115 protein-coding genes and 2 riboswitches (2 of these 117 running past the window's edge) are annotated in these 110,836 nt (G+C 65.9%); of the genes, 86 read left to right on the forward strand and 29 right to left on the reverse strand.

Annotated features, from left to right (window positions below; translation table 11 throughout):
* From ACLSSQ_RS00255 to ACLSSQ_RS00370, 24 genes are all read left to right on the forward strand, one after another.
* Positions 1–104, forward strand: partial view of a hypothetical protein gene (locus tag ACLSSQ_RS00255; RefSeq protein WP_416243440.1) — the 3' end only. Its footprint begins 250 nt before the window's first position; the window shows 104 of its 354 coding nt (coding positions 251–354); its start codon lies beyond the left edge, outside the window; the stop codon is at positions 102–104.
* Positions 105–107: 3 nt separating this feature from the next.
* Complete coding sequence (locus tag ACLSSQ_RS00260; RefSeq protein WP_416243441.1) at positions 108–998, forward strand: hypothetical protein; 891 nt, start codon at positions 108–110, stop codon at positions 996–998.
* Complete coding sequence (locus tag ACLSSQ_RS00265; protein WP_416243442.1) at positions 995–1,231, forward strand: hypothetical protein; 237 nt, start codon at positions 995–997, stop codon at positions 1,229–1,231. The genes ACLSSQ_RS00260 and ACLSSQ_RS00265 overlap by 4 nt, the downstream gene beginning before the upstream one ends.
* Before the next feature lie 7 nt (positions 1,232–1,238).
* Positions 1,239–1,772, forward strand: coding sequence for a host-nuclease inhibitor Gam family protein (locus ACLSSQ_RS00270; protein ID WP_416243443.1), 534 nt, complete (start codon positions 1,239–1,241; stop codon positions 1,770–1,772).
* Between the two features lies 1 nt (position 1,773).
* Complete coding sequence (locus ACLSSQ_RS00275) at positions 1,774–1,914, forward strand: hypothetical protein (protein ID WP_416243444.1); 141 nt, start codon at positions 1,774–1,776, stop codon at positions 1,912–1,914.
* Positions 1,915–1,916: 2 nt separating this feature from the next.
* Positions 1,917–2,816, forward strand: coding sequence for a recombination-associated protein RdgC (locus tag ACLSSQ_RS00280; protein ID WP_416243445.1), 900 nt, complete (start codon positions 1,917–1,919; stop codon positions 2,814–2,816).
* 139 nt (positions 2,817–2,955) lie between these two features.
* Positions 2,956–3,288 (forward strand): hypothetical protein, encoded by a 333-nt coding sequence (locus ACLSSQ_RS00285; protein ID WP_416243446.1) that lies wholly within the window; start codon positions 2,956–2,958, stop codon positions 3,286–3,288.
* Positions 3,281–3,472 carry a hypothetical protein gene (locus ACLSSQ_RS00290; protein WP_416243447.1) on the forward strand — a complete coding sequence of 64 codons (192 nt, stop codon included), beginning with the start codon at positions 3,281–3,283 and terminating at the stop codon, positions 3,470–3,472. The genes ACLSSQ_RS00285 and ACLSSQ_RS00290 overlap by 8 nt, the downstream gene beginning before the upstream one ends.
* A 35-nt stretch (positions 3,473–3,507) precedes the next feature.
* On the forward strand, positions 3,508–3,783 hold the full coding sequence (locus tag ACLSSQ_RS00295; RefSeq protein ID WP_416243448.1) for an HU family DNA-binding protein: 276 nt from the start codon (positions 3,508–3,510) through the stop codon (positions 3,781–3,783).
* 68 nt (positions 3,784–3,851) lie between these two features.
* Positions 3,852–4,568, forward strand: a complete 717-nt coding sequence (locus tag ACLSSQ_RS00300; protein WP_416243449.1) for a hypothetical protein — start codon at positions 3,852–3,854, stop codon at positions 4,566–4,568.
* 2 nt (positions 4,569–4,570) lie between these two features.
* Positions 4,571–5,101 (forward strand): phage protein GemA/Gp16 family protein, encoded by a 531-nt coding sequence (locus tag ACLSSQ_RS00305; RefSeq protein WP_416243450.1) that lies wholly within the window; start codon positions 4,571–4,573, stop codon positions 5,099–5,101.
* Entirely contained in the window at positions 5,094–5,330 is a 237-nt protein-coding gene (locus ACLSSQ_RS00310) for a hypothetical protein (RefSeq protein WP_416243451.1), read from the forward strand. The genes ACLSSQ_RS00305 and ACLSSQ_RS00310 overlap by 8 nt, the downstream gene beginning before the upstream one ends.
* Positions 5,327–5,812, forward strand: coding sequence for a Mor transcription activator family protein (locus ACLSSQ_RS00315; protein ID WP_287874283.1), 486 nt, complete (start codon positions 5,327–5,329; stop codon positions 5,810–5,812). Before ACLSSQ_RS00310 ends, ACLSSQ_RS00315 begins: the two co-directional genes overlap by 4 nt.
* Positions 5,813–5,848: 36 nt before the next feature.
* Positions 5,849–6,340 carry a hypothetical protein gene (locus ACLSSQ_RS00320; RefSeq protein ID WP_416243452.1) on the forward strand — a complete coding sequence of 164 codons (492 nt, stop codon included), beginning with the start codon at positions 5,849–5,851 and terminating at the stop codon, positions 6,338–6,340.
* A 273-nt stretch (positions 6,341–6,613) separates the two neighbouring features.
* The gene (locus ACLSSQ_RS00325; RefSeq protein ID WP_416243453.1) at positions 6,614–7,150 is read left to right on the forward strand and encodes a glycoside hydrolase family protein; all 537 of its coding nucleotides are present in this window, start codon (positions 6,614–6,616) and stop codon (positions 7,148–7,150) included.
* A gap of 312 nt (positions 7,151–7,462) precedes the next feature.
* Entirely contained in the window at positions 7,463–7,663 is a 201-nt protein-coding gene (locus ACLSSQ_RS00330) for a hypothetical protein (protein WP_416243454.1), read from the forward strand.
* Positions 7,656–7,889: a TraR/DksA C4-type zinc finger protein gene (locus tag ACLSSQ_RS00335; RefSeq protein ID WP_287874279.1), complete on the forward strand. Its 234-nt coding sequence runs from the start codon at positions 7,656–7,658 to the stop codon at positions 7,887–7,889. The genes ACLSSQ_RS00330 and ACLSSQ_RS00335 overlap by 8 nt, the downstream gene beginning before the upstream one ends.
* Before the next feature lie 8 nt (positions 7,890–7,897).
* A complete protein-coding gene (locus ACLSSQ_RS00340; RefSeq protein WP_416243455.1) occupies positions 7,898–8,260 on the forward strand; it encodes a hypothetical protein in 363 nt (120 codons plus the stop codon).
* On the forward strand, positions 8,257–8,568 hold the full coding sequence (locus ACLSSQ_RS00345) for a hypothetical protein (protein WP_416243456.1): 312 nt from the start codon (positions 8,257–8,259) through the stop codon (positions 8,566–8,568). The genes ACLSSQ_RS00340 and ACLSSQ_RS00345 overlap by 4 nt, the downstream gene beginning before the upstream one ends.
* A gap of 1 nt (position 8,569) precedes the next feature.
* On the forward strand, positions 8,570–9,127 hold the full coding sequence (locus ACLSSQ_RS00350) for a DUF3486 family protein (RefSeq protein ID WP_416243457.1): 558 nt from the start codon (positions 8,570–8,572) through the stop codon (positions 9,125–9,127).
* Positions 9,127–10,734, forward strand: coding sequence for a hypothetical protein (locus ACLSSQ_RS00355; RefSeq protein ID WP_416243458.1), 1,608 nt, complete (start codon positions 9,127–9,129; stop codon positions 10,732–10,734). The genes ACLSSQ_RS00350 and ACLSSQ_RS00355 overlap by 1 nt, the downstream gene beginning before the upstream one ends.
* Before the next feature lie 2 nt (positions 10,735–10,736).
* Entirely contained in the window at positions 10,737–12,245 is a 1,509-nt protein-coding gene (locus ACLSSQ_RS00360; RefSeq protein WP_416243459.1) for a DUF935 domain-containing protein, read from the forward strand.
* Positions 12,245–13,042 carry a phage minor head protein gene (locus ACLSSQ_RS00365; RefSeq protein ID WP_416243460.1) on the forward strand — a complete coding sequence of 266 codons (798 nt, stop codon included), beginning with the start codon at positions 12,245–12,247 and terminating at the stop codon, positions 13,040–13,042. The genes ACLSSQ_RS00360 and ACLSSQ_RS00365 overlap by 1 nt, the downstream gene beginning before the upstream one ends.
* Positions 13,039–13,554, forward strand: coding sequence for a phage virion morphogenesis protein (locus ACLSSQ_RS00370; protein WP_416243461.1), 516 nt, complete (start codon positions 13,039–13,041; stop codon positions 13,552–13,554). The genes ACLSSQ_RS00365 and ACLSSQ_RS00370 overlap by 4 nt, the downstream gene beginning before the upstream one ends.
* Before the next feature lie 15 nt (positions 13,555–13,569).
* On the opposite strand, the gene ACLSSQ_RS00375 is transcribed toward ACLSSQ_RS00370, so the two are convergent.
* Positions 13,570–13,887: a hypothetical protein gene (locus tag ACLSSQ_RS00375; protein WP_287874271.1), complete on the reverse strand. Its 318-nt coding sequence runs from the start codon at positions 13,885–13,887 to the stop codon at positions 13,570–13,572.
* 267 nt (positions 13,888–14,154) lie between these two features.
* On the opposite strand from ACLSSQ_RS00375, the gene ACLSSQ_RS00380 reads away from it, so the two are divergent.
* The 13 genes from ACLSSQ_RS00380 (at position 14,155) to ACLSSQ_RS00440 (ending at position 20,940) form a co-directional block, all read left to right on the forward strand.
* The gene (locus ACLSSQ_RS00380) at positions 14,155–15,315 is read left to right on the forward strand and encodes a hypothetical protein (protein ID WP_416243462.1); all 1,161 of its coding nucleotides are present in this window, start codon (positions 14,155–14,157) and stop codon (positions 15,313–15,315) included.
* A 45-nt stretch (positions 15,316–15,360) separates the two neighbouring features.
* Positions 15,361–16,302, forward strand: coding sequence for a hypothetical protein (locus ACLSSQ_RS00385; RefSeq protein ID WP_416243463.1), 942 nt, complete (start codon positions 15,361–15,363; stop codon positions 16,300–16,302).
* 3 nt (positions 16,303–16,305) lie between these two features.
* Entirely contained in the window at positions 16,306–16,536 is a 231-nt protein-coding gene (locus ACLSSQ_RS00390; RefSeq protein ID WP_287874268.1) for a hypothetical protein, read from the forward strand.
* Positions 16,533–16,868 carry a DUF2190 family protein gene (locus tag ACLSSQ_RS00395; RefSeq protein ID WP_416243464.1) on the forward strand — a complete coding sequence of 112 codons (336 nt, stop codon included), beginning with the start codon at positions 16,533–16,535 and terminating at the stop codon, positions 16,866–16,868. Before ACLSSQ_RS00390 ends, ACLSSQ_RS00395 begins: the two co-directional genes overlap by 4 nt.
* A 3-nt stretch (positions 16,869–16,871) precedes the next feature.
* Positions 16,872–17,282 (forward strand): gp436 family protein, encoded by a 411-nt coding sequence (locus ACLSSQ_RS00400; RefSeq protein ID WP_416243465.1) that lies wholly within the window; start codon positions 16,872–16,874, stop codon positions 17,280–17,282.
* A 1-nt stretch (position 17,283) separates the two neighbouring features.
* Positions 17,284–17,724, forward strand: coding sequence for a hypothetical protein (locus tag ACLSSQ_RS00405; RefSeq protein WP_416243466.1), 441 nt, complete (start codon positions 17,284–17,286; stop codon positions 17,722–17,724).
* On the forward strand, positions 17,724–18,083 hold the full coding sequence (locus tag ACLSSQ_RS00410; protein ID WP_416243467.1) for a hypothetical protein: 360 nt from the start codon (positions 17,724–17,726) through the stop codon (positions 18,081–18,083). The genes ACLSSQ_RS00405 and ACLSSQ_RS00410 overlap by 1 nt, the downstream gene beginning before the upstream one ends.
* Positions 18,080–18,271, forward strand: a complete 192-nt coding sequence (locus ACLSSQ_RS00415; RefSeq protein WP_416243468.1) for a hypothetical protein — start codon at positions 18,080–18,082, stop codon at positions 18,269–18,271. The genes ACLSSQ_RS00410 and ACLSSQ_RS00415 overlap by 4 nt, the downstream gene beginning before the upstream one ends.
* Before the next feature lie 9 nt (positions 18,272–18,280).
* Positions 18,281–18,769: a hypothetical protein gene (locus ACLSSQ_RS00420; protein WP_416243469.1), complete on the forward strand. Its 489-nt coding sequence runs from the start codon at positions 18,281–18,283 to the stop codon at positions 18,767–18,769.
* Positions 18,770–18,772: 3 nt separating this feature from the next.
* Complete coding sequence (locus ACLSSQ_RS00425; protein WP_416243470.1) at positions 18,773–19,351, forward strand: phage tail protein; 579 nt, start codon at positions 18,773–18,775, stop codon at positions 19,349–19,351.
* 9 nt (positions 19,352–19,360) lie between these two features.
* A complete protein-coding gene (locus tag ACLSSQ_RS00430; RefSeq protein WP_416243471.1) occupies positions 19,361–19,768 on the forward strand; it encodes a hypothetical protein in 408 nt (135 codons plus the stop codon).
* 93 nt (positions 19,769–19,861) lie between these two features.
* A complete protein-coding gene (locus tag ACLSSQ_RS00435; RefSeq protein ID WP_416243472.1) occupies positions 19,862–20,602 on the forward strand; it encodes a hypothetical protein in 741 nt (246 codons plus the stop codon).
* Positions 20,603–20,604: 2 nt separating this feature from the next.
* On the forward strand, positions 20,605–20,940 hold the full coding sequence (locus ACLSSQ_RS00440) for a hypothetical protein (protein WP_416243473.1): 336 nt from the start codon (positions 20,605–20,607) through the stop codon (positions 20,938–20,940).
* Positions 20,941–21,051: 111 nt separating this feature from the next.
* On the opposite strand, the gene ACLSSQ_RS00445 is transcribed toward ACLSSQ_RS00440, so the two are convergent.
* Positions 21,052–21,228: a hypothetical protein gene (locus ACLSSQ_RS00445; RefSeq protein ID WP_287874259.1), complete on the reverse strand. Its 177-nt coding sequence runs from the start codon at positions 21,226–21,228 to the stop codon at positions 21,052–21,054.
* Here ACLSSQ_RS00445 and ACLSSQ_RS00450 point away from each other — a divergent pair.
* From ACLSSQ_RS00450 to ACLSSQ_RS00515, 14 genes are all read left to right on the forward strand, one after another.
* Entirely contained in the window at positions 21,227–24,523 is a 3,297-nt protein-coding gene (locus ACLSSQ_RS00450) for a phage tail tape measure protein (protein WP_416243474.1), read from the forward strand. The two genes, ACLSSQ_RS00445 and ACLSSQ_RS00450, sit on opposite strands and share 2 nt — an antisense overlap.
* A complete protein-coding gene (locus tag ACLSSQ_RS00455; RefSeq protein WP_287874257.1) occupies positions 24,523–25,968 on the forward strand; it encodes a hypothetical protein in 1,446 nt (481 codons plus the stop codon). The genes ACLSSQ_RS00450 and ACLSSQ_RS00455 overlap by 1 nt, the downstream gene beginning before the upstream one ends.
* Positions 25,965–26,339, forward strand: a complete 375-nt coding sequence (locus ACLSSQ_RS00460) for a hypothetical protein (protein WP_287874256.1) — start codon at positions 25,965–25,967, stop codon at positions 26,337–26,339. The genes ACLSSQ_RS00455 and ACLSSQ_RS00460 overlap by 4 nt, the downstream gene beginning before the upstream one ends.
* Before the next feature lie 9 nt (positions 26,340–26,348).
* A complete protein-coding gene (locus ACLSSQ_RS00465; protein ID WP_287874255.1) occupies positions 26,349–27,350 on the forward strand; it encodes a hypothetical protein in 1,002 nt (333 codons plus the stop codon).
* Positions 27,347–28,126, forward strand: a complete 780-nt coding sequence (locus ACLSSQ_RS00470) for a hypothetical protein (RefSeq protein WP_287874254.1) — start codon at positions 27,347–27,349, stop codon at positions 28,124–28,126. The genes ACLSSQ_RS00465 and ACLSSQ_RS00470 overlap by 4 nt, the downstream gene beginning before the upstream one ends.
* 422 nt (positions 28,127–28,548) lie before the next feature.
* Positions 28,549–29,607 (forward strand): hypothetical protein, encoded by a 1,059-nt coding sequence (locus ACLSSQ_RS00475; RefSeq protein ID WP_416243475.1) that lies wholly within the window; start codon positions 28,549–28,551, stop codon positions 29,605–29,607.
* Positions 29,600–30,118, forward strand: coding sequence for a hypothetical protein (locus ACLSSQ_RS00480; RefSeq protein ID WP_416243476.1), 519 nt, complete (start codon positions 29,600–29,602; stop codon positions 30,116–30,118). Before ACLSSQ_RS00475 ends, ACLSSQ_RS00480 begins: the two co-directional genes overlap by 8 nt.
* Positions 30,118–30,420: a hypothetical protein gene (locus tag ACLSSQ_RS00485; protein WP_416243477.1), complete on the forward strand. Its 303-nt coding sequence runs from the start codon at positions 30,118–30,120 to the stop codon at positions 30,418–30,420. Before ACLSSQ_RS00480 ends, ACLSSQ_RS00485 begins: the two co-directional genes overlap by 1 nt.
* A complete protein-coding gene (locus ACLSSQ_RS00490) occupies positions 30,417–30,635 on the forward strand; it encodes a hypothetical protein (RefSeq protein WP_287874250.1) in 219 nt (72 codons plus the stop codon). Before ACLSSQ_RS00485 ends, ACLSSQ_RS00490 begins: the two co-directional genes overlap by 4 nt.
* 131 nt (positions 30,636–30,766) lie before the next feature.
* Complete coding sequence (locus ACLSSQ_RS00495) at positions 30,767–30,940, forward strand: Com family DNA-binding transcriptional regulator (protein WP_416243478.1); 174 nt, start codon at positions 30,767–30,769, stop codon at positions 30,938–30,940.
* On the forward strand, positions 30,921–31,721 hold the full coding sequence (locus ACLSSQ_RS00500) for a DNA adenine methylase (protein WP_416243479.1): 801 nt from the start codon (positions 30,921–30,923) through the stop codon (positions 31,719–31,721). The genes ACLSSQ_RS00495 and ACLSSQ_RS00500 overlap by 20 nt, the downstream gene beginning before the upstream one ends.
* Before the next feature lie 221 nt (positions 31,722–31,942).
* A complete protein-coding gene (locus ACLSSQ_RS00505) occupies positions 31,943–32,860 on the forward strand; it encodes a hypothetical protein (protein ID WP_416243480.1) in 918 nt (305 codons plus the stop codon).
* A gap of 358 nt (positions 32,861–33,218) precedes the next feature.
* The gene (locus ACLSSQ_RS00510) at positions 33,219–33,530 is read left to right on the forward strand and encodes a hypothetical protein (protein WP_416243481.1); all 312 of its coding nucleotides are present in this window, start codon (positions 33,219–33,221) and stop codon (positions 33,528–33,530) included.
* Between the two features lie 210 nt (positions 33,531–33,740).
* Positions 33,741–34,025, forward strand: coding sequence for a hypothetical protein (locus ACLSSQ_RS00515; protein WP_130459650.1), 285 nt, complete (start codon positions 33,741–33,743; stop codon positions 34,023–34,025).
* Between the two features lie 37 nt (positions 34,026–34,062).
* Here the strand turns inward: ACLSSQ_RS00515 and murB are convergent, their stop codons facing one another.
* Positions 34,063–35,097: a UDP-N-acetylmuramate dehydrogenase gene (murB, locus tag ACLSSQ_RS00520; protein ID WP_416243482.1), complete on the reverse strand. Its 1,035-nt coding sequence runs from the start codon at positions 35,095–35,097 to the stop codon at positions 34,063–34,065.
* 116 nt (positions 35,098–35,213) lie between these two features.
* On the opposite strand from murB, the gene ACLSSQ_RS00525 reads away from it, so the two are divergent.
* Together ACLSSQ_RS00525 and ACLSSQ_RS00530 are read left to right on the forward strand one after the other, a co-directional pair.
* Positions 35,214–36,233, forward strand: coding sequence for a diguanylate cyclase domain-containing protein (locus ACLSSQ_RS00525; RefSeq protein WP_416243483.1), 1,020 nt, complete (start codon positions 35,214–35,216; stop codon positions 36,231–36,233).
* Positions 36,234–36,489: 256 nt separating this feature from the next.
* Positions 36,490–37,227, forward strand: a complete 738-nt coding sequence (locus ACLSSQ_RS00530; protein ID WP_416243484.1) for a 2-phosphosulfolactate phosphatase — start codon at positions 36,490–36,492, stop codon at positions 37,225–37,227.
* On the opposite strand, the gene ACLSSQ_RS00535 is transcribed toward ACLSSQ_RS00530, so the two are convergent.
* Complete coding sequence (locus tag ACLSSQ_RS00535; protein WP_014235895.1) at positions 37,188–37,634, reverse strand: PACE efflux transporter; 447 nt, start codon at positions 37,632–37,634, stop codon at positions 37,188–37,190. The two genes, ACLSSQ_RS00530 and ACLSSQ_RS00535, sit on opposite strands and share 40 nt — an antisense overlap.
* A 10-nt stretch (positions 37,635–37,644) precedes the next feature.
* Positions 37,645–38,535: a radical SAM protein gene (locus ACLSSQ_RS00540; protein ID WP_416243485.1), complete on the reverse strand. Its 891-nt coding sequence runs from the start codon at positions 38,533–38,535 to the stop codon at positions 37,645–37,647.
* Positions 38,536–38,652: 117 nt separating this feature from the next.
* Here ACLSSQ_RS00540 and ACLSSQ_RS00545 point away from each other — a divergent pair, with 117 nt between their 5' ends.
* Positions 38,653–39,213, forward strand: coding sequence for a DOMON-like domain-containing protein (locus ACLSSQ_RS00545; RefSeq protein WP_416243486.1), 561 nt, complete (start codon positions 38,653–38,655; stop codon positions 39,211–39,213).
* Between the two features lie 8 nt (positions 39,214–39,221).
* Positions 39,222–40,430, forward strand: a complete 1,209-nt coding sequence (locus ACLSSQ_RS00550; RefSeq protein WP_416243487.1) for an exo-beta-N-acetylmuramidase NamZ domain-containing protein — start codon at positions 39,222–39,224, stop codon at positions 40,428–40,430.
* A 6-nt stretch (positions 40,431–40,436) separates the two neighbouring features.
* Here the strand turns inward: ACLSSQ_RS00550 and ACLSSQ_RS00555 are convergent, their stop codons facing one another.
* The 12 genes from ACLSSQ_RS00555 to ACLSSQ_RS00610 all read right to left on the reverse strand — a co-directional run bounded on the left by ACLSSQ_RS00555 (position 40,437) and on the right by ACLSSQ_RS00610 (position 58,574).
* Positions 40,437–41,486: a methyltransferase gene (locus ACLSSQ_RS00555; RefSeq protein WP_416243488.1), complete on the reverse strand. Its 1,050-nt coding sequence runs from the start codon at positions 41,484–41,486 to the stop codon at positions 40,437–40,439.
* 58 nt (positions 41,487–41,544) lie between these two features.
* Complete coding sequence (locus ACLSSQ_RS00560; RefSeq protein WP_130459659.1) at positions 41,545–42,150, reverse strand: TetR/AcrR family transcriptional regulator; 606 nt, start codon at positions 42,148–42,150, stop codon at positions 41,545–41,547.
* A 163-nt stretch (positions 42,151–42,313) separates the two neighbouring features.
* Positions 42,314–43,273, reverse strand: coding sequence for an N-acetyl-gamma-glutamyl-phosphate reductase (gene argC / locus ACLSSQ_RS00565; RefSeq protein WP_014235890.1), 960 nt, complete (start codon positions 43,271–43,273; stop codon positions 42,314–42,316).
* Positions 43,274–43,379: 106 nt separating this feature from the next.
* Positions 43,380–44,744, reverse strand: coding sequence for a ferric reductase-like transmembrane domain-containing protein (locus ACLSSQ_RS00570; protein ID WP_416243489.1), 1,365 nt, complete (start codon positions 44,742–44,744; stop codon positions 43,380–43,382).
* Positions 44,745–44,904: 160 nt separating this feature from the next.
* Entirely contained in the window at positions 44,905–45,642 is a 738-nt protein-coding gene (gene phbB / locus ACLSSQ_RS00575; protein ID WP_014235888.1) for an acetoacetyl-CoA reductase, read from the reverse strand.
* Positions 45,643–45,927: 285 nt separating this feature from the next.
* Positions 45,928–49,608 (reverse strand): methionine synthase, encoded by a 3,681-nt coding sequence (gene metH / locus ACLSSQ_RS00580; RefSeq protein WP_416243490.1) that lies wholly within the window; start codon positions 49,606–49,608, stop codon positions 45,928–45,930.
* 87 nt (positions 49,609–49,695) lie between these two features.
* A riboswitch (S-adenosyl-L-homocysteine riboswitch) is annotated at positions 49,696–49,777 on the reverse strand.
* 80 nt (positions 49,778–49,857) lie between these two features.
* Complete coding sequence (bamE, locus tag ACLSSQ_RS00585; RefSeq protein ID WP_416243491.1) at positions 49,858–50,343, reverse strand: outer membrane protein assembly factor BamE domain-containing protein; 486 nt, start codon at positions 50,341–50,343, stop codon at positions 49,858–49,860.
* Entirely contained in the window at positions 50,340–51,503 is a 1,164-nt protein-coding gene (locus tag ACLSSQ_RS00590) for a response regulator (protein ID WP_416243492.1), read from the reverse strand. The genes bamE and ACLSSQ_RS00590 overlap by 4 nt, the downstream gene beginning before the upstream one ends.
* Positions 51,504–51,514: 11 nt before the next feature.
* Complete coding sequence (locus tag ACLSSQ_RS00595) at positions 51,515–55,429, reverse strand: response regulator (protein ID WP_416243493.1); 3,915 nt, start codon at positions 55,427–55,429, stop codon at positions 51,515–51,517.
* Positions 55,430–55,483: 54 nt separating this feature from the next.
* Positions 55,484–56,677, reverse strand: coding sequence for a multidrug effflux MFS transporter (locus tag ACLSSQ_RS00600; protein ID WP_416243494.1), 1,194 nt, complete (start codon positions 56,675–56,677; stop codon positions 55,484–55,486).
* 67 nt (positions 56,678–56,744) lie between these two features.
* Positions 56,745–58,253, reverse strand: coding sequence for a YifB family Mg chelatase-like AAA ATPase (locus ACLSSQ_RS00605; protein WP_205229579.1), 1,509 nt, complete (start codon positions 58,251–58,253; stop codon positions 56,745–56,747).
* 84 nt (positions 58,254–58,337) lie between these two features.
* Positions 58,338–58,574 carry an accessory factor UbiK family protein gene (locus ACLSSQ_RS00610; protein ID WP_130459667.1) on the reverse strand — a complete coding sequence of 79 codons (237 nt, stop codon included), beginning with the start codon at positions 58,572–58,574 and terminating at the stop codon, positions 58,338–58,340.
* Between the two features lie 317 nt (positions 58,575–58,891).
* Here ACLSSQ_RS00610 and ACLSSQ_RS00615 point away from each other — a divergent pair, with 317 nt between their 5' ends.
* From ACLSSQ_RS00615 to amt, 3 genes are read left to right on the forward strand one after another with little or no spacing between them, the layout of a single operon-like run.
* Positions 58,892–59,677 (forward strand): TorF family putative porin, encoded by a 786-nt coding sequence (locus ACLSSQ_RS00615; protein ID WP_416243495.1) that lies wholly within the window; start codon positions 58,892–58,894, stop codon positions 59,675–59,677.
* A gap of 60 nt (positions 59,678–59,737) precedes the next feature.
* Positions 59,738–60,076 carry a P-II family nitrogen regulator gene (gene glnK / locus ACLSSQ_RS00620; protein WP_014235874.1) on the forward strand — a complete coding sequence of 113 codons (339 nt, stop codon included), beginning with the start codon at positions 59,738–59,740 and terminating at the stop codon, positions 60,074–60,076.
* A 13-nt stretch (positions 60,077–60,089) separates the two neighbouring features.
* Positions 60,090–61,490 (forward strand): ammonium transporter, encoded by a 1,401-nt coding sequence (gene amt, locus ACLSSQ_RS00625; RefSeq protein ID WP_014235873.1) that lies wholly within the window; start codon positions 60,090–60,092, stop codon positions 61,488–61,490.
* Positions 61,491–61,719: 229 nt separating this feature from the next.
* Here amt and purU read toward each other — a convergent pair whose 3' ends face one another.
* From purU to ACLSSQ_RS00650, 5 genes are all read right to left on the reverse strand, one after another.
* Entirely contained in the window at positions 61,720–62,580 is an 861-nt protein-coding gene (purU, locus tag ACLSSQ_RS00630) for a formyltetrahydrofolate deformylase (RefSeq protein WP_014235872.1), read from the reverse strand.
* Between the two features lie 7 nt (positions 62,581–62,587).
* On the reverse strand, positions 62,588–63,196 hold the full coding sequence (gene thrH / locus ACLSSQ_RS00635) for a bifunctional phosphoserine phosphatase/homoserine phosphotransferase ThrH (RefSeq protein ID WP_014235871.1): 609 nt from the start codon (positions 63,194–63,196) through the stop codon (positions 62,588–62,590).
* Positions 63,197–63,295: 99 nt separating this feature from the next.
* The gene (locus ACLSSQ_RS00640) at positions 63,296–65,722 is read right to left on the reverse strand and encodes an EAL domain-containing protein (protein ID WP_287874643.1); all 2,427 of its coding nucleotides are present in this window, start codon (positions 65,720–65,722) and stop codon (positions 63,296–63,298) included.
* Positions 65,723–65,729: 7 nt separating this feature from the next.
* A complete protein-coding gene (locus ACLSSQ_RS00645) occupies positions 65,730–66,566 on the reverse strand; it encodes a phosphate/phosphite/phosphonate ABC transporter substrate-binding protein (RefSeq protein WP_416243496.1) in 837 nt (278 codons plus the stop codon).
* A 63-nt stretch (positions 66,567–66,629) separates the two neighbouring features.
* A complete protein-coding gene (locus tag ACLSSQ_RS00650; RefSeq protein WP_416243497.1) occupies positions 66,630–68,534 on the reverse strand; it encodes an ATP-binding cassette domain-containing protein in 1,905 nt (634 codons plus the stop codon).
* Between the two features lie 142 nt (positions 68,535–68,676).
* Between ACLSSQ_RS00650 and ACLSSQ_RS00655 the strand changes: the two genes are divergently transcribed.
* Positions 68,677–69,882 (forward strand): HD-GYP domain-containing protein, encoded by a 1,206-nt coding sequence (locus tag ACLSSQ_RS00655; RefSeq protein ID WP_130459671.1) that lies wholly within the window; start codon positions 68,677–68,679, stop codon positions 69,880–69,882.
* Positions 69,883–69,925: 43 nt separating this feature from the next.
* Positions 69,926–70,621 (forward strand): hypothetical protein, encoded by a 696-nt coding sequence (locus ACLSSQ_RS00660; RefSeq protein WP_416243498.1) that lies wholly within the window; start codon positions 69,926–69,928, stop codon positions 70,619–70,621.
* A gap of 210 nt (positions 70,622–70,831) precedes the next feature.
* On the opposite strand, the gene ACLSSQ_RS00665 is transcribed toward ACLSSQ_RS00660, so the two are convergent.
* Together ACLSSQ_RS00665 and ACLSSQ_RS00670 are read right to left on the reverse strand one after the other, a co-directional pair.
* Positions 70,832–72,448 (reverse strand): ABC-F family ATPase, encoded by a 1,617-nt coding sequence (locus tag ACLSSQ_RS00665; RefSeq protein WP_416243499.1) that lies wholly within the window; start codon positions 72,446–72,448, stop codon positions 70,832–70,834.
* 130 nt (positions 72,449–72,578) lie between these two features.
* Entirely contained in the window at positions 72,579–72,740 is a 162-nt protein-coding gene (locus tag ACLSSQ_RS00670; RefSeq protein WP_014235862.1) for a hypothetical protein, read from the reverse strand.
* 212 nt (positions 72,741–72,952) lie between these two features.
* On the opposite strand from ACLSSQ_RS00670, the gene ACLSSQ_RS00675 reads away from it, so the two are divergent.
* Complete coding sequence (locus tag ACLSSQ_RS00675) at positions 72,953–74,164, forward strand: Eco57I restriction-modification methylase domain-containing protein (protein WP_416243500.1); 1,212 nt, start codon at positions 72,953–72,955, stop codon at positions 74,162–74,164.
* A gap of 1 nt (position 74,165) precedes the next feature.
* Positions 74,166–74,498 carry a hypothetical protein gene (locus tag ACLSSQ_RS00680; protein WP_416243501.1) on the forward strand — a complete coding sequence of 111 codons (333 nt, stop codon included), beginning with the start codon at positions 74,166–74,168 and terminating at the stop codon, positions 74,496–74,498.
* A 23-nt stretch (positions 74,499–74,521) separates the two neighbouring features.
* Here ACLSSQ_RS00680 and ACLSSQ_RS00685 read toward each other — a convergent pair whose 3' ends face one another.
* Together ACLSSQ_RS00685 and ACLSSQ_RS00690 are read right to left on the reverse strand one after the other, a co-directional pair.
* A complete protein-coding gene (locus ACLSSQ_RS00685; protein ID WP_416243502.1) occupies positions 74,522–77,383 on the reverse strand; it encodes an EAL domain-containing protein in 2,862 nt (953 codons plus the stop codon).
* Positions 77,380–78,378 (reverse strand): ABC transporter substrate-binding protein, encoded by a 999-nt coding sequence (locus tag ACLSSQ_RS00690; RefSeq protein ID WP_416243503.1) that lies wholly within the window; start codon positions 78,376–78,378, stop codon positions 77,380–77,382. The genes ACLSSQ_RS00685 and ACLSSQ_RS00690 overlap by 4 nt, the downstream gene beginning before the upstream one ends.
* Positions 78,379–78,551: 173 nt before the next feature.
* On the opposite strand from ACLSSQ_RS00690, the gene gshA reads away from it, so the two are divergent.
* The 9 genes from gshA (at position 78,552) to ACLSSQ_RS00735 (ending at position 88,112) form a co-directional block, all read left to right on the forward strand.
* Complete coding sequence (gene gshA / locus ACLSSQ_RS00695; RefSeq protein WP_014235857.1) at positions 78,552–79,832, forward strand: glutamate--cysteine ligase; 1,281 nt, start codon at positions 78,552–78,554, stop codon at positions 79,830–79,832.
* Between the two features lie 108 nt (positions 79,833–79,940).
* Positions 79,941–80,888 (forward strand): glutathione synthase, encoded by a 948-nt coding sequence (gshB, locus tag ACLSSQ_RS00700; RefSeq protein ID WP_416243504.1) that lies wholly within the window; start codon positions 79,941–79,943, stop codon positions 80,886–80,888.
* Complete coding sequence (locus ACLSSQ_RS00705) at positions 80,876–81,916, forward strand: FAD:protein FMN transferase (RefSeq protein ID WP_130459678.1); 1,041 nt, start codon at positions 80,876–80,878, stop codon at positions 81,914–81,916. Before gshB ends, ACLSSQ_RS00705 begins: the two co-directional genes overlap by 13 nt.
* A 199-nt stretch (positions 81,917–82,115) precedes the next feature.
* Positions 82,116–82,508 carry a PTS sugar transporter subunit IIA gene (locus tag ACLSSQ_RS00710; protein WP_416243505.1) on the forward strand — a complete coding sequence of 131 codons (393 nt, stop codon included), beginning with the start codon at positions 82,116–82,118 and terminating at the stop codon, positions 82,506–82,508.
* Between the two features lie 29 nt (positions 82,509–82,537).
* Positions 82,538–82,816 (forward strand): HPr family phosphocarrier protein, encoded by a 279-nt coding sequence (locus ACLSSQ_RS00715; protein ID WP_014235853.1) that lies wholly within the window; start codon positions 82,538–82,540, stop codon positions 82,814–82,816.
* Between the two features lie 88 nt (positions 82,817–82,904).
* Positions 82,905–84,644 carry a phosphoenolpyruvate--protein phosphotransferase gene (ptsP, locus tag ACLSSQ_RS00720; RefSeq protein WP_014235852.1) on the forward strand — a complete coding sequence of 580 codons (1,740 nt, stop codon included), beginning with the start codon at positions 82,905–82,907 and terminating at the stop codon, positions 84,642–84,644.
* A gap of 189 nt (positions 84,645–84,833) precedes the next feature.
* Positions 84,834–85,961 carry a homoserine O-succinyltransferase MetX gene (gene metX / locus ACLSSQ_RS00725; RefSeq protein WP_014235851.1) on the forward strand — a complete coding sequence of 376 codons (1,128 nt, stop codon included), beginning with the start codon at positions 84,834–84,836 and terminating at the stop codon, positions 85,959–85,961.
* Between the two features lie 10 nt (positions 85,962–85,971).
* Positions 85,972–86,568 (forward strand): methionine biosynthesis protein MetW, encoded by a 597-nt coding sequence (gene metW, locus ACLSSQ_RS00730; RefSeq protein ID WP_014235850.1) that lies wholly within the window; start codon positions 85,972–85,974, stop codon positions 86,566–86,568.
* 2 nt (positions 86,569–86,570) lie between these two features.
* Positions 86,571–88,112 carry an AmpG family muropeptide MFS transporter gene (locus tag ACLSSQ_RS00735; protein ID WP_416243506.1) on the forward strand — a complete coding sequence of 514 codons (1,542 nt, stop codon included), beginning with the start codon at positions 86,571–86,573 and terminating at the stop codon, positions 88,110–88,112.
* Between the two features lie 15 nt (positions 88,113–88,127).
* On the opposite strand, the gene ACLSSQ_RS00740 is transcribed toward ACLSSQ_RS00735, so the two are convergent.
* The 3 genes from ACLSSQ_RS00740 to ACLSSQ_RS00750 all read right to left on the reverse strand — a co-directional run bounded on the left by ACLSSQ_RS00740 (position 88,128) and on the right by ACLSSQ_RS00750 (position 93,140).
* Positions 88,128–88,547, reverse strand: a complete 420-nt coding sequence (locus ACLSSQ_RS00740; protein ID WP_416243507.1) for a secondary thiamine-phosphate synthase enzyme YjbQ — start codon at positions 88,545–88,547, stop codon at positions 88,128–88,130.
* Between the two features lie 192 nt (positions 88,548–88,739).
* Complete coding sequence (locus ACLSSQ_RS00745) at positions 88,740–92,618, reverse strand: DUF3683 domain-containing protein (RefSeq protein WP_416243508.1); 3,879 nt, start codon at positions 92,616–92,618, stop codon at positions 88,740–88,742.
* A 93-nt stretch (positions 92,619–92,711) separates the two neighbouring features.
* Positions 92,712–93,140 carry a YqaA family protein gene (locus tag ACLSSQ_RS00750; protein ID WP_152090128.1) on the reverse strand — a complete coding sequence of 143 codons (429 nt, stop codon included), beginning with the start codon at positions 93,138–93,140 and terminating at the stop codon, positions 92,712–92,714.
* 318 nt (positions 93,141–93,458) lie between these two features.
* Between ACLSSQ_RS00750 and ACLSSQ_RS00755 the strand changes: the two genes are divergently transcribed.
* From ACLSSQ_RS00755 to ACLSSQ_RS00825, 15 genes are all read left to right on the forward strand, one after another.
* A complete protein-coding gene (locus ACLSSQ_RS00755; RefSeq protein ID WP_416243509.1) occupies positions 93,459–93,998 on the forward strand; it encodes a GNAT family N-acetyltransferase in 540 nt (179 codons plus the stop codon).
* Positions 93,995–94,306, forward strand: coding sequence for a DUF6916 family protein (locus ACLSSQ_RS00760; protein WP_014235843.1), 312 nt, complete (start codon positions 93,995–93,997; stop codon positions 94,304–94,306). The genes ACLSSQ_RS00755 and ACLSSQ_RS00760 overlap by 4 nt, the downstream gene beginning before the upstream one ends.
* A gap of 39 nt (positions 94,307–94,345) precedes the next feature.
* Positions 94,346–94,852 (forward strand): phage tail protein, encoded by a 507-nt coding sequence (locus tag ACLSSQ_RS00765; RefSeq protein WP_416243510.1) that lies wholly within the window; start codon positions 94,346–94,348, stop codon positions 94,850–94,852.
* A gap of 12 nt (positions 94,853–94,864) precedes the next feature.
* The gene (locus tag ACLSSQ_RS00770) at positions 94,865–95,386 is read left to right on the forward strand and encodes a phage tail protein (protein WP_416243511.1); all 522 of its coding nucleotides are present in this window, start codon (positions 94,865–94,867) and stop codon (positions 95,384–95,386) included.
* An 18-nt stretch (positions 95,387–95,404) separates the two neighbouring features.
* Complete coding sequence (locus ACLSSQ_RS00775; protein ID WP_416243512.1) at positions 95,405–95,944, forward strand: phage tail protein; 540 nt, start codon at positions 95,405–95,407, stop codon at positions 95,942–95,944.
* A 534-nt stretch (positions 95,945–96,478) separates the two neighbouring features.
* Complete coding sequence (locus ACLSSQ_RS00780; RefSeq protein WP_416243513.1) at positions 96,479–100,810, forward strand: Ig-like domain-containing protein; 4,332 nt, start codon at positions 96,479–96,481, stop codon at positions 100,808–100,810.
* Between the two features lie 141 nt (positions 100,811–100,951).
* Positions 100,952–102,463 carry a threonine ammonia-lyase, biosynthetic gene (gene ilvA, locus ACLSSQ_RS00785; RefSeq protein ID WP_416243514.1) on the forward strand — a complete coding sequence of 504 codons (1,512 nt, stop codon included), beginning with the start codon at positions 100,952–100,954 and terminating at the stop codon, positions 102,461–102,463.
* A 101-nt stretch (positions 102,464–102,564) separates the two neighbouring features.
* The gene (locus ACLSSQ_RS00790; RefSeq protein WP_416243515.1) at positions 102,565–103,620 is read left to right on the forward strand and encodes a VanZ family protein; all 1,056 of its coding nucleotides are present in this window, start codon (positions 102,565–102,567) and stop codon (positions 103,618–103,620) included.
* Between the two features lie 34 nt (positions 103,621–103,654).
* A complete protein-coding gene (locus tag ACLSSQ_RS00795; RefSeq protein WP_416243516.1) occupies positions 103,655–103,963 on the forward strand; it encodes a (2Fe-2S) ferredoxin domain-containing protein in 309 nt (102 codons plus the stop codon).
* Positions 103,964–103,965: 2 nt separating this feature from the next.
* On the forward strand, positions 103,966–104,604 hold the full coding sequence (locus ACLSSQ_RS00800; protein ID WP_416243517.1) for an alpha/beta hydrolase: 639 nt from the start codon (positions 103,966–103,968) through the stop codon (positions 104,602–104,604).
* A 99-nt stretch (positions 104,605–104,703) separates the two neighbouring features.
* On the forward strand, positions 104,704–105,627 hold the full coding sequence (locus ACLSSQ_RS00805) for an ATP-binding cassette domain-containing protein (RefSeq protein WP_416243518.1): 924 nt from the start codon (positions 104,704–104,706) through the stop codon (positions 105,625–105,627).
* Between the two features lie 226 nt (positions 105,628–105,853).
* Complete coding sequence (locus ACLSSQ_RS00810; RefSeq protein ID WP_416243519.1) at positions 105,854–108,511, forward strand: chemotaxis protein CheW; 2,658 nt, start codon at positions 105,854–105,856, stop codon at positions 108,509–108,511.
* Between the two features lie 307 nt (positions 108,512–108,818).
* A riboswitch (cobalamin riboswitch) is annotated at positions 108,819–108,974 on the forward strand.
* Positions 108,975–109,081: 107 nt separating this feature from the next.
* Positions 109,082–109,252 (forward strand): modified peptide precursor CbpA, encoded by a 171-nt coding sequence (gene cbpA / locus ACLSSQ_RS00815; protein WP_130459689.1) that lies wholly within the window; start codon positions 109,082–109,084, stop codon positions 109,250–109,252.
* Positions 109,249–110,619, forward strand: coding sequence for a peptide-modifying radical SAM enzyme CbpB (cbpB, locus tag ACLSSQ_RS00820; protein WP_416243520.1), 1,371 nt, complete (start codon positions 109,249–109,251; stop codon positions 110,617–110,619). The genes cbpA and cbpB overlap by 4 nt, the downstream gene beginning before the upstream one ends.
* A gap of 90 nt (positions 110,620–110,709) precedes the next feature.
* Positions 110,710–110,836 carry the start of an ABC transporter permease gene (locus tag ACLSSQ_RS00825; RefSeq protein ID WP_416243521.1) on the forward strand. Its footprint extends 674 nt past the window's final position, so 127 of the gene's 801 nt are visible here — the first part of the coding sequence; it begins with the start codon at positions 110,710–110,712; the stop codon falls past the right edge of the window.

Raw genomic sequence — 110,836 nt, forward strand, 5'->3', positions numbered from 1 at the left:
CCCTGCTGGATCGCCTGACGAACAAGCGCTTCCAGGAGAAGGAAGGCAAGACCGTCGTGTCCGGCCGCTTCATGGACTGCTGCGTCTTCTGGACCGAGGACTAAGCCATGCACCAGCGAATCCTCCAGGCCATCGCCAAGGCCACGTCACAGCAGCCGGATCGGCTTGACCACCTGGCCAAGCGTCTGGGGATTCCTGAGTCGCAGGCTGCCTCCCTCATTGAGGAGCTGTACGCGCAGCGGGCAGTGAATCAGGCCCGCATCACCCGCAAGGGCGAGTCCTTCCTGGCCATCTGGCCGACCAGCCTGCCGGCGCCCAGCACCGGCTACGCCTTCACCATCAATCCGAAGAAGCGCCCGCCATCGGGCTCTTTCACCCGGCCGCCGCGGCCGGAGAGAGGAAACACCGTGAGCAATGAAGCCCCTAGAAAACAGAAGGAACCCACCGAGATGATGGCCCAGCTGCTATCCGTCATGGATTTGGCGACCCTTGAAATTCCCATGACTCCTGGAGACATCAGCGAACTGCTTGGCAAATCCCAAGCTGCCTGGACCAAGGCCATGGATTTGCTGCTGGAGCGCAACGTGGTGGCCATCACCGACAACCCTAATCGCAAGGGCTCCAGGGCTTTCTACCTGGTGTCTCCCACTTCTCCTTCCGGGGCTGTTGCCACCCCGGCCGACCAGGCGCAGGTGTCGGGCAACAACAGCGTCAGCGACGGCACTGGTGCCAACCTTTCATTGGTGGCCGCCGCCGTATCCACTCCCACCCCGGGGTCTGCAGTTGCCGCTGCAGCCCCCGGGGCGGATACGTCCTCCGAGCAGGAGGTCAGCTTCGCCATCCATGACGACGGCCGCCTCTCCATCACCGACGACGCCCAGGTCATGGTGCTGCCGCCTTCCGCCACCCGGCGCCTTGGCTACTTCCTGGGCTGCCTGGAGATTACGGCCTGGCCGCCCCGCTTCGACCCCCAAGTCATCGAGGAGACCAAGGCATGAAACCCGGAATCGCCGTGCGCGTAACGGGGCACCGCCCCGGCCGTGAGCAGATTGCCCACCTTCAGGATCGGACAGGCGTCATCTGCGACGCCAGCGCCTTCAAGCTCCTGCCCGGTTTCGTGGCCGTCGCTCTCAACTACCGGGACGGCACCCCCCAGGGCAAGCGCCCCAACCTGACTCTTTTTCACCAGGACGAGCTGGAAGTCCTGGCCCCCCAAACCGTTACCGAGTGAGGAATCTATGACTGCCAAAAAGACCCGCATCAAGACCGCCGCCGCCACGGCCTTTGTCCCCCAGACCCGGGAGCAGACCGCCGAGGCCATCCGCGAGATCGGCGAACGCCAGCGCGAACTGACCCGCCTGACTGCCGACATGAACGACGAGCTGGCCCGTGTGAAAGAACGCTGGGAAATCCAGGCCGAGCCCCACAAGTCCCGCATCGAGATGCTGACCAAGGGTGTCCAGACCTGGTGCGAAGCAAACCGGGACCAGATCACCAACGGCGGCAAGGTGAAAACCGCCGCCCTCACCACCGGGGAAGTCGCCTGGCGCATGCGTCCCCCGAGCGTCCGTGTGGTCGGCGCCGAGGCGGTGCTTGACCTCCTGCGCCGCCTCGGCCTGACCCGCTTTATCCGCACCAAGGACGAAGTGAACAAGGAAGCCATCCTCAACGAACCGGAAGCCGTGGCCACCGTGCCCGGCATCAGCATCCAGCAGGGCGAGGACTTCGTGGTGGTTCCCTTCGAGGCGGAGCTGGCCGGGGAGGCTGCCTGACATGAAAAAGGTCCGTGATTTCCTCGCCATGGCCGGCCTGTCTTTCGCCATGGGCGCCTTCATGTGCGTCGGCTTCAAGGCGATGGACTGGATCATCCCCAGCCCGCCGAAGACCGTCACCTTCAAAGTCACCAGGAGCTGACCATGTTCCACAACGCCATGATCTACCGCCTGCCGCCGGCCTGGAGCATCACGGCCCAGGCCCTGAACGAGCAGCTGCAGCGCCAGCGCTTCCAGCCCTGCGGGAAGATGGACCCGCAGACCAAGGGCTTTGTACCCCCGGCCGGGGATGCCCTGGCCTACACCATCGGCAACCAGGCCTTCCTGCTGGCCCTCCAGGTGGAGGCCAAGCTGCTGCCCTCGGCCGTGATCAATCGCACCGCCCAGGAGCGGGCCGAGGAACTGGCCGTGCAGCAGGGCTACCCGGTAGGCCGCAAGCAGATGAAGGAGCTGCGGGAGCGGGTACGTGACGAACTTCTGCCCCGTGCCTTCACCCAGTGCCGCCGCACCATGCTCCTGATCGATGCCCAGGACGGCTGGCTGGTGGTGGATGCCGGTAACGCCTCCAAGGCCGAGGAAGCCCTGGAGCTGCTCGGCAAGGCCCTGGACAACTTCCCCCTGGAGCGCCTCAACACCGCCATGTCCCCCACGGCCGCCATGACCGAGTGGCTGGCCAGCGGCGAGGCGCCGGAGGGCTTCACCATCGACCGGGACTGCGAAGTGAAGTCTCCAGTGGAGGGCAAGGCCACCGTCCGCTATGTCCGCCACACCCTGGAAGGTGACGACGTGCGCCAGCACATCGCCGCCGGCAAGCTGCCCACCCGCCTGGCCATGACCTGGAACGATCGCATGTCCCTGGTCCTCACCGAAAAGCAGGAAGTGAAGCGCTTGGCGTTCCTGGATGTGGTCAAGGAACAGGCGGAAACGCAGGCAGAGAACGCCGCCGAAAAGTTCGATGCGGATCTCGCCATCCTCACCGGGGAGCTGCGCCACTTCATCCCGGCCCTGGTGGAAGCGCTTGGGGGGGAGGTGCTGAATGCCTGACCGTCAAGACGCCCCCGTCCAGTGCTGCCGCTGCCGTAACAAGCACCTGGAATCGGAACGCCCCTACGTCCCAAAGAAAGGCTGCCAGGGTGTTACCCAGTCGGTATGCCCGCGCTGCTACTGCAGCAACTACTTCAACATGACTCCCATGCTGGCCTGGTGCTGGAAATCCGGCTTGATCGAATTCGGCGAGGTTGCACCGAATGATGAGGCGGATGGCAGCGGCTGCATCGTCTTTGCCTCGGGGCCTGATGCCTTCCTGAAGGGGCGCGTCAGCGTCCTGGCCCGACATGGCCAGGGGGCCAGCGCCGGCAAGCTGCTTATTCCCGGAGTTCCCGAAGCGGAAGGAAAAATGGCGGCTGTTGATGCCCTTCGTGCCTGGGTCGCCTGGGCTGCGAAGGGAAACGGCAGCCGCCGGAGTAACGGTGTCACCTTTTTCACCAGCGGCACCCGGGAGATGTTCCATGGCTGATGCCCTGCCCAATTTAACCGCCCAGGCCGAGCTGGCCCAGGCGGTGGCCATGGTCGGCCGCCTACTGCCCGAGGGCGTCTCCGTGAGCTTCTACCGCCCGGAAGGTGAGGCCCGGGTGGCGGTGGAGGTCACCGGCCCCGATGGCGCCACCGACACCCACTGGGCGGACCAGGTCGGCCACTGATTTTTCCCGTAGCAACCAACCACAAGGAGCAACACATGAACCAAGCCGAACTGATCGCCAAGGTCGCCGAAGTCTCTGGCGCTTCCAAGAAGGACGTGGAGGCCATCCTCAAGACCACGGCCGACGTGGTAACCAACCAGCTGCAGGAGGGTGATGCCGTCGCCTTCCCCTCCCTGGGCCGCTTCACCGTGAAGGACCGCCCCGCCCGCACCGGCCGCAACCCGAAGACCGGCGAGGACGTGCAGATCGCCGCGAAGAAGGCCCCCGGCTTCTCCGTCTCCATCACCCTGAAGAAGGCCCTCAACCCCTAACCCGAGTCCCCTGACTCGGCGGCCTCGGAAACGGGGCCGCCCGGCCAGAAGACTTCCAGGAGAACAGCATGAAAGAGCGTCCCATCATTTTTTCGGCCCCAATGGTTCGGGCCATCCTAAGCGGCCGAAAGACGCAAACGCGGCGGTTGGTGAAGCCTGCAGCTGGCCGCCAAAGCGAATGGCTGACGTCTGGCCTTATCGCAAGAAGCCCTCGGCTGACCATTGGTAGAACGAACCCGGACGGAATTTTTGGTGCGCAGATGGATCATCCACGCGGTGGGCCGCTTGGCTTCGTAGCCTGCCCCTACTATGGACAGCCTGGCGACCGGCTGTGGGTGCGGGAGGCGTTCGCGCTGTCCGTCTTTGATCCTGATGGGCTTTCTCCCGAAGACGATCCCGAAAACTACGACGTGATCTACCGTGCAGACCCCGAACAACCGGGTGGCGGCTGGGCCGACAGCAACGGCAATGAAATTTCTGCGCCGTGGAAGCCCTCCATCCACATGCCCCGCTGGGCCAGCCGCATCCTGCTGGAGATCACCGCCGTCCGGGTGGAGCGCCTGCAGGAGATCAGCGAGGCGGATGCGCTGGCGGAGGGCATCGAATCTCTGACCGGCGACAAGACGATCTACCACTGGGATTTCCCGAAGCCGAGGCCACCGCATGCCGTCGGTGGGTACAAATCAGCCCGAGACGCATACACGCAGCAGTGGGTGGTACTTAACGGCCGCGAGTCGTTGGATGCCAACCCCTGGGTGTGGGTGATCGAGTTCAAGCGAGTCTAGTCATGGCCATGCTCCCCGCCGACCAGCTCAAGCGCCGCATCGTCGCTATCCGCACCCGCCGCCACCAGGTGGCCGAGCTGCTGGACGATGCCGCCTACCGTGCCCTCCTGCAGCGCACCGCAGGCGTTAACAGCACCACCCAGATCAAGCGTCTCGCCCAGGCTGACACCGTGCTGCGCGAGTTCGACCGCCTGGGCCTGGGCCAGCCCGCCAAGCGCCGGCCGGTGCAGGCCGACAAAAAGCCCGCGAACGAGTGGGCCTTCGTCTTCAGCCTGCCGGTGGAGACCCAGGCCCTGGCCAAGAAAATCTACCGCTGCGCCCAGAAGATCGGCGCCCTGCAGGAGCCCAAGGTTCGCATCATGCCCAAGGCCTGGGTGGAGGGGATCATCGCCCAGTCCAAGGGCTACGTGCGCAACGGTGAGGTGTGCAAGGTGGTGGCTCCCCTGGAAACCTGCGGCCCGGTGCACATGCACGTGCTGATCCAGATTCTGGAGAGCTGGGCGAAGAAGCTGGAGGAAGCCAAGCATGCATGACTTCATTGTTTTCTTCGCCGGCGCCATGTGCGGTGCTGCCGTGGCGCTCTGGGCAGCCTTCCACTACGCCTTGAATCTCCCAGCCAGAAAGGTTGACTTCCAGGTAACGCCGGAGGCCATAAGCACCCTCAACGAACGCCTGGTGTATGCCTGGCTGGAACATCGCGGCCTGATGTGGCAACCCAAGGGACTGGAGCAAAGCCAGATATTCAAAGGAGCGAAGAAGTGACGCCTGAAGACCTCCAGGAAATCCGCCACCTTCCATCCTTCCCCAGGATCGCCGAGGAGCTGATCCAGGTCGCAGGCCTGGAAGCCACCGCCCGCCTCATCTCGGCCTGGCCCGGGCAGGAGTATCCCTGCCCCAAGGTGTTTGGCCGCTACAGCGCAAAGGGGCAGCGCCGCTACGACATGCTGCAGGAGATCGTGGGCGACCATGCCGCCCGCCGGATCGTGATGCACTGGGGGGGCGGGATTCTGGATGTTCCTTCCTGCAAGGACGCACTGTGGGCCAAGACCCACGACAAAATCCGCAGCCACTACGACCGCCTGGTCAGCAGCGCCGGAGGCTACAGCCACCGGGAGGCCGTCTTCGAGCTGGGCCTGACGTACAACCTGGCCAGCCGCACCATCGAGCGCGTCATTTCCCAACCGTCCAACCCGGATGGCTCCCCGATGCCGCCGCCGGATGACAGCCAGATGCCCTTGTTCTAATTCATTTGCATGAGCCAAAATAAGGTAGGAGGTCACATGAACGAACAAACCGTATGTCCCCACTGCCAGCACGTGCGGGAGGAAAATGAACAGCAGGTTCCGTCTTGGCAGTGTCCGGGATGTGGCCGCAAATACTATGAGAAGGATGCCCCGTCTGGATTGCTTTACCCTGCAAGCTGGAAAGCCGAATGGCGAAATACCGATGAAAAAAATAAGGTTGCATTGGTTTTTACATTGGCCATTGCCCTAGTGGTACTGGCTACAAATTGGGGGAGGCTGCCAACCCCATCGGTACATAACAGCCAATGGGATGGATCTGTTTATCAGGTTGAGGCTTACCTGAAGAGCAATCTGCGGGACCCCGATTCCTATCAGGGAATCGCTTGGGGAAAGGTCACTCCAAAAGACGGTGGCTATAGCGTCTACCACCGCTATCGGGCCAAGAATGGCTTTGGTGGTTACGTTGTCCACGAAGATATGTTCTTTATCGACCAGCAAGGAAACGTTAGGAAAGCTGTCCAGCGCTGACCAGCCCCTCCTACCCTCTGAGCCCCGCCTTGTGCGGGGCTTTTCATTTGGCTGCCGACAGCCATCCCCCTGCTGTTCCATACCCGCGCCCGTAGCATTGGCCCATGGCCTGCCGGGACTGCATCCACTACGAGAAATCCGGCGACGAACGTCGCCGGGGGCTTGATGGATACGGTTACTGCAAGGCTTCTCCATCCCTGGAGGGCCGCGCCCGGTTCTTTTCCGACGACGGTCCATGTTGGCTTGTGCCGAATCGTTACGAGGAAAAGCGCCTTGGAGCTTAACCGCATCACCATCGCCGCCCTGGGCTTCTCTGCACTCGGCCTCGGCGGGCTTGCCGGCTACGAAGGCTGGGTAAGTACTGCAACCCAGCCCCTCCCGGGCGACAAGCCTACCTATGCCTTCGGCAGCACCACCCGGCCGGATGGCTCCCCCGTCCAGCTGGGAGACAAGATCACCCCCCCGGCCGGCCTGGCCCTGATGGTTCGCACCGTGACCATGAAGGAGCAGACCCTCAAGGGCTGCATCAACGCCAAGCTGTTCCAGCACGAATACGACGCCTACGTCAGCCTGGCCTACAACGTGGGCGCCGGAGCGGTCTGCGATTCGTCCATCCCCGGAAAGCTGGAGCGGGAGGAATATGAAGCGGCCTGCCTGACCATCCTGGACTTCGACAAGTTCCGCGATTGCACCAAGCCCAGGGTGCAGAACCCAAAAACGGGCAAGTGGGAGTGCCCCCTGGTTCGGATTCCCGGCCTGACCAAGCGCCGCCAGTCCGAGTACCGCCGCTGCATGGGAGGTCCGTGGTGATCCGCATTCTTGCCTACCTTTCCGTGGCCTTCTTCCTCGGAGTCTGTGCCGGATACCTGTGGGGCGATTCGGCCGGGGATACCCAGTGCCAGGCCGGCAAGGTCGGCGCCCAGGAGGCCGCCATCGAGCGCCACGACAAGGCTGCTGAAGTCGGCCACCAGGTCGAGGTCAAAACCATCCAGTCCGAAACCAAGCAGGCCGAACACACCCAGCGCCTGGTCACCGAGGGCCGCGCCCATGTCAAAGAGAATCCTTCACCTCCTGATTGTCGCCTTGACGCTGACGGCATGCGCCGCTGGCGGTCAGCAAACCATGGTGCCCAGGCTGACCCCGCCGGCCAGCCTGACGACGTTACCGCCGGAGCATCTGCCGGAGCCGGCCAGCAACCATCTGGACGATCTAACGGAGAACCACGTGATCTCGGCGGGCCTGTATCACCTGGCCAGGGAGCGGCTGAAGGGACTGGTGGAGTGGATCGAGAAGACCAACAAGGAACTCCGGGGTGATGAGTAAGCGCGCCTTCGATCAGGCCAGCGAACTGGAGCAGGCCGAGCGGCAGGCTGCCTGGCAGGCCCACCACCAGATGATGGAAGCCCAGGCCGCCACTCCCTCTGCCAAGCGCTGCGCCGTCTGCCATGACCCGATTCCCCAGGAACGCCGGGAGGCATCCCCCGGCTGCCAGACCTGTGTGCATTGCCAGGCCGAGCTGGACGATGCACTGAACCGACACCACTACTGAGAAAGACCATGCCCATCCAGTTTGAACTGTGGCACCTCATTTACGTGACCATCGCTTTCCTGGGCATGGTCTTCGGCTTCGGCAAGCTGCTCCTCTGGCAATTCGACAAGCGCCTCGATGAGCGCTTTGTAGCGCAGGAGAAGGCCCGTATCGAAGGCATGGGGCACTGGGACCAACGCTTCAACAACTTTGAAAACACACTTAACGAAGCTGGAAAGGAATGGCGTCGTGTTGAGCGTGAGCTGATGGAACTGAAGGTCGAACTGCCGCACAAGTATGTCCGGCGTGATGACTACGTCCGCAATCAAACCATCATCGAATCCAAGCTGGATGCCATCTACAAGGCCCAGTGCAAGGGAGCCCTGCAATGAACATCGACCAAGCCAAAGTGCGGCGCGAATCTCTGCGCTGGTACCTGATCCTCGCCCTCTACAACGCCCGGCCGGAGCCGGTGTGTGAAGACGTGGTCCAGATGACCATGCGGGCCATCTATCCGGACGTGACGCCCCTGGAAGTCCGCCAGCAGCTCGACTACCTGGAGGACCGGGAGCTGGTGAAACTGCGCAAGGAACCCTCCGGCCGCTGGTGGGCCGATCTGACCCGCGTCGGCACCGACGTGGCCGAGTACACCGTGGAAGTCGAGCCCGGGATTGCCCGGCCCGAGAAGTACTGGGGCTGACATGGCCAAGCGCAGCAGCGTCGAAGCCCTGCCGCCGGAGGTGAAGGCCTGGCTGGTGTCGGCCCTGATGGAAAAGAACTTCTCCCAGTACCTGGCCTTGGAAGAGGAATTGCGGGAGCGGGGATTCCAGATCAGCAAAAGCGCCATCCAGCGTTACGGCAAGCCGTTGGAACGCCGTCTGGCGGCCATCAAGGCCAGTACCGAAGCCGCCCGCATGCTGACCGAAGGCGCGGCCGATGACCAGGACGCCCGCTCCGAGGCCGTGATCGCCCTGGTCCAGACCGAGCTGTTCGAGACCCTGGTGAACCTGCAGGAGGCCACCGATGCGTCCATCAAGCCGGAGCAGCGGGTCAAGCTGCTCTCCACGGCGGCCAAGAACATCGCCACGCTCTCCCGGGCCAGCGTGAATCTGAAGAAGTACCAGGCGGACGTGCGCCAGGCCATCCGTCAGGAACTGCTGAATGAGCAGGCTCAGGAGCTGGAGGCCAGCTTTAAGGCTGGCGGCATGAATGAAGAGCAGGTCATGTTCTGGCGTAAGAAATTCCTCGGGGTTCCATGATGGCTCTCAAGCCATCCTCCAGCACCTTGCGCGTCGTCGAGTGGGACGAGCTGCCGGAGTCTGTACGCCAGATTCCCTCAAGCCTGAACCCCCTGACCGCCGGCATCCTGATGGCTCACCAGGCCGAATGGCTGGGGATTCAGGCCCAGATCAAGTTGTGCGAGAAAGGCCGCCGAACCGGCATCACCTTCGCCGAAGCCCTGGACTCCGTCATCACGGCAGCCTCTCGCAAGAGCGCCGGGGGGATGGACGTCTTCTACATCGGCGACACCAAAGAGAAGGGCCTGGAGTTCATCGGTTACTGCGCCAAGTTCTCCCGGGTCATCGCCGAGGCCCAGGCTTCCGGCGTCAGCGAAATCGAAGAGTTCCTGTTCGATGACCAGGACGAACACGGCAACACGCGCCAGATCAACGCCTACCGCATCCGCTTCGCCAGTGGCTTCAAGATCGTGGCGCTGTCCAGTAACCCGGCCAACATCCGGGGCCTGCAGGGCAAGGTCATCATCGATGAGGCGGCCTTCCACCGTGACGTCGCCACCGTCCTTGACGCGGCCACCGCCCTCCTGATCTGGGGCGGCCGCATCGTTATCATCAGCAGCCACAACGGCAAGAGCAATCCCTTCAACGGGATGGCGACCGATATCCGGGAGGGGCGCTACGGCGACGACGCCGTGGTCTATAAGGCCACCTTTGACGATGCCGTGGCCAATGGCCTCTACGAGCGCGTGTGCTTTATGAGCGGCGAGACGCCCACGCCCGAAGGCAAAGAGCGCTGGTACAAGAAAATCCGAAACGCCTACGGTCCCCGCAAGGCCCAGATGCGCGAGGAGCTGGACGCCATCCCCCGGGACGGTAACGGTGTGTGCATCCCCGGCGTCTGGATCGAGGACGCCATGGTGCCGGGCCGGCCCGTCCTGCGCCTCGCCCTGGATGACGACTTCACCAAGCAGCCGGTCTATCGCCGCGACGCCTATGTCGAGGAATGGATCAACATCCACCTTGCGCCGGTCGTCGCCAAGCTAGACCCGGCCATGCGCCACTTCCTGGGCATGGACTACGCTCGCCACCGGGACTTTTCCATCATATGCCCCATGGGAGTGGATCAGGCAAGGCGCCGGGACGTCCCCTTCGTGGTGGAAATGCACAAGGTGCCGGCCCGGCAGCAGAAGCTGGTTCTCTTCTTCATCATCCGCAGCCTTCCCCGCTTTGCCGGTGCCGCCCTGGATGCGTCCGGTAACGGCGAAACCCTGGCAGAAGACACCGCCGATGAGTTCGGCCGGAACCGCATCGAGCAGGTCAAGATCAGCCGCAACTGGTACGGCGCCTGGATGCCCAAGTTTGTCCAGCTATTCGAGGACGGCACCATCAGCCTGCCAAAAGACGATTCCCTGCAGCAGGACATCCGCGCCATCGAGACCGTCGATGGCATCCCCATGATCGTCAAGGCCCGCTCCCAAGACCTCAAAGACCCGGAGCTGTACCGGCACGGCGACTTTGCCGGAGCCGGCGCCCTGGCCAACTTCGCCACCCTGGAGGTCGCATCCGGCCCCGTATCGGTGGTTTCTCGCCCCCGTAATACCCGGGGCGGCATTGCAGACAGGTACTGACCATGGCCCAAGGCATCTACATCAACGAGCATCAATTCGTCAGGTTCTCCGAGGCCGGCAGGGCGGCGAGTCTGTCCGAGCAGATCGCAACCCGGGGCCGCAGCACGGACTTCTTCAGCCTGGGAACGCTGCTCCCCAACCCGGACCCGATACTCAAGGCCAGGGGCCAGGACTTGCGCGTCTACCGTGAGCTGCGCTCCGATGCCCACGTCGGCGGCTGCGTCCGTCGCCGCAAGGCGGCCGTAAAGGCACTGGAGTGGGGCCTGGACCGGGAGAAGGCCAAGAACCGGGTGGCCAAGAACATCGAAGCCATCTTCGCCGACCTGCAGCTGGAGCGCATCATCGGCGAGATTCTCGATGCCGTCCTCTATGGCTACCAGCCCCTGGAGGTTTCCTGGGGAAAGGTCGGGGGGCTGGTGGTCCCCGTCAATGTGGAGTCCAAGCCGGCCGAGTGGTTCGGCTACGACGACAACAACCAGCTGCGGTTCAAGAGCCGCTCCAATCCGGTCAATGGTGAAGAGCTGCCGCCCATGAAGTTCCTGGTGGCCCGCCAGGAGCCCACCTATGCCAACCCCTACGGCTTCCCCGACCTGTCCATGTGCTTCTGGCCCATCGTCTTCAAGAAGGGCGGGGTGAAGTTCTGGCTCAACTTCGCCGAGAAGTACGGTACGCCCTGGGCGGTCGGCAAAACCCCGCGTGGAACGCAACAGAGCGAAAAGGACCAGCTGGCCGACAACCTGGAAGCCATGATCCAGGATGCGGTAGCCGTGATCCCGGACGATTCCTCGGTGGAAATCCTTGAAGCGGCCGGCAAGGCCGCCAGCGCCGATCTGTACGAGCGCCTGGTCATGTACTGCCGCTCCGAGGTGAGCATTGCCCTGACAGGCACCAACCAGACGGTGGAGGCCAACTCCAACCGGGCCAGTGCCACGGCCGGCCTGGAAGTGGCCGACGATATCCGGGACGGAGACGCCGGCATCGTGGCCGAGACCCTCAACGAGCTGATCCGCTGGACGGTGGAGCTGAACTGGGGCGGCGCCGAGCGGCCGGTGTGGTCGATGTGGGACCAGGAGTCCCAGGACAAGCTGCAGGCCGACCGCGACAAGTCGGTATCCGAGTCCGGCGCCAGGTTCACCAACCGCTACTTTGAACGCGCCTACGGTTATAAGCCTGGTGACCTGGCTCCCCAGGTCGGTGGCCAGGCCGGCACCGAGGTAACGCCGCCGGCCCAGTTCTCCGAGGGAGGTCTGTCAGCACCGACCTACGCCGAGATCGCGGCCGATACCCAGGCCAGGGAAGGGGCGCAGGCCTGGGCGTACATCCTCAAGCACGTGCGCCTGATCATTGACCAGGCCGAAACCCTGGAAGATGTGCGGGACAAGCTGCTGCAGGCCTTCGGTGACCTGCCGGTGGAGCGTCTGGCCAAGGTCATGGAGCTGGGCTTTTCCGCCGCCGAGCTGGCCGGTGTGGCGGACGTGGTCCAGGAGACCGGCGTCGGCGGGAAAAGCTGATGGCGGCCATCAACTTCCCGCCCCAGGGAGATGCAAAGGCGGTGGCCCGGCTACCGTTCCAGGAACAGATCGACTTCTTCATGGGCAAGCTGGCGTTACCGACCGAGCGGTGGGACGACATCCAGACGGCCGCCCATGACCGGGCCTGGGTGGTTGCCGGCGCCCAGGCCGCCGATCTGCTGCAAGACCTGGCCGACGCCGTGGCCAAGGCCATCGCCCAGGGCACCACCCTGGAGCAGTTCCGCAAGGACTTTGACAGCATCGTCGGCCGCCACGGCTGGTCCGGCTGGACCGGCGACGGCACCAAGGAAGGCCGGGACTGGCGGACCCGGGTCATCTACCAGACCAACCTCAACACCAGCTATTCCGCCGGCCGGCTGAAGCAGCTACTGGACCCCGACCTCCTGAAGGCAAAGCCGTTCTGGACCTATCGGCACCGGGACTCGGTGCTGCACCCCCGCCCCCTGCATGTGTCATGGAACGGCATCACCCTGCCGGCAAACCATCCATGGTTCCAGACCCACTACACCCCCAACGGCTGGGGCTGTCAGTGTTACATCGTGGCCGTCAGCATCCAGGATGCGAAGGCCTGGGGCTTTCGCATCCTCGACAACCCGCCAGACGACGGCATCGATCCCCGGACGGGCGCCCCCATGGGTATCGACAAGGGCTGGGACTACATGCCAGGCGCCAGGGCCAAGGACGAGCTGCAGGCCTTCGTGGATGACAAGCTGATCCGGCTCTCTCCTCAGATCGGGGCCGCCCTGGCGGCCCATGCCGCCTCGGTGCTGCAATGAGCCTGGTCAAGCTCGAGGCCAACGAGCTGGCCGTCCAATCGGCCCTGGCGGCCAAGGTGAAGAGCCTGCAGCGCCCGCGTCCGTTGCTCCTGGCCATCGGCGAACACCTGGCCGAGACTACCCGCATGCGCTTTGTGGAGTCCCGGGCGCCAGACGGCAGCCGCTGGGCGTCCAACAGCCAGACCACCATGGAGCGCTACATTGGGGAGCGGGGGGGCTACAGCAAGAAGACCGGACGGATCATTTCCCGGGGGGCCGCCCTGGCCCAGAACAAGAAGCCCCTGGTAGGGGCGACGCGGCAGCTGGGCAGCCAGATTCTCTACCAGGCAACCGATGCGGTTCTGCAGGTCGGCTCCAACCGCATCCAGGCGGCGGTTCTGCAGTACGGCGCCGACAAGGGCTCCCTGGGAGGCGGGGCTCCCTGGGGCGACATTCCGGCGCGGCCCTATCTGGGGCTGTCCGCCGGCGACCGCTCCGCCATAGTGGAGCTGATCGCCGGCTACCTGGAGTGATCCAGGTGGGGCTCTCTACTTCTTTTGACGCTTGTTGATCAGGTATCCCTGGGGCGCCTGGAAAGGCGCGCAGTTCCCATTGGCGTGCCACTGCTTGTCGTTTGCGTGAAGATAGATGTAGTCGCAAAAGACCATCTCGCCAGTGGCCGTATCCAGTCTGAGCACCCCCATGAATTGCTTTTCTGGGTTGTCGGGGGCGGAAGTGAAGGTGGCCTCAATCACTTGAAAGCGACCGACTTGCGGAAGTTGCTGGGGGTGTGACTGCTCCTGGGCGATGGCGGCGGTGGCGCCCAGAGCGGCGAGGGTGATACCGAGCAGGATCTGTTTTTTCATAGGGCCTCTTGAGTGGGAAGGGTGAGCGCGAACAGTAGAGCCCCACAATCGCGCCAGGATCGATTTTTTCGCCTTGGCGTGAATCACGGGCGCAGGAGGTCCGCTCTCATCGCCAGTAACGCGCCAGTAACGGCCCCTGATGACAGACGAAGGTCATAACGAACCCCGCAAAATCGCCAACCCCCCCTTTTTTCCCCTCCGGTAGTCGTTCCACTGCCGACATCCGCCCCCCTGCCAACCGTCCTGCCCGGCATCCAAACTGCCGGCATGGATACCAAAACCGCCCCCCAGCCTCCCAAGGCACCCAAGCTCCTGCACATCTTCAAAGCTGGCAAGCGCACCACGGCAGCCGGGGAAGAGATCGAGTTCACCGAGGCCGACCTCCGGGCAACCGCCGCAGCCTACGACCCGAAGCTGCACAAGGCGCCCCTGGTGATCGGCCATCCGAAGACCGACGATCCCGCCCAGGGCTGGGCCAAGGCCCTGACGGCCGGTAGCAAAGGCCTGTATGCCGAGCCCATGAAGGTCGCTCCCGAGTTCGCCGAGAGCGTCAATACCGGCCGCTACGGCACCATTTCCTCCAAGTTCTACCGGCCCACGGACCCCAACAACCCGGTCCCGGGCGTCTGGTACTTGCGCCATATCGGCTTCCTTGGTGCCGAGCCCCCCTCCGTCAAGGGCATGGATGAGCCGGAGTTTTCCGAGGAGGACGACGGCTGCGTCTGCTTTACCGAGGGGGTTGAGTTCTCCGGCTGGGCAGACACCCAGGTCGCCGTCCTGTTCCGCCGCATGCGTGACTGGTGGATCGGCAAGTACGGCCTGGAAGAGGCCGACAAGGTTATACCCGATTACGCCGTGGCCAACCTGGAAGACGAAGCCCGCCAGGAGCGGGCGGAAGAATCCGGCCAGCTCGGCCCCGCCTTTTCTGACCCGCCCACCACCACCCAGGAGAACGACACCGTGAAACCGGAAGAAGCGGCCGAGCTGCAGGCCAAGAACGCCCAGTTGCAGCAGCAAATCTCTCAGCTGCAGGCGCAGTCCCGCCAGGCAGAACTGGCCAAGCGCCACGACGACAACGTGGCCTTTGCCGAGGCTCTCACCGGCAAGCTCAAACCGGAACAGCGCCAGGTGGTTGTGGCCACCCTGGACCACCTGGCCAGCCAGGAAACCCCGGTGGAGTTCGGCGAAGGCGAAAGCAAGAAGCCCCTGACCGAAGCCTTCAAGGGCCTGTTCTCCGGTCTGCCCGACCTGGTCGAGTTTTCCGAGCTGGCCACCAAGGACAAGGTTGCTGGTCAGCCGGAGGCTGATGCTGAGTTCTCGGAGAAGCGTACCGATGCGGATCGCCTGGCAATCCATGACAAGGCAACGGCCCTCGCCGCCAAGGAAGGTATCCCCTACGAGGACGCCGTCCGCCGTCTCATCAAGTAATAACCGGCCGGCGCTGCCTGCCTCAACCTAGAAGGAGTCGCCACCATGGCTGACCGTCTCAAGTCGCTCCGGGTCGTCGATCCGGTTCTCACCAGCATCGCCCGGGGCTACAGCAATGCCCAGTACATCGGCGAATCTCTTTTCCCCATCGCCATCACCGAAAAGGAAGGGGTCGTCGTCCCCCTGTTCGGCAAGGAGTCCTTCCTGCTGTGGGATACGGAGCGGGCCATCCGGGCTGCTTCCAATGTCATGGTCCCCGACGGCATCGGTGAGCTGGACGTGGTCCTTCGGGAACACGACCTGGCCTACCCGGTGGATTACCGGGAAAAGTCCGAGTCCATGTTCGACGCCGAGTCCCGCGCCGCCAAGCGGGTGAAGGATGCCATCGATCTGCGCCGGGAATACGCCTGCGCCGCTCTGGCTCAGAATCCGAATAGCTTCCAGGCCGGGGCAAAGAAGGCTCTCTCTGGCACTGCCCGCTGGAGCGGCAATGGCGGCGACCCCATCGCTGACGTGGAAGCCGGCAAGGAAGTGATCCGCGGCCGGATCGGCAAGCGGCCCAACACCATGGTGATGGGGGCCTCCGTTTATCAGTCCCTCAAGTTCCACACCAAGCTGCAGGCGGCCCTGGGTTCCCAGGAACGTAAGCTGGTTACCCTGGAGCATCTCAAAATGCTGTTCGGCGTCGACGACATCCAGATCGGCGAAGCCCTGGGCGGTTCCGGTGCCGGTAACAAAATCACCACCGACGACATCTGGGGCGACAACGTGATCCTGGCCTATGTGGCCAAGCCCAACGCCAGCCGCAATGCCGACTATGAAGAGCCCAGCTTCGGCTACACCCTGCGCCTCAAGGGTATGCCGGAAACCGACAAGTACGACGGCGGCTCCGGCGGCAAGGTCCAGAACGTCCGCCATACCGACATCTACAAGCCCGTGATCGTCGGTGCCGATGCCGGCTATCTGATCTCCGACACCAACGCCTAAGCCATGACCACCAAGCGCTATCGCGTTGTCGGTATCGACCTGGACCTCGGGGGTGGAAACACCATCCCCGAGGGGGGTGAGGTCGATCTGGACGATGCCGCCGCCAAGGATGCAGAGCGCTGGCTGGAGCCGGTAACGGCAAAGACCAGTGATCCTGCTGTTGTCACCCCCCCCGCTGGTAACGGTAAGAAAGCCACCGCCGCCGGCAAAAAACAGGAGCAAGTGAAGAAATGAACCAAACCCAAAAAGTAGTGCTGGTGCACTCGCTGCTGGCCCTTTCCCATCTGCCGGAGCGCCGCTTTGTCGGTTTCGACGGCGGTTTGTGCGCGGCCGGTGCCAAGGCCATCGGCGTTGTTGAGGCCGACACCGAGTCCGGTAACGTTGCTCCGGCCAATGTGCTGGGCATCATGTTGGTGGAAGCCGGTGCTGCCGTTTCCGCAGGCGCCGATGTCCAGTCCGATGCTGCGGGCAAGGCCATTCCCAAGGATGCAGGCCTGTCCAACGGCATCGCCTTGGATGCGGCCCTGGCGGATGGTGACCTGATCCGTATCGTCCGGGGCATCTAAACCATGTCCTACGCCACCGTCGCTGACCTGGTCGCCGAGTTCGGGGAGCGTGAAATCCGTGATCTGACGGATCGTTCCGACCCTCCGGCCGGCGAGATCGACGCGACGGTGGCCAACCGGGCTATCGTCCGCGCCGAGACGACCGTCAATGGTTACCTGGCCGGCCGCTATACCCTGCCGGTCCCGGCCGAGGCTGTCCGGGGCTATGTTCTCGACCTGGCCCGTGGCTACCTCTACGTCAGCGTGATGAACGACACCGTCAAGGCCCGCTACGATGCCGCCATGAAAGACCTGGTGTCCATCGGCAAGGGGCTGATGGCCCTGCCGGTTGCCCCGGCCACCGTACCGATGCCGACCCCGGCCGCCAGCGGCATGGTCGTCCGGACCCGCCCCCGCACCTTCGGGGAAAGCTGACATGTTCACCCCTGTTGAGGAAGCCCTGCAGCGGCGCGTCGGTGAGCTGCTGCCGAAATTCAAGGATAGAAGCCCGTCCCTCGGTGACCTTCTGGACGAAGCCGCCAAGCTGCCCGCCCTGCCGGCAATCCCCATCGCCTACGATGGTTACAAGCCGCTGACCCAAACCGGAGCCGATGCCAAGGTGGAAAGCACCTGGCTCCTGGCCATTGCCGTTGCGTCCTCCGCCCAGGCCGGCGCCGCCCAAAGAGCCAAAGGCGAGGCGCTGCCCCTGGCTGATACCTTGCTCAAGGGGCTGCTGGGATGGCGGCCCGCCAAAGGCTATTCCCGCTTCACCCTGGCCCCGGCCGGCGGGCCGCTCTGGCTCCCCAAGCGCGGGCTCTACCTGTTGCCGGTGGCGGTGGCCACCACCCACACCCTGACCGGAGTGGAAGAGGACTGATGGCAGCCACCTCGTTTGACCTGGTCGGCCCCCATGCCATCGAAAAGGGCTTCCCCTGGGAGTTCCTTTTCACCCGCCTCAACCCTGACCGCACCCCCATTGATCTGACCGGCTGCCGCGCCGAGCTGGTACTGCTCGATGTGACCGATCCTACGGCGGCACCGCTCCGTTTCAATACGGAAAGCGGGCATGTCGCCCTGGGCGGCGCCGAGGGAACGACGGCCATCCGCCTGAGTGGCGAAGACACCCGGGGCATTGCTGAGACCCATAGCCGTTACCGGCTGACCTTCTTCGACGCCGCCGGTAACGCATCCCTCTTCTTCAGGGGGCGGGTGGGTTACCTGGAGGCGGCCGGGTGAATCGTGAAATTGTCGAGGTCATTACCCGGGAGCTGGCCGTCATTCATAGCGGCAAACCCGAGGTCGTGGCGATTCAAAACCACCACCTGGAGGTGGTCGAGGTGGCCAGGCAAGGCCCTCCCGGCCCATCCAGCACCGATACGTTCAACGACGACCTGGTACTGGCCTACCAGATCGCAAAGCTCTAGGAGTTCCCCATGTCCCTTGCCGTCCGCATTTCCGCCCTCGTTCAAGCCATCGGCGCCGACATCAAGTCGCTGATGATCGCCCAGGGCAGCCTGGCCGCCCTGGGCACCGAAGCCAAGACCAGCCTGGTCGCCGCCATCAACGAGCTGCAGGCGGAGATCGGGGCTGCGAATGGCGGCGCCGTCATCGATGACGCGGCCGGTGCCGGTGAAACCGGGAAGACCTGGTCGGCCAGTAAGCTGGTAACGGCACTGGCTGCAGTGAAGTCCGACATCCTGGGCGGCGTCGATCCGGCATGGGACACCCTGCAGGAGATCGTCACCAGGCTGGGCGACTCCGACGACGCTGTGGGCGGCCTGCTGACGGCCGTGGGCAATCGCCTGAGCTTTGCCGATGTCCAGACGCTGACCACCGAGCAGAAGGCCCAGGCCTGCCAGAACCTGGGCCTGGGCGACACGGAGGCAGACCTGGTGGCGGTGTACACGGCGGCAAAGGCCTAGCGCATGAGTCTGGTGGCCCGGGTCGTCGCCGTCATTCAAACTATCGGCGCAGATATCAAGGCTCTGCAGGCGGAAAGCAACGGGGCGGGCATTCCGACCGGGGCTATCGCCTACTTCCCGAGCACGACTGCCCCTGCGGGATGGCTGAAAATCAATGGGGCTCTTCTCAATCGTGCAGCCTACCCCGAGCTGTATGCCTATGCCGTGGCCAGCGGCAACATGGCGGCATCAGATGCAGCATGGCAGGCTGGCCAGTTCTCCCCTGGCGACGGTTCCACCACCTTCCGCATTCCTGACCTGCGCGGAGAATTCCTGCGTGGCCTGGACGATGGTCGGGGTGTAGATGCCGGCCGTGGTATCGGGAGTGTGCAAAATGATGCATTTCAGGGGCATACCTTCGGGGATGGTTCGATTACCTACAAAAACGCTTTGAACTCTGCAGCAGGGTCTGGAAGCGGTGTTCGATTGACGGGCACTGGGGTAGCTATTTCACCCATGAGCGATGGCGTCAATGGATCGCCGCGGACGGCTACAGAAACCCGTCCTCGCAACGTGGCCATGCTGGCCTGCATCAAGTACTGACGCATGAACATGGAAAAGATCGTTTCTCAGCTCGATGACGCGGGCTACTTCGTGGGGCCGGCGGTGGCCGATGCATGCCAGCGGGAGCCGGGCGTGTTCATCATTCCCGGTGGACGCATTGAACTGGCACCGCCCCAGGTAGAGCCCGGAAAGCGTTACCGTCCCGAGGCTGGTTCCTGGGTGGCAGAAGACATCCCGCAGCTGGAAGCGCCGCTGCCGGAGACGGTGCCGGATCGCCGCGCCGAGATCATGGATGCCCTGGCCGCCATCGACACCGCCAGTATTCGCCCGGCCCGGGAGGTTGCTGCCGCCCTGGTCGCGGGAAAGCCGACGCCGGAATTCCCTGCCGCCAAGCTACTGCAGCTGGAAGCCGACGCCGCGGCATTGCGCCAGGAACTGGCCGACCTGTCCCCTTAACTGCCGACACCCGCCCCCCTGCCGACCTCCGGTGCAGGGCCTTAGCATGGCCCTGTCGCTATTCAATCCGCCCTGGATTTACCGGAGATCAATATGTCCTACAGTGTTGCCGCCATTCTCAAGGGGACTCCCTACCTGTCCCTCTATGGGGCAAAAGCCCTGGAGTCCCTGGGTAACTCGTCCAAGGTTACCTATACCGTCGAGCTGGAAGAGAAGGAGCTGCCCGATTACGAAAACCCGGGCGGCGGTGTCGATACCAAAATCATCCGCGTCAAGTCAGCCAAGGTGGCTCTCAGCCTGCGGAAGGTTTCGATCAAGACCCTGGCTCTGGCCCTGGGTGGTGACGCTACCGCCTTTACCGGCGGCGCGGTGGTTGCCGAGGCTCATACGGCTGGCGCGGCAGGAACCCTGGTGTACCTGGACTTTCCCCAGGATATGACCCAGTCCCTGGCCGTTACCCCGGCCGGCGCCGGCGACGCTTACGTCGAAGGGGAAGACTACCGGCGGGTTCGTGCTGGCTTCGTGATCTTGGAAGGCGGCAGCATCGCGGCCGACGCCGAAATCAAGGTGGCCTACACCAAGCTGGCTGGTCACAACATCGAAGCCCTGGTCAATATCGCCGCGGACTACAGGCTGCTTTTCGATGGCGTGAATGAAGTGGACGAGAAGCCCACCTCTGGCGACTTCTTCAAAGTGAAGTTTGGTCCGGCAAAGTCCATCGAATTTATCGGCGACGACTTCGTCTCCCTCGACCTGGAAGGCACCCTTCAGAAGGATGAGACCAAGACCGGCGTCGGCCTCTCCAAGTACATGCGCGTGCGGACGGGCTTCTGACCATGGCCATGCGCGTTGAGAAGACCTTTCCCCTTGAAGGCGTCCGGGATATCAAGGTCCGGGAACTGACCGTCAAGGAAATCCGCGCCTGGCTGGCCGACGGCATGATGAAAGACCTGGAAAAGCTCTCTGCCGTCGATCTGGTCCTGCTCGATGACGTGACCCTTCCCGATCTGAAGTTTATGGCCGATATCACGGACGAAGAGATCGAGGAGTCAGCCCCGTCTCAGCTGGAAAGCCTGCGGGACTTCTGCAAGAAGGTGAACAAGAGTTTTTTCGAGCTGCGGAAGAAGCTGGAGGAGGCGGGGGGCAAGGTGTTAGCCCAGAGCGCAGCCTGATCTGGCTGGAAAACCAGGCCTTGGCTCTGGCCGAACTAGGGCACAGCGAGATCTGGGACTACCCGTGGCGCGTCTTCATGCAGGCACTGGGCCGGCATCAAAAGAAGTAGGTCAGCCCCGGGCCAGCGCGTAGAGAAAGGTGGCCGCAAAGGCAATACCGCCAAGCGCCAGGGCACCAAGCAGCAACAAGGCCATGCCCTGGCCAGCGGCGGGATACAAGAGCGCAACCGCACCCAGCAAGCCCCCGGCCCAGGGGGCAACTTCCAAGGACTTGTGAGAAACCTTCATGTCGTCTGGCTCCGATTTAGTCGTTGCGCTAAAACTCACCGGCGATGCGAAAAGCGCGGTAGCGGCTCTCGAAGAGACCCGCAAAGCCCAGCTTAGCGCGTTTGCATCCGGGAGGGAAGCAGCCGACAAGGCCTATATCCAGTGGCGGCTGGGGGAGGCCGAGCTGAAGCGCCTGGCGGCAACGGCCAAGGATTCGGGCGGCAGCCAGGAGGTGCTGGCCAAGGCCACGGCGTCGGCCGCCAGTGCCACCCGGGCAGCAAAGGAGCAGTGGGTAGCGGAGACGGCCGCGCTGATGAACCGCCGGACCGAGCTGGTCGCCAATGCCGCCGCTCTGGATCGGGCACGCCAGGCCGAAGCGCTGGCGGCCGCCGAGGCCGAACGCTACGCGGCAGCCACCAAGGCCCAGGCCGAGCGCGCCCAGCAGGCGTCCCGGCTCAGTACCGCCCGGGGCAACCTGGGCGTCACCCAGTTCCGTGACATCGACCGCCAGATCGCCCAGGTTCAGGCCTCCTACAACCGCCTGGCTGCCAGCGGCAAACTGTCGGCCGCCGAGCTGGCCCAGGCCCAGCTGAAGGTGATCGAACGCACCAAGGAACTGCAGGCCGCCAAGAATGGGTTGCTGGGCACCTTTGAGAAGGTCCGGGCGGGCGCGGTGGCTCTGGCTGCCCAGTTCTATATCCTGAGCCTGGCCGCCCGCCAGGCCATGGCCATGGAAACCGCCATGGCCGAAGTCTCCAAGGTCGCCGACTTCAAGTCGCCCAAGGAGCTGGAGCGCTTCAAGACCCTGCTGGAAGACCTCACCCAGACCCTGCCCTATACCGCCCAGGAGTTGGCAGGCATGGCGGCGGCCGGTGCCCAGATGGGCATCCCCACCGACAAGCTGAGTGAGTTCGTACAACTCGCCGGAACCATGGGCATTGCCTTCCGCATGTCGGCCGAGGACGTCGGTAACGCCATCGCCAAGCTGATGAACGTTTTCCACCTCTCCATGGAGCAGGTGCAAGACCTCGGTGACACTATCAACTACCTGGGCAACAACACCAACGCCACCGAGAAGGACATCCTCAACGTCATGACCCGGGTGTCGGGCATGGCCAATATCTTTGGTCTCTCTGCCCGCCAGACTGCCGCCCTGGCCACGGCCTTCCTCTCCCTAGGCCGCCCCCCGGAAATTGCAGCAACGTCCATCGCCGCGCTGCTACAGAAGCTGGCGACCGTCGAAAGTGCAGAGGCCAAGGCCCAGGAGGCCTTCAAGCGTACAGGCCTCTCCATCACCGAGTTCTCGACCATCCTGAAGACCGAGCCCCAGCAGGCGGTAGAGACGTTCCTGGGAGCCCTGGAGCGGCTGCCGAAGTCGGTCAAGATCGACGTGCTGTCCGGCTTCATCGGCAGGGAGTACGCCGACGATATAGCCTTGCTGGCGGAGGGGGTGGATAAATACCGGGATGCCCTGAAGCTGGCTGCCTCCGAAGAAGCCAAGGGCGGCGTCGGCCGGGAGGCGGCCAAGCAGGCAGGCACTACCGAGGCCGCCATCAAGCGGATGACGGAGCAGGTCAAGGCCCTGGGGGATGCTCTGGGAACGCCGTTCCTTCCTGCTATCACAGCAATAGCCAATGCTCTCATGGCAATGACTGCTGGCGTCCGAGATTTCGTAAAGGATATTGGTGCAGTTGGGGGATTCATTGTCATTGGCTTGGCCGTAGCAAATAGCATTGGGACGCTACGTGTGGCGCTGGGGTCATTGGCTTGGATGGCGGGAACGGTTTCTGCCCGTTTTGGCGTTGGTGCGGGCCTGGCTGGAACACTGACCACTGCCACGGCAAATATGAACCTGATGGCCCCCTATTTGGCCCGCCTCAATGTCGGAGCGGCAAGTTTGGCTACCGGCTTCTATGCTGGTGGAAAAGCCGTGGAGTGGTTCTATCAGCGCTTCATGGGGGGGCAGGAACTGGACGACGAAAGCGCCCGAATCTCCCGCGCTGTTCAAGTCCATAAAGAGTTCAACGCCCAGATCGAGCGCCTGAAATCCGCCGGCCTTACCGAATCCGCCGAGAAGCTGCGGGCATTGAAGCAGGCCGTCCTGGCCGATCCCAATGCCGATATCGGCCGCACCCTGGCCACGGCTACCGACTGGGCCAACAAGATGATCGGCCTGCACCAGGAGCTGGAAGGCCAGAAGAAGAAGCTCGCCGAGGCGTCTGCGCAACGCCAGGCTGTGCTGGCTGGCAAGGAAGTCCTGGAAGAGGAAAAGGCCATTGAGGCCCGTATCAAGGCGGTGCAAAAGCTCGCCGAGAAGAAGAAGCACGACATGGAGGAAGCCCTCCGTGACGTGGAGCGTTACCGCCAGGCCGCTAGCGCCGCCTACGAGCGGGCTGCTGACATCCAGATGTCCACCGCTGACCGGGTCCGGGAGCTTCGCCGCCGGGACATGTCCGAGTCGGCCCAGCAGGCTGATATCGCTGCCCAGGCCCAGCAAAAGCTGGCGGCCGCAGCAGCCCGCGCCGCCGAGGCCGTGCGCCTGTCCGGCAAGGGAGATACCACCGGGGCTGAAAAGGCAGCAGCAGCGGCCGAGTCCCTGGCCAAGCAGGCCGAATCCCTGGGCAGCAGCCTGAAAAACACCGGCCAGGCCATCGGCATCGTGGAGAAGGCCGGGAAGATCGCAGCCGACGCCGCCAAGACGGCTGGCGATGCAAACCAGAAGGCCGCCGAAGGCGCCGCTACCAAGGCGGCCTCTTTGAAGGAGCAGCTGGCCGACCTGGCCACCCAGCTCGATGAGCTGGAGAAGAAAAAGCGCCTGATCGAGATCGATGCAAACATCGAGGCAGCCCAGGCCAACATCACGGCAATCCAGGCCTCTCTTGATGCGCTGCAGGACAAGACGGTCACCGTTACCGTTGTCCAGAACACGGTAGAGGCCCACAGCGTCGGTGGTTTGGTCGGCATTGCTCCCCAGCGCTTCAACTCCGGGGGGCATCTTCCCGGATATGGTGGCGGTGACCGCATCCATGCGCTGCTGGAGGCTGGTGAGGTGGTGATCCGTAAAGAAGCAGTCCGCTACTACGGTCTCGGGACCATGTTGAACTACAACGCCATGCGCGCCCCTCTGCCGGCGTTCGCCGTGGGCGGCCTGGTAGGCATCCCCGGTGCGGCCGCTGCAAACGGGAGCAGCTCCCGCGACGTTGTGGACGTCAATCTTTCCCTGCCGGGGTTGCAAGAGCCGGTGCGGGTGCAGTCCGACCGCAGCGAAGCCGAGCGCCTGGTGGCTGCACTCAATCAACTGAGCCGGGTGGCCTGATGGCTTCTTCCGCCCTTTCTTTGCACTTCGGCCGGGGTGAGCCGCCGAGCCGTGATCTGCGGGACTACCTGGCAGAGGACGATAAGTGGATTCTCGGCGAGTGGGTGGCTGATGATGAAAACATGTCGTACTGGGACGCGCCGCCCAAGCCTGAGTGGGTCGAGCACTTCCAGAACAACTACATGGCCGACAGAGCCCGCTATCGCTTCGTCGCCGATGCCGGAGACAGAATGGCCGAGGCCTGGAGACGCTATGAAAACCCGGACCAGCCGGCTGAGACACCCGCATCTACCGGCATTAATTTGAGGCTATCCACGGCCATGCCGTCCCTGGAATCTGGCGGCATTGGACAGGAGACACGCCTGCAGACGGCCCTGCGGCTGACCTTCGGCGTGCCCAGCACCTTGGGCAAGGTGAGTCGCTCCCTCTTTGCGACGGCAGCGCAGGCGGAGATCAACCTGATATTTGATTTTTCCAAGTTGCAAGGGGCGTCTTTCTCCCTGCGGACGCCCTCGCATTCGCCTTTGTTCCTGGGTTCGTTTAGGTACCACGGCGACGTCCTTATCGCCAACAACCAGTTCGGCCTGGTCCTGAACTGCGGCAACTTCGATGTCGGTACGGTCACCTATCGGGAACCCCCGGCCACGCTCCCCAGTTGGCGGCTCGAGGAGGATGGAGATTTCACTGTGCGGCCCGAAGGCGTTGATGCCTCGAAATTTACGCTGACCCTTGAGCGTCCTGACGGAAGGTGCATCCAGGATCATGTGCGGTGGAATGTCTTCACGGCAGGGGAGTTGAAGCCGGAGCTGATGATCGGCGCCGGCCCTGATTCGCTCGGGGTCATCGATACCGCCCCCATGGCTGGCACCTATCGCGTCTACCTCGACTTCCAGGCGGGGTACTCAGGCTTCTACGCCATGTATCAGGGGCATGACTATACGACCTATGCCCATCGAATCTTGAACAAGGCAGGGGCTCTGGAAATTCAGTCCGCCAGCATTGGCAATGGCCGCCCGGTGAATGGACGGCACCTAGTGCAGTTTGAGGTCTATGACGACCAGGACATGGCGGTGCAGGCCCTGGCCAAGCACCAGACCTATAGCAGCCAGGACGACAACGGCGAGTGGTCGCTGGTGGCGGTCTGGCCAGAGGGCGGCAAGATCCGTTTTCGCAACCCCTGGCCCTTTGCTGTGACCCTGGCTGGTTTCTCCCTTCGGGCTTACTACCAGCTGCCCTTGGCCGGTGAACGGATCGTCAGCAGCTCTTCCGAGAAGACGACCCTGCAGCCTGGTGAGGACGTTGATATCCCCCTACCAGAGGGCCGCCTGAATCTTCGGGGCGCTGGTGCCCTGCCGTCCGAGTCCCAAGTGATATCTCGATGGACCGTTACCTACGTCATCAGCGACGGTTCTGGTGGCGGTGGTGAAAAGGAGGTGGCAGCGTGATCCGTCTCGATACTTTGTTTTTGCCGGACGGCCTGTTGTGGACGGATGAGTTCTCCTGGATTCCGGTGAGCGGTGCCTCGGATCGCGCCCTGGATGGGTCGGAGCTGAACTACTCAAGCGCCCTGGTTGGCGGCCGGCCCATCACGCTCGAATCCGGGAAATGGATCAAGCGTTCCGACGTCGAGGCGTTGCAGGAACTGGCGTCCCGGCCGAAGGCCATCTACACCCTGGTGCTGCGGGGGAAAAGCTACCAGGTGCGCTTCCGCCATGAAGAAAACCAACAGGCGTTCACTGCACAGCCCGTGTGGCCCATGGCCAACTATTCACCTTCCGATAACTACACCGCTTCCCTGAAGCTCAAGACCGTATAGGAGCCATCCATGCCCATTGCAGGTAACGAACTAATCTTCCGCCGGGCCGCCTTGGCCTCCGATACGGTGCCGGCCCAGAACGGGGGGCGCATGACCAGCGCGGCCGTCGTCTCCAGCGTGAAGAACAATCTCTTCCCCGACGTTACCCAGGCCCAGCGCCTGGCCGGCGCCGAGCACTACCGCAAGGTCTTCCTCCACGTGGCCAGCGCCGCTGAAGCGGAAATGATCGACGCCAAGGTGTTCCTCGAGGACGTCACGCCAGGTGATGGATACGTGCTGCTCTACGCCGGCACCCAGAGCGACACGCAAAACGAAGTCATCGGGCGCCCCTATGGCGTCGGTCGCCTGGCGGCCGCTATCGCTGCAGATGCGCTGCAGCTGGTGGTCGATTTTGAGCATGCCGAGTTCGCTAACCTGCGACCGATCCGGGTAGGCGATGCCATCCGCGTGGCGAACATGCCGGCCACCGGCGGTGGCGGCGCCGAGGCCTTCGCCATGGTCGATAACGTTATCTGGTCCGGCCTGACGGCCACAGTAACGCTTACCGCCGCCCTCGGTGCCGCATTTGATCCGGCGGCCGGGGCGGTGACCGTGGCCAGCGTCCTTACCTATGCCTCGGTCAAGGCCGGTGCCTCGGTGCCGGTTGCCGCTACGGCAGGAGGAACCCATAGCGGTGCCAAGCCGGCCGGCAGCAATCGGGGCACGGTGCTGCAGAACTGGACCCTGACCTTTACCTCTTCCACGGCCTTCCGCCTGGATGGTGACGTCCTGGGCGTCGGGGTGGCCAGCGGCACCACGGCGGCCGCATTTGCGCCGGCCAACCCTGCGGGCGGTGTCTATTTCTCCATTCCGTCCGATGTCTGGGGCGGTTCCTGGGTCGCCGGCGACACGCTGACGTTTTCCACCGAGCCGGCCGCCATTCCGTTGTGGCTGCAGCGGGTCACTCCGGCCGGTGCCGCTTCGGTCTCCGGCGACAACGTGGCAATCGGCATCCAGGGAGAAAGCGCATGACAACTCCCTACATGACCGACTTCAACCACACCGGCATCACCGGCCTAGCCGATGCCATTTTGAGCAATGCGATTGCTTGTGGCTTTGAAGAGATAACGGCCGCTGCAGCCTACGGGCTAAAGCAGTTCGGTGTGGCCACAGCGGAAGGTCCGACTGAGGACTTTCCCACCTGGAACGTGGATGACAGCACGGGAAATCTTAGAATCGGAGCGGCCATTCGGGGTGTCGCCTTTACGAGCTGGGTCAGCGCTGCCATCCCGAGTGGTGCAGATGTCCATTGCGTTTTGAACGGTATCACCGGCTCCTGGCGGATTGAAGTTAATGGCATCTTGACCATTGCGGGGAGCCGGGTACGCCGCTATCCGAGTGACATGCACGAAGGCATCTTCCCGCGTTACCTGGCTGTGAGTCTCGGCCCGGTTTCAGGGTATTGGTCCCCATCCTGGTCTGGGATTGCTCATGCCGGTGCCGGCTTCGACGCTGCCGATACAACCCAGGCCCAGGGAATTCTATTCTCCCCGTTGTTCCAGCCAACCTGGTATCCGGGTAATCCCATGCCCGGAGAACGCGTGGCAGGAGGTATGGCGCCCACCATCGCCCCGATCTTCCCGGTGGTCATGGCGCCGAGCAAGATGCCATGCTTCTACATGGGGGAGTTGATGGACCTGATGGCCGCAACGGACGGGTTCACCGTCGGTGAAAATGTCGTTCCCGGCTGGGCGGTGGCCAGGGTCGGTGACACCGGCCCCTTCTTCGCTGTCCCTGACGGGTTCTAAGAGTGCTTATTTTCTCCAGCCCGCTCGGCCTCGATGCCCTGGGGGTGTCCCTGGGCGCGACGTCACCCGAGCCTCAACCAGGAGCTATAAGTGGCCGCCTGGTCATGCCCTGGGCGACTACGGTTGCAGTTTCGGGCCGGGCTGAATTGATGTGGGCAAATACCCAGGTCGTTTGCCGCACGATAGCTTTCCCCTGGTCAGAAAAACTGGCGGGCTGGATGCGGCTGGAATGGGCGTCCCGGGTTTCTCGCCGGATGGCTTTTCCCTGGGGGAAGACTACGCCTGTGGCAAAGCGCCTGGTGGCGCCCTGGGCCGTAACATCCCCGTTGCAGGGGGGCGTGGTGTTCCCATGGGATATCAGCTCCAGGCACCGGGCGGCCGCCAGCTGCCGGCTGCCATGGACGGCTCCTGCGGATGGCCAGGTGATCGATTCCAGCGTGGTGCTTGTGGCTGGTGACGGTCGCTGGTTGAGCCCGCGCCGGGTAACGGTTTCCGCCTCTGAAAATTCCCCATATTGGCAGGCTGATATAACCCTGGGCGGTGAGGAAGAGTTCCTCCAGCTCGAAACCGGGGAGCAGCTGACGCTGACGATGTGCGGCTATACCTTCTCCCTGCGCCTCGATGAGCGGGGCGAGAATGCACAGGGGCCTGCAGGGCGGACCTGGAGCGCCAAGGCCCTTTCCCCTGTGGCTTGGCTGGATACCCCTTACGCGCTCTCGGGCGATATCTCATTCCTCGCCGGCACCACCGCCAAGGAAGCGGTGGAGTCTCTGCTTGGCAGTGTAGTAACGCTGGCCTGGAGCCTGCCGGACTGGACTCTTCCGACAGCTGGCCTGGCCTTTACGTCCGCCACCCCACTGGCTGCAGCCAGAAGCATCGTCGAGGCCATCGGCGGGCTTCTGGAGTCCCGGCCCGATGGCAGCGTGGTGGCCAGGCGTCGGTATCGCGTCGCCCCTGCAGACTTCACCAGCGCGGTCCCGGACGTGAATCTCTACGACTCGGAAGCCACTGTCCGCAGTACGTCCACCATCAACGTCGAGATCGTGAATCGTCTGACCATCGGAAACGGGGGCGCCTCAGATAGCTCGAGCGACCGTATCGAGTTTGAGGCAGACACCAACCCCTTGAGTGGAACGGTGCGCGCCTGGCCGAGCCCGTGGCGGCCGGTCAGCCTGGTGCATACCGGCCGCCCGTCAGTTTCCATAACGCCGAAGGGCATCCGGGTCTGGGAGATCGAAGAGACCGTCGAGTTCAAGGATGGCGCTGCCCGGCTATCAACGCCCGCCCAGGCGCTTTTGGAGGTGACCTGGCTCCATACCGATCTTGGCGGAGTACTGCTCGATGGTGACACCCTGACGGCGTCCTACGGCCTGGGGTATAGCCTGGCCAAGGTTCGCTATTCAACGAGAGCCTACGTCTGGGCCGTCGCTGACGACCAGGTGGAGGAAGTGCAATTTCTACTGGAGGACGCTGATGAGTAATGTAACGGTGCGGGTTCAATTCGGCGCCAGCACCAGCGCCAGCGATCATCTGTCTGCCGTCGTTGATGATCGGGCAGCCGGCCCGAACGCTGGGAAGACCTCGTTTCTTCCCGGCGACACGGCATGGTTCCTGGTGCATCGCTCCGAAGGCATCGAGCTGAAGCTGGATTCTTCTGCCGGCAGCATTGTGGGCGGTGATGAGGTGACCCTGATCAAGACGGAAGATATCTCTTTCGAGAATTCGGCTGCAGGATCGTTGCCGGTACCGGCCAAGGCCATCACCTCGGTGCTATGGATCGGCCGTAGCCTGGGAGGCATCAAGCTTGGAGGCGATGGCCTGAGCCTGACCGCCGATGAATCCGGGGTGGCCATTGCCCGCATCACCTATACCTGTCGGGCGGTGAGTTATGGGCTGGTGGCACCGGAACGCGTTGCCGGCCTGGTGGACTTCGATGTGCTGGTACTGATCACCGGCAGCCGGCCCACGACCGAAGTCGAGGAGGATGCTTGATGGCCGGCCTGGTTGAAGTGTATCGGGGTGCTGGGGATCGACGCGGTGCCGACGTGGAAGTGCCCCTGCTTGAGGGTGAGGCAGCTCTTCTGGAGCGGGGCTGGGCGGAAATGAACGACCGGGCAACGCCCAGGGAGTCGGTCACCACCACCTGCGCCCCCAAGGCCGGGATGCTGCCGGGAAACATCGCCAAGGGCTTCCCGTCTGGCCAGGCCCCCTGGGTAGGCCGAATCGTCAGCGTCTCATTCACGGCCGACAACGTGCGCTGCAGCGCCAATATCGGCCTGGAGCGCCCGCTGTGAGACACGCCCTGGGGGAACTGCGCCGGCTGCTGCAGGGGCCGGATGCCTCGACCGGAGTCGTGGCCTCTGTCCAGGGCGACGTGGTCAAGGTGGCCACCCGCGTCGGCCTGCTGACGCTAAAAGCCTCCGGCACCGTTACCGCCGGAGATCGAGTAACCATTTCTGACGGGGTGGCAAAGCCGGCGCCGAAGGCTGGCAAGAGCTACCCGGTGTAGGGAAGAACGGTGCGACCGCTGGAGGTGCAGGAACACCCCCAACGGCCACCTCCCGCAGAAGCAGCCTGCGTTTAGCCAAGGCACCGTTACCGTCGCGACGGCGGGCCGAAGCCTAACACATAGGCGTTACCGTGAAGGAAATCCGCTGTAGTAGTTGCAACAAGAAGCTGGCCGAAGCCGATTACCGGCGCCTGGCCATCAAGTGCCCCCGCTGTGGGGTGATGAATGACCTGAAGGCCACCGAGCCTCCCGATCCAGCGCCAAGTGCGCCAAAGGAGAGCCTCTGTGACCACCCCGTTCCTTAACAATCCGGCAAGTCCCATCATCCCCTGGCTGGGTGGAAAGCGCCGCCTGGCCGACCGTCTGATCCCCTTGTTCCCCAAGCATGAGTGCTACGTGGAACTGTTCTGCGGTGGAGCCGCCCTCTACTTCCTCCGGCCGGTACCGGCGAACTGCGAAGTCATCAACGACATCAACGGCGAGCTGGTGAATCTCTACCGAGTGGTCCAGCACCACCTGGAAGAGTTCGTACGGCAGTTCAAGTGGGCGCTGTCCTCCCGCCAGGTCTTCAAGTGGCTGCAGGAAACCCGGCCAGAAACCATGACCGACATCCAGCGGGCGGCCCGCTTCTTCTACCTGCAACATCACGCCTTCGGCGGGAAGGTTGAAGGGCAGAGCTTTGGCACGGCCACCACCGCGCCATCGATCAACCTTCTCCGCATCGAGGAGAACCTCTCTTCCGCCCATCTGCGCCTGGCTGCCGGCACCCTGGTGGAGAACCTTCCCTGGCTGGAGTGCCTGGCCAAGTATGACCGTCCCCATACCTTCTTCTATGCGGACCCTCCCTACTGGCAGACTGAAGGCTATGGCGTCCCCTTCGGCTTTGAGCAATACGAGGCGATGGCCAAGGCCATGAGCAGCTGCAAGGGCAAGATGATGGTCAGCATCAACGACCACCCGGACATCCGCCAGGCGTTCGCCGGCCAGGTGTTTCACGAGCTGGGGATCAAGTACAGCGTGGGGAACAACCAGGGGGCTCCAGGGGAGAGCCGGGAGCTGGTGATACGAACTACGAACCAGGGGTGATGGGCGGGCTGTTCTAGCGTTACCGGCCTACGACAAATCGCGTGCAAAACACCGACAAATCGCGCGCCGGCTTACACGCTGATGAATATTGCTCCGAACGAGAGTTCGGATATTTTTAAGGGCGGGACATATGCTATTGGCGGAATACGGGTTCTGCCCTCAGACTACTTATCGCGATTTAGAGTTTATGTTGCTCCCATCATTAGCCAGGCGTCCTAACTATGCAAAAAGGCAACATCGAAAAATCAGAATCCGATTGTGTTGTACATGACCATCCGGTGCCTGCGAGTGAGCTAAGTAGATATAGCGTGGATCGTGACCCTCATTCAGAACTAGACATCGCTACCTACGTTGAAGGGCAAGCTCGCGATGAGACTGTTCAGCATGTTGAAAGAGTCAAGCGTGAGATCGTGCTTGGTGATGTGTACGATATTTGGGATGTCACGACTGATAAGGATCGGTGGTGGGTTATTACGAATTTGACAAACCTGTACTCTCAAAAGCACTTCCCAAGTCTTGACTACACTATTTCATTTCACATTGGCTTGATGGCACGACTGCGCAGTCGGTCAGATGGGATTGATCCCGAGGAGCCGACCCCATTTGATGAGGTCATTCGTCGTGCTGATCAAGCTGAAGCGAGGCATGATTCAGCAGTAGAGGTTGAGGACTTCCAATCGGTTGGCATGCTACTTCGAGAGAGTTTGATATCACTTGTTCAGGCTCTGCGTCGAAGAGTTAAGTTTCCGGAAGGTACTGAGATGCCAAAGGATGCTGACTTTGTAGGTTGGTCTGTATTACTCATGAACACACTGTGTTCTGGTGGAAGCAACCAAGAACTCAGGCAGCACTTGAAAAATACGTCTAAAGAAACATGGCAGCTAGCAAATTGGCTAACTCACACGCGTAGTGCCACGCGAACAGCATCATCCATTGCAGTGCATTCATGCCAGATGACTATCGGTCACTATATCCAAATCCTAGAAGGAGGGCGTGCAGATCAGATTGGGAAGTGCCCTGTTTGTAAATCTTCTGATATTCGCACGCACTTTGATATGGCGATCCCGCCTAATGGTGACTACTACTCAAGCTGCGGGGTTTGCGATTGGGTTGATCGTCCAGAGGCCGTGGATAATTAGATTCAGTCCAACTATTTATTGAGTGGGTTTGTAAGGAGGGCTGCTTAGGCCCTTCGGAGAAAGTTACATCTGCCCTGTGCGGCGCCGAGCAACGCAGCTTTTGGCGGGAAAAGGGCGAGCACTGTTTGAGGGCCTTTAGGCCAGAGTTGCGCAGCCCCCGCCGGAAGCGAGTAGCGCAGGAGACCCCGCGTAGCGGGGCGCCAAACCGGGCTCGCGTTTTCTTTGGTTACTCTTCTTTTGGCGAGACAAAAGAAAGTAACCCGCGCGTCAGGCGCGGAACCTGGCGGTCAATCAACCCATCACCGCTTGAGGCGGGCGATGATCACTCGATGGAATATTTTTACGCGAGTCTTGAATCGTGACAGAACAGACCGTATCCAGACTAATCGTAGCGTCTATCGTAACGGTCATTGCCTGTGCCATTGCCATACAAACCAGATTCCTGGGTGAAGCGATACCAAAGACCTATCTGCAGACCCTGTTGATGTTCGCATTCTGCATGGCGCCTCTCCTCATCATGATCAAGATTATTTCCCGGATTTTTCTGAGCGGCTTCAAAGGGAAATCTGTGTCATTCATAGAGACAGCGTTTTTCTTCTACTACATATTCCTAACAGTGGAAGCCCGAGCGGAATGGCGTTGCTACATAGAAGAGCAGAAAAAAAGTTGAGCGTGGTACGAGGAAAGAACATGGGTAACAGCGAACCTTGACAGGATAGCAACGCCCTTGATCGGCAAGTCGTTGTTCGTGTCGTTGGTGGTGTCCGCTTCGTGGAAGCGGATGATCTGAATCAAGCCGAGATAGGCGCCCGACTGTCCATCTCGGGTTCCCTTTTTGCCAATCAGTCCCTGGCGTTAGCCAAACTTTAGGAAAGAGAACATGGAAACGTTGCTTCTTGTTATAGCTACGATCGTGTCCGCGGCTATTACAGTCCAGTTTGCCCTTTGGTTATGGGGGAAAAAAGGCTATTCCGAATATGACTGGAAAGAGTTATTGGGGCTTCCGGTTTATCGGGATATGCCCAAAGGGGCTCCGGGGGAAGATAACTACGTTGTCCAGTTTGTGATTCAAAGGGTGCTCTTCTTTTTTCTTCTTCTTTTTGCTGGGGCGTTAGTCATAACTATCCAATTACTGGTGGCTGCCTTCCATCACTTTGTTGCATGAGCTAGCGCCGTTCTTGCGGTTATCCCTCTGCTGGGGATCAGAGAAAAATCGGCTCCGGCGTCAGCCCGACGCCAAACTTCTCCCGCACACTGGCCTGCACGGCCGCCATAACGGCCCCCACATCCGCCCCCGTGGCGCCGTCACGATTCACCAGCACCAAGGCCTGCTTCTCATACATCCCCGCCGGCCCCAGATTCCTCCCCTTCCACCCCGCCTGCTCGATCAGCCAGCCGGCGGCCAGCTTCACCCGCCCGTCGTGCTGGGGGTACTGGGGCAGGGTCGGGTACTCGGCCGCCAGTCGGGCGGCGGTGGCGGCGTCCACCACCGGGTTGTGGAAGAAGCTGCCGGCGTTGGGCACCTGGGCCGGGTCCGGCAGCTTGCGCTGGCGGATGGCGATGATGGCGTCCGACACCTGCAGCGCCGTGGGGGCGGCGATGCCGGCTGCGGCCAGTTCCTTGGCCACGTCCGCATAGCGGGTCACCGCCTGCCAGCGCTTCTCCAGGCGGAAGGTGACGTGGGTGATGGCGTAGCGGCCGTCGAGGTGCCAGCCCTCCTGCTTGAAGAGGCTGTCCCGGTAGCCGAAGCGCAGCTGGTGGCGGTCGAAGCGCACCGCTGCGCCGGTGGTGAGGTCCACCGCTTCCAGGTGGTGGAAGCGTTCACCCACTTCCAGGCCGTAGGCGCCGATGTTCTGGATCGGTGCGGCGCCGACGGTGCCGGGGATGAGGGAGAGATTCTCCAGGCCTGGGTAGCCGGCTGTCAGGGTCCAGCGCACGAAGTCGTGCCAGTTTTCGCCGGCACCGGCGCGGATGTACCAGGCTTCGTCGTCTTCCGCCACCAGCTCCCGGCCGGGGATGGCCAGGCGCAGCACCAGGCCGGGGAAGTCGCCGTTGAGCACCAGATTGCTGCCACCGCCAAGAATAAAGCGGGGCTTGCCTTGCAGGGCAGGCACGGCGGAGAGGGCCGCCAGTTGTGCCGTTGCGGTGATGGTGCCGAGGAAGGCGGCGCGTCCCGGCAGGGCCAGGGTGTTGAGGGCTTGCAGGTCGGCGTCGGCTTGCAGGAAGGTGGGCAGCATGGCGTGGCGTCAGGTCGGGCGGAGGGTTGGGGGCCGGGAGAAGGGCGCAAGGCGCCATTCTACGCCTTCGTTTTCAGGCATCATTGGCTCTGACGATCTCCTCAATGACACTGCCCATGGACCCAGAACGACAGCGCCTGATTCGCTCCCTGTTTGATGAATACATCGAGATGTACGCCACCCGGGATGACCGGCTGACCTCCCGCTTCAGCGAAAACTTCAGCGGCTATACCGGTGGCGGTGATTTCCTGGTGAAGGACAAGGCCGAATGGGTCCGGATCACCCGCCAGGACTTTGCCCAGGTTGCCGAACCCCTGCGCATCGAAATGCTGGATCTGTCGCTGCAGGACATCAGTGCCGACGTGGTCCTGGTCACGGCCTTCTTCCATATCCACCTGCCGCTGCCCGACCATATCCTGTCCCGGGAGACGGCCCGGCTGGTGCTGCTGTTCAAGCAGGAAAACGGCGCCTGGATGATCGCCCACAGCGGCATTTCCATTCCCTATCACCTGGTCCGGGACGGGGAGGTGTATCCCCTCAAGGGCTTGCATGAGCGTAACCGGGAGCTCGAAGCCCTGGTTGAGGAACGCACCCGGGCTCTGGAAGAGGCCAATGCCAAGCTGGAGGCCTTGAGCTATACGGATGGGCTCACGGGCATTGCCAACCGCCGGGCTTTCGACCGGACCCTGGTGCAGGAGTGGAGCCGGGCCCAGCGCAGCGCCGCTCCCCTGGCGCTGATCATGCTCGATGTGGACCTCTTCAAGCATTTCAACGACCACTACGGTCACCTGGAGGGGGACGCCTGCCTGCAGGCCCTGGCCGGGGTGCTCACCCGGGCGGGGCGGCGGGCCAGCGATCTGGTGGCGCGTTATGGCGGGGAGGAGTTTGTCGTGCTGCTGCCGAATACCTCCGCCCCCGAGGCCCAGGAGATCGCCCGCAACATCCAGCAGGCGATCTGGGCCCTGGCCCTGCCCCATGAGGCAACCGCTCTCCGCATCGTCACCGTCAGCCTCGGCATTGCCAGCGTGGTGCCGAGCCGGGAGGCGCATGCCGAAACCCTGGTGCACCAGGCCGACGAGGCCCTCTACGGCGCAAAAAGAGCCGGCCGCAACCGCCTGCAACTGGCGTCCGCCTGAGTGGGGCGCTAGCCGGCAGTCCCCCATGAGCAACGGCAGGGTCGGCATCGGCTGACTTCCCTCGCCGCAGCGCTGCTGCCGGCCCAGGCCAGCTCCGCCCCGCAGTTTGGCTACGGGCGGGCCAGCGGATAGTCCTCCTCCGTGTCGTGGCCGCCGTTCCCCGGGGCAGCAATGCGGCGCCGCATCTGAAGCCCGGCGACGTCCGGAAAGGCCCCGGATTCCGCGCCCTGCCCGGCTTTGCTAGCATGGGGGCACCATGCCCCCGCCCCTTGTCGAACGCCGCTACCTGAACCGACTCAGTGCCGCCCCCGAACCCACCGGGGCGGTGGTGGTGATCGACGTGCTGCGCTCCTTCTCCACCGCCGCCTGGGCCATCCATCGGGGCGCCCGGGAGCTGTACCCGGTGGCCGCCCCCGGCGACGGCCTGCTGCTGTTGCAGCATCTGCCCCAGGCCCTGCTGGTGGGGGCGGTGGGCGGCGGCGCTCCCATCCCCGGCTACCACTACGGCAATTCCCCCAGCGCGGTGCAGGGGGCGGAGCTGCAGGGGCGCACCCTGATCCACTGCACGGCCGCCGGGGTGCGGGGCCTCAGCCGCTACCGGACGGCCCCCCTGCTCTTCGGCGCGGCCCTGCTCAATGCCCGGGCCACGGCGGCGGTGATCCTGGCCGCCGGCGTGCCCCGGGTGACCATGGTCATCACCGGCGAATGGACGGACCGGGACGGCGACGAGGACGTGGCCTGCGCCGATTATCTGGAAGCCCTGCTGCAGGGCGGTAGTCCTTCCCCGGAGTCCTTCTCCGAGCGGGTGCGGCAGTCGGACTTCGGCCGCCGCTTCGCCGCCGGCGACCAGCCCCACCTGCCCCCCGCCGACCTGGACCTGTGCGCCGAGGCCAACCGCTTCGACTTCGCCCTGCAGGCCCTGCCCTCGCCCCTGGGACTGCGGCTGGTGGCGGTCTACGCTGGCGGCGGGACGATGGGAAAGAGCCGGTCGTAGGCCAGGTTGAAGACGAAGGCGTAGGCGGTATACACCAGGGCCAGGCCCAGGTCCGCCACCAGGGCGGCCCACCAGGAAAGGCCGGTCCACAGCACGATCACCGGCAGGGTCAGGAGCAGCAGGCCGCCCTCGAAGCACAGGGCGTGCAGGATGCGGCCGCGCCAGCCGCGCTGGTCGGCCCGGGTGCCGAAGTGGTGGGCCTGCAGCCAGTCCACCGCGGTGTTGTAGCCGCCGTTCCACAGGGCGGCCATGAGGGACAGCACGGCCAGCAGGCCCAGGGCGCTTTCCATGGACTGGCCCGAGACCCAGGCAAAGCCCGGGGTGATCAGCAGCAGGCCGAGCAGTTCGAAGAGGGCCACCTGGCGGAGCCGGTCCTTGAAGCTGCGCAGGGGCACGCCGTGGCTCATGGCGTCTGCCTCACAGGCCCCGGGCCCAGGCGGGCCGCAGGGGGGCGTGGGCCGGGTCGGCCAGGGCGGCGCGCACCTGGGCCAGCAGCTTGTCCTGGTCCGTGGGCAGGTTGCCCTTCAGCACCAGCCAGTTGGAGGCGTGGTCGCTGCGGAAGACGGTGCGCTTCAGTTGCAGCAGGGAGAGGAAGCGCTCCATCTCGCGGAACAGGCCCAACTGGTCGAGAGGTTCCCACTCCGGGTAGTCGGCGCGGAAGCGTTCTTCCCCCATGGGAAAGCTGACCACCAGGGTGGAAAGGAATTCGGGCTGGGTGGCGTTGGCCAGGCGGGCGGAGTTTTCCGCGTGCTGCTGCCAGTGGGCGTGCCCCCCCAGGCCGTTGAGGATCATCACCGAGCGGGTGATGCCGGCCTCCCCCAGCTTTTCCAGGGCCTCCCGGGTGCTGTCGAAGGTCTCGCCCTTGTTCACCTTCTCCAGCACCAGGTCGTCACCGGATTCGGCGCCGACATAGGCCATGGAGAGGCCGGCCTCCTTGAGGGCCTTGATCTCGTCCACGGATTTCTTGCGCAGGTTGCGCGGCAGGCAGTAGCTGGACACTCGCTGCACCGCCGGCAGGTGGCTGCGGATGGCTTCCAGGTAGGCCAGGAGGCGCCGGGTGGGCAGCACCAGGGCGTCGCCGTCGGCCAGGAAGACCCGCCGCACCTGGCTGCCGTACTGCGCACCGACGCGGCGGATGCTTTCCAGCACCTCTTCCTCCTCCCGGGCGCGGAAGCGCTTCTGGGGGGCGGTGTACATCTCGCAGAAGGTGCACTGGTTCCAGGAGCAGCCGTCGGTGACGGGCAGGATCAGGGATTCGGCCTCGCTGGGCGGGCGGAACACGGGTTCGACGTAGCGGATCGGGAGCATGGGCCAAATTGTAAGGCCCTTCGCCGGCCCCGCGGCATCCGGGGCGGCCCGGGCTGGGCTAAACTTCGCCCCTGCTTGCCCATTTTCCCCATGCCCGGCGCCTTCCCCCTTTTGCCCATGACCTCCTTGCCCGCCAACCGCGCCCTGACGCCCCATCCCGAGCATCCGGCTCCTGCCGTGGCCGGTATTGCGGTAGCCGTGGCCGCCCATGGCAGCGGCGGCCTGCAACTGGATTACCACCTCGCCGGCGATCTGGCCGCCCTGCGCCTGCCCTCCCCCGCCGCACCGGTGGCGCCCGACCGGCTGTGGGCCCACACCTGTTTCGAGGTCTTCCTCCGCCGGGGCGGCGAGGCGTATCGGGAGTACAACTTCTCCCCCTCCGGCCAGTGGGCCGGTTACGCCTTCGCTGCCTACCGCCAGCGCCTGGAAAATGTCACCCTGCCGGCGCCCCATCTGGAGTGGCAAGTGGCTGAGGGCAGCCTGAGCCTCCGCGTTGCCTTGCCCGCCGAAGCCCTGCCTGCCGGCGACGGCGAGCTGCTTTTGGCCCTGACCACTGTGGTGGAGCAGGCCGACGGCCTGCTCTCCTATTGGGCCCTGGCCCACCCCGCCGGCAAAGCCGACTTTCACCACCGGGACGGATTCGCGCTTGCCGTTCCCCTCGCCCTGCCCGACCTGTAGGACATCCCATGATCCAGTTTGGCCTCGACCGCCTGCTCGCCGACCCCGCCCTGCGCCGCCCCCTGGCGGGAAAGCGGGTCGCCCTCCTCGCCCATCCCGCCTCCGTCACCCGGGACCTGACCCATTCCCTCGACGCCCTGGCCGCCCTGCCCGACCTCAAGCTCAGTGCCGCCTTCGGCCCCCAGCACGGCCTGCGCGGCGACAAGCAGGACAACATGGTGGAATCCCCGGACTACGTGGACCCCCTGCACGGCATTCCCGTTTTCAGCCTCTACGGCGAAGTGCGCCGGCCCACGGACGCCATGATGGACAGCTTCGACGTGCTGCTGGTGGACCTGCAGGATCTGGGCTGCCGCATCTACACCTTCATCACCACCCTGCGCTACGTGCTGGAAGCGGCGGCCAAACACGGCAAGAGTGTCTGGGTGCTGGACCGCCCCAACCCCGCCGGCCGTCCGGTGGAAGGCCTCTTGCTGCGCCAGGGCTGGGAGAGCTTCGTCGGTGCCGGTCCCCTGCCCATGCGCCACGGCCTCACCATGGGTGAGCTGGCCCGCTGGTTCGTCGCCAGCCTCAAGCTGGACGTGGATTGCCAGGTCATCACCATGGCCGGCTGGCAGCCCGAAGCCGGCCCCGGCTACGGCTGGCCCCTGGGCGAGCGCAGCTGGGTGAACCCCAGCCCCAACGCCCCCAATCTCTCCATGGCCCGGGCCTACGCCGGCACGGTGATGCTCGAAGGCACCACCCTTTCCGAAGGCCGGGGCACCACCCGCCCCCTGGAACTCTTCGGCGCCCCGGACATCGATGCCCGGGCGATCATCGCCGAGATGCGCGCCCTGGCCCCTGAATGGCTCAAGGGCTGCGTGCTGCGGGAATGCTGGTTCGAGCCCACCTTCCACAAGCACGCCGGCAAGCTGTGCCACGGCGTGCAGATTCACATGGAAGACCCGGCCCACTACGACCACGCCGCCTTCCAGCCCTGGCGCCTGCAGACCCTGGCCTTCAAGGCCCTGCGCCGCCTGCAGCCCGACTACCCGATCTGGCGCGACTTCCCCTACGAATACGAACGGGACCGCCTGGCCATCGACCTCATCAACGGCAGCCCGTTGCTGCGGGAATGGGTGGATGATGCCGCCGCCACCCCGGCCGATTTCGACGCCCTGGTGCGGCCGGACGAGGCGGCGTGGGAGATGGAGCGGGCGCCCTTCCTGCTCTACTGAGCGGCCTCAGTGGCCCCGGCGGAACACCAGAATCCGGGCAAAGCTGCGCAGGGCCACGATTTCTTCCAGCACCACCCCGGCTTTCACGGCCAGGGCTTGCCATTCCGCCCGGGTGCGCTCCCGCCCCCGGGTGCCCATGAACATTTGCATGTCGAAGGAGGCGGCGGCCAGGTCGGCCCCCTGTTCCGGCAACACCTGTTCCAGAACGACCACGGGGGCGCCGGCGGCGGCCACGCGCCCGAGCACGGCAGCGGCCTCGGCATCGTCCAGGCAATGCAGCACGGCGGCGAGGAGGAAGACATCGCCGGGGCTGGCCGGCGGTGGCTGGTAACTTTGCAGGTCGGCGGCCAGGAAGGTCAGGCGCTCCGCTTCTGCATCGCCTTCCCGATGCTGCCGGGCCTCGGCCACCACGCTGGGCCGCTCCACCACCGTGGCCCGCAGCCGGGGGTGGTGGCGCAGGATGGTGCGGGCCTTGCTGCCGCGGGCCCCCCCCAGGTCGATCAGGTGATGGAAGCGGCTCCAGTCAAAGTCAGTGGCGAAGCTGTCGCCGCTCAGGGCTTCCACGCTATCCATGGCGTCGGCGAACAAGCGCTCCAGTTCGGGATGGTCCGTCAGATAGGGAAAGAGCTCCTGACCGTGGCTGAGGGCGAAGGGCGCCCTACCCTCGCGTAGACCTTCTTCCAGGGATTCATACCAGGGGCGGCACATGGCCGGATCGTTGTGCAGGAGGATCATGGCCCTGAGGTTCCGTGGGTGATCCCGGCGCAACCAGCCGGACAGTTCATTGTTGACGAAGCGGCGGGGCGCCGTTTCGCGGAACACTCCCAGGGCTGCCAGCAGCCGCAGCAAGCGGGCGATGGCATCCCCATCGGCTGCGATGCGCGAGGCGATCTCCTCCGCCGTCAGGGTTTCCTCCCCGAGTCGGGTGGCAATATCCAGGCGGGCGGCGGCGTAGAGGGCGCGGGACTGCCAGAAGGCCGAGCCGATCTGCAGCAGGCGGAACGGGGCCGGGGTGAGGCGTGTCGGCCATTGCTGCACCCGGCTGGCGAAGCGCATGAGGCGGCCGAAACGGCGTACGGCTCCGGCGTGGCGCTGGTAGGTTATGGCGGGCTCCTCAGTCGGCGGCGGGCTTGAGTCCGGCGGTAAAAAGATGGCCGTTGAAATCGGCCAGGCGGGCGAGAAATTCGCCATCCATGGGCCGTTCCATCTGCTCCTCGAAAATGTCCTTGAGCAGCATGGGCGTCATGGCCAGGCTGACGAAGGCCAGGCGCAGGATGTCCGGGTCCGTGCCGGCATCCACCTGGCCACTGGCCTTGAGCCCCTCCACCCGCCGGGAGCCCCGGTTGCGGCCCCGTTCCAGCAGCTGCTGGATGAAGCGACGGCCGGGGCCCTGGTTGAGCGCCAGGACCTTGAGGATCAGCTTGGGAAACTGGGGCTGGCCGGCCATGGTGTCGTAGTACAGCCGGAGCAGACTGCCGAAGCCGTCCACTGCGTCGAACAGGGGGCCATCCAGCACCTCCAGCAAGGGGGCCAGGCTTTCCCGGATCATCTCTTCGTAAAGCCCTTCCTTGCTGCCGAAGTAGTAGCGGATCATGGAAACGTTGGCGCCTGCCTGTTCGGCGATCTGACGGGTAGTGACGCGGTGGTAGTCATCGGCGAGGAAGCGCTCCAGGGCGGCGCTGATAAGGCGTTGGCGTACTGGGAGGCGGTCTTGGTCCATGCTGGCGCTCGGTCGAAGTGATGAGCCAAGACTAGCACCGAGGCTGCCCGATTCCGGAGCGCTTTCGTCAATCAAATTGGATCACTTGATTGAGCTGGGCATAAAAGAAAAGGCCGGCCCGGATTGCCCGGGCCGGCCTTTTCGTTGGTGCGATGGGCGGTGCTTAAACGGCCAGGCCGGTTGCCTCGTCCACGCCCAGCATCAGGTTCATGCACTGGATGGCAGCACCGGAGGCGCCCTTGCCCAGGTTGTCGAAGCGGGAGGCCACCAGGATCTGCTCGCCGTGGCCGAAGACGAAAATCTCGGCCCGGTTGGTGTCGTTGCAGGCGGTGGCTGGCAGGAAGCCGTTGTCCAGCACCGGGGCGGCATCCAGGGGCATCACCTTCACGAACACTTCGCCGGCGTAGTACTCGCTGTAGAAGGCCTGCAGGTCGGCCGGGGTGACCTTCTTGCCGAGCATCCGGGGCAGCAGGGGCACCGCCACCACCATGCCCTGGGCGAAGTTGCCGACGATGGGGGTGAACAGGGGCTGATGCGCCAGGCCGGTCTGCATCTGCATTTCCGGCAGGTGCTTGTGGGTGAGGCCGAGGGCGTAGAAGCGCGGGCTCTTCATGGCGTCCGGCAGGCTGGCGGGCTCTTCGTAGCTGGCGATCATTTCCTTGCCGCCGCCGCTGTAGCCGGTGATGGAGTAGGTGCTGACCGGGTAGTCCTTGGGCACGATGCCGCCGGCCACCAGGGGGGCCATCAGCATGATGAAGCCGCTGGCGTGGCAGCCGGGCACGGCCACCTTCTGGGCTTTGGCGACGCGCTCGCGCTGGCCGCCGTTGAGTTCGGGCAGACCGTACACCCAGTCCGGGTTGGTGCGGTGGGCGGTGGAGGCGTCGAGGAAGCGGGTCCTGGTGTTGCCCGGGGCCAGCAGGGCCACGGATTCCCGGGAGGCGGCATCGGGCAGGCAGAGGAAGACCACGTCGGCGCTGTTGATGTACTCGGCCTTGACCGCCGGGTCCTTGCGCTTGTCCTCGGGGATGGTGAGGATTTCGATTTCCGGGCGGATGGAGAGCCGCTCGTCGATCTTGAGACCGGTGGTGCCGTGGCGGCCGTCGATGAATACCTTGAAAGTCATGGCGAATTCCGTGTGCGTGCGCAGTGTGCTGAGGATCAAACCGCTATTGTAGGCGGGCTGGAAGGCTTTTTGATGACCAATTCCCTTCCGCCCGCCCCTCGGGGCCTCAGCGCATTTGGAACAGTTCCTGGTGGAAGCGTTCCGCCGCCATGCCCTGGGCCTGGAAATCCTGCCGCAGGGCCTGGCCGAAGGCGGGCGGGCCGCAGAACCACAGGCTGGCCTGGCGCCAGTCGGGCACGGCCTGGCGGATGCGTTCCCCATCCAGCAGGCCGTCCCGGGGGCTCACCAGCAGGTGCAGATGCACCCCCGCGGCGGCGGCATCGGCCCGCAGTTTGGCGATGGCGGCCTCCGAGTATTCCGCCGTGGGGTGGAACAGGTGGATGCTCTGCTGCCCGGGCCGGGCGGCCAGCTGCTTCATGCGGGCGATGAAGGGGGTGATGCCGATACCGGCACCGATCCATATCTGCAGGGGTTGCCGGTCGTTGAAGTCGAAGCAGCCGTAGGGGCCTTCGACGACCACGCCGGCGCCCACCTTGAGCTTTTCCCGGAGGCGGCTGGTGTGGTCGCCCAGGGCCTTGGTGATGAAGACGATGCGCCGGTTCTCCGGCTCCCAGGCCGAGGTGATGGTGTAGGGATGGGCGCCCTCCCCCTGGTCCGAGGTGGCGAAGGCGAACTGGCCGGCGGTGTGGCCGGCCCAGCCGGGCTCCAGCTGGATCGCCGTTTCCAGCACCTGCAGTTCCGGGTAGTAGGTGAGGTTTTCGATGCGTCCCGCAACCTTGCGCCCGGCGCCGACCCGGCGGGACAGCACCAGCCAGGCCGCCACCGTGCCGCCGAGCAGCAGCAGGGCCAGGGCCCAGCCCACCGGCTGGCTCCAGTATTCGGCCTTGAACAGGATCAGGGCGTGGTACACCAGCAGCAGGTAGAGGGCTGCCAGCCATTTGTGGGTCTGCACGAAGCGGTGGTAGGGGAAGCGCTTGACCAGGGCCAGCACCAGCAGCACCACGGCGGCGTAGAAGGCCCATTCGCCGATGTTCTCCGCCAGGCCCCGCTGGCTGCGCAGCCATTCGGCCAGGGTGTCCGCGCCCATGCCGGGGCCGCCAGGGCCGCCGGGACCACCCGGGCCGGCGCCCTTGCGCGCCGGCTTGACCAGCCAGCCCCAGCCCACCATCCACTTGGTGCCCTGGGCCCACCACCAGTGGATGAGGCCCAGCACCAGGGTGCTGATGCCCAGCCATTTGTGCAGGCGGTACATCTTGTCCAGGCCGTTGAGGCGGGGCTCCAGCCATTTGGGCCGGGCCGCCAGGATCATGGCCAGGCTCATGGCGCCCATGAGCAGGAGGCCGGTGTACTGGACGAAGACGCCGCGGAAGGAAAAATAGGTGAAGGGGGCAGGCAGCAGGCTGTCGGCCAGCAGCCAGAGGGCGGACAGGCCCAGGAACAGGCCCCACAGGGTGAGCTTGATGTTTTTCATGACGATCTCGAGCGGCTTTGTTTCTTTATATGAAACCACCATGAGCCGGGGGCGTCCATGCCGTATCCGGTAAATTCAGGTAACAACTTATTGCCGGGCGAAAAAAAGCCGGCCCGCCCCCGGAGGGACGGGCCGGCCTTAGGCTGCAACGATGCCGGCCTTAGCCCATGTGCAGGCCGCCGTTCACCGAGAAGTCGGCGCCGGTGGCGTAGCCGCCCTCGTCGGAAGCCAGCCAGGCCACCATGGAGGCGATCTCGGAGGGCTCGCCCAGGCGCTTCACCGGCACCGTGGCGACGATCTTTTCCAGCACCTCGGGGCGGATGGCGCGGACCATGTCGGTGCCGATGTAGCCGGGGCTGACGGTGTTAACCGTGACGCCCTTGCCCGCCACCTCCTGGGCCAGGGCCATGGTGAAGCCGTGAATGCCGGCCTTGGCGGTGGAGTAGTTCACCTGGCCGAACTGGCCCTTCTGGCCGTTCACCGAGGAGATGTTGATGATGCGGCCGAAATTGGCCTCGATCATGTCCTCGATGACCTGCTTGGTGACGTTGAAAAGGCTGTCCAGGTTGGTGGACAGCACCGCGTCCCAGTCGGCCTTGCTCATCTTGCGGAACTGGCCGTCCTTGGTGATGCCGGCGTTGTTCACCAGCACCGCCACCGGGCCGTGCTCGGCCTTGACCTTGGCGAAGGCCTCCACCGTGGAATCCCAGTCGCCCACGTTGCCGGCGCTGGCGTAGAAGGTGTAGCCCAGGGCTTTCTGTTCCTCCAGCCACTGCTTGTAGTCCCGGGTGGGGCCGCAGCCGGCGACGACCTTGAAACCGTCCTTGTGCAGGCGCTGGCAGATGGCGGTGCCGATGCCGCCCATTCCCCCCGTGACGTATGCCAGTTTTTGATTCATTGGAACCTCCTCGTTATTTTTGGTTGGAGTCCGGGAGGCTTGTTAAAGGAATGTGCGCTGCCCCCGGCAATCTGGCCCGGCGGCACCCCATGGGGAGACGCCATGGCGATTTCATTATGGCACCAAGAAAATGCCCGTGGTCTGGCGGTGCAGCAAAAGCAGAACGGCCCGCCGGGAAGGGCGGGCCGTTCTGAGAAGAGGTGGCCTGGAAGGCAGGAAAGACGGGCTTTCCGGCCATGCCATGCCGGAGATGGCCGTCTCTCCTGCCCCCGGGGGCAGGTGCCGTTACAGGTTGGGCGCCAGCCAGCGCTTGGCCTGCTCCACGGTGAAGCCGGCCCGGCCGGCCCAGTCTTCCAGCTGGTCCTGGCCGATCTTCTGGATGGCGAAGTACTGGGCCTGGGGGTGGGCCAGGAAGAAGCCGGAAACGGCCGCCGCCGGCGTCATGGCGTAGCTCTCGGTGAGGCCCATGCCGATGTTGGCTTCCGGCTGCAGCAGCTGGAACAGGCCGCCCTTGGCGGTGTGGTCGGGACAGGCCGGGTAGCCGGGGGCCGGGCGGATGCCGCGGTACTCTTCCTTGATCAGCTGCTCGTTGGAGAGCTGCTCGTCGGCGGCATAACCCCAGTCCTCCTTGCGCACCTTCTGGTGCAGCCACTCGGCGCAGGCTTCGGCCAGGCGGTCGGCCAGGGACTTGAGCATGATGGACTTGTAGTCGTCGTGGGCCGCCTCGAATTCCGCCAGCTTCTGCTCGATGCCCAGGCCGGCGGTGACGGCGAAGGCGCCGGCATAGTCGGCGACGCCGCTTTCCTTGGGCGCCACGTAGTCGGAGAGGCACAGGTTGGCCTTGTCCTCGGGCCGCTTGTGCTGCTGGCGGATGCCGTGCCAGGTCAGCACCGGCGCGCTGCGCTGCTCGTCGGCGTAGAAGACGATGTCGTCGCCGACGGCATTGGCCGGCCACAGGCCGAAGACGGCACCGGCCCGGAGCCACTTCTCCTCGATGATCTGCTTGAGCATGGCCTGGGCGTCGGCATAGACGCCGCGGGCGGTCTCGCCCACCACCGCATCGTCGAGGATGGCGGGGAAGCGGCCGGCCAGGTCCCAGGTCTGGAAGAAGGGGCCCCAGTCGATATACTCGGCCAGGGTGGCCAGGTCGATGTCCTGCAGCACCTGCAGGCCCAGCTTCTGCGGCACCGTCGGCACCAGGGTGGCATCCCAGGGCAGGCGGTTGGCCCGGGCATCGGCCAGGGTGACCATGGCGCTGCCCTTCTTGCCGGCGTGCTGCTGGCGGATGTTGGCGTAGTCGGCGGCCACCTCGGCGGCGTAGCTTTCCCGTTGGCCTTCCGAGAGCAGGCTGGTGACCACGCCCACGGCCCGGGAGGCATCCGGCACATAGACCACCGGCGCCTGGTAGTTGGGGGCGATCTTGATGGCGGTGTGGGCCCGGCTGGTGGTGGCGCCGCCGATGAGCAGGGGCACGTTGAAGCCCTGGCGCTGCATTTCGGAAGCGACGTGGCTCATCTCTTCAAGAGACGGGGTGATGAGACCGGAGAGGCCAATGGCCTGGGCGCCGTGTTCCTTGGCGGCGTGCAGGATTTTCTCGGTGGGCACCATCACCCCCAGGTCCACCACGTCGTAGCCGTTGCAGCCCAGCACCACGCCGACGATGTTCTTGCCGATGTCGTGCACGTCGCCCTTGACCGTAGCGATGACGATCTTGCCCTTGGAGGAGGCGCCGGTGCGGGCCTTCTCTTCCTCGATGTAGGGAATGAGGTGGGCCACGGCCTGCTTCATCACCCGGGCGGACTTCACCACCTGGGGCAGGAACATCTTGCCGGCGCCGAAGAGGTCGCCCACGGTGTTCATGCCGTTCATCAGGGGGCCTTCGATGACGGCCAGGGGCGGCTTGCCGGCGGCAGCCAGGGCGGCCCGCACTTCCTCGGTGTCGGCCACCACGAATTCGGTGATGCCCTTGACCAGGGCGTGTTCCAGGCGCTTTTCCACCGGCAGGGTGCGCCAGGTGAGGTCCGGCCCCGTGTCCTTGGCCTTGCCTTCCTTCACGGTCTGGGCGAATTCCACCAATGCTTCGCCCGCACCCGGATGACGGTTGAGCACCACGTCTTCCACCTTCTGCCGCAGTTCCGGTTCCAGGTCGTCGTACACGCCGAGCATGCCGGCATTGACGATGCCCATGGTCATGCCGGCCTGGATGGCGTGGTAGAGGAAGACGGTGTGGATGGCTTCCCGCACCGGGTCGTTGCCGCGGAAGGAGAAGGAGACGTTGGAGACGCCGCCGGAAATCTGGGCGTGGGGCAGGTTTTCACGAATCCAGCGGGTGGCGTTGATGAAGTCCACAGCGTAGTTGTCGTGCTCCTCGATACCCGTGGCGATGGCGAAGATGTTGGGGTCGAAGATGATGTCCTGGGCCGGGAAGCCGATGCTCACCAGCAGGTCGTAGGCCCGCTTGCAGATCTCGGTCTTGCGCGCGTAGGTGTCGGCCTGGCCCTTCTCGTCGAAGGCCATGACGATGACGGCGGCGCCGTAGCGGCGGGCCAGCTTGGCCTGCTCCAGGAACTTGGCCTCCCCTTCCTTCATGGAAATGGAGTTCACGATGCCCTTGCCCTGGATGCACTTGAGGCCGGTCTCGATCACCTCCCACTTGGAGGAGTCGAGCATGATGGGCACCCGGGAAATATCCGGTTCCGAGGCGATCAGCTTGAGGAACTTCTCCATGGCGGCCACGGAATCCAGCATGGCCTCGTCCATGTTGATGTCGATGACCTGGGCGCCGTTTTCCACCTGCTGCCGGGCCACGGCCAGGGCGTCGTCGTAGCGCCCTTCCAGGATCATGCGGGCGAAGGCCTTGGAGCCGGTGACGTTGGTGCGCTCGCCCACGTTCACATAGAGGCTGTCGGGGCCGACGTTGAAGGGTTCCAGGCCGGAAAGGCGCAGCTGGGGCTCGATCGCCGGAATGGCCCGGGGGGCGATGCCGGCCACCATCTTGGCGATGGCGGCGATGTGGTCCGGCGAGGTGCCGCAGCAGCCGCCGACGATGTTCACGAAGCCGTGCCTGGCCCAGTCGGCGATTTCCTCGGCCAGCTGCTCCGGGGTCTCGTCGTAGCCGCCGAAGGCGTTGGGCAGGCCGGCGTTGGGGTGGGCGGAGACGAAGCAGTCGCACACCCGTGACAGCTCCTCCACGTACTGGCGCAGTTCCTTGGCGCCGAGGGCACAGTTGAGGCCGAAGGAGAGGGGCTTGATGTGGTTCAGCGAGTTCCAGAAGGCTTCGGCGGTCTGGCCCGAGAGGGTGCGGCCGGAGGCGTCGGTGATGGTGCCGGAGATCATCACCGGCCAGCGGCGGCCCACCTTGTCGAAGAAGGTCTCGATGGCGAACAGGGCGGCCTTGGCATTCAGCGTGTCGAACACCGTCTCCACCAGCAGGATGTCGGCACCGCCGTCGGTGAGGCCGCGGATGGCTTCCAGGTAGTTTTCCACCAGCTCGTCGAAGGTGACGTTGCGGTAGCCGGGATCGTTCACGTCCGGGGAGATGGAGGCGGTGCGGCTGGTGGGGCCGAGCACCCCGGCGACGAAGCGGGGCTTGGCCGGGTTCTTTGCCGTGAATTCGTCGCACACTTCCCGGGCCAGCTTGGCGCCGGCCACGTTCAGTTCGTAGACGATGGCTTCCAGCTTGTAGTCGGCCTGGGACACCTTGGTGGCGTTGAAGGTGTTGGTTTCCAGGATGTCGGCGCCGGCCGCCAGGTATTCGGCGTGGATGCCGCGGATGACCTCGGGGCGGGTCAGCAGCAGCAGGTCGTTGTTGCCCTTCAGGTCGTGGGCGTGGTCGGCGAAGCGGGTCCCGCGGTAGTCCTTCTCGGTCAGCCCGTGGCGCTGGATCATGGTGCCCATGGCGCCGTCCAGGATCAGGAGGCGCTGCTGGAGAAGGGCGGAGAGTTCGGAGCTGCGGTCGGGCTGCATGGATTACCTCGGCGTTTCAGTATTCACCGGCCGGGCGCCGCCACTTTGCATGCTGGAAAAGCAAACGGCGCCACAAACCATTTCGGGGGTTTGCGAGCGCCGTTGATCGTTGCCGAGCCTGGCCCGGCATCCGGAAAAAACCGGTCGGGTCGCAGCGCTCCTCGGCAGGGTCGCAAGTTTACTTTTTGCGGCCCCCGCTGCCAAGCAAAACTTGATAAAAAACAGGGGGCTCCGTGCCGATCGGCGACTTCAGGCCTTCGCTTCCACCCGCCGGGAGGTGCCGCTGACCCGGCCGTCCGCACCGAAGTGCACGTGGAAGTGGGTTTCGTCGCTGGCGGGGATGCCGGCGATGCGCCAGTCCCACACGGTTTCCGGCTTCAGGGGAAAGTGGTTGATGCTGCCCGGCCGGCCCAGGATGCGCCGCACCTGCTCCTGGCTCATGCCCTTTTCGATGCGGGCGAAGTTGGCCTCGGTCAGCACCTGTTCCACCGAGCGCAGGATGCGGTCGGGGCCCAGGGTGATCATGTAGGTGTCCACCCCGGCCGGGCCCCGGGGATATTCCCAGGTCAGGCTGCCGTCCTCGTTGTGCCATTCCATGGCGGGGGTGCCGAAGCGGTCCCGCACTTCCAGGTCGGTGGAGGTGCCGGGTTTCAGGTCCTGCAGGGCCAGGTAGTCGCAGCCCGCCAGGGAGAGGCCCAAAAGCAGGGCCAGGACGGCCAGGGGACGGACCTTCACGGGGCGGCCTCGGTGAATTGCAGGCGCACCCGCTCCGCCTCCAGCTGGGCGTCGCCTTCGGTGTCGGCGAAGGTGGCGGCGATGCTGCGGAAATCCTCGGCCACCTGGAGGAAGGCGTCCACCATGTCCGGATCGAAGTGCTTGCCGCGCCCTTCGCTGATGATCTGCACCGCCTGCTCATGGGGGAAGGGAGGCTTGTACACCCGGCGGCTGATGAGGGCGTCGTAGACGTCGGCCACCGCCATGAGCCTGGCCGCCACCGGAATCTCGTCGCCCCGCAGGCCCAGGGGGTAGCCGCTGCCGTCCCATTTCTCCTGGTGCGCATAGGCGATGTCCCGGGCGAAGCGGAGGAAGGTGTTGGGCGAGTTGAGCCGCACTTCGGCGTGGAGGATGGCGTCCCGGCCCAGGGTGGTGTGGGTCTTCATGATCTCGAACTCTTCCGGGGTCAGCTTGCCCGGCTTGAGCAGGATGCGGTCGGGAATGCCCACCTTGCCGATGTCGTGCAGGGGCGCGGACTTGTACAGCAGCTCGATGTTGGCGTCGCTGAGGAAGGCGGCGAAGCGGGGGTGGCCCTGCAGCTGCCGGGCCAGGATGCGCACGTAGTTCTGGGTGCGGCGGATGTGGTTGCCGGTTTCGTTGTCCCGGGTTTCCGCCAGGGAGGCCATGGCCATGATGGTCACGTCCTGGATCATGGAGACCTCCTGGGTGCGGCGCTGCACCTCGCTCTCCAGGTAGGCGTTCTGGTCCTTGAGGAAATCCTTGGCGGCCTTCAGGGTGAGGTGGGTGTGCACCCGGGCGAGGAGGATGGGCGGGCTCACCGGCTTGGTGATGTAGTCCACCGCGCCCAGTTCGAAGCCCTGGCGCTCGTCCTCGATCTGGCTGCGGGCGGTGAGGAAGATGAAGGGAATGTCCCGGGTGGCCGGGTCCGCCCGCAGGCGCCGGGCCACTTCCAGGCCGTCCATGTCCGGCATCATGATGTCGAGCAGGATCAGGTTCGGCGGCGGCGTGCCGGCGGCCACCCGCAGGGCCCGCTCGCCGTTGTTGGCCACCTTGATGGCGTAGCGGTCCTGCAGCAGCTCGGCCATCAGGGTCAGGTTGTCCGGGGTGTCGTCCACCACCAGGATCACGGGCCGGGTCGTGAAGTCCAGATTGAGGCTCATGGCATCCCTCCCTAGAGATGGGCCCGGGCGATGTTGAGGGCCCGGTCGTAATCATAATCGGCAATGGCCTTTTCCAGACCCGTCAGGTCCGCCGGCGGCAGCAGCCCGGCCAGGAGGGCGCGGCTTTCCCGGAACAGCTGGCCGGCGTGGATTTCGCTGGCTTCCAGCTGTTCCGCCAGCTCGGCCAGCAGCTGGCGGGCCCGGTGGCGCTGATCTGCATCCAGGGGGGCAGCCTGGGTCGGCGCCGGGCCGCCCTCTTCCGCCAGGGCGGCGGCGATGGCCCCGGTGACGGCCGCCAGCTCTTCCGCCAGGCGTTGCCGCAGGGACTCCAGTTTCTGCCCCTGGCCGTCGTTGCGGCGCAGGGCCTGGTCCAGGGCCGTGGCCTTCTGCTGCAGCACTTCGGCGCCGATGTTGCCGGCGACGCCCTTGAGGGTGTGGGCCAGGTGTTCGGCTGCCGTGATGTCGCCGTCGGCCAGGGCCTGGCGGATGTGCTCCCCCGTGCCGGTCTGGGTGTCCACGAAGCGCAGCAGCAGGCGCCGGTAGAGGGCCTGGTTGCCGGCCATGCGGGCCAGGCCCTGGGTCGTGTTCACGCCGGGGATGGGGGGCAGCGCATCCGTCCCATCCTTGGCGGGGGCTGGCGCCGGTGCCGAGGCGCCCGGCCGTTCCTCGTACCAGCGGGCCAGGGTGGCGGCCAGGGCGGTGGGGTCGATGGGCTTGGCCAGATGGTCGTTCATGCCGATGGCCAGGCAGCGCTCCCGCTCCTCCGGCATGGCGTGGGCGGTCATGGCCAGGATCGGCAGGTGGGCGAAGCGCTGCTGGCAGCGCAGCCGCTCGGTGGCATCGTAGCCGTCCAGGTGGGGCATCTGCAGGTCCATCAGGACCAGGTCGAAGCTGTCGTCCGGGGAGCGTTCCAGCAGTTCCACCGCCTGCAGGCCGTCGCCGGCCACCGTCACCTGGGCCCCCATGGATTGCAGCAGTTCCACGGCGATCTGCTGGTTGATCTCGTTGTCTTCGGCCAGCAGGATGCGCATGCCGTCGATGCGGGTCTGGGGGGCGGCGATGTGCAGGGGCGTGGCCGGGGCGTTGTCCGTGTCCACCAGGCTGACCAGGACGTCGAACAGGGTGGAGGCGCTCACCGGCTTCACCAGGATGCCGCAGATGCCCAGGTTTTCCGTCTGGCGCCGCAGTTCCTCCTGGTCGTAGGCCGTCACCATCACCACCCGGGGCCATTGGGCCTGGGGCAGGGCCTGCTGCAGCTTGTGCAGGGTGCTGACGCCGTCCAGGTCGGGCATCTGCCAGTCGAGGAACAGCACCCGGTAGGGGTCGGCGCCGCCCTGCATCTCGGTCAGCTGGGCCAGGGCCTCGGCGCCGGAGGCCACTAGGTCGGGGCGCAGGTCCAGGTGGCGCAGGGCTTCGCCGAGGATTTCCCGGGCGGCGCCGTTGTCGTCCGCCACCAGCACCCGCAGGCCGGCCAGGGAGGCAGGCAGGGTGCGGGGCCGGGCCAGTTCCTCGGCGCGGCCGAACCAGGCGGTGAAGCAGAAGGTGCTGCCCTTCCCCAGGGTCGAGTCGGCCCAGATGGTGCCGCCCATCATTTCCACCAGGCGGCGGGAGATGGAAAGGCCGAGGCCGGTGCCGCCGTACTTGCGGGTGGTGGAGCCGTCGGCCTGGGTGAAGGCCTGGAACAGGTGCAGCAGCTGCTCCCGGCTCATGCCGATGCCCGTATCCTCGATCCAGAACTGCAGCTTGACCCGGTCTCCGGCCTGGTCCACCGGCCGGGCGGTGAGGGTGATCTGGCCCCGCTCGGTGAATTTGATGGCGTTGGAGACCAGGTTGGTGAGGATCTGGTTCAGGCGCAGGGGGTCCCCCACCAGGCCGGCCGGGGTGCCCGCATTGACGTTGAAAAGCAGCTCCAGGCCCTTTTCGTTGGCCTTCAGCCCGAGCAGGCCGGAGACGTTGTCGAGCACGTCCTCCAGGCTGAAAGGCACGTTTTCCAGGGACAGCTTGCCGGCCTCGATCTTGGAGAAGTCCAGGATGTCGTTGATGATGCCCAGCAGGGAGATGGCGGCGTTGTGGATCTTGCCCACGTAGTCCCGCTGTTTCGGCGTCAGCTCGGTCTTCATGGCCAGGTGGGCCATGCCGATGATGGCGTTCATGGGGGTGCGGATTTCGTGGCTCATGTTGGCCAGGAACAGGGACTTGGCCTCCGTCGCCTCCTCGGCCGTGGCCCGGGCCCGGCGCAGCGCCTCCTCCATCAGCTTGCGCTCGGAGATGTCCACCACCACGCCCACCATGCCGCCGGGTGTGCCGTCCTCCCGGCTGAAGCCGTTGGCCCAGTAGAGGGTGTCGTGGCGCAGGCCGTCGGCGAAGGGCAGCTGCAGTTCCCGGTGCATCATGATGCCGTCCCGGATGATGGCTTCGGACACCGCCTGCAGTTCCACCTTCTCCGCTTCGGAGAGGAACGGCAGCTCCCGTACCGTCTTGCCGACGATCTGGTCGCGGCTGATGCCGAAGGTGTCTTCGTAGGCCCGGTTGCAGCCGAGGAAGTGGCCTTCCGCATCCTTGAAGAAGACCGGGTTGGGCATGCTGTCCATGATGGCCTGCAGCAGCACCAGCTGCCGCGACGATTCCTCCCGGGCGTCGGCCAGTTCCCGGGTGCGCTGCTCGACCCGTTCCTCCAGGCGCAGGGTGGCGTCCTGCAGGGTTTCCCGCATGTGCTCCTGGGCCGCGGCGAGACGGTCGATCTCGCGCCAGCCGGTGCGCCGGTACTGGCGCGGCGAGAAATCCAGGGCGCCGATGCGTTCGCTGTCCCCAGCCAGGATGTCCAGGGGTACGGCGACGCGGCGCGCCAGGCGGGCCGCCATCACCACCCCCAGGCCCAGGGCCAGCACCGCCAATACCGCCAGCAGCAGCACGTCCCGCAGGGCGCCGGGAATGAAGTCCCACAGGGGCGCCTGGGCCACCAGCCAGAGTTGCTGGTCCTGCAGCCGGTGGGGCTGGACGCTGGTGATCCATTGTTCCCTGCCCAGGGTGGCGAAGAAGGCGCCGCGGCCGTTCTGCTCCCAGTGTTCCACCGCCAGGCGCAGGGATTCCACCGGGGACTTGGCCGCCGGCTGCAGCAGGGCCTGGCGCACCTGGTCGTCGCTGCTGTAGCCCGGGTGGCGCGGCAGGGCCAGCAGCAGGCCGTCGTTGGTGAGGACGGCGGCGTGGCCGTGGTCGCCGACGCTGAGGCTGCCGGTGAAGCGGGAAAGGTCGGCCAGCAGCACGTCGAAGGCGATCACATAGGTCTCGCCGCCGCGGCGCCAGCGGGTGGACAGGGTGATGCCGGGCTGCTGGGCGGTGAAGAAGGTGTAGGGCTGGGTCCAGTGCAGGTCATCGTCCCGCTCCAGGGCCAGGGCGCCGCGATGCCAGGGGCGCTGGCGCGGATCGTAGTCCTTGACGACCCGTTCGTCGGAAAGCAGGGTGCGTTCGTCCTGCCACGCCATCCAGCGCACTTCCTTGCCGTGCCGCTGCACGTCGGTGATGCGGTTGTTCCAGGCGCCGTCGGGACGTTGCAGCAGGAGGATTTCCCGGCCCTGGTTGTCGGCGAAGATGACCGAGGAAATGACCGGGGAATTGCGCAGCATGGGCATGAAGCGCTGGTTGAAAGCGCGCACGTCGTCCAGGTCCAGTTCGCCGTTTTCGCCCCAGGTGCGGGCGATGCGGGCCACGTACTCGACCTGCCCCACCTTCTGGGAGATGCGGCTCTGCATGGCTTCGACGGCACCCCGCATCTCCCGGGCGGCCAGGTCGTGCACCGTGGGCCGGATGATGAGGCCGTAGAGGCCGAAGGAAAAAAGGGCGATGGAAACGAAGACCAGGGCCGCCACCCGGATCAGCAGGCTGCGGCGAATGGTGGATTCGTTCTGTCTGGACGGGGCTGCACCCATGATTGGAACCGACCGTGAAGGAGTTCCAGTATAGCGGCGGCCCCCGGGAAAATGTCAGGTGGCTGGCGTCCGGTGGGGCAGGCCCAGGTGCAGCAGGGTACAGGCCAGGCCCAGGGCCAGCAGCAGGGTCGAGCCCAGGGCCAGGTGGCGGGTGGTGTCCCACAGCAGGGGCGCCAGCAGGGCCGCCGCCACGGTGTTCATGCCGGCCTGCAGGAAGGTCTGGCAGGAGGCGGCCAGGCCCCGTTGCCGGGGGAACAGGTCCAGGGCCATCAGGGTCAGGCAGGGCATGGTCATGGCCATGCCGACGTTGTACACCAGCAGATGGACCACGCTCCAGGGAATGCCCGGCGGCAGGCCGAAGCTGACCGCCAGGTTGATGGCGGCGCCCAGGCCCATCAGGACGTAGCCGGCCAGGGCCGTGGCCCGGGGCGTGATGCGCCCGGCCAGGTGGCCGGAGATCCAGGAACCGCCCATGAGGCCGGCCATGGCCGGGCCGAAGAGCCAGTAGAACTCGGTTTCCGAACGGCCCAGATGCTGCATGAGGAACACCGGGGCCGACATGACATAGATGAAGAAGCCGAGGAAGTTGAAGGAGATGGCCAGGGAGGCGCTGAGGAAGCCCGGGGAGGTGAGCACGGCCCGGTAGGCGCCCATCAGGTAGCCCGGATGCAGGGGCTGGCGGGTTTCCGGGGCCAGGGTCTCGGGCAGCCAGCGCCAGCAGGCGGCCAGCAGCAGGGCCGTGGCCAGGACCAGGAACAGGAAGATGGAGCGCCAGCCGAAGGCCACGTGCAGCCAGCCGCCGATGATGGGGGCGATGGCCGGTGCCAGGGCGAACATGATGGCCACGTGGGCCATCAGGCGCTGGGCCTCGGCCCCCTGGAAGACGTCCCGCACCACGGCGCGGCCCACCACGATGCCGGCGCCGGCGGTCATGCCCTGCAGGGCACGGAAGAACCACAGCTGCTCGATGCTGGTGGCCAGGGTGCAGCCGACGGAGGCCAGGCCGAACAGCGCCAGGGCCCACAGGATCACCCGGCGGCGCCCGAGGGCGTCGGAGAGGGCCCCGTGCCACAGGGTCATGATGGCGAAGGGCAGCAGGTAGGCGGTGAGGGTCTGCTGCACCTGCAGTGGGGTGGCCCCCAGGCTCTGGCCCATTTCCGGGAAGGCCGGCAGGTAGGTGTCGATGGAAAAGGGGCCGAGGGCCGACAGGGTGGCCAGGAGGACGGCGAGGAGGCGGTAGGAAATCAAGGGCGGCTCAATGGAATCAAGGGGGCGGGTCCGGCCGGCGCCGGGGCATGCCCTTCAGGCAAGGCAATCAGCCGGGAGTTTCGTTGCGGCGGTAATGCAGGGCTTCGGCCACCTGGGCGGCGCCGATCTGCGGCGCTGCGGCCAGGTCGGCGATGCTGCGGGCCACCCGCAGGACCCGGTGGTAGGCCCGGGGCGACAGGTCGAGGCGGCGCACCGCCTGTTGCAGCAGGGCGGCCCCGTCGGCGTCCGGCCGGCAATGGTACTCCAGTTCGCTGCCCTCGAGCCGGGCGTTGCAGACGCCCTGGCGCTGCAACTGCCGCTCCCGGGCCAGGACCACCCGCTGCCGCACCTGGGCCGAACTTTCCCCGTCCGGGGCGGCCTGCAGTTCCTCGGCGCCCAGGTCGGGCACTTCCAGCAGCAGATCGATGCGGTCCAGCAGGGGGCCGGAGAGGCGCCCCCGGTAGCGGGCCACCTGGTCCGGGGTGCAGCGGCAGAGCCGCCGGGGATGGCCCCGATAGCCGCAGGGACAGGGATTCATGGCGGCCACCAGCTGGAAGCGGGCAGGAAAATCGGCCCGGGAAGCGGCCCGGGAAACATGGATGTGGCCGCTTTCCAGGGGTTCGCGCAGGGCCTCCAGGACCCGGCGGTCGAACTCGGGCAGTTCGTCGAGGAATAGCACGCCGTGGTGGGCCAGGGAAATCTCCCCGGGCCGGGGCTGGGCCCCGCCGCCGACCAGGGCGATGGCCGAGGAGGTGTGGTGGGGGCTGCGCATGACGCGGCGGGAGAAGGCCTCGGGGCGGAACTGGCGCCCCAGGGAGAGGATGGCGGCCGATTCCAGGGCTTCCGCCTCGCTCATGGGCGGCAGCAGGCCGGGCAGGCGCGCCGCCAGCATGGACTTGCCGGTGCCGGGCGGGCCGCTGAAAAGGAGCGAATGGCCGCCGGCGGCGGCGATCTCCAGGGCCCGCTTGGCCTGGGCCTGGCCTTTGACGTCGCGCAGGTCCGGGTAGGCGTCCGGCGCCGGGGGCGGCGGTTCCGGCTGTTCCGCCAGCAGTTCCTGGCCGTGCAGGTGGGCGCACACCGCCAGCAGGCTGGCAGCGGGGAGGATGGAGGTGTCGGGATGGGCGCGGCGGACCCAGGCAGCCTCGGCGCCGTCGGCCAGGGGCAGGACGAAGGCCCGTGCCGCCCGGGCGGCGGCCAGGGCCATGGGCAGGACGCCGCGCACGGGACGCAATTCGCCGGACAGGGACAGTTCGCCGACGAATTCATACTGGTCCAGCCGGGCGGCGGGAATCTGGCCGGAGGCGGCCAGCAGGCCGAGGGCGATGGCCAGGTCGTAGCGGCCCGATTCCTTGGGCAGGTCGGCCGGGGCCAGGTTCACCGTGACCCGCTTGGCCGGGAACTCGAAGCCGCTGGTGATGAGGGCGGCCCGCACCCGGTCCCGGGCCTCCTTCACCTCCGCTTCCGGCAGGCCCACCAGGGTGAAGCCCGGCAGGCCGTTGGCCAGGTGCACCTCCACGGCCACCGGCGGCGCTTCCATGCCTGCCAGGGCGCGGCTATGGACGAGGGCGAGGGGCATGGTGGGGGCCGGGGTCAGGAGCGGGGTGGGTGGTGTCCGGGCAGTGTAGGTGGGATGATGACGTTTGACTAGAGGCGGCGGCGCTCAGCGGCCCTGTTGTTCCAGGGCGGCGATGCGGGCTTCCAGGTCTTTCAGCTTGTCCCGGGTGCGGGCCAGTACCTGGGCCTGGACGTCAAACTCTTCCCGGGTGACCAGGTCCAGTTTGCTGAAGAAGGCGCCGAGCATGGCCTTCACGTTCTTTTCGATGTCGGCGGCCGGGGAGGCGGCCAGGAGGCTGGCCAGGCGGCCGGAAAATTCTTCAAACACTTTGGGATCGAGCATGGCGAGCACTCCGCAACAGGTTCAGTCGGGCCGGCACGGCGGCGGCAAAGGGGGCGCGGATGTTCCGATCCGCTTGCGGGGGCGAGTTTAGCATGGGCCGATAGCGCCATTTGATGGCGTGCGGCGGCTTTCCCATGGGGTGGCACTGCTTTGGTGCAACTCCCCGTCATGGTGCGCCAGCCCGGTGCGCCTCCTGCGGAAGAGGGCTAGGGGTGCTCCCTATTTTGTTGATTTATCTTAAAAATAAAGTTGGCACGGCATGTGCTAACGGTCTGTGCAAGCTTTTATTTTCATCGAACGAAACAGGAGTCCAAATTATGCGCAAGACGCTCATCGCCACCGCCGTTCTGGCTGCCCTGGCCGCCTCTTCCACCGTCATGGCCGAAGAAGCCGCTCCCGCTGAACACACCTTCACCGCCAACGTGACCCTGGCTTCCGAGTACATCTACCGCGGTATCGGCCAGACCAACCGCAAGCCCGCCCTGCAAGGCGGCTTCGACTACTCCCACGCCAGCGGCCTGTATGCCGGCGTCTGGGGTTCCAACGTGTCCTGGCTGAGCGACGGCCGCAGCGATGTCAGCTCCTCCCTGGAGATCGACCTCTACGGCGGCTACAAGAACACCTTCGCCGGCGGCGACTGGAACTACGACGTGGGCGTGCTGCGCTACAACTACCCGGGCACCTACCCGGACGGCTACACCAAGGCCGACACCACCGAACTGTACGGCGCCATCGGCTGGAAGTGGCTGACCCTGAAGTACTCCCACGTGGTCTCCAGCCACATCTTCGGCTTCACCGGTTCCAACGGCACCGACAACACCCGCGGTTCCGGCTACCTGGAACTGAATGCCGCCTACGACCTGGGCGACGGCTGGGGCGTGCTGGGCCACGTCGGTCACCAGAAGATCAAGAACAACGACGACGCCTCCTACACCGACTACAAGGTCGGCGTGACCAAGGATGTGGGCTTCGGCACCGTCGGCCTGTCCTACTGGACCACCAACGCCAAGGCCTGCGGCGACAGCACCCCGGTGTACTGCAACGCCTTCAACAAGGATCTGGGCGAAGGCCGTGCCCTGCTGTCCTTCACCAAGACTTTCTAACTTCCATCTTCCCTAGGCATCCCGGGGACCCGATCCCCGGGGCCATTTCAGGAGAAAGCTATGAAACTGGTAACCGCCATCATCAAGCCGTTCAAGCTTGACGAAGTGCGTGAAGCCCTTTCCGCCATCGGCGTGCAGGGCATCACCGTCACCGAGGTCAAGGGGTTCGGTCGGCAAAAGGGGCACACCGAGCTGTATCGCGGTGCCGAGTACGTTGTGGATTTCCTGCCCAAGGTGAAGATCGAGGCTGCCGTGAAGAACGAGCTGCTCGATCAGGTCATCGAAGCCATCGAGAAGTCTGCCAGCACCGGCAAGATCGGTGACGGCAAGATCTTCGTCTTCGACGTCGAACAAGTCATCCGCATCCGCACCGGTGAGACCGGTGAAGATGCTCTGTAAGAGGGAGAACACAATGAAACGCTTTCTTGCTGTTCTGGCCCTGTTCGGCGTCGTCGGCCTGTCCGCCGCGCCGGCCTTTGCCGATGACAAGCCCGAGGCTCCGGTAGCTGCCGCCACCGAGGCCGCTCCCGCCGCCGCCCCTGCCGCTCCTGCGGCGGAAGCCCCGGCTGCCCCCGCCGCCGAGCCCAAGCTGGATACCGGCGACACCGCCTGGATGCTCACCTCCACCATGCTCGTCATCCTTATGACGATCCCCGGCCTGGCTCTGTTCTACGGCGGCCTAGCCCGCTCCAAGAACATGCTCTCGGTGCTGATGCAGATTTTCGTCATCTTCTCCCTGATCACCGTGCTGTGGTGCATCTACGGCTACAGCCTGGCGTTCTCTGGTGAAGGCAAGTTCTTCGGCGATCTGAGCAAGGCCTTCCTCAAGGGTATCGCTCCCGACACCCTGTCCGGCGTCCTGCCCACCATCCCGGAATACGTCTTCCTAATTTTCCAATCCACCTTCGCCGCCATCACCACGGCCCTGATCGTCGGCTCCTACGCCGAGCGCATCAAGTTCTCCGCTGTGGTGCTGTTCTCCGTGCTGTGGTTCACCTTTAGCTACGTGCCCATGGCCCACATCGTCTGGGGCGGCGGCCTGCTGGGCGCCGACGGCGCCCTGGACTTTGCCGGCGGTACCGTGGTGCACATCAACGCCGGTGTGGCCGGTCTGGTAGGCGCATACGTGCTGGGTAAGCGCATCGGCTTCGGCAAGGAATCCCTGGCGCCCCATTCCCTGACCCTGACCATGGTCGGCGCTTCCCTGCTGTGGGTGGGCTGGTTCGGCTTTAATGCCGGCTCCGCCGGCGCCGCCAACGGCATCGCCGGCCTGGCCTTCGTCAATACCGTAGTCGCCACGGGTGCCGCCACCCTCTCCTGGATCCTCGGCGAGGCGCTGTTCAAGGGCAAGCCCTCCATGCTGGGTGCCGTTTCCGGTGCCGTCGCCGGCCTGGTGGCAGTGACCCCGGCAGCCGGCTTCGTCGGTCCCATGGGCTCCATCATCCTCGGCCTCATCGCCGGCCTGGTCTGCCTGTGGGGCGTCAGCGGCCTGAAGCGCCTGCTGGGTGCGGACGACGCCTTCGACGTGTTCGGTGTCCATGGCGTGGGCGGCATCATCGGTGCCATCCTCACCGGTGTCTTCGCCGACCAGAGCCTGGGCGGCACCGGCGGCCTGACCCCGGACACCTTCAGTATGGGCGCCCAGGTGGTCATCCAGATCAAGAGCGTGCTTTTCACCGTGGTGTGGTCCGGCGTGGTCTCGCTGGTGGCCTACAAGTTGGTGGACATGTTCGTCGGCCTGCGGGTCTCCGAAGAGGAAGAACGGGAAGGCCTGGATGTGGCCTCCCACGGCGAAAGCGCCTACCACCTGTAAGACGCGGAATCTTCCGCCTCCATGCAACGGGCACCTGCGGGTGCCCGTTGTTTTTGGTGCCGGGATGTTTTCATGCATGCCTGGAAAAGCGCATGGATGCTGTGTTTGCGTCATGCCACGGCTGTCGTCCAAGAAGCATGCGCCTTTCCGGCCATCTGCCTGCAGCGGCCCCGGCGGCAAAGAAAAAGGGCGCCGCGGCGCCCTTTTCATGTCCGGGAACGACCCCGGTTCAGCGGAACACCACCGTCTTGTTGCCGTGCACCAGCACCCGGTCTTCCAGGTGGTAGCGCAGGCCCCGGGCCAGCACGGTTTTTTCGATGTCCTTGCCGTAGCGCACCATGTCCTCCACCGAGTCGGAGTGATCGATGCGGATCACGTCCTGGTCGATGATGGGGCCCTGGTCCAGGTCGGCGGTGACGTAGTGGCAGGTGGCGCCGATCAGCTTGACGCCCCGTTCATAGGCCTGGTGGTAGGGCTTGGCGCCGACGAAGCTGGGCAGGAAGCTGTGGTGGATGTTGAGGATCTGCCCCGGATAGGCGGCGCACAGCTCGGGCGAGAGGATCTGCATGTAGCGGGCCAGCACCATGGTGTCGCCCTTCACTTCCTCGTACAGGCGCTGGATTTCGGCGTAGGCGGCAGCCTTGTTGTCCGCCGTCACCGGGATGTGGTGGAAGGGGATGCCGTGCCACTCGACGAAACCGCGGAAGGTGTCGTGGTTGGAGATGATGCAGGGAATCTCGATGTCCAGTTCCTTGGACTGCCAGCGGGAGAGCAGGTCGTAGAGGCAGTGCTCCTGCTTGGAAACCAGCACCACCACGCGCTTTTTCACGGCGCTGTCGCTGATCTTCCACTCCATGCCCAGTTCCTCGGCGACGGGGCGGAAGCGCTCCCGCAGCTCGGCCAGGTGGAAGGGCAGGGAGTCGGCCCGCACCTCGATGCGCATGAAGTAGCGGCCCGCCGTGTCGTCGGCGTGGAGGGCGGTTTCGAGAATCCAGCCCTGGTGGGCGGCGAAGAAACCGGAAACCTTGGCGACGATGCCCACCCGGTCGGGGCAGGAGGCGGTCAGGGTGTAGTAGCGCTGGCGATGCATGATGGCCTTAGATGCGTTCGCTGGCCTTGAGGATCTCGCCCTTGAGGGCTTCGTAATCCTTCACCACCGGGAACTGAGGGAACTCGCGGATGACGTTTTCCGGCGGGCAGAAGAGGATGCCGGCATGGGCTTCGCCGAGCATGGTGGTGTCGTTGTAGGAGTCGCCGGAGGCGATCACCTTGAAGTTCAGTTCCTTGAAGCGCTTCACCGCTTCCTGCTTCTGGTTGGGCATGCGCAGGTGGTAGTTCACCAGGAAGCCCTGGGCGTCCGCTTCCAGCTTGTGGCAGAACAGGGTGGGGAAGCCCAGCTGCTGCATCAGGGGCATGGCGAATTCGTAGAAGGTGTCGGAGAGGATCACCACCTGGAAGCGGGGGCGCAGCCACTCGACGAATTCCTTGGCGCCGGGCAGGGGGCCCATTTCGGCGATGACCTTCTGGATGTCCGGCAGGCCCAGGCCGTGCTGCTTGAGGATGCCCAGGCGGTACTGCATCAGCACGTCGTAGTTCGGCTCTTCCCGGGTGGTGCGGCGCAGCTCGGGGATACCCGTGCGTTCGGCGAATTCGATCCAGATTTCGGGAACGAGCACACCTTCGAGGTCAAGACAAACGATCTGCACGGAAAACTCCTTGGCTGAGGACGCAAAAGCCAGGATTTTAGCAGAAGGGGCACCGTTCCGACGCCCCGCCGACCGGCCGTGGATGACGGGCCGGAGCGCTCAGGCAGCGGCCGGCGGGGCCGCCGGGTCCGGCAGTTCGGGGCGGGGCCGGGAGAGGTGGTAGCCCTGGGCCAGGTCCACCCCCAGTTCGCCCAGCAGCAGGTAGGTGGCCCGGTCCTCGACGAACTCGGCCACCGTCTTCTTGCCCAGGCCCCGGGCCACTTCGATGATGGCCCGAACGAATACCTGGTCCTCACGGCTTTGCACCAGGTTGCGGATGAACATGCCGTCGATCTTGATGACGTCGGCGTCCAGGTGCTTGAGGTAGGCGAAGGAGGAAAAGCCGACGCCGAAATCGTCCAGGCAGACCGAGCCGCCCATGCTGCGGATGTGGCTGATGAAGCGCTGGGTGTCGGCCATGTTGGAGAGGGCGGCCGTTTCCGTCAGCTCCACCAGCAGGCGCTGGGGCGCCACCCGGTGGGTTTCCAGCAGGCCGGTGATGTAGTCGGGCAGACCCGGGTCGTCGAAGGAGCGGCCCGAGATGTTGATGGCCAGGCCCGGCAGGTCGGTGCGCCGGGCCAGGGTGCGGATGCCGGCGGCCAGCACCCAGCGGTCGATGTCCAGGATGCGGCCGTTGCGTTCCGCCGCCGGGATGAATTCGCCCGGCATCAGGTACTGGCCCGGGTGTTCCGGGTCCTTCATGCGCAGCAGCACTTCCAGGTGGGAGAGCACCGGGGTGCCGGTGGTGTAGATGCCCTGGAAGTGCAGCTCGAACAGGTCCTGCTCCAGGGCCGCCTGGATGCGCTCGGCCCAGGACAGCTGGGCCAGCATGTAGGCGGACTGCCCCAGTTCCTCGCGGAAGACGCGCCAGCCGTTCTTGCCGGCGTGCTTGGCGGCGTACATGGCGATGTCGGCCCGGGCCACCCACTCCTCGGGCCGCCGGGCGTGCTCCGGCAGCAGGGCGATGCCCAGGCTGGAGGTGAGGCGCACCTTGGTGCCCTCGAACTCGAAGCCCAGGGCGGCGACGGCGCTGATGATGCGCTGGGCCAGGGTCTGGGCCGCCGCCAGGTCGGCGCCCGGGGCCACCACGGCGAATTCGTCGCCGCCGAGGCGGGCGAACATCTCGTTGCCCCGCAGCAGCTGCCCCACCTCGCCGGCGATGCGCAGCAGCACCGCGTCCCCGGCCCGGTGGCCGAAGCTGTCGTTCACCGTCTTGAATTCGTCCAGGTCGAAATACAGCAGGGCCGCCCGCACCGAGGTATCCCGCTCGAGCTGCACCGCCAGCCGCTGCAGCTCGCCCTCGAAGCGGCTGCGGTTGTAGAGGCCGGTGAGGGGGTCCCGCTCGGCCATGAACAGCAGCCGGTCGGCGGTCTGCCGCTCATGGGTGATGTCCTCGAAAATCCACAGCCGGCTCTCCCCTTCCTCGGTCTGTCCGGAGGCGGCCGGCACCGCCACGCTGGTCTGGGTCAGCAGGCGTTCGTCGGACTGGCGCAGCTCCCATTGCAGGCCGTCGTCGAGGAACAGGTGTTCCCGCTGGTAGGGGTCCGGCAGGCGCTGGGGGTCGCTGGCGATGCGCTGCACCAGGTCGCCCAGAGTCATGCCCGCCGGGGTGTCGTCCTCCTCCAGGCGCCACAGCTGGCGGAAGGCCGGGTTGGCATAGACCACCCGCCCCTCGGGGGAGACGAACAGCAGACCCAGGCGCATGGAGGACAGCAGGGCGTGCAGGCGGGCCTGTTCGGCGGAAAGGGTGGCGGCCAGCTGGCGCTGTTCCCGTTCCGAGGCCAGCAGCTCCCCCACCCGGGCGGCCAGGGCGCCGCCCATCTGGTTGAAGGCCCGGGTCAGGGCGCCGACGTCGTCGTCGGCACTGTCGGGCAGGGTCTGGAAGGTGGCGCCCCGGGCCAGGCGGCGGCTGGCCTGGGTCAGGCGGTTCAGGTGGCGGGTCAGCCAGAGACCGATGGAGGCCAGCACCAGGGCCGATAGCAGGAGCCCGCTGATGGCGATGAGCATGGTCTGGCGCTGCAGTTCGTCCCGGGCCTGGCGCAGGAAGCCGAGGTCGAGGCCGTATTGCAGCTCGCCAAACTGGCGGCCGCCGATGCTCATGGGAATGCGCAGGTCGAAATTCTGCAGCCCGTTCCCGTCCAGCAGGCGGGCCGGATTGTCGGTGGCCGGCAGGGGCCGGCGGCGGTCCCAGTTGGCGGTGGCGATGATCTGGCCGTCGTTGTCGAACATGACCAGGTAGTCGATGCTGTTGATGGCCTGGGTCGCCTGCAGGATGTCGCTGACGGCGGCGTAGTCCCGCTGGGCCATGGCCGGTGCCAGGGCGGCGTCGAGCAGCAGGGTGGTTTCCTTGCGCCGCAGGTCGAACTGCTCCAGCAGGTGGGCCTCGGTCAGGCGCAGGCCGTTCCACAGCACGGCGCCGATGATGACCGCCTCCACCAGGATGGTGGACACGATCAGCTTGCCCCGCAGCGTATGCAGCCAGCCCATGCCCATCCTATTTCTTCAGCAGCCGGCGGGTTTCCGGCAGCACCTTGTCCATCAGCCGGGCATCGGCCGGGGTCGGCTCCCGGTAGCCGCCGTGGGTGCTGATGTCGAAAAAGACCTTGCCCTCCGGCGTCTGCTCGAAGGCGTTGAGGACTTCCTTGATGCGCTGGCGCTCGGCCGGCGGCAGCCGGTTGTGGGCCATCAGGGCCAGGCCCGGGGCGGACGGGCATTCGCCGGCGATGCGGGTGGCTTCCCGCAGGTCGGCCGGGGCCTGGGCCACGGTGGAATGGGAGACGATGGCGGCCCGGGCCTTGCCGCTGACCACGCTTTGCAGGGCGCTGCTCTGGGTGACGTTTTCCACCACGCGGAAATCCCGTTCCGCCACCAGGCCCTTTTCCGCCAGCCAGTTGAGGCCGAGCATGGGCACCATGGCGCTGCGCTCGTGGATGGCCACGGTCTGGCCCCGCAGCTGCTCCAGGGAGGCCAGGGGCTGCTCCCGGGGCACCATCAGGTAGCAGCGGATGTCGTTGCGATGACGCAGCAGGGGGATGTAGCCGTAATCCACTTCCGCCAGCCGAGCGTAGTGGGGGGCGATCAGCAGCAGGTCGTACTCGCCGGCGAAGGCGCGGCTGGTGAAGGTGTCGAAATCGGGGGCGGTCTGCAGGCTCACCGGCCGCCCCAGGCGTTGCTCCAGGTAGGCGGCGAGGGGCGAATAGGTGGTGATGAGGATGCGGGTGCTGAGATAGGGCAGGACCCCGAACAGCAGGGGGCGGGCTTCCTGGGCCTGCAGCAGGGTGGCGGGCAGGAGCAGCAGGAGTAGCGACCAGTGTCGCAGCAGATGTCCCATGCCCCTCCTTCCCCTTGATCGGTTGTTATGTCCCGGGCGGCGCCCACGGCCGATGTTAGGGCATCACTCGGGAACGGGCAATTGTTCCAGCTCGTCCTGGGCTTCCAGCCAGCGCTCCTCGGCGGCGCCGATGTCCCGGGTCAACTCGGCCTGGCGCTTGACCAGGGGTTCCAGCAGGGCCGGGTCCGGGTTGGCGTAGAGGCCGGGGTCGGAGAGGCGCTGCTCCAGCAGCTTCAGTTCCCCCTGCCAGGCGGCCAGGCGTTTTTCCAGGGTGTCGATTTCCTTCACCAGGGGCCGGCGCCTGGCCAGCAGGGCCTGGCGGGCGGCCTTGTCGTCCTCCCGCTGCTGGCGCCGTTCCTCCTTGCTGGCCTCCTTGACCGTGTCCGCCTTCTCTTCCTTCTGCTGCTGGGCCAGCCAGGCGGCGTACTCGTCCAGGTCGCCGTCGAAGGGGGCGGCCTTGCCGTCGGCCACCAGCCACAGGCTGTCGGCGGTGGTGCGCAGCAGGTGGCGGTCGTGGGAGACCAGCACCACCCCGCCCTCGTATTCCTGCAGGGCCAGGGTGAGGGCCTCGCGCATCTCCAGGTCCAGGTGGTTGGTGGGCTCGTCCAGCAGCAGCAGGTTGGGCCGGTGCCAGATCAGCAGGGCCAGGGCCAGGCGGGATTTTTCGCCGCCGGAGAAGGGGCCGCAGGGCCGGGTGGCCATGTCGCCGCGGAAGTCGAAGCCGCCCAGGTAGTCGCGCAGCTCCTGCTCCCGGGTGGTGGGGGCCAGGCGCACCATGTGCTGCAGGGGCGATTCCTCGGGGCGCAGTTCGTCCACCTGGTGCTGGGCGAAGTAGCCGATGGCCAGGCCCTTGCCTTCCTTGTACTCGCCGGCCAGGGGCGCCAGGCGGCCGGCCAGCAGCTTGACCAGGGTGGACTTGCCGGCGCCGTTGCGGCCCAGCAGGGCGATGCGCTCGCCGGGGCGCAGGGTCAGTTCCACCTGGTCGAGGATGACCTTGTCGCCATAGCCGGCCCGGGCGTGGGTCAGGGTCAGCAGGGGATCGGGGCTGGCCACGGGGTCGCGGAAGCGGAAGGTGAAGGGCGTATCGACGTGGGCTGCCGCCACCTCCTCCATGCGGGCCAGGGCCTTGACCCGGCTCTGGGCCTGCTTGGCCTTGGTGGCCTTGGCCTTGAAGCGCTCGATGAAGCGCTGCAGATGGGCCCGCTCCCGTTGCTGTTTCTCGAACATGCCCTGCTGCAGGGCCAGCTGCTCGGCCCGCTGGCGCTCGAAGGCCGAGTAGTGACCGCTGTAGAGCTTCATCCTGCCCTGCTCGATGTGCAGGATGTGGCTGACCACGGCGTCGAGGAAGTCCCGGTCGTGGGAGATCATCAGCAGGGTGCCGCGGTAGCTCTTCAGCCAGCCTTCCAGCCACAGCACCGCATCCAGGTCCAGGTGGTTGGTGGGCTCGTCCAGCAGCAGCAGGTCGGAGCGGCACATCAGGGCCCGCGCCAGGTTGAGACGGACGCGCCAGCCGCCGGAGAATTCCTTCACCGGCCGGGCGAAGTCGGCATCGGTGAAGCCCAGGCCGTGCAGCAGTTCGGCCGCCCGGGCCTTGGCCCCGTAACCGCCGATCTCGCCGTAGCGGGCATGCAGGGCGGCGATGCGCTCGCCGTCGTGGGCCGCTTCCGCCGCCTTGAGGTCGGCTTCCACCTGGCGCAGCTCCCGGTCCCCGTCCAGGGTGAATTCCAGGGCCGGGTCCGGCAGGGAGGGCGTCTCCTGGGCCACGTGGGCGATGACCCAGCTGGCCGGGAGGTCCAGGTCGCCGCTCTCGGCGTGCAGGGCGCCGCTGAAAAGGGCGAAGAAGGAGGACTTGCCGCAGCCGTTGCCGCCGGTGAGGCCCACCTTGTATCCGGGATGGAGCTGCAGGCTGGCGTCGCTGACCAGGGGCTGGCCGGCGCGGGCGAAGGTGAGGTTGCGGAGACTGATCATGGGGCAAACTGGCGTGAAAGCGGCCTGGCAGCAGGGATTGCCCCAGGACGGAGGAAAGGCCGCATTGTACGCTGCCCGCCGTTGCCGCTTGAAGGCATAATTGGTCTGTGGTGTCCGATCAATCCCTGCCCGACCTGCCTCGATGATCAAGAAAATCGCCATCGCCGAACTGAAGCCAGGCATGTTCATCCACGACCTCAACATGGGCTGGCTGGACCACAACTTCCTGCGCAACAGTTTTGCCGTGCACGACGAGGCCGACCTGCGCAAGGTGCGGGAGACCGGGGTGCACGAGGTCTATATCGACACCGCCAAGGGCCTGGACGTGGCCCATGCCCCCACCAGCGAGGAAACCACCCGGGAACTGCACCAGCGCCTGGAGGCCATCGCCGAGGAGGAGCCGGCGCCGCTGCGCAGCGTGGCCCTGGCCGAGGAGATGCACCGGGCCCGCAAGCTGCACAACGAGGCCCACCGCATCGTCCGCGACATGATGGGCGACATCCGCCTGGGCAAGCAGATCGAGATGGAAAAGGTGGAGCCCATGGTGGAGAACATGGTGGATTCCATCTTCCGCCACCAGGACGCCCTGATTCCCCTTTCCCGCCTGAAGACCCACGACGACTACACCTTCCTCCATTCGGTGTCGGTGTGCGCCCTGCTGGTGGCCTTCGCCCGCACCCTCAACCTGCCCAGGGACACCATCAAGGAAATCGCCATCGGCGGCCTGCTGCACGACGTGGGCAAGGCCCAGGTGCCCGAGTCCATCCTCAACAAGCCGGCCAAGCTGACCGACGCCGAGTTCGACAAGATGAAGAACCACGTGGTGCAGAGCAAGATCATCCTGCTGCACACCCCGGGCATCAGCCAGATCGCCCTGGACGTGGCCGCCGAACACCACGAGCGCTTCGACGGCACCGGCTACCCGAACAAGTACAAGGGCGACCAGATCAGCCTCTACGGCCAGATGGGGGCGGTGGTGGACGTGTACGACGCCATCACCTCCAACCGGGTGTACCACAAGGGCATGCCCGCCACCGAGGCCCTGCGCCGCCTGCTGGAATGGAGCCAGTTCCACTTCAACCCGGAACTGGTGCAGGCCTTCATCCGCAGCATCGGCATCTACCCCACCGGTTCCCTGGTGCGCCTGGAGAGCGGCCGCCTGGGGGTGGTGCTGGAGCAGAACGCGGAAAAGCTGCTGCTGCCCCGGGTCAAGGTTTTCTACCATGCCGAGAAGCGCTACTACCTGCCGCCCGAGGAGGTGGACCTGAGCCTCAGCCAGGACCGCATCCTCGGCCACGAAAACCCGGAGCAGTGGGGTATCGACATGCGTACCTGGATGCCGGCCTGAAGCCGGTTATACTGCCCTCCCCCGCGTTTCCCCAGCCTTCGCCATGCGCCGTTCCGCCTTTTTCCTCCTCGCCGCCGCCGTTGCCGCCCCCCTCTGGGCCCAGACCCTGGCGCCCATCGACGATGCCGAAAAGACCCGCCTGGAAGCCCAGGTCAAGGCCATGAAGGCCGAGGCCGAGGACATTCGGGCCGGGGCCGAGCAGCAGTTCATCGCCGACGAGAAGGTGTGCTGGCAGAAGGTGCTGGTCACCGCCTGCATCGACGAGGCCAAGGCCCGCCGGGTGACGGTGATCCAGAAGGCCCGCGCCATCGAAGTCCAGGCCAACACCCTGCAGCGCGAGGTGAACAACCGGGTGCTGGCCACCCGGGAAGCCCGTCGTGCCGCCGAAGCCCCGACCCGGGCGGCGGAGCAGCAGGCCGAGGCCGAGCGCTACCGGGCCGAGCAGGCCAAGGCCGCCGCCGACCGGCAGAAGCGGCAGCAGGCCAAGGTCCAGGAAGAGGCCGCCGGTCGCGCCCAGACCGCCGCCGAGGCCAAGGCCCGGGCCGAGCGCCTCAACGCCAAGCAGCAGGACCGTCCCCCCCGCAGCACGGCGACCCCGGAAGAGGAAGTGGCCCAGCGCGTCGCCGAGCGGGACAAGCGGGTGGCGGAGAAGAAGGCGGAGCGGGAAGCCAAGGAAAAGCAGCGGGCCGTCGAGCGCGCCGCCTGGGAGGCCCGGCAGAAGCAGTTGCAGGGCAAGTAGGGATACGGCTGCTGACGCAGCCAGTTACCCAGCAAAAGGCGCGGCCGGGACCGCGCCTTTTTTGTCGCCTCCGGTTTGCCGCCGGCGGTGCCGGAGGCGGAAGACGGGTGCTCTGGAAAGCAGAAGGGACGGGCATCTCCGGCACGCCATGCCGGGGATGCCCGTCCCTTCTTGAGCTTGGGGCTGCCCTTGTGGGCGGCGGTGGTGCCTTTACTCGATGCCCTGGCTGGAGAGGTATTCCTCGTAGGTGCCCTTGTAGTCCACGATGCCGTCCGCCTTGATTTCGATGATGCGGGTGGCCAGGGAGGAGACGAATTCCCGGTCGTGGGAGACGAACACCAGGGTGCCCTTGAACAGGTCCAGGGCGGTGTTGAGGGATTCGATGGATTCCATGTCCAGGTGGTTGGTGGGCTCGTCCAGCAGCAGCACGTTGGAGTGCAGCAGCATCAGCTTGCCGAACAGCATGCGGCCCTGTTCGCCGCCGGAAATCACCTTCACCGACTTCTTCACCTCGTCGCCGGAGAACAGCAGCCGGCCCAGGGTGCCGCGGATCAGGGTTTCCACGTCGCCGCCCTCGTAGCCGCCCTGGCGCACGAATTCGGTGATCCAGTCGGTCAGGCTCTTGTCCTCGGCGAAGTCGCTGGCGTGGTCCTGGGCGTAGTAGCCGGGCTTGGCCTTCTCGGCCCACTTGATGGTGCCGTAGGAGGGCTGCAGCTGGCCCATCAGCAGCTTCAAGAAGGTGGTCTTGCCGACGCCGTTTTCGCCGATGACGGCGATCTTGTCGCCGGCCTCGATGTTGCAGGTGAAGTTCTTGAACAGGGGCTTGGCGGCGTCGTAGCCGAAGTTGAGGTTCTCGATCTCCACCGCCAGACGGTGCAGCTTGTCCTTCTCGTCGAAGTCGAAGCGGATCCACGGGTACTGGCGGGAAGAGGGCTTCACGTCTTCCGGCTTGATCTTGTCGATCAGCTTCAGGCGGGAGGTGGCCTGCTTGGCCTTGGACTTGTTGGCGGAGAAGCGGCGCACGAATTCCTGCAGCTCGGCCACCCGTTCCTTGGCCTTGGCATTGGCGTTCTGCTGGCGCTCGCGGGCCTGGCTGGAGGCCTCCATGAAGTCGTCGTAGTTGCCCGGGTAGATGGTGATCTTGCCGTAGTCCAGATCCGCCATGTGGGTGCACACCTGGTTCAGGAAGTGGCGGTCGTGGGAGATGATCACCATGGTGGAGTTGCGCTCGTTGAGCACGTCTTCCAGCCAGCGGATGGTGTTGATGTCCAGGTTGTTAGTGGGCTCGTCCAGCAGCAGGATGTCCGGGTTGGCGAACAGGGCCTGGGCCAGCAGCACCCGCAGCTTCCAGCCCGGGGCGACTTCGCGCATGGGGCCGTTGTGCTTGTCCACCGGGATGCCGACGCCCAGGAGCAGTTCGCCGGCCCGGGATTCGGCGGTGTAGCCGTCGTACTCGGCGAACTTGCCTTCCAGCTCGGCCGCCTTCATGTAGTCCTCTTCCGTCGCCTCCGGATTGGCGTAGATGGCGTCCTTCTCGCTCATGCAGGCCCACATTTCCTCGTGGCCCATCAGCACCACGTCCAGCACCCGCATGTCCTCGTAGGCGAACTGGTCCTGCTTCAGGTAGGCCATGCGCTCATGCTTGTCCTTGGAGACATTGCCGCCGGAAGCTTCCAGGGCGCCGCAGAGGATCTTCATGAAGGTGGACTTGCCCGCCCCGTTGGCGCCGATGAGGCCGTAGCGGAAGCCTTCGCCGAACTTGACGTTGACGTTCTCGAACAGGGGTTTGGCCCCGAACTGCATGGTGATATTGGCGGCGACGAGCATGGACGATCCTGGAAAAACGAACTGCGACGAAAAGCGGGAACGGCGATAGCGGCGTAAAGCGCGACGAAAGCGGACGACGGAAAGACAGAGGGCGGCTTGTCGCCGCCCTCGTCAGGTAAGTCGCGGGGACTTACTTGGCGCCGAGGATCGGCTTGTTACGGGCGTGGCCTTCAGCGGCGTAGACGGCCTTGCGCACAGCCTTGGGGCTGTTGCGGAACAGGCGCTTGGCGGCCTTGGACAGGCAGCGGCGTTCCAGGGTGGAACGGCGGGTACGGTTGGCGGTAGCGGCCATGGTTTTCTCCGGTCAAGCAGGCTTGACTCAAATGGTTGGAAAAACAAGGTTAAACCGGCTCAGGCCAGCCTCGAAAAAACGGGTCTGAAATCCAGTCCGACCTAATGATCAAGATCAGGGGCGTGAATTTTAAAGGTTTTTTCCCGTTTTGGGCAGCTTTTACCCGGCGAAGGCAGCGAATGGGGCCCCTGCCATAGGGTAAACTGGCGCCCATGGCCGAATGCGCAGAACCCGTTGCCCCTCCCGTTGCCCTTGCCCACGACATCATCCGTCTGGGCCAGGTCTTCACCCCGCCCGACATCGTCACCCGCATGCTGGCCCTGCGCCGCAATGCGGGACGGGTGCTGGAGCCGGCCTGCGGCGACGGCGCCTTCCTGGCCCGCCTGCCGGGGGCCGTCGGCATCGAGGTGGACGGGCGCCATGCGCAGGCTGGGGCCACGGTCATGGATTTCTTCGCCTACCCGGTGAGCGAGCAGTTTCACACCATCATCGGCAATCCGCCCTACGTCCGCTTCCAGGACATTCCGGCCCCGACCCGGGCCCGCCTCAGCCTGGACCATTTCGACGGCCGCTCCAACCTCTACCTGTTCTTCATCGAAAAGTGCCTGCGCCACCTGGCGCCCGGCGGCGAGCTGATCTTCATCACGCCCCGGGATTTCCTCAAGGCCACCTCCGCCGTCGGCATGAACCGGCTGCTCCACGCCGCCGGCAGCATCACCGACTTCATCGACCTGGGCGACGCCCGGGTCTTCCCCGGGGCCACCCCCAACTGCGTCATCTGGCGCTTCGAGAAAGGCGACTTTTCCCGCCGCACCCGCTACGAGGCGGGGGGGCAGGTGGAAGAGCGCCATTTCCAGTGCAGCGGCGGCCACCTGGCCTTCACCCGGGAGCCTTGCCCGGTGCGCCTGCGGGACGTGTTCTACGTCAAGGTGGGCGCCGTTTCCGGGGCCGACGACCTGTACGCCTCGGCCGAGCACGGCAACCAGGATTTCGTCTGCGCCCGCACCGCCCGCACCGGCCAGACCCGCCGCATGATCTACGATGTGCGCCATCCCCTGCTCGAACCCCACCGGGAACGCCTGATCCAGCGCCGCATCCGCCGCTTCGACGAGAGCAACTGGTGGAAGTGGGGGCGCAGCTGCCACCTCAGCGACGGCCCGCGCATCTATGTGAACGGCAAGACCCGGGTGGGCCGGCCCTTCTTCCTCCATCCTTGCCGCTATTACGACGGCGCCGTGCTGGCCCTCTTCCCCCACGACCCGACGGTGGATGTGCAGGTGCTGTGCGACATGCTCAACGCCGTGGACTGGGAAGCCCAGGGTTTCGTCTGCGACGGCCGCTTCCTCTTTGCCCAGCGGGCCCTGGAGCAGGCCCTGCTGCCCCAGGCCTTCGCCCCCTTCGCGTGGCAGCCCGGAGCCGCCTGAGATGGCATCGCCGGGGCGGGCCCTGGCGCCCTACGTGCGGGTCATGCTGGGCCAGGCCGGGGAGCCGGCCGGCCAGTGCAGCGTCGAACGCACGCAATGGCTGGACCAGGGTGTCGAGGTGCGCCGGGAGGTGGCGACCTGGCAGTTCGCCGACGGCGCCGTGATCCGCCGCACGGTGGAGGAAGACGATTTCCCCGCCGCCCTGGCCTGTGCCGAATGCTGGATCACCTACGAAGTGCTGGCCAGCGCCCCTGAAAATCCCATCCATCCCGCCCGCCAGGTCTTCGAGAACGTCTGCCGGGAATCCTTCTGGCTGGCCTACCACTCCGCCTGAGCCGCTAGGCAGCGGCCAGGGTGTCAGGCCTTGCCGCGCAGGTAGGCCTCGCATTCCGCCGCCGGCATGGGGCGGGCGTAGAGGTAGCCCTGGACTTCGTCGCAGCCGGTGGCGCGCAGGGCGGCGGCCTGGGATTCGGTTTCGACCCCTTCGGCGATGGTCTTCAGCTTCAGGCTGGAGGCCATTTGCACCACGGCGCGGACGATGGCGGCGCTGTCGCCGTCGCTGGTGATGTCGCGCACGAAGCTCTGGTCGATCTTCAGCTTGTCCACCGTGAAGCGCTTCAGGTAGGCCAGGCTGGAATAGCCGGTGCCGAAATCGTCGATGGAGAGCAGCACGCCCATGGCGTTCATGGCCTTGAGGGTGGCCAGGGTGGCCTCCGCATCCTGGATCAGGATGGATTCGGTCAGTTCCAGCTCCAGGCTGGCGGCGGGCAGGCTGGCGGCGCTGAGGGCGTCGCCGACGGTGATCAGCAGGTTGTCCCGGTGGAACTGCAGGGCCGACAGGTTCACCGCCATGGTCATGGGCGGCAGGCCGGCATCGAGCCAGGTCCGGGCCTGGCGACAGGCTTCCTGGATCACCCAGGCGCCCATGGGCACGATCAGGCCCGTCTCTTCCGCCAGGGGAATGAACTTGCCCGGGGGCACCAGGCCTTCCGGCGTGCGCCAGCGCAGCAGGGCCTCTACCCCCACCACCCGGCCGCTGGCCAGGTCCAGCTGGGGCTGGTAGTAGAGCACCAGCTCCTGCCGCTCCAGGGCCTGGTGCAGGCGTTGTTGCAGGGTCAGGCGTTCCAGGGTGCTGACGTTCATGGCCTCGGTGAAGAAGCGGTAGGCGTTGCGGCCGCTCTGCTTGGCATGCACCAGGGCCGTATCGGCCTTCTTCAGCAGGGTGTCGAAATCGCTGCCGTCGTCCGGGGCCAGGCTGATGCCGATGCTGCCGGTGATGCTCAGGGGGTGGCCGTCCACCTCGAAGGGGGTGGCCAGGGCGGCCAGCACCGTCTCGGCGGCCCGGGAGACCCGGGCCAGATCCTGGGCCTGGGGCAGGACGATGAGGAACTCGTCACCGCCCTGGCGGCACAGGGTGCTGCTTTCCCGCAGGATGTTCTTCAGGCGCTTGACCACGGTGCGCAGCAGCTGGTCGCCGGCGTGGTGGCCGAGGGAGTCGTTGATGGTCTTGAAGTGGTCCAGGTCCAGCAGCAGCAGGGCCACCGGGTTGATGCCGCCGGCGCCCCGCTCCATGGCCGATTCCACCGCCTGTTCCAGGCGCAGGCGCAGCAGGTTGCGGTTGGGCAGGCCGGTCAGGTGGTCGTGCTGAGCGAGGAACTGCAGGCGTTCCTCCAGGGCCTTGCGGTCCGAGATGTCGGAGAAGACGGCGACATGGTTCACCACCCGGCCCTGGTCGTCCTTGACCACGTTGATGCGGGTCCACTTCGGGTAGATCTCGCCGCTCTTGCGCCGGTCGTAGATTTCGCCCTGCCAGTAGCCCTGGCTGTTGAGGGCCTCCCACATCTGGCGGTAGAAGGTCTTGTCGTGGTGGCCCGAGGAGAGCAGGCGGGGATTGCGCCCCAGCACCTCTTCGGCGCTGTAGCCGGTGGTTTCGCAGAAGGCCCGGTTCACCGAAAGAATGTTGTTGTCGGCGTCGGTGACGAGGAAGGCTTCGTTGGAGGTGTCGAACACCTTGGCCGCCAGGCGCAGTTCCTCTTCCTGGCGCTTGCGCTCGGTGATGTCCACCATCACCCCCACCAGGCCGGCAACCCGCCCTTCGGCGTCCATGAAGGTGGCTTTGTTGTAGATCACGTCGCGCTTGCTGCCGTCGGCGTAGCAGGCCTGGCTTTCGTAGACCTGCTTGCCCGGGTTGTCGAACAGCTGGCGGTCGGCGGCGGCGTAGACGTCGGCCAGTTCCTGCGGCGCTAGGTCGTACACGCTTTTGCCCAGCAGCTCGTGGCGCTCCTTGCCGAGATAGGCGAGGAAGGCCTCGTTGCAGCCCAGGTAGCGGCCCTGGGCGTCCTTGTAGAAAAGGGGGCTGGGGATGGCCTCGATCATGGTGTGCATGAACTGCACGTGTTCCTGCAGCTGGGCGTCGGCCTGCTGCAGGGCATCCTGCTTGCGCGCCAGGCTGGCGGCGGTTTCGTCGAACTGGCGCGCCAGGGTGGCGATTTCGTCGTCCCCGGCCATGTCGATGCGCTCGTTCAGATGGCCCTCGCCCAGGCGCCGGGCGGCGGCGGAGATGCGCTGCAGGCGGCGGGTCACCCACAGGTCCAGCAGCAGGGACAGCAGCAGGGCGCCGAGCACGGCCAGGGCGCCGGTCTTCAGGGACTCCTCCACCGCTTCGCTGCGGGCGGCGGCCAGGGGCGCCGTCATGTCGAATTCGACATACAGGGTGCCGTGCTTGAGACCGCGCAGGGAGCCGTGGGTGAGGTCGAGCACCAGGGGGAAGTAGCCGCTGAGCACGGTGCCTGCCTCGTTCAGCTCGACGTGGTGCTGGTCCCGGCCCATGGCCTCGTCCGCTTCCCGCGGCCGGTAGCCGCTGACCCGGGCCGCTTCCTCCCCTTGCCACAGGTAGCGGTTGGCGAAGATGACCTGGTGCTGCTCGTCGGCCAGGATCAGGGTGTTGATGCGGGGATGCAGGGCGGTGGCCGAGAGGCGGGCCTTGGCCTGGGACAGGTTGTCCAGCACCAGGCGCTCGGAGAGGATGTCCTGCAGCTGGCGCATGAGGACGCCCACGGTTTCCCGGCTTTCCTGCTCGATGCGCTGGCTGGCGTGCTGGTACCAGTGCTGGGCCACGTAGAGGGAGGCCAGGATGGCGGACAGCAGCAGCACCACCGGCAGCAGCCGCTTCAGGCGGAAGGGGGCTGGCAGCTGGTGGATGGGGGGAGCGGGCTTCATGGCGCCAGCACCTCCGCCAGATCCGCCGGCAGCAGGCGCAGGGGGGCGACCCCGTGGCTGAGCAGCTGGCGTTCCTGCATCAGGGTGGCCAGCCGTTGCAGAGGCGCGGCGATGGCCGGCGTGGGGCCGGTGAGCAGGTTGAGGTTCTCCTGGCGGTCGGGCAGGACCAGCCCGTCCAGGGCCTTGAGCAGTTCGGGGCCGCTGCTCTGGGTGCGGCGGCCCAGGGCGGCGGCGACCTCGGCCGGGGCCGCCTTGAATTCGTCGAGAACGCGGAACCAGGCCTGGCTGAGGGCCTTCAGGGTCGCCCGGTGCTGCCGGTAGGCCTCCTCCCGCACCACCAGCAGGTCGAAGATCTCGCCCGGGGTCTGGCGACTGGAGAAAAGCTGGTGGGCGCCCATGGCCTGCAGGCGGGAGAGCACCGGTTCGAAGGTCACTACCGCATCCACGGCGCCGGCGATGTAGGCATTGATGTGGGTATCCACGGTCAGGGGTACCACCGAGACGTCGGCCGGGGCCAGGCCACCCTGGGCCAGGGCCCGGGTCAGCATGTAGGCGCCGAGGGCCTGGTTCTCCACGCCGATGCGGCGGCCTTTGAGGTCCGCCAAGCGGCGGATGTCGGGGCGGGCCACCAGGGCATCGCCGCCGTGGGAGATGTCCAGCGCCAGGACGACGCGCACTTCCACCTTGTCCGCCAGCAGGCTGAGGGCCTCGTCGCCGGTGAGGGCGGCGCCGTCCAGGGCGCCGTTGCGCAGGGCCCGCAGGACTTCGGAGGAGGAGGTCAGCTCGTACAGGCGGAGCGGGGCATCGCCCCAGTAGCCCCGTTCCCGGGCCAGGTGCAGGGGCGCGTAGCCGGGCCATTCGTTGCTGCCCAGGCGCAGGGGTGCCAGCTGTTGCCGGCCTCCGCAACCGGCGAGCAGCGCCGCACCGGCGGCCAGCAACAGGCGGCGGCGGGTGAGATGGGGCAAGAGGCTGGCATGGACGCTGGCGGAAGACATGGAGGGGGCCGGAAAATTACCATTTCATTATCTCATGAAATACCAGGCGTTCCCGGGGCGGTGGGGCGATCGATAGACTAAGGGAAAGCCGTCGGGGCGGCGGGGCGCCCCGTTTTGGTAACATAGGCCGTCTCAACCACAGCGGCGTTCCGCCGACCCGGAGACAGCTCCCCATGGTTCCCCATCTCACCACCGCCCTCACCGGCCCCCTGCTGGACCTGGAAAAACGCTTCCTCGACGACAGTACCCGCATCGAACAATGGCTGCGCAGCCAGTGGCAGGAGCACACCCCGCCCTTCTACGGCTCGGTGGACCTGCGCAACAACGGCTTCAAGCTGGCCCCGGTGGATACCAACCTCTTCCCCGGCGGCTTCAACAACCTGAATCCGGCCTTCCTGCCCCTGTGCGTGCATGCCACCATGTCGGCCATCGAGAAAATCTGTCCCGATGCCCGCAACCTGCTGCTCATCCCCGAGAACCACACGCGCAACCAGTTCTACCTGATGAACGTGGCCCAGCTGGCCACCATCCTGCGCCAGACCGGCCTCAACGTGCGCATCGGCACCCTGCTGCCGGAGATCACCGAGCCCACCACCCTGGAACTGCCCAACGGCCACAGCCTGGTGCTGGAGCCCCTGGTGCGGACCCAGTACCGGCTCGGTCTGAAGGACTTCGATCCCTGCGCCATCCTGCTCAACAACGACCTTTCCGCCGGCGCCCCGGCCATCCTGCAGAACCTCAACGAGCAGTTCCTGCTGCCGCCCCTGCACGCCGGCTGGGCGGTGCGCCGCAAGTCCCACCACTTCGCCGCCTACGACCAGGTGGCCACCGACTTCGCCGCCCATTTGGGGCTGGACCCCTGGCGCATCAATCCCTATTTCGCCGTGTGCAACCAGATCAACTTCCATGAGCGCCAGGGCGAGGACTGCCTGGCCGCCCAGGTGGACATGCTGCTGGCCCGCATCCGCGAGAAGTACAAGGAATACGGCGTCACCGAGACGCCCTACGTGGTGGTCAAGGCCGATGCCGGCACCTACGGCATGGGCGTCATGACGGTGAAGGACGCCTCCGAGGTCACCGGCCTCAACCGCAAGCAGCGCAACAAGATGAGCGTGGTCAAGGAAGGCCTGGAAGTGTCCGAGGTGATCATCCAGGAAGGGGTGCATACCTTCGAGAGCATCAACGACGGCGTCGCCGAGCCGGTGGTGTACATGATCGACCGCTATGTGGTCGGCGGCTTCTACCGGGTGCACAGCGGCCGCGCCAAGGACGAAAACCTCAACGCCCCGGGCATGCACTTCGAGCCCCTGGCCTTCGAGACCTGTTGCAACCAGCCCGAGCACGCCCTGGCCCCGGATGCCCCGCCCAACCGCTTCTACGCCTACGGAGTGGTGGCCCGCCTGGCCCTGCTGGCAGCGTCCGTGGAACTGGAAAACACCGCGCCGGCGGCCTGATGTCCTTGTCCGGGGCGACGGCCCGGCGAGCGATGCCGGGAACCATCCCGGCGTTTTCGCCTCTGTGACAGGGCTCGCCTCCGCTGCCCACCTCTTTCAGGACTTTCCATGCGCATTGCCTTCATCGTCGATCCCCTGGACCAGCTCAAGGCCTACAAGGATTCATCCGTGGCCATGATGCGGGCCGCCGAGCGCCACGGCCACGAGGCCTGGGCCCTGCAGGTGGACAGCCTGGCCTGGAGCCAGGAAGGCGGCGTGCGGGGCCAGGCCCTGCGCGTGCATACCCGGCCCGACGACCACGACTGGTACCGGGAGACGGGCCGGGAGAGCCTGGCCCTGAAGGATTTCGATGCGGTGGTGATGCGCAAGGACCCGCCCTTCGATGTCGAATACGTCGCCGCCACCTGGCTGTTGGAGCGGGCCGAGGCGGAAGGGGCGCGCATTTTCAACAAGCCCCGGGCCCTGCGGGACCATTCGGAGAAGTTCGCCACCGCCGAATTCCCCCAGTTCACCGTGCCGGCCCTGGTGACCCGGGACAGCCACGCCCTGCAGGCCTTCATCGACGCCCAGCGGGACGTGGTGATGAAGCCCCTGGACGGCATGGGCGGCAGCTCCATCTTCCGCGTCCATCGCAACGAGCCCAACCGCAACGTCATCATCGAGGTGCTGACCCAGCTGGGCCAGCGCACAGTCATGGCCCAGCGCTTCATTCCCGAGATCAGCCACGGCGACAAGCGCATCCTGCTGATCAACGGCAAGCCCGTGCCCTACGCCCTGGCCCGCATCCCCAAGGCCGGCGAGACCCGCGGCAACCTGGCCGTGGGCGGCACTGGCGTGGCCCAGGAGCTGTCGCCCCGGGACCGGCAGATCGCCGAGAGCCTGGGCCCCGTCCTGGCGGCCCGGGGCCTGTTCCTGGTGGGCCTGGACGTGATCGGCGACTGGCTCACGGAAATCAACGTCACCAGCCCCACCTGCATGGTGGAGATCCAACAGCAGACCGGCTTCGATGTGGCCGGCGCCTTCATCACCGCCCTGGAGCACGCATGCGGTTCGTAGCACCCCTGTTCGTCGCCGTCCTGCTTTCCCTTCTTTCCGCCTGCAGCAAGGTCCCCCTGACCCAGCAGGAAGCCTATGTCTTCGGCACCCGGGTCGAGGTGCTGGTGGCCGGTACCCCGGAGCCCCAGGCGCGGGCGGCGGTGGGTGAAGTGCTGCAGGAATTCGACCGGCTGCACCGGGCCTACCACGCCTGGCAGCCGTCCGAGCTGACCGCCCTCAACGATGCCATCGCCGCCGGCAAGAGCCTCAAGGTCTCGGCCGAACTGCGCCAGTTGCTGCAGGATTCCCAGGCCATCGCCGCCCGGGGCCAGTGGCTGTTCGACCCGGCCATCGGCCGCCTGGTGGAGCTGTGGGGTTTCCACGCCGACGAGTTCAAGCCGGCCCTGCCCGATCCCAACCGGGCCTCCTTCCTCGCCGCCGCCCGCCCTTCCCTGCGGGACCTGAGCTTCAAGGGCGAGCGGGTGGCCTGCAGCAATCCCTCGGTGGCCATCGACCTGGGCGGCTATCTCAAGGGCGTGGCCCTGGACCGGGCCGCCGCCATCCTCAAGGCCCGGGGCATCCACAACGCCCTCATCAACATCGGCGGCAACGTGCTGGCCCTGGGCGAGAAGAACGGCGATCCCTGGCGGGTGGGCATCCAGCATCCGCGCCAGCCGGGCCCCATGGCCAGCCTGGAACTGAAGGACGGCGAGGCGGTCGGCACCTCCGGCGACTACCAGCGCTATTTCGAGGTGGGCGGCCAGCGCTACAGCCACCTCATCGATCCGCGCCGGGGCTGGCCGGCCCAGGGCACCCAGGCGGTGACCGTGCTCATCCCTCCCGGGCCCCAGGCCGGCACCCTTTCCGACGCCCTCTCCAAGCCCCTCTTCATCGCCGGCGCCGCCGACTGGCAGCGCCTGGCCCAGGCCACCGGCGTCAGCCAGGCCCTGCGGGTGGACGGCAGCGGCGCCATCCAGGTGACCAAAGGTCTGGCCGAGCGGCTGAAATGGGCAGACGGAGTGAAGCCGGCAACGGTAATATCTCCCTAGTTTTGCAGGGGAGAGGCCGCTCCGGCCCCGGCGGTCGCCGGGCGGAAAGCCGACCGTTAACGGTTGCCGGCCGCCGGACCGCACCGGATAATCGTTCCAGCCTGGCATGCCGCCATTGCCGCGCCAGCTCTGCCTCTCCTTGTTGGCCTGCCCGTCTTCGGCGCCAGGCTTTGATTTCCAGGCAGGACCTTAAGCTAGAATGACAGTTGGCATCTTGATCATCGCCCACGGCGACATCGGCCCCGCCCTCATCGGCGCCGCTTCCCACGTCCTCGGCCGCAATCTGACGGAGGAAAGGGTGGCCAGCCTGCGCGCCGGCCATGACGAGGCGCGGGAGGATTTCCTGGCCCAGGCCCAGGCCCGGGTGGCCGATCTCGACAGCGGCGACGGGGTATTGCTGCTGACCGACCTGTTCGGCGCCACCCCGGCCAACCTGTCCCGGGAGCTGCTGCAGCCGGGCCGGGTCGCCGGCGCCGCCGGGGTCAGCCTGCCCATGCTGCTGCGGGCCGTCAATTACCGCCAGCTGCCCCTGGAGGCGCTGCGGGACAAGGCCCTCACCGCCGCCACCGAATGTTCCGCTCCCCTGCCCTGAGCCCGGGTGAGCCCTGAAAGGAGTAATGCATGAGCCAGACCTGCCGTGCCGACGCGGAAATCACCAACAAGCTGGGCCTGCACGCCCGGGCCTCGGCCAAGCTGACCCAGCTCGCCGGCCGCTTCAAGAGCGAGGTGTGGATGGAGCGCAACGGCCGTCGCATCAACGCCAAGAGCATCATGGGGGTGATGATGCTGGCCGCCGGCAAGGGTTCCACGGTCAGCGTCGAGACCAGCGGTCCGGATGCGGAGCAGGCCCTGCAGGAACTCCTGGCCCTGATTGCCGACAAATTCGGCGAAGGGGAGTGATTCCCGCCATGACGCCGGCACGGCGTCGCGGCCCCAAGCCAGTCCGCCCGCGGGCGGCATAATCAGAACAACACCTCGGGAGACCGACATGAGCTTCACCATCCACGGCCTTGGCGTTTCCGGCGGCATTGCCATCGGGGTGGCCCAGCTCATGTCCCACGCCACCCTGGAGGTGGCCCACCTGACCATCGGCCCGCGCATGGCCGACAAGGAAGTGCTGCGTTTCGAGGCCGCCATCCTGGCGGTGCAGGCCGAACTGGAACAGCTCAAGCTGGAAGCCAGCAAGGGCAACGCCCCGGCCGAGCTGCGGGCTTTCGTGGACCTGCACGGCATGATCCTGGCCGACCCGGAGCTGTCGGAAGTGCCCAAGCAGATCATCCGGGAACGCCGCTGCAACGCCGAGTGGGCCGTGGTGCAGCAGATGGAGCGCCTGGTGGCCCAGTTCGACGCCATCGACGACGCCTACCTGCGGGAGCGCAAGGCCGACGTGGTGCAGGTGGTGGAGCGGGTGGTCAAGGTGCTGATGGGCCATCCCGGCCGCTCCGCCCTGCGGGCGCGCAAGGGCGGCAAGGAGACGACGGACCAGATCATCGTCGCCCACGACCTTTCCCCCGCCGATACCATCGGCTTCAAGGAGCAGCGTTTCGCCTCCTTCATCACCGACGTGGGCGGCGCCACCTCCCACACCGCCATCCTGGCCCGTTCCATGGCCATCCCCTCCATCGTCGGCCTGCACCGGGCCCGGGACCTGATCCGGGACGGGGAACTGCTGATCATCGACGGCACCCGGGGCGTGGTCATCGTCAATCCGGACGAGCGGGTGCTGGAAGAGTACCGGCTGCGCAAGAGCGAACTGGAGCTGGAACGCTCCAAGCTGAAGCGCCTCAAGACCATGAAGGCCACCACCCTGGACGGGGTGGATGTGCTGATGTACGCCAACATCGAACTGCCGGAGGACGTGGAGGCGGCCCGCACCGCCGGCGCCGACGGCATCGGCCTGTTCCGCACCGAATTCCTCTTCCTCAACCGGGGCGACATGCCCACCGAGGACGAGCAGTTCGAGGCCTACCGCAAGGTGGTCAAGGGCATGGAAGGCAAGCCGGTGACCATCCGCACCTTCGACCTGGGGGCCGACAAGGCCCTGGACGCCATGGACCGGGTCAAGACCAACCCGGCCCTGGGCCTGCGCGCCATCCGCCTGCAGCTGGCCGAGCCGAAGATGTTCCGCACCCAGCTGCGGGCCATCCTGCGGGCCTCCAAGTACGGCAAGGTGAAGATCCTCATTCCCATGCTGGCCCACGCCCACGAGATCGACGCCACCCTGGCGGCGGTGCAGGCGGCCAAGCAGAGCCTGCGGGAACAGAAGATCGGCTTCGACGAGGGCATCGAGGTGGGCGGCATGATCGAGATTCCCGCCGCCGCCCTGGCCATCGGCATGTTCCTGCGGCGCCTGGATTTCCTCTCCATCGGCACCAACGACCTGATCCAGTACGCCCTGGCCATCGACCGTTCCGACGAGACCGTCTCCCAGCTCTACGATCCCCTGCATCCGGCGGTGCTGATGCTGGTGGCCCACACCATCTACAGCGGCGAGAAGGCCGGCCTGCCGGTGTCCGTCTGCGGCGAGCTGGCCGGCGATCCGGCCATGACCCGGCTGTTGCTGGGCATGGGCCTGCGTGTCTTCTCCATGCATCCCTCCCAGATCCTGGAAGTGAAGCAGCACGTGCTGAAGAGCGAAGTGGCCGAGATCGCGCCCCAGGTGCGCAAGATCCTGCGCTACAGCGAGCCGGAGAAAATCCGCGAGCAGATCGACAAGCTCAATGCCTGAGCCCGGGGCGGACCGCGTTTGCGCTCCTCCGCCCCCTTGGTTATCATGTTCCACAGCGCCGATTTGAAATCCGTCAGCTTGCGGGCGCTTAATAAATACGGCTAAAGCGAGGACCGATGCCCAGTCCGAGCCGAGCCAATCTCGATTCTCCGACTGGGCGTCTTGTTTTTTGGTGATTGAAATCCTGCGATGTCAGACAAGCATTCCGTCGGTGTGGTGAGTCCCCAGCGGGCCCATTTCGCCGAACCCATCCAGCTGGCCAGCGGCGCCACCCTGGCCGCCTACGACCTGGTCTATGAGACCTACGGCCGCCTCAACGCCGACCGTTCCAATGCCGTGCTGGTGTGCCATGCCCTCTCCGGCAGCCACCACGTGGCCGGCCACTACGCCGACAACCCGAAGAACGTGGGCTGGTGGGACAACCTGGTGGGCCCGGGCAAGCCCCTGGATACCGACAAGTTCTTCGTCGTCGGGGTGAACAACCTGGGCGGCTGTTACGGCTCCACCGGCCCCGGCTCCATCAACCCGGCCACGGGCAAGCCCTACGGCGCCGACTTCCCGGTGGTGACGGTGGAGGACTGGGTCGAGTCCCAGGCCCGCCTTGCCGACCGCCTCGGCATCAACCAGTGGGCCGCCATCATCGGCGGCAGCCTGGGCGGCATGCAGGCCCTGCAGTGGAGCCTGGAATACCCGGAGCGGGTGCGCCACGCCCTGGTCATCGCCTCCGCCCCCAAGCTCACCGCCCAGAACATCGCCTTCAACGAGGTGGCCCGCCAGGCCATCCTCACCGACCCGGACTTCCACGGCGGCAACTACTACGAGCACGGCGTGGTGCCGGCCCGGGGCCTGCGCCTGGCGCGCATGGTGGGCCACATCACCTATCTTTCCGACGACCAGATGGGGGAGAAATTCGGCCGCCAGCTGCGGGAAGGGGTGCTCAAGTACAACTACGACGTGGATTTCGAGATCGAGTCCTACCTGCGCTACCAGGGCGACAAGTTCGCCGGCTTCTTCGACGCCAACACCTATCTCATCACCACCAAGGCCCTGGACTACTTCGATCCGGCCCGGGATTTCGGTGGCGACCTGAAGGCGGCCCTGGCCCGGGCCTCGGCCAAGTTCCTGCTGGTCTCCTTCACCACCGACTGGCGTTTCGCGCCGGAGCGCAGCCGGGAGATGGTGTATGCCCTGCTGCACAACAACCGGGAAGTCTCCTACGCTGAGATCGACTGCAACGCCGGCCACGACTCCTTCCTCCTGGACGACGCCCAGTACCACGCGGTGATGGGCGCCTACCTGCACAACATCGCCGTCTGAGAGAGCCGCCATGACCAACAATTCTCTCGACCGTTTCGACTTCGACGTCATCGCCAAGTGGATCGCCCCCGGCGAACGGGTGCTGGACCTGGGCTGCGGCGACGGCAGCCTGCTCAAGTTCCTGGCCCAGGCCCGCAACACCCACGGCTACGGGGTGGATATCGATCCGGCCAACGTCCTGGCCTGCGTGCGCAACGGCGTCAATGTGATCCAGAGCAACCTGGAGCAGGGCCTGGCCGGCTTCGAGGACGGCTTCTTCGACCACGCCATCATGTCCCTCTCCCTGCAGACCGTGCACCGCACCGTGCCCCTGCTGGAAGAACTGCTGCGGGTGGGCCGGGAGGCGGTGGTCTCCTTCCCCAACTTCGGCTACTGGCTGCACCGCCAGGCCATCCTCAACGGCCGCATGCCGGTCTCCAAGGACCTGCCCTACCAGTGGTACGACTCCCCCAACGTGCGCTTCTTCACCATCGCCGACTTCCAGGCCCTGTGTGAGGAAAAGGGCATCGCCATGCGGGAGCTGAAGGCTTTTGACGAAGGCAAGGAAGTGACGGAAGATCCCAACTTCCTCGCCAGCCTGGCCATCTGCCGCCTGGGCCGGGACTGAGCGTGGCCGAGGCCGCGGTCCTTTCCGCCGGCGCCCGTCTGGGCCGGACCTGGCGCCTGACCGCCATCCTGGTGCTGGGCTTCGCCTCCGGCCTGCCCCTGGCCCTCACCGGCCAGGCCATGCAGGCCTGGCTGACGGTGGACGGCATCGACCTGGCCACCATCGGCTTCTTCGGCCTGGTGGGCATTCCCTACACCTTCAAGTTCCTCTGGGCGCCCCTCATGGACCGCTTCGAGCCGCCCTTCCTGGGCCGGCGCCGGGGCTGGCTGGTGCTCACCCAACTGGCCCTGGGCGGGCTGCTGTGGCTGATGTCCGGCCTGTCGCCGGCGACGGCGCCCCAGCTGTTCGCCCTGGCGGCCCTGGCGGTGGCGTTCCTGGCCGCTTCCCAGGACGTGGTGGTGGACGCCTACCGTACCGACCTGCTGCCCGAGGCCGAGCGGGGTCTCGGCGCCTCGGTGCATGTCTTCGCCTACCGCCTGGCCATGATCCTTTCCGGCGGCATCAGCCTCATCTGGGCCGGCCAGTGGCAGTCCTGGCCCCGGGTGTACGCGGTGATGGCAGCCATCATGGTGGGCTGCGCCGCCTTCTCCCTGCTGGCCGTGCCCCGGGTCAGCAGCGCCAACAAGCCCCTGGCCTCGGACCCGAAAAAGGAACTGCTGGGCTTTGCCGCCATGCTGGCCGGCGTGGTCGCCGGCTATGTCGTGGCTCGCCAGGCCCTGGTGGTGCTGGGCCTCAATCCGGACGATGCCAACAAGTGGGTGCAGCTGTTGTTCGTCCTGGCCGAGATTGCCGCCGCCCTGCCCCTGGCCTGGTGGTGTTCCCGCAAGGCTGGCTTCGAGACCCTCAACCAGTCCCTCGCCAGCTACTTCGCCCAGAGCGGTGCCGGAGCCTTCCTCCTGCTGATCGTGCTGTACAAGCTGGGGGACGCCTTCGCCGGCAGCCTGACCACGCCCTTCCTGATCAAGGGCATGGGCTTCCTGCAGGAGGAGGTGGGCATCGCCAACAAGGTCATCGGCATCTGGCTGACCATCCTGGGAGCCTTCATCGGCGGCCTCATCATGACCCGCCTGGCCCTTTACCGCTCCCTGCTGTTTTTCGGCGTGCTGCAGCTGGTTTCCAATTTCGGCTTCTACCTGCTGGCCCTGCTCGGCAAGGGTGCCTGGGGGGCGGTGATGGTGCCGGCCTTCGACTGGGGCATCGTTTCCCTGCATACCCCGGCCAGCCTGGACTGGCTGCTGCTGACGGTGATCGCCGGGGAGAACATCAGCGGCGGCATGGGCACGGTGGCCTTCGTCGCCCTGCTCATGGGCCTCTGCAACCACCGTTTCTCCGCCACCCACTATGCCCTGCTTTCGGCCTTCGCGGCGGTGGGGCGCATCTACGTCAGTCCCCTCTCCGGGGTGCTGTCCGAATCCATCGGCTGGCCCGCCTTCTTCCTTTTCTCCATCGTCGTCGCCGTACCCGGCGTCTTCATGGTGTGGTGGATGCGGCGGCCCCTGCAGGCCCTGGGTGCCCCGGCCAGCGCCGGCGCCGCCGACGACTGAGGGTCGCCGCCGGATTCAGTCGCCGAGCAGATGCAGCACCACCTCCCGGGAATGGCCCCGGTGGCGGTGTTCGTAGAGATAGAGCCCCTGCCAGGTACCCAGCAGCAGGCGGCCGTCGCCGACGGGGATGCCGAGGGAAGTCTGGGTCAGGGCGGCGCGGATGTGGGCCGGCATGTCGTCCGGCCCTTCCAGGTCATGCTCGAAGGCCGGGTCCCCATCTTGTACCAGCTTGGCGAAGAAGCGCTCCAGATCCCGCTGTACGGAGGGATCGGCGTTTTCCTGGATGATCAGGGAAGCGGAGGTGTGGCGGCAGAAAACGGTGAGCAGGCCCTGGTGGAGGCCGCTGGCGGCGACGAAGTCGTGGGCCTGTCGGGTGAATTCGTGAAGCCCCCGGCCCCGGGTTGCGATGTGGATGCTTGCCAGGGCTTGGGGCACGGCGCGGGCCTGTCTCAGAGACAGAGATAGACGGCGAAAGCCAGTCCCATCAGGGTCAGAGGCAGGGCCGGCGCCGGGACGAGAGCGGTGTTGATTTCCTTGGCGCTCATGATGATGAAACCTCCTGTATGCAACGACTCCATGCTAGCAGGGGGCTTCATCAACATCAGTGAGCGTTTGTGACAGTGGGGCTTACAGCAGCACCCGCTCGATGCCGCCGCTGTTGGCCTTCTGCACGTACTGGGCCATCCAGTTCTCGCCCAGCAGGGTCTTGGCCATTTCCACCACGATGTAGTCGGCCTGGATGTCGGCATCCGGCTCGTAGCGGGACAGGCCCTGGAGGCAGGAAGGGCAGGAGGTGAGGATCTTCACCTGGTCCTGGACGCCAAAGTCCTGGCGCAGCTTGGTGGCGCCCTTCTCGATCTCCTCCTGCTTGCGGAAGCGCACCTGGGTGGAGATGTCGGGACGGGACAGGGCGAAGGAGCCGGACTCGCCGCAGCAGCGGTCGTTGAGGTCCACGCGCTGGCCCATCAGGTCGTTCACCACCTTGATGCCCGAGTAGGTCTTCATCGGCGTGTGGCAGGGCTCGTGGTACATGTACTGGGTACCCTTCACTCCTTCCAGTTTGACGCCCTTTTCCAGCAAGTACTCGTGGATGTCCAGCAGGCGGCAGCCGGGGAAGATTTTCTCGAATTCATACTTCTGCAGCTGGTCCATGCAGGTGCCGCAGGAGACGATCACCGTCTTGATGTCCAGGTAATTGAGGGTGGTGGCCACCCGGTGGAACAGCACCCGGTTGTCGGTGATGATCTTCTGGCCCTTGTCCTCCTCGCCGGCGGCATTCTGCGGGTAGCCGCAGCACAGGTAACCCGGGGGCAGCACGGTGACGGCGCCGGTCTCGTAGAGCATGGCCTGGGTGGCCAGGCCCACCTGGGAGAAGAGGCGCTCGGAGCCGCAGCCGGGGAAGTAGAAGACCGCGTCCGAATCCTCGGTGGCCTTCTGGGGGTCCCGGATCACCGGCACCACGTGGTCGTCCTCGATGTCCAGCAGGGCCCGGGAAGTGCGCTTGGGCAGGTTGCCCGGCATGGGCTTGTTGATGAAGTGGATCACCTGGGCCTTCACCGAGGGCCGGCCTAGGGTGGCGGGCGGGTGCTGCACGATGCCCTGGGTCAGGCCGAAGGTCTTGGCCAGCTTGACGCCCAGGCGCTGCAGCTTGTAGCCCCAGCCGATCATCATGGTGCGGGCCAGCTTAATGGTGGCCGGGTCCTTCATGGTGAGGAACCACATGGTGGCGGCCTTGCCCGGGTCCAGCTTCTTCTTGCCCTGCTTGCGCAGGAAGTTGCGCATGGCCACCGAGACGTCGCCAAAGTCGATATCCACCGGGCAGGGTTTGACGCAGCGGTGGCAGACCGTGCAGTGGTCGGCCACGTCGTTGAATTCGTCGAAGTGCTGCAGGGAAATGCCGCGGCGGGTCTGCTCCTCATAGAGGAAGGCCTCGATCAGCAGGGAGGTGCCGAGAATCTTGTTGCGAGGGGAATAGAGCAGGTTGGCCCGGGGCACGTGGGTGGAGCACACCGGCTTGCACTTGCCGCAGCGCAGGCAGTCCTTGATGGAGTCGGCGATCTTGCCGATCTCGGACTGCTCCATGATCAGGGATTCGGCCCCGAGCAGGGAGAAGGAGGGCGTGTAGGCGTTGTGCAGGTCGCCGCCGGGCATCAGCTTGCCCTTGTTGAAGCGGCCTTCCGGGTCCACCTTCTCTTTGTAGGCGCGGAAGGGGCCGATTTCCTCGTCCGTCAGGAATTCCAGCTTGGTGATGCCGATGCCGTGCTCGCCGGAGATGACGCCGTCCAGGGAGCGGGCCAGGTGCATGATGCGTTCCACCGCCTTGTTGGCGGTCTGCAGCATCTCGTAGTGGTCCGAATTCACCGGGATGTTGGTGTGCACGTTGCCGTCGCCGGCGTGCATGTGCAGGGCCACGAAGACGCGGCCGCGCAGCACTTCCTTCTGCACGGCGGCCATCTTCTCGGAGAGGGGCCGGTAGGTGGCACCGTTGAAGATGTTGTCCAGGGGCTCCTTCAGCTCCTTCTTCCAGGAGGCGCGCACGGAGTAGTCCTGCAGGCGGTGGAAGAGGGTCGGGTTGGCGGCCCGGTTGGTCAGCTCGCCGGCCACCACGCCGAATTCGGCGAAGCGCTGCTCAGCCTCGGCCAGGGGCAGATCCAGGTTGTCCAGCAGCCACTGCCAGCGGGCGCGCACGTCGCTGATGTGCTCCAGGGCGCGCTCGCGGCGGTCCTCGATGAGCACGTCCTTGTCCAGCTTGGTGTCGGCGCTGTTGACCGGCAGATCGCCCTTGAAGAATTCGGTCAGGGCATCGCACAGGTCCAGCTTGTTCTGCAGGGACAGTTCGATATTGATGCGCTCGATGCCGTCGCAGTAGTCGCCCATGCGCGGCAGGGGGATCACCACGTCCTCGTTCACCTTGAAGGCGTTGGTGTGCTTGGAGATGGCGGCGGTGCGGGAACGGTCCAGCCAGAACTTCTTGCGGGTTTCCGGGGTGATGGCGATGAAGCCTTCGGCGCCGCGCACATTGGTCATCTTGACCACGTCGGAGGCAGCCTGCATCACCGCATTTTCGTCGTGGCCGACGATGTCGCCGATCAGCACCATTTTCGGCCGGCCGTGGCGCTTGGCCTTGGTGGCGTAGCCGACGGCCTTCACATAGCGTTCGTCCAGATGCTCCAGGCCGGCCAGCTGCACGCCGGCCTTGTGGCCTTCGCCACCCGGCTTGAAGTAGTCGGTGATCTCGACAATGGAGGGCACGGCCTCCCGCACCTGGCCGAAGAATTCCAGGCAGACGGTGCGGGTGACCGGGGGCATCTTGTGCAGCACCCAGCGGGCGGCGACGATGATGCCGTCGGTGCCTTCCTTCTGTACTCCGGGCACGCCGCCGAGGAACTTGTCGGTGACGTCCTTGCCCAGGCCGGTCTTGCGGCAGGCCGCGCCGGGCAAGGCCAGCACTTCTTCGGAGAGCAGCTTGTAGCTCCTGGCGTCGAAGCGCTTCAAGCGGAATTCCACCTTCTCCTGCTCGTGGATCTTGCCGAAGTTGTGGTTGAGGCGCTCCACCTCCAGCCAGTTGCCGTCCGGCGTCACCATCTTCCACCAGGCCAGGTTGTCCAGGGCGGTGCCCCACAGCACGGCCTTCTTGCCGCCGGCGTTCATGGCGATGTTGCCGCCGATGCAGGAGGCGCTGGCAGAGGTGGGGTCCACGGCGAAGACGCGGCCGGCGGCCGAGGCGGCTTCGGAGACCCGGTCGGTGACGACGCCGACGCTGGTGCGGATGGTGGCGTAGGGCTTGTCGTGGCCGGGCAGGACGATCTCTTCCACCGGGCCGATGTCGATCAGCTTCTCGGTGTTGATGACCACGGACAGGGGCGACAGGGGCACGGCGCCGCCAGTGTAGCCGGTACCGCCCCCCCGGGGAATGATGGTCAGGCCCAGCTCGATGCAGCCGCGCACCAGGGGACCGATTTCCTCTTCCGTATCCGGGTAGAGCACGACGAAGGGGTATTCGACGCGCCAGTCGGTGGCGTCCGTCACATGGGAGACCCGGGCCAGGCCGTCGAAGGCCACGTTGTCCTTGCGGGTGTGGCGGGTCAGGGTCTTCAGCACCTTCCGGCGCAGCATGAGGGTGTCGATGAAGCGCTGTTCGAAGCGGTCCACCGCCTTGTGGGCGGCTTCCACCAGCTGGGCCACCTTGCGGCTGCGTTCCGGGTCCTCGCCGGCGGATTCGCTGCGGCGCTTTTCCACTTCCGCCAGGCGGTGCCGCAGGGCCTGCACCAGGGCCTCGCGGCGGCTGGGGGTGGCCAGCAGGTCGTCTTCCAGGTAGGGGTTGCGCTGCACCACCCAGATGTCGCCCAGCACCTCGTACAGCATGCGGGCGGAGCGGCCGGTGACGCGCTCGGCGCGGAGTTCGTCCAGCACCCGCCACATGTCCTCGCCCAGCAGGCGGATGACGATCTCCCGGTCGGAGAAGGAGGTGTAGTTGTAGGGGATTTCGCGCAGACGTGCAGTCATCGGACGGGGGCGGCCAGGGCCGTGTCTTTCAAAAGGTGAATTTTAACGTATTGCGGTGCATCAGGCAGAACCGGGTCCTGCCCGGACCGCCCTTCATGACGCCAGCAGTGCCAGTCCCTGGGCCACGACCCAGTAGCGGGCCAGCTTGCCGGCGGCCATGAACAGGGTGCAGGGCAGCCAGGGTAGCCGCAGCCAGCCGGCCGCCACACAGAGGGCGTCACCGACAAGGGGAGCCCAGGCCAGCAACAGGCTGGGGCTGCCAAAGCGGCGTACCTGGGCCAAGTGCGGCAAGCGGTGCAGGCTTCGCTCCGGCAGCAGGCGTCCGGCCCCATAAGACGTCAATCCGCCCAAAGTGTTCCCCAGGGTGGCCCAGAAAAGTGCGGCGGGCACTTCTGCCGGGTGGGCCAGGAGAAAGGCGGCAAGGGCGGCCTCCGAGCCGCCGGGCAGCAGGGTGGCGGCAAGAAAGCTGGCGATGAAAAGGCCGCCCAGGCCGGCGGCAGGATCGGCAAACCAGTCAGGCATCAGAAGGGGAGGGGGAAGAATGGCCGCGCACCGGTGTGGTGCTCAGCGCCCATTATCCCCCAGGGTGGATGGATTCCCGTCGTCCTGAGCGGGATTTATGTCTGCGAAGCGGGGTGGGCTACCGCCAAATTCCATTTATTTAACGCTCCATAGACAAAAAAAATACCCCCGGCATGCCGCATGGATAAACGGTCTTTGCGTTTTATAAGACTTTAGTGATATGCAAAATGAATTGCTATCGTCATTCAGTGTTTGTATAACGCCATTGACGTGAACGTTAACCCGTTGCCCCCCTTACGTGAGTAATTCGGCTTGCCCATGTCCCTTTCCTGTACCGATTCCTCCTGCGGCAGTTCCTGTGAGGAGTGCCCTCTCCGGCTGGCGTTGCGTCCCATCGAGGCGGGGGACCGGGAGTTGCTGTTCCGCATCTATGCCTCCACCCGGGAAGCGGAGCGGCAGCTGCTCGACTGGGCCCCGGTCCAGTGGGAGGCATTCCTGCGGCAGCAGTTCGGTTTTCAGCACGACCAGTACATGGTGGCCTACCAGAACCCCTCCTTTGATCTGGTGCTGCTGGAGGACGAGCCGGTCGGACGCCTGTATGTGGATCGCCGCGACGACGAGATCCGTGTCATCGATATCGCCCTACTGGAGGAATTCCGATGTCGGGGCATCGGCGGCCGGCTGCTGCGGACCCTGATAGCAGAGGCGGAGACAGGTGGCCGCTTCCTCGGGCTGCATGTGGAAAAAAACAATCCTGTCCTGGACTTCTACCGCCGTCTCGGCTTCCAGGAGGTGGTGGACCGGGGGGTCTATCTCTATATGACCAGGTTGCCCCAGCACCAGGGGGGGGCATCGTGAGTACCCCTCTGCTCGGCTTGGCCGACTACCAGGCGCTCCAGGGAGCGACGCTGGCCTTTTCCCCGGCGGATGGCGGCGAGCCCCTGTGGCTGCAGCTGGTGTCCGTGGCAGCGCTCCGCTCACCGACGATTGAAGGCTTTGTCCTGATGTTCTCGGGAGCGCCGGACCGGGTCCTGCCCCAGGGTACCCATCTGCTGGCCCATCCGTCCCAGGGCAACGTCCCCATTTTTCTCGGTCCCGTGATGGGCGGCGGGGCCGGGGAGGTTCGCTATCAGGCGGTCTTTTCCCGCCTGAGAACATCCGCCTGAGGAGAAACGATCGTGGAAGGCTATCTAGGAGAAATTCGCATGTTTGCCGGGGACTATGCCCCGCAAGGATGGGCCCTATGCAATGGGGCCACACTTCCGATATCCGGGAATGAAGCGTTGTTCTCCCTGTTGGGGACGACCTACGGCGGTAACGGCAGCAACAACTTTGCCTTGCCCGACCTGCGCGGCCGGGCACCCATGAGCACGGGTACCGGCGTGATTGCCGGCACGGGGCAGAGCCTGACGCCCAGAGCCCTGGGCAACTCGGTGGGGAGTGAGACGGTGGCCCTGAACCAGAACAACCTGCCGGCCCATACCCATCCCATGCCCGCCGGCGGCCCCGGGACCACCAACGCCCCGGCCGGCAAGCTGCCGGGAACCGCTGCCAGCAACCTCTACAGCCAGACGACGACTGCCGCCGCCAACATGAACCCGGCGATGGTCAGTCCCGCCGGCGGCGGCGGTCTGCCCCACAACAACATGATGCCCACCACCTGCATCAATTTCATCATCGCCCTCAGCGGCATCTACCCGACTGCGGGATAAGGAGACAACACCATGGATCCATTTCTCGGAGAAATCCGCCCCTTCGCCTTCGGCGTCATACCTCAGGGCTGGCATCTGTGCGACGGCACGGTCATGCAGATTCGGCAGAACAACGCCCTGTTTGCCCTGATCGGTGTTGCCTACGGCGGGGATGGCGTCAACACCTTCAATTTGCCCGACCTGCGTGGTCGGGTGCCCCTTTGCCAGGGCGTTGTGCCCAACGTGGGCACGTTTGTGGCCGGCAATGCCGGTGGCCTGGAAGCTGTAGCGCTGACCACCGCCCAGGTGCCGCCCCATAGCCACAGCGTCGGCTGCAGCACGGCGACTGCCACCACCAACAATCCGGCAGGCGCCCTCCCCGCCCTGGCGGCAGAGAACACCAATATCTATGCAGATGCCCCCGTTCCGGCTGCCTATATGGCTGCCGGCGTCATTGCAACGGCGGGCCAGAGCCTGGCGCACAACAACATGCAGCCGACCCTGGCTGTCAATTTCTGCATTGCCACCCAGGGCCTTTGGCCCACCAGAAGTTGAACATCCGAGGAGAACACCATGGCTGATCCGTACTACGGCGAAATCCGCGCCTTCGCCTTCAACTATCCTCCAGTGGACTGGGCCTTCTGCGATGGAACAGGCGTCAATGCCGTGCAGGCCCAGGTCCTTTTCTCCGTCATCGGCAACCTCTACGGCGGCAACACCACGGTATTCAACCTGCCGAAGCTGCAGGGTCGGACCGTGATGGGCAGCGGTATGGGACCGAACCTGACGCCCCGCAGCGTACCCCAGGCCGTCGGCACCTACAGCGAGACACTCACCGTCGCTCAGGTGCCGGACCACACTCACTCGGTCGTGGCGGAGGGCGCCAATGCCAGCGCCCTTGCTCCCGCCGGCGCCTATCTGGCCAAGGGGGTCAAGGGTACGCCACCCCGGGTGACTGCCGTGAATACCTATGCCGGTTCTGCGCCCAATGCGGTGATGGTTTCCGCCCTGGCGCCGGTCGGTAGCAGCGGTCCCCACAGCAACCTGCAACCCTATTTGACGCTGAACTTCTGCATTTGCGTCAACGGTGCCGACTACCCCCTCCGTCCCTGATGTCATCAACTGGCAGAGCCATCCATGTATGGCTCTGCCCTTTCTGTACCCCGTTGCGATTACTGAAGCACTCTGGATATGCGTATGAAACCGAATTGCCTGAATCCCCTGTTTTCTTCCCTTGTTGCGGGACTCAGACTTTTCCGTGGGCTGTTGCTCCTGTTGCTGGCCCTGGCACTGCCTGCCTACGGCACGATCAATGGCGGTACCATTAGCTTTGGGACAGGACATACCACTTACGACGATGTCGCCAGTCCCTATAACGGCCTTACCTTTAGCGGACAGTGGCAGTATCACAGTGAAGCTAGTGTGGCTCCTCTATTAGCCACATCAGGACAGCCCACAACCGGGGACGGGATCATATCTACATCTCTTGCAGGTGACGGAATCATCAAGTCAGCTAATGGTGTTGACCGCTTCAATCTTACCTCTCTGAGAATCCTTGCTTATGGCACCGGGTTCTCCAGTTTTACTTTTGTTGGCTATCGTGGTGGTGTCGCGGGTCCTAGTGAGACGGTGAATGTTAGTGCCGGAATGGACGCATTTGCGGCCTTCAACCTTTCGAACATGACCAATGTGGATGAGATACGCGTTACCAACAACTCTGCTACGGAGCCATACAATTACGTATTTGACGACTTAGTAATCTCCGCCTATTCAGCTCCCCTGAGCCTGTCACCTGCTTCCCTGACCAATCCCACGGTCGGCAGCACCTACAGCCAGACCATCAGCGCCAGCGGCGGCAACGGTACGTACAGTTACGCGGTCACTGCCGGCAGTCTGCCGGCCGGCCTTAGCCTTAACGCCAGCACCGGGGCACTCACCGGTACGCCGACGGCGGGCGGTACATTCAACTTCACCATCACGGCCACCGACACGGCCAGCGCCACCGGCAGCAAGGCCTATTCGGTGACGGTGGCAGCACCCACCATCAGCTTCTCTCCCACCACCCTGACGGCTGGCACCGTCGGCAGTGCCTACAGCCAGAGCATCAGCGGCAGCGGCGGCACGGCCCCTTACGGCAGCTATATCGTCAAGACCGGAGCCCTGCCTGCCGGGTTGTCCCTGAGTTCCGGCGGGGTCGTCTCGGGCACACCGACGGCGGGCGGCACCTTTACCTTCACTGTGCAGGGGACGGACAGCAGTACGGGCACCGGTCCCTACTCCGCCACCAGCAGCACCATTTCCCTGACCATTGGCGCTCCCACTCTCTCGTTTACGCCGACCACCCTGACCGGCGGCACCGTGGGGGTGGCCTACAGCCAGTCGCTCAGCGGCAGCGGCGGTACTGCGCCCTATGGCAGCTTCACCCTGGCCAGCGGCAGCCTGCCGCCCGGCCTGAGCCTGGGCTCGGGCGGCACCGTCAGCGGCACGCCGACGGCAGCCGGCACCTACACCTTCACGGTCAGCGCCCAGGACTCCAGTACCGGCAGCGGGCCCTACAGCGGCACCAGCAGTACCATTTCCCTGACCATCGGCGCCCCAACCTTGTCCCTGTCGCCCGCGGCCGGGGCCCTGACGGCTGCCTCCCGGGGCAGTGCCTACAGCCAGACCTTCAGCACCAGCGGTGGCACCTCGCCCTACACCTACAGCATCACTGCCGGCAGCCTGCCCGCGGGCCTGACCCTGAGCAGCGGGGGCGTGCTCTCGGGCATCCCGACGGTGGAGGGCAACTTTTCCTTCACCGTCACCGCCACGGACAGCAGCGGCGGCACCCAGTACTCCACCAGCCAGGCCTATACCCTGACGGTCAATCCGCCCCTGCCGGTGGCCAATGCGGTGAGCGCCACGGTGGCCTACAACAGCAGCAACAACGCCATCACCCTCAACATCACCGGCGGCACCGCCACCAGCGTGACGGTGGCCAGTGCCGCCAGCCACGGCACGGCCACGGCCAGCGGCACCAGCATCACCTATACCCCCACCGCCGGCTATTCGGGCAGCGACAGCTTCACCTATACGGCCACCAACGCCAGCGGCACCTCGGCACCGGCGACGGTGAGCATCACCGTCAATCCCCAGGCGCCGGTGGCCAATGCGGTGAGCGCCACGGTGGCCTACAACAGCAGCAACAACGCCATCACCCTCAATATCACCGGCGGTGCGGCTACCAGCGTGGCGGTGGCCAGTGCCGCCAGCCACGGCACGGCCACGGCCAGCGGTACCAGCATCACCTACACCCCCACCCCCGGCTATGTGGGTTCGGACAGCTTCACCTATACGGCCACCAATGCGACCGGCACCTCGGCCGCGGCAACGGTGACCATTACCGTCAATCCCCTGGCGCCGGTGGCCAATGCGGTGAGCGCCACGGTGGCCTACAACAGCAGCAACAACGCCATCACCCTCAACATCACCGGCGGTGTCGCCACCAGCGTGGCGGTGGCCAGCGGGGCCAGCCACGGCACGGCCACCGCCAGCGGCACCAGCATCACCTACACCCCCACCGCCGGCTATTCGGGCAGCGACAGCTTCACCTATACGGCTACCAATGCGACCGGCACTTCGGCGGCGGCGACGGTGAGCATCACCGTCAATCCCCAGGCGCCGGTGGCCAATGCGGTATCCCTCACCGTTTCCTACAACAGCGCGGCCAATCCGGTGACCCTCAACATCACCGGCGGTGCGGCTACCAGTGTGGCCGTGGCCGGTGCCGCCAGTCACGGCGTAGCCACGGCCAGCGGCACCAGCATCACCTATACGCCGACCAGCGGCTATTCGGGCAGCGACAGCTTCACCTATACGGCCACCAACGCCGGCGGCACCTCGGCGGCGGCGACGGTGAGCATCACCGTCAATCCCCAGGCACCGGTGGCCAATGCGGTATCGGTGACGGTGGCTTTCAACAGCAGTAACAACGCCATTCCCCTCAGCATCAGCGGCGGCGCCGCCACCAGCGTGGCGGTGGCCAGCGGGGCCAGCCATGGCACGGCCACGGCCAGCGGCACCAGCATCACCTATACGCCGACGGTGGGCTATACCGGCAGCGACAGCTTCACTTACACCGCCACCAACGCCACCGGTACTTCGGCGGCTGCTACCGTTACCATCACCGTTTCTGCCGCGGCACCGGTAGCCAATGCGGTGAGCGCCACGGTGGCCTTCAACAGCGGCGCCAATCCCATCGCCCTCAACATTACCGGCGGCGTCGCCACCAGCGTTTCCGTGGCAACGGCGGCGGCCCACGGTACGGCCACGGCCAGCGGCACCAGCATTACCTACACTCCCCATGCCGGTTATTCGGGCAGCGACAGCTTCACCTACCGGGCCACCAATGCCACCGGCACTTCGGCTCCGGCGACGGTGACCATCACCGTCAATCCTGCCGCTCCCGTGGCCGGGGCGGTGACGGTGACGGTGCCCATCAACAGCAGCAACAATCCCATTCCCCTCAATGTTTCGGGCGGCGCGGCCACCACGGTGACGGTGGTGACGGCCCCCGGCCACGGCACGGCCACGGCCAGCGGCGCCAGCATCACCTATACGCCGACGGCAGGCTATTCGGGCAGCGACAGCTTCACCTATACCGCCACCAACGCCACCGGCACTTCGGCTCCGGCGACGGTGACCATCAGCGTCATGACCCGGCCCGATCCGAGCAAGGATGCCAATGTGGTCGGCATCATCGGGGCCCAGGCGGAAGTGGCCAAGCGCTTCTCCCTGACCCAGATCAGCAATTTCCAGTCCCGCCTGGAAAACCTCCATGTGCGCCTGCGTCCGGAGCGTCCCCGGGGCTTCGACAGTCCCAATGCCCGGCGTCCGTCGGTGATGCCCGCCCTGGCTGCCGTGGGCAACAACAGCGGGCCGGCTGCCGGAAATATCGACCAGAACGGCGGTTTCGGCCTCGCAACAGGAACGGCGGTCACCAACCTCGGCAGTCGTGATGCGGCTACCGGCACCGGTGGTGTTGTGACGGCAGGTCCGGCTCCCGGCCAGGAGAGTGGCTTCAATCCCTTCTCCGCCTTGAGCACCCTGGGGCAGATGGCCAACAGCCACGGCCTGCCGACCCTGAACATTTCCAGCAAGGCCAGCAACTTCCAGGACACCGGCTTCGATGTGTGGAGTGCGGGCAATATCTCCTTCGGCCGCCTGGACGACGCGGATGCCAAGTTCACCACTTCCGGCATTTCCTTCGGCACCGACAGCCGCTTCGGCGACAACCTGATCCTGGGCCTGGGCGTCGGCTTCGGCCATGAGCGGCAGAAGATCGGCAACGACGGCACCCGCAACGTGGGCGACGATTACTCGGTGATCGTCTACGGCAGCTACCAGCCCATGCCCGGCACCTTCATCGACGGCCTCATCGGCATGGGACGGCTGGACCTGGAGTCGCGCCGCTACTCCGCCGCCGCCGGCGCCTTCGCCACCAGCCAGCGTACCGGCAAGCAGTGGTTCGCCTCCCTCAGCGCCGCCTACGAGTTCCAGCAGGATGCCCACATCCTGTCGCCCTACGGCCGCATCGACATCGCCTCCACCCGGCTCGATGCCGCGGTGGAAAGCGGCGCCGGCATCTACAACCTGGCCTACTTCTCCCAGAAGGCGCCGGTGACCAAGCTGTCCTTCGGCCTGCGGGGCGAGACCAGCGTCGAGCTGGAGACCACCCTGGCCCGGCCCTATTTCCGGGTCGAGTACCAGCACGACTTCGAGAATCCGGAAGGGGCGCGCATGGCCTATGCGGACGACCTGTCCGGTCCCTCCTACCAGATCGCGGCGACCACCCTGAAGCGGGACACCATGGTCTTCGGCCTGGGCAGCGACTTCGTCTTCAAGAGCGCCTGGACCCTGGGACTGCGCTACCAGTACAGCAACAATTCCGGGGCCATGACCATGCATACCCTGGGGCTGCAGATACGCAAATCCTTCTGACCCTGCGGGGCCGGGTGCAGCCTGCCCGGCCCCTGCCTGCCGGCCCCGTCCCGGCGGGGGCTTTCGCCTTCCCTTCATGGACTTGCCCCCACCCGGGGGGTACACTGCCGTGCTTTACGCCCTCGGCATCCGACCTTCCCCATGCAGCACGACTATCTGACCAAAATCCTCAACGCCCGGGTCTATGAGGCCGCCGTTGAGACTCCCCTGGAACTGGCGCCCAATCTCTCCCACCGGCTCGGCAACCGCTTCTATTTCAAGCGCGAGGACATGCAGCCGGTGTTCTCCTTCAAGCTGCGCGGCGCCTACAACAAGATTGCCCACCTCACCCCGGCCCAGCTGCAGCGCGGCGTCATCTGCGCCTCCGCCGGCAACCACGCCCAGGGCGTGGCCCTTTCCGCCGCCAAGATCGGCTGCCGGGCGGTCATCGTCATGCCCACCACCACGCCCCAGATCAAGGTCCAGGCCGTGGCTTCCCGGGGCGGCGAGGTGGTGCTGGCCGGCGAGTCCTACGACGAGGCCTATGCCCATGCGGTGGAGCTGGAGAAGGCCGAGAAGCTGACTTTCGTGCACCCCTTCGACGACCCCTACGTCATCGCCGGCCAGGGCACCATCGGCATGGAAATCCTGCGCCAGCACGGCAAGCCGATCCACGCCGTGTTCGTGGCCATCGGCGGCGGCGGCCTGGCGGCCGGCGTGGCCGCCTACATCAAGGCGGTGCGGCCGGAGATCAAGGTCATCGGCGTGGAAACCTTCGACGCCGACGCCATGAAGCAGTCCATCGCCGCCGGCAAGCGGGTGCGCCTCGACAACGTGGGCCTCTTCGCCGACGGCACGGCGGTGAAGTTCGTCGGCGAGGAAACCTTCCGGGTCTGCCGCGAATACCTGGACGACATCATCCTGGTGGATACGGACGCCATCTGCGCCGCCATCAAGGACGTCTTCGAGGACACCCGCTCCATCCTGGAGCCTTCCGGCGCCCTGGCCATCGCCGGCGCCAAGGAATACGCCAAGCAGCACAAGCTGAAGGACAAGTCCCTGGTGGCCGTGGCCTCCGGCGCCAATACCAATTTCGACCGCCTGCGCTTCGTCGCCGAGCGGGCCGAGGTGGGCGAGCAGCGGGAGGCGGTGCTGGCCGTGACCCTGCCGGAGAAGCCCGGCGCCTACAAGAAGTTCGTCTCCCTCATCGGCAGCCGCAACATCACCGAATTCAACTACCGCTTCCACGAGGCGCGGGAAGCCCACGTCTTCGTCGGCGTGCAGGTGGCCAACCGGGCCGAATCCACCAAGCTGGTGGAGAGCCTGAAAAAGCACGGCTATGCCACACTGGACCTGACCGACGACGAAATGGGCAAGCTGCACGTGCGCCACATGGTCGGCGGCCATGCGCCCCAGGTGGAGAACGAGCTGCTGTACCGCTTCGAGTTCCCGGAACGGCCCGGCGCCCTGATGAACTTCCTCAACCGCATGAGCTCCGGCTGGAACATCAGCCTCTTCCACTACCGCAACCACGGCGCCGACTACGGCCGGGTGCTGGTGGGCATGCAGGTGCCGCCGGCGGAGATGGGCGAGTTCCAGACCTTCCTCCAGGAGCTGGGCTACCACCACTGGGACGAGACGGCCAACCCGGCCTACAAGCTCTTCCTCGGCTGAGGTCGCCGGGGCGGCGGCGCCGGAGGGGCGCCCCGTCCCCGCCTGTGCCATACTGAAAACCCGTCGACGCCCTCCGGATTTCCCTCCGCCCGTCCCCCGCCATGTTCTCCCGCCCCGGTACCGTCCTCGCCCGCTACCTGGCCCTGGCCTACGTCCTGCTGGTGATCTACGCCAGCCTGCACCCCTTCGCCGGCTGGCGCGACCTGGGCCTGTCCCCCTTCGCCTTCCTCGAGGCCGGCTGGCCCCGCTACTGGACGGCCTTCGACCTGGTGGTGAACGTGGGGGTGTACCTGCCCCTCGGCTTCCTCCTGGCCCTGGCCCTGCCCATGCCGGTCCTGCCGCGCCTGCTGCCCAGCCTGCTGGCGGTGCTGCTAGGCAGCGGCCTTTCCTTCGGACTGGAGTCGGTGCAGACCTGGCTGCCCAGCCGGGTCCCCTCCAACCTGGACCTGGCCTGCAATGCCCTGGGGGCCCTGCTCGGCGCCCTGGCCGCCTTCTTCCACGGTGAGCGCCTGTTCCTGCGCCTGACCCACTGGCACGGCCGCCTGGTGGCGGACCTGCCCCATGCCGAACTGGGGGCGGTGCTGCTGGGCCTGTGGCTGGTGACCCAGCTGTCGCCGGAAACCCTGCTCTTCGGCAGCGGCGACCTGCGCAGCCTGCTGGGCCTGCCCCTGGCCGTGCCTTTCGATCCGCCCGTGTTCCAGCTGGTGGAGGCCCTCATCGTCGGCACCTCGGTGGTGGCCCTGGGCCTCTTTGCCCGCACCCTGCTGGCGCCCCGCTGGCCGGCCTGGGTCGGCCCGCCCCTGCTGATCCTGGCGGCCCTGGGGGTGAAGTCCCTGGCCCTGGCGGTGCTGGTCAGTCCCGGCGACGCCTTCATCTGGTGGAGCGAGGGGGCGCGCCTGGGCCTGCTGTGGGGCGGCATCGTGCTGGCGGTGCTGGCCTGGCTGCCGCCCAACTGGCGCATCGTCCTCGCCGGCCTGGCCCTGATGGCGGCCACGGTGCTGGTGAACCTGGCGCCGGAGAATCCCTATTCCGCCGCCGCCCTGGCCGCCTGGCGCCAGGGGCACTTTTTCAATTTCAACGGTCTTACCCGTCTGACGGCCGCCCTGTGGCCTTTCGCCGCCCTGCCTTATCTGATGCTGCTGGGGCGGCGGCTATAATCCGATCCCGACGTTTTTCCTTCCGGACTGCCCCATGAGCTACTACCAACACCACGCCTTCATCTGCTGCAACCAGCGCGCCGACGGCGAAACCTGCTGTAACGCCCTGGGGGCCAGCGAGCTGATGGCCTACGCCAAGGACAAGGTGGCCGCCGCCAAGCGCAACGGCCCCGGTCAGGTGCGCATCAACAAGGCCGGCTGTCTGGGCCGCTGCGACAACGGCCCGGTGATGGTGATCTACCCGGAAGAGACCTGGTACACCTTTCTCGACAAGTCCGACATCGACGAGATCGTGGAGGAACACCTGCTCCACGGCCGCATCGTCGAGCGCCTGAAGATCTGACCATGCGCGTCGAACCCGAACTGCTGCTGCTCGATGGCCCTGTCGGCAAGATCGAGGTGATCCTGGAGAACCCGGGGGCGCCCAAGGGCATCGCCCTCATCGGCCATCCCCATCCCCTCTTCGGCGGCGCCAACACCAACAAGGTGGCCCAGACCCTGGCTCGTACCCTGGTGCAGCTGGGCTATGCCGCCCTGCGCCCCAACTTCCGCGGTGTCGGCCAGAGCGAAGGCAGCCACGACGAGGGCCAGGGCGAGAGCGATGACATGCTGGCGGTGCTGGACTATGCGAAGGAGCGCTTCGGCCACCTGCCCGTGGTGCTGGCCGGCTTCTCCTTCGGCGCCTACGTCCAGGCCAAGGTGGCCGCCCGCCTGGCCGAAGCCGGCCACCCGGCCCAGCGCCTGGTGCTGGTGGGCACCGCCTCCGGCCATGTGGAAGGGGCGCGCCAGTACAACACCAGCGCCGTGGCGCCGGACACCATCGTCATCCACGGCTCCAAGGACGAAACGGTGCCTTTGGAAAATGTGCTGGCCTGGGCCGAGCCCATGGAGCTGCCGGTGGTGGTGGTGGCGGGGGCGGACCATTTCTTCCACCGCCGCCTGCACGTCTTGAAAGACATCATCACCCGCGCCTGGAAACACTGACCAACCCATGCCGTGGCAGCCAGCAAGGACGGGCATCTCCGCCTTGCCTGGCTGGAGATCGGCATCCCTCCTGCCTTCCCGGGCAGGGCTCAAACAGAAATGGATAGGGCTCCTGTGCAACCTCTGATCGTCGAATCCCTGGTCAAGCGCTACGGCGATTTCACCGCCGTGGACGGCGTCTCCTTTGCCGTCGAGCCGGGCACCTGTTTCGGCCTGCTCGGGCCCAATGGCGCCGGCAAGACCACCACCCTGCGCTGCTGTCTCGGCCTCACGGCTCCCGAGTCCGGCGTGGTGCGGCTGAACGGCTTGCCCGTGCCGCAAGCGGCCAGGGAAGCCCGTCTGCGGACCGGCGTGGTGCCCCAGTTCGACAACCTGGACCCGGATTTCACGGTGGCCGAGAACCTGCTGGTGTACGGCCGCTACTTCGGCCTCAGCGACGCCACGGTGCTGGCCCGCATTCCCGAGCTGCTGGAATTCGCCGGCCTCGGCGGCAAGGAAAAGTCGCCCCTGAAAAGCCTCTCCGGCGGCATGAAGCGGCGCCTGACCCTGGCCCGGGCGTTGGTCAACGACCCGGACATCGTCTTCCTCGACGAGCCCACTACCGGCCTCGATCCCCAGGCCCGGCACCTCATCTGGGAGCGCCTCAAGGCCCTCACCGCCCGGGGCAAGACCCTCATCCTCACCACCCACTTCATGGACGAGGCGGAACGCCTCTGTCACCAGCTGGCGGTGCTCGACCACGGCCGCCTGATTACCCAGGGCAGCCCCCGGGAACTGATCGCCAGCCACATCGAGCCCCAGGTGGTGGAGGTTTACGGCGAAAACGCCCCGGCCTGGGCCGAGGGTCACGGCCATCTGGCGGACCGCTGCGAAATCTCCGGCGAGACGGCCTTCTTCTACTGCCGCGAGCCGGCGTCCCTGCTGGAGGCCCTGACCGCCGCCCCTGGCCTGCACTACGTGCACCGGGCGGCCAACCTGGAAGACGTCTTCATCAAGCTCACCGGCCGCGAACTGCGGGACTGAGGGCCGCCCCCGGCCCCGGGAATTCCCGGGGGCTATGCAAAGCCGGGCTTCACGCTACAATCTCCCCACCCATGACCCGGGCATCGACCCGGGCGCCGGCAGCGGCCCAGGGCCAGCCCGCTGCCTGTCGTTCTCCATAAGGCCCGACCACCACCGCACGACCTCCCGTATTCCGACTGGCAGGGGCCCTCACGCCCACCGCCGGCGCCATCCTAGGAGGAGTGCCATGCACGACGACAACCAGGGCCTGGTGGAGGCCTTCATCCCCTTCATGCGCAGCGTCGCCCAGTGCGAAAAGCAGCTGGAGAACCTCAATTTTACCTGGGGGATGATCGAGGCCACGGCCAAGATGAACTGCCCGGCCGAGGCCAAGACCATCCTGCCGACCATGGGCGCCACCCGGGAGGGCTTCGGCCGCCTGGAGCGGCAGCTGATCGAGAACCTGGTGCAGGAGAACATCCGCAAGGTGGTGCTGGAAATCGGCTCCAAGGCCCAGGTGGCGGTGGACATCCTGATCCGCAACCTCTACGAGCGCACCGCCGACGTGGGTTTCCTGGCCACGGACGAGGATATCCGGGACTTCATCCGCCAGCGCAAGGAGGCGCCGGACCAGGAGACCCTGGAAGGGGAGAAGGCCCGCATCCTGCGCCGCCTGCAGGAGTACCGGGACAAATACACGGTGTACGACGAAATCCTGGTGCTGGACCTCAACGGCCGGGTCATCGCCCACCTGGACGGCGCCAGCCCCGTGCTCTTCTCCCAGGACCCCCTGCTGCAACAGACCCTGCACACCGACGGCTATGTGGAGACCTTCCGCGCCAGTGACCTGCGCCCCGGTCTGGAGCGGGCCCTCATCTACTCCCAGCGCATCGACGACGGCGATAGCGGCGAGCCCCTGGGGGTGCTGTGCCTGTGCTTCCGCTTCGCCGACGAGACGGAGAGCATCTTCCGCAACCTGCGTCGCCGGGAGGACCGTTCGGTGATGCTGCTGCTGGACGCCCAGGGCACGGTGATCGCCTCCAGCGATGCCGACCACGTGCCCCTGGGCCGCCGCCTGGAGCAGGTGCGGGATGCGGATTACCGCATCGTCGATTGGGGCGGCCGCGAGTACCTGGCCAGGACCTGCCCTACCCGGGGCTACCAGGGCTACGTCGGGCCCGGCTGGGTGGGCCATGTCATGGTGCCGGTCAGCTCCGCCTTCCGCGCCGGCCTGGGCCAGGCTGCCGAGAGCCTGCCGGCGGAGGTGCTGGAGGGCGTGCTGGCCCACGCCGACACCTTCTGCCCGGCCCTGGCCGACATCGCCCGGGGCGCCGAGGGCATCAACCTCTCCCTGCGCCGGGTGGTGTGGAACGGCCAGATCATGGCTGCCGACAAGCGGGGCGACCTGCTCAAGCTCAAATCCGTGCTGCAGCAGATTTCCGAGACCGGCGACCGCACCAGCGACCTCTTCGCCCGCTCCATCGCCGACCTCTACCAGACCGCCATCTCCTCCAGCCTGCAGGACGTGCAGTTCATCTCCCGCCTGATGATCGACATCATGGACCGCAACCTCTACGAGCGGGCCAACGACTGCCGCTGGTGGGCCCTTACCTCGGCCCTGCGCCGCAGCATGGCCGCCGGCCGTCCCGGCGAGGCGGAGGCCCAGGCCATGGCCGGCATCCTGGAATACATCAACAGCCTGTACACCGTCTATTCCCGGCTTTTCGTGTACGACCTTTCCGGCACCATCGTCGCCGCTTCCAACCTGCACGGCGACAGCCTCAACCTGGTGGGCAAGAAGGTGGATGCGGGCTGGGTCCAGTCCGTCTTCTACCTGCCCAGCACCCAGCACTACTGCGTCTCCCCCTTCGAGAAGAGCTGGCTCTACGGCGGCCGCCCCACCTACGTCTACAACGCCGCCATCCGTCATCCCGACGATCCGGCCAAGGTGGTGGGGGGCATCGGCATCGTCTTCGACGCAGCGCCCCAGTTCGCCGCCATGCTGGCCGATTCCCTGCCGCCCCAGGCAGGGGCCTTCGCCGTCTTCGCCGAGCGCAGCGGCCGCATCATCGCTTCCTCCGACGAACGCTTCCCGGCGGAAAGCCTGCTGGAGGTGGACAAGAGCCTCTTCGCCGCCGCCAACGGCGAGGGCCGCTCCCGGGTGGTGCAGCTGGCCGGGCGCACCTGGATCGTCGGCAGCACCGCCTCCTTCGGCTACCGGGAATTCAAGAATAGCGGCGACTACAGCAACGACGTGGTGGCCCTGGTGTTCGTCCCCGTCGGCGACGGCAGTGCCGCCGCGGCCCCCCGGGAACGGCGCCCGGCGGTGCTGGAAGGCAGCTACGGCGACCTGCACGCCCGGGGCGGGCAGAGCGTGGAGCTGGCCACCTTCGTCGTCGGCGACAAGGTGTATGGCCTGCCGGCGGCCGAAGTGCTGGAGGCGGTGGACCCGGCCCGGCTTTCCCCCATGAGCGGCTCCCGCCGCTATCTTTGCGGCGTCATCAGCTTCCAGAGCGGTGGCGGCGACAGCGGCACCCTGGTACCGGTGGTGGATATGCGCTTCCTTCTCAACTACCCGGCCAAGGAGGTGGACAACCACAGCCAGATCGTCGTGGTGCGGGTGCGGGACGGCCTCATGGGGCTGCTGGTGGACGATCTCTATGCCGTGCCCGAATTCGACGCCGAGCGCCTGGAGCCGATCCCGGAGATGATCCGCCAGGACGCCGGCTACGTGCAGGCCATCATCAAGCCGCGCCAGCCGGACAGGGAAAAAATCCTCCAGGTGCTGGACCCGGAGCGCATCTGCGGCGCAGCCCAGAGAAAGCCGGAGTCCGCCGCAGGCGTCGAGGCACCGCGCCCGGCGGCGCCCCTGCGGGCCATCGGCGGGCCCGGAGGCGGGCGCTGAAGGGGGAAGGGCAAGGGGGAAGGGCAAGGGGGAAGGGCAAGGGGGAAGGGCAAGGGGGAAGGGCAAGGGGGAAGGGCAAGGGGGAAGGGCAAGGGGGCAGGGCAAGGAGGCAGGGCAAGGAGGCAGGGCAAGGAGGCAGGGCAAGGAGGCAGGGCAAGGAGGCAGGGCAAGGAGGCAGGCGCAGGGCTGCCGGGCAAAAATCCGACCCCGGACAGAGGCGCTTTACCTGGATCAAATCCAGCTGCCGTCGGCCTTGACCCTCCCCGGGCCGGCGGCCAGAATCCGCCCCCATTCGGCTTCCGCTTTCGGAACACGGTGCAACTCCGTGGCGGGCCCGCCGCTGTAATCGGGGACGGTCGTTCCACGGCGTGGTGCAGTTTCTCCACGCCACCCACTGCCGCAGCAAATGCGGCGGGAAGGGGGAACCCAGTAGCAGGACCGGTCGATCCGTAAGCCAGAAGACGGGCGGAAGTCGTGGAGTTCCAGGCAAAGGGCTCCGGCGGCATGTTTCTTTCGAGACAGGCCGCCGGAGCCCTTTTGCTTTTTTTCATACCTTCGCGGGAGGACCCCATGAAAGCCACCACTCAAGTTACCAGCCAAGCCACTACTGCCCAGCAGGCCGCTGTCCAGCCCACCCAGGCCGCCGCCCCGGCCCCGGTCATCGCCAGCCGCAAGTCCTGCAACCCGGACGGCATCGGCCTCTCCCACTACGTCCTGATGGATCGGAAGGCGGCCAAGTGAACGGTCCGGCTCCCCATCTGCCCCGGCTGCAGCCCTACGACATCGGCCATGAGCGCTACGTGGCCCTGCTGCACCCGGAAACCGCCTTCTGGTCCCTGGTGGACAAGGACCGGGTGGAGGCGGAATTGTGCGGCAGCGAGCTGGCCGAGCGCTTCCAGGCCCAGGCGGCAAGGTTCGCCCAGGAAATCCACGCCCTGCGCTTCGAGCTGAAGCCCTCCGGCGTCTATGTGAACCCGACGGAACGCTGCAACCTGGACTGCACCTACTGCTACATCCCCGACACCCTGCGCCGCCACGGCAGCGACATGCCGGCGGAACGGCTGCTGGGGGCCCTGCAGCGGCTGAAGGAATACTTCGCCACGGTGATGGACGGCGGCGAGGGGGCGCGCAAGCCCCGCCTCATCTTCCACGGCGCCGAACCCCTGATGAACCGGGAGGCCCTGTTCGCCGCCATCGACCTGTTCCAGGACGATTTCGCCTTCGGTGTGCAGACCAACGGCACCCTGCTCACCGATGCCGCCGCCGACTTCCTCATGCAGCGCAACGTCAGCATCGGCCTTTCCCTGGACGGTCCCACCGCCCCCATCACCAACGCCACCCGCCACACCTGGGCCGGCCAGGGGGTGCACCAGCACGTGCTGCGGGCCATGGAGCGGCTCCAGGGCTACGGCTCCTGGAGCGTCATCACCACCTGCACCACGGAGAACCTGGCCCACCTGACGGACATGGTGGAGCTGTTCCATCGCCACCAGGTGCCCACCTGCATGCTCAACGCGGTGCGCTGCACCCTTTCCGGCGCCCGGGGGGTCAAGCCGGTGGACGGGGATTTCGCCCGGGCCTTCATTGCCGCCCTGGAGCGGACCCACGAGCTGTACCGGGAGACCGGGCGCAAGCTGGTGGTGGCCAATTTCGCCAACATCCTGCTGGCCATCCTGGCGCCCACGGCGCGGCGCCTGATGTGCGACATCTCCCCCTGCGGCGGCGGCCGGGCTTTCTTCGCCCTGGCGGCGGACGGCGGCCTCTTTCCCTGCAGCGAGTTCATCGGCCTGCCGGCCTTCGAGGGCGGCAACCTGTTTACCGACGGCGTGGCGGCAGCCCTGGAGTCGCCAGCCTTCAAGGAAGTCACCGGACGGGACGTGGATAAGTTCGAGCCCTGCGCTTCCTGCCCCATCCGCCACTTTTGCGGCAGTCCCTGCCCGGCGGAGGCCAACGAGATGAACGGCGGCATGGAGAAGACCGGCGCCTTCTGTCAGTTCTACGAGGAGCAGGTGCGCTACGCCCTGCGCCTGATCGCCGACGGCAAGTCCGACAACTTCCTCTGGGATGGCTGGGACCAAGGTACGGAGACGGTTTTCAGCGCCTGCTGAGGCCCGTTCGAGGCCCGTTTGCCCCCGGTCGGCGGCCCCGCCCCGACCGGGGTGCTTACCTTCCGGGCGCCAAGGCCGGATAATGGCGCCATGAATGCCGCCACTTCCTCCGCTTCCCTCTACGCGCCGCCCCGCCTTTCCGCCCGCTGGTTCCCCGTGTGGCAACGCAATTTCCTGGTCTGGCGCAAGCTGGCCCTGCCTTCCATCCTGGGCAACC

This window comes from Azospira sp. APE16, assembly GCF_047901315.1.
GTDB lineage: Bacteria > Pseudomonadota > Gammaproteobacteria > Burkholderiales > Rhodocyclaceae > Azospira > Azospira oryzae.

Coding starts and splice junctions, on each gene's coding strand:
- ACLSSQ_RS00260 (WP_416243441.1), top strand. CDS start 108: ATGCACCAGCGAATCCTCCAGGCCATCGCCAAGGCCACGTCACAGCAG.
- ACLSSQ_RS00265 (WP_416243442.1), top strand. CDS start 995: ATGAAACCCGGAATCGCCGTGCGCGTAACGGGGCACCGCCCCGGCCGT.
- ACLSSQ_RS00270 (WP_416243443.1), top strand. CDS start 1,239: ATGACTGCCAAAAAGACCCGCATCAAGACCGCCGCCGCCACGGCCTTT.
- ACLSSQ_RS00275 (WP_416243444.1), top strand. CDS start 1,774: ATGAAAAAGGTCCGTGATTTCCTCGCCATGGCCGGCCTGTCTTTCGCC.
- ACLSSQ_RS00280 (WP_416243445.1), top strand. CDS start 1,917: ATGTTCCACAACGCCATGATCTACCGCCTGCCGCCGGCCTGGAGCATC.
- ACLSSQ_RS00285 (WP_416243446.1), top strand. CDS start 2,956: ATGACTCCCATGCTGGCCTGGTGCTGGAAATCCGGCTTGATCGAATTC.
- ACLSSQ_RS00290 (WP_416243447.1), top strand. CDS start 3,281: ATGGCTGATGCCCTGCCCAATTTAACCGCCCAGGCCGAGCTGGCCCAG.
- ACLSSQ_RS00295 (WP_416243448.1), top strand. CDS start 3,508: ATGAACCAAGCCGAACTGATCGCCAAGGTCGCCGAAGTCTCTGGCGCT.
- ACLSSQ_RS00300 (WP_416243449.1), top strand. CDS start 3,852: ATGAAAGAGCGTCCCATCATTTTTTCGGCCCCAATGGTTCGGGCCATC.
- ACLSSQ_RS00305 (WP_416243450.1), top strand. CDS start 4,571: ATGGCCATGCTCCCCGCCGACCAGCTCAAGCGCCGCATCGTCGCTATC.
- ACLSSQ_RS00310 (WP_416243451.1), top strand. CDS start 5,094: ATGCATGACTTCATTGTTTTCTTCGCCGGCGCCATGTGCGGTGCTGCC.
- ACLSSQ_RS00320 (WP_416243452.1), top strand. CDS start 5,849: ATGAACGAACAAACCGTATGTCCCCACTGCCAGCACGTGCGGGAGGAA.
- ACLSSQ_RS00330 (WP_416243454.1), top strand. CDS start 7,463: ATGGTGCCCAGGCTGACCCCGCCGGCCAGCCTGACGACGTTACCGCCG.
- ACLSSQ_RS00335 (WP_287874279.1), top strand. CDS start 7,656: ATGAGTAAGCGCGCCTTCGATCAGGCCAGCGAACTGGAGCAGGCCGAG.
- ACLSSQ_RS00340 (WP_416243455.1), top strand. CDS start 7,898: ATGCCCATCCAGTTTGAACTGTGGCACCTCATTTACGTGACCATCGCT.
- ACLSSQ_RS00345 (WP_416243456.1), top strand. CDS start 8,257: ATGAACATCGACCAAGCCAAAGTGCGGCGCGAATCTCTGCGCTGGTAC.
- ACLSSQ_RS00350 (WP_416243457.1), top strand. CDS start 8,570: ATGGCCAAGCGCAGCAGCGTCGAAGCCCTGCCGCCGGAGGTGAAGGCC.
- ACLSSQ_RS00355 (WP_416243458.1), top strand. CDS start 9,127: ATGGCTCTCAAGCCATCCTCCAGCACCTTGCGCGTCGTCGAGTGGGAC.
- ACLSSQ_RS00360 (WP_416243459.1), top strand. CDS start 10,737: ATGGCCCAAGGCATCTACATCAACGAGCATCAATTCGTCAGGTTCTCC.
- ACLSSQ_RS00365 (WP_416243460.1), top strand. CDS start 12,245: ATGGCGGCCATCAACTTCCCGCCCCAGGGAGATGCAAAGGCGGTGGCC.
- ACLSSQ_RS00370 (WP_416243461.1), top strand. CDS start 13,039: ATGAGCCTGGTCAAGCTCGAGGCCAACGAGCTGGCCGTCCAATCGGCC.
- ACLSSQ_RS00375 (WP_287874271.1), bottom strand. CDS start 13,887: ATGAAAAAACAGATCCTGCTCGGTATCACCCTCGCCGCTCTGGGCGCC.
- ACLSSQ_RS00380 (WP_416243462.1), top strand. CDS start 14,155: ATGGATACCAAAACCGCCCCCCAGCCTCCCAAGGCACCCAAGCTCCTG.
- ACLSSQ_RS00385 (WP_416243463.1), top strand. CDS start 15,361: ATGGCTGACCGTCTCAAGTCGCTCCGGGTCGTCGATCCGGTTCTCACC.
- ACLSSQ_RS00390 (WP_287874268.1), top strand. CDS start 16,306: ATGACCACCAAGCGCTATCGCGTTGTCGGTATCGACCTGGACCTCGGG.
- ACLSSQ_RS00395 (WP_416243464.1), top strand. CDS start 16,533: ATGAACCAAACCCAAAAAGTAGTGCTGGTGCACTCGCTGCTGGCCCTT.
- ACLSSQ_RS00400 (WP_416243465.1), top strand. CDS start 16,872: ATGTCCTACGCCACCGTCGCTGACCTGGTCGCCGAGTTCGGGGAGCGT.
- ACLSSQ_RS00405 (WP_416243466.1), top strand. CDS start 17,284: ATGTTCACCCCTGTTGAGGAAGCCCTGCAGCGGCGCGTCGGTGAGCTG.
- ACLSSQ_RS00410 (WP_416243467.1), top strand. CDS start 17,724: ATGGCAGCCACCTCGTTTGACCTGGTCGGCCCCCATGCCATCGAAAAG.
- ACLSSQ_RS00420 (WP_416243469.1), top strand. CDS start 18,281: ATGTCCCTTGCCGTCCGCATTTCCGCCCTCGTTCAAGCCATCGGCGCC.
- ACLSSQ_RS00425 (WP_416243470.1), top strand. CDS start 18,773: ATGAGTCTGGTGGCCCGGGTCGTCGCCGTCATTCAAACTATCGGCGCA.
- ACLSSQ_RS00430 (WP_416243471.1), top strand. CDS start 19,361: ATGGAAAAGATCGTTTCTCAGCTCGATGACGCGGGCTACTTCGTGGGG.
- ACLSSQ_RS00435 (WP_416243472.1), top strand. CDS start 19,862: ATGTCCTACAGTGTTGCCGCCATTCTCAAGGGGACTCCCTACCTGTCC.
- ACLSSQ_RS00440 (WP_416243473.1), top strand. CDS start 20,605: ATGGCCATGCGCGTTGAGAAGACCTTTCCCCTTGAAGGCGTCCGGGAT.
- ACLSSQ_RS00450 (WP_416243474.1), top strand. CDS start 21,227: ATGTCGTCTGGCTCCGATTTAGTCGTTGCGCTAAAACTCACCGGCGAT.
- ACLSSQ_RS00445 (WP_287874259.1), bottom strand. CDS start 21,228: ATGAAGGTTTCTCACAAGTCCTTGGAAGTTGCCCCCTGGGCCGGGGGC.
- ACLSSQ_RS00455 (WP_287874257.1), top strand. CDS start 24,523: ATGGCTTCTTCCGCCCTTTCTTTGCACTTCGGCCGGGGTGAGCCGCCG.
- ACLSSQ_RS00465 (WP_287874255.1), top strand. CDS start 26,349: ATGCCCATTGCAGGTAACGAACTAATCTTCCGCCGGGCCGCCTTGGCC.
- ACLSSQ_RS00470 (WP_287874254.1), top strand. CDS start 27,347: ATGACAACTCCCTACATGACCGACTTCAACCACACCGGCATCACCGGC.
- ACLSSQ_RS00480 (WP_416243476.1), top strand. CDS start 29,600: ATGAGTAATGTAACGGTGCGGGTTCAATTCGGCGCCAGCACCAGCGCC.
- ACLSSQ_RS00485 (WP_416243477.1), top strand. CDS start 30,118: ATGGCCGGCCTGGTTGAAGTGTATCGGGGTGCTGGGGATCGACGCGGT.
- ACLSSQ_RS00505 (WP_416243480.1), top strand. CDS start 31,943: ATGCAAAAAGGCAACATCGAAAAATCAGAATCCGATTGTGTTGTACAT.
- ACLSSQ_RS00515 (WP_130459650.1), top strand. CDS start 33,741: ATGGAAACGTTGCTTCTTGTTATAGCTACGATCGTGTCCGCGGCTATT.
- murB (WP_416243482.1), bottom strand. CDS start 35,097: ATGCTGCCCACCTTCCTGCAAGCCGACGCCGACCTGCAAGCCCTCAAC.
- ACLSSQ_RS00525 (WP_416243483.1), top strand. CDS start 35,214: ATGGACCCAGAACGACAGCGCCTGATTCGCTCCCTGTTTGATGAATAC.
- ACLSSQ_RS00530 (WP_416243484.1), top strand. CDS start 36,490: ATGCCCCCGCCCCTTGTCGAACGCCGCTACCTGAACCGACTCAGTGCC.
- ACLSSQ_RS00535 (WP_014235895.1), bottom strand. CDS start 37,634: ATGAGCCACGGCGTGCCCCTGCGCAGCTTCAAGGACCGGCTCCGCCAG.
- ACLSSQ_RS00540 (WP_416243485.1), bottom strand. CDS start 38,535: ATGCTCCCGATCCGCTACGTCGAACCCGTGTTCCGCCCGCCCAGCGAG.
- ACLSSQ_RS00545 (WP_416243486.1), top strand. CDS start 38,653: ATGACCTCCTTGCCCGCCAACCGCGCCCTGACGCCCCATCCCGAGCAT.
- ACLSSQ_RS00550 (WP_416243487.1), top strand. CDS start 39,222: ATGATCCAGTTTGGCCTCGACCGCCTGCTCGCCGACCCCGCCCTGCGC.
- ACLSSQ_RS00555 (WP_416243488.1), bottom strand. CDS start 41,486: ATGCGCTTCGCCAGCCGGGTGCAGCAATGGCCGACACGCCTCACCCCG.
- ACLSSQ_RS00560 (WP_130459659.1), bottom strand. CDS start 42,150: ATGGACCAAGACCGCCTCCCAGTACGCCAACGCCTTATCAGCGCCGCC.
- argC (WP_014235890.1), bottom strand. CDS start 43,273: ATGACTTTCAAGGTATTCATCGACGGCCGCCACGGCACCACCGGTCTC.
- ACLSSQ_RS00570 (WP_416243489.1), bottom strand. CDS start 44,744: ATGAAAAACATCAAGCTCACCCTGTGGGGCCTGTTCCTGGGCCTGTCC.
- phbB (WP_014235888.1), bottom strand. CDS start 45,642: ATGAATCAAAAACTGGCATACGTCACGGGGGGAATGGGCGGCATCGGC.
- metH (WP_416243490.1), bottom strand. CDS start 49,608: ATGCAGCCCGACCGCAGCTCCGAACTCTCCGCCCTTCTCCAGCAGCGC.
- ACLSSQ_RS00590 (WP_416243492.1), bottom strand. CDS start 51,503: ATGAGCCTCAATCTGGACTTCACGACCCGGCCCGTGATCCTGGTGGTG.
- ACLSSQ_RS00595 (WP_416243493.1), bottom strand. CDS start 55,429: ATGGGTGCAGCCCCGTCCAGACAGAACGAATCCACCATTCGCCGCAGC.
- ACLSSQ_RS00605 (WP_205229579.1), bottom strand. CDS start 58,253: ATGCCCCTCGCCCTCGTCCATAGCCGCGCCCTGGCAGGCATGGAAGCG.
- ACLSSQ_RS00610 (WP_130459667.1), bottom strand. CDS start 58,574: ATGCTCGATCCCAAAGTGTTTGAAGAATTTTCCGGCCGCCTGGCCAGC.
- ACLSSQ_RS00615 (WP_416243495.1), top strand. CDS start 58,892: ATGCGCAAGACGCTCATCGCCACCGCCGTTCTGGCTGCCCTGGCCGCC.
- glnK (WP_014235874.1), top strand. CDS start 59,738: ATGAAACTGGTAACCGCCATCATCAAGCCGTTCAAGCTTGACGAAGTG.
- amt (WP_014235873.1), top strand. CDS start 60,090: ATGAAACGCTTTCTTGCTGTTCTGGCCCTGTTCGGCGTCGTCGGCCTG.
- purU (WP_014235872.1), bottom strand. CDS start 62,580: ATGCATCGCCAGCGCTACTACACCCTGACCGCCTCCTGCCCCGACCGG.
- ACLSSQ_RS00640 (WP_287874643.1), bottom strand. CDS start 65,722: ATGGGCTGGCTGCATACGCTGCGGGGCAAGCTGATCGTGTCCACCATC.
- ACLSSQ_RS00645 (WP_416243496.1), bottom strand. CDS start 66,566: ATGGGACATCTGCTGCGACACTGGTCGCTACTCCTGCTGCTCCTGCCC.
- ACLSSQ_RS00650 (WP_416243497.1), bottom strand. CDS start 68,534: ATGATCAGTCTCCGCAACCTCACCTTCGCCCGCGCCGGCCAGCCCCTG.
- ACLSSQ_RS00655 (WP_130459671.1), top strand. CDS start 68,677: ATGATCAAGAAAATCGCCATCGCCGAACTGAAGCCAGGCATGTTCATC.
- ACLSSQ_RS00660 (WP_416243498.1), top strand. CDS start 69,926: ATGCGCCGTTCCGCCTTTTTCCTCCTCGCCGCCGCCGTTGCCGCCCCC.
- ACLSSQ_RS00665 (WP_416243499.1), bottom strand. CDS start 72,448: ATGCTCGTCGCCGCCAATATCACCATGCAGTTCGGGGCCAAACCCCTG.
- ACLSSQ_RS00670 (WP_014235862.1), bottom strand. CDS start 72,740: ATGGCCGCTACCGCCAACCGTACCCGCCGTTCCACCCTGGAACGCCGC.
- ACLSSQ_RS00675 (WP_416243500.1), top strand. CDS start 72,953: ATGGCCGAATGCGCAGAACCCGTTGCCCCTCCCGTTGCCCTTGCCCAC.
- ACLSSQ_RS00680 (WP_416243501.1), top strand. CDS start 74,166: ATGGCATCGCCGGGGCGGGCCCTGGCGCCCTACGTGCGGGTCATGCTG.
- ACLSSQ_RS00685 (WP_416243502.1), bottom strand. CDS start 77,383: ATGAAGCCCGCTCCCCCCATCCACCAGCTGCCAGCCCCCTTCCGCCTG.
- ACLSSQ_RS00690 (WP_416243503.1), bottom strand. CDS start 78,378: ATGTCTTCCGCCAGCGTCCATGCCAGCCTCTTGCCCCATCTCACCCGC.
- gshA (WP_014235857.1), top strand. CDS start 78,552: ATGGTTCCCCATCTCACCACCGCCCTCACCGGCCCCCTGCTGGACCTG.
- gshB (WP_416243504.1), top strand. CDS start 79,941: ATGCGCATTGCCTTCATCGTCGATCCCCTGGACCAGCTCAAGGCCTAC.
- ACLSSQ_RS00705 (WP_130459678.1), top strand. CDS start 80,876: ATGCGGTTCGTAGCACCCCTGTTCGTCGCCGTCCTGCTTTCCCTTCTT.
- ACLSSQ_RS00710 (WP_416243505.1), top strand. CDS start 82,116: ATGACAGTTGGCATCTTGATCATCGCCCACGGCGACATCGGCCCCGCC.
- ACLSSQ_RS00715 (WP_014235853.1), top strand. CDS start 82,538: ATGAGCCAGACCTGCCGTGCCGACGCGGAAATCACCAACAAGCTGGGC.
- ptsP (WP_014235852.1), top strand. CDS start 82,905: ATGAGCTTCACCATCCACGGCCTTGGCGTTTCCGGCGGCATTGCCATC.
- metX (WP_014235851.1), top strand. CDS start 84,834: ATGTCAGACAAGCATTCCGTCGGTGTGGTGAGTCCCCAGCGGGCCCAT.
- metW (WP_014235850.1), top strand. CDS start 85,972: ATGACCAACAATTCTCTCGACCGTTTCGACTTCGACGTCATCGCCAAG.
- ACLSSQ_RS00745 (WP_416243508.1), bottom strand. CDS start 92,618: ATGACTGCACGTCTGCGCGAAATCCCCTACAACTACACCTCCTTCTCC.
- ACLSSQ_RS00750 (WP_152090128.1), bottom strand. CDS start 93,140: ATGCCTGACTGGTTTGCCGATCCTGCCGCCGGCCTGGGCGGCCTTTTC.
- ACLSSQ_RS00755 (WP_416243509.1), top strand. CDS start 93,459: ATGTCCCTTTCCTGTACCGATTCCTCCTGCGGCAGTTCCTGTGAGGAG.
- ACLSSQ_RS00765 (WP_416243510.1), top strand. CDS start 94,346: ATGTTTGCCGGGGACTATGCCCCGCAAGGATGGGCCCTATGCAATGGG.
- ACLSSQ_RS00770 (WP_416243511.1), top strand. CDS start 94,865: ATGGATCCATTTCTCGGAGAAATCCGCCCCTTCGCCTTCGGCGTCATA.
- ACLSSQ_RS00775 (WP_416243512.1), top strand. CDS start 95,405: ATGGCTGATCCGTACTACGGCGAAATCCGCGCCTTCGCCTTCAACTAT.
- ACLSSQ_RS00780 (WP_416243513.1), top strand. CDS start 96,479: ATGGACGCATTTGCGGCCTTCAACCTTTCGAACATGACCAATGTGGAT.
- ilvA (WP_416243514.1), top strand. CDS start 100,952: ATGCAGCACGACTATCTGACCAAAATCCTCAACGCCCGGGTCTATGAG.
- ACLSSQ_RS00790 (WP_416243515.1), top strand. CDS start 102,565: ATGTTCTCCCGCCCCGGTACCGTCCTCGCCCGCTACCTGGCCCTGGCC.
- ACLSSQ_RS00795 (WP_416243516.1), top strand. CDS start 103,655: ATGAGCTACTACCAACACCACGCCTTCATCTGCTGCAACCAGCGCGCC.
- ACLSSQ_RS00800 (WP_416243517.1), top strand. CDS start 103,966: ATGCGCGTCGAACCCGAACTGCTGCTGCTCGATGGCCCTGTCGGCAAG.
- ACLSSQ_RS00805 (WP_416243518.1), top strand. CDS start 104,704: ATGGATAGGGCTCCTGTGCAACCTCTGATCGTCGAATCCCTGGTCAAG.
- ACLSSQ_RS00810 (WP_416243519.1), top strand. CDS start 105,854: ATGCACGACGACAACCAGGGCCTGGTGGAGGCCTTCATCCCCTTCATG.
- cbpA (WP_130459689.1), top strand. CDS start 109,082: ATGAAAGCCACCACTCAAGTTACCAGCCAAGCCACTACTGCCCAGCAG.